Source organism: Arthrobacter sp. TmtSoilC77 (assembly GCF_059739415.1).
This window is the reverse complement of the sequence record NZ_AP046050.1, coordinates 4,530,387-4,644,151: the sequence shown is the minus strand read 5'-3', so window position 1 is coordinate 4,644,151 and position 113,765 is coordinate 4,530,387. Positions and strand designations below refer to the sequence as shown.

Sequence of the window (113,765 nt, the reverse complement as noted above, 5' to 3'; positions counted from 1 at the left end):
CCGTCGATGCCGGGGATGATCGTGTCGAACGCCGTGTTCTCGAACTTCAGCTTCAGGCCCAGCTTCTTTGCTACCAGGCGGGCAAGGTCCGGGTTCACGCCAATGGGGGTTTTGTTGTCCTCGGCGAGGAACGTCATCGGCGGTGAGCTTAGGTCCATCGCGACCGTCAGCTCGCCCTTGTCCTTGATTGCCTTCGGCAGCAACGCCACCGCGTCTGCGTCCGGCTGGACACCCTCTGAGATGTCACGGGTGTTCTGTGTCTTCGGAATCTCCGTCGCTTCAGTCCCTGTTGCGGCGCCACCGCATGCAGTCAGGGCCAACAGGACAGCGAGCCCCGCAGCAGCTGTTTGGATCTTGTGTGTCGTCTTCATGGTGCAACCTTTCAAGTGATTTCGGCTGGTGTAATACACAGAGTGCTTTCACGGTGGAAGGCACAATCCCCAAGCATTTGGTGGGAGCGCCAGGCTGGCCTGTTTGTTGCGCCCCTGTTTGTTGTTGCGACCTAGCGCAGAGCCTTGAAGGCACGGCCCATTCCTTCGAGCAGGCGATCGGCATCGTCACTGGAAAAGGGCATTGGCGGACGGATTTTCAGGACGTTGCCCTGGGCTCCGCAAGCCGAGATCAGGATCCGGTCCTGCCGGAGGGCATTGACTATGCCGGCGGCAGCCTCCCCATTGGGTGCGAGGGTGGATCGATCGGTCACGAGGTCGACGCCGATGAAGAAGCCGCTTCCACGTACCTCTGCCACCTGGTCCAGATTCCGGGTGAGGTCCTCCAGGCCAGTGAGGATCTTTCCGCCAACCTTCAAGGCGTTCTCCATGAGTGATTCGTCCCGGATGACGTCCAGGACGGCCTGGGCCGCCGCTATGGCTACTGAATTTCCGCCGAAGGTGTTGAAGTAGCGGATGTTCCTGCCGAACTCCTGCAGCAAGTCGGGCTTGAAGATTGCTGCCGCGACGGGAATGCCGTTACCCATGGGCTTGCCGATGGTCACGATGTCGGGGACGATTCCGTGGCGCTGGAAGCCCCACCATTCCTCACCGGTACGGCCGAATCCTGGCTGTACCTCGTCTGCAATGTACAGGCCGCCCACGGCATGGATCTCTTCGATGATGGGGCGGAGGAAGCCTGTCGGGCCAGCGAAGACGCCGTCGGAGGAGAAGATGCTGTCGGCGATGAAAGCAGCCACTCCGATGCCGTGCCGGTGAAGGTCTGCGATGGCTGCACGCACCTGGCTACGCAGGTGATCCTGCAGCGAGCCTTGATCGGATGAGTAGCGCAGGGCGTCGGGGGCGTCGATGACCCGCACGTTCGCACCCAGGGGCACACCCTTGCCCAATGAAGGTGAGAACGACGAGACCTCGGCAGTAAGGCCGTGGTATGCGCCGGCGGTGACGATGATGCCTTGCTGTCCGGTCACATATTTTGCGACGCGCATCGCGAGGTCGTTGGCTTCAGATCCAGTACAAGTGAACATGACATGGCCAAGCTCGGCGGGGAACGTTGAAAGCAGCTGTTCCGAGTAATCCAGGATGGATTCCTGGACGTAGCGGGTGTTGGTGTTCAGCGTCTGCATCTGCTGGTGGACAGCCTCAATGACACGCGGGTGGCCGTGACCTACAGAGGGAACGTTGTTGTAGACGTCGAGATATTCATTGCCGTCCCGGTCAAACAACGTGACACCCTTGCCCCGAACGATTTCCAGGGGCTCGTCGTAGAACAGTCTGTAGCCGGGCCCCAGACTCTTGTCCCGGCGTCGAATGCTCTTCTGTATCTGGTCCGGGAGCTCGTCCAGGCGGCTGGGATCGAAGCCATTGATCATGGCCCGGGAGGGCTTGCGGATTGGGGAAGTGCCCATGTTTTCTCCTGGAAGCTAAGGGGTCGGTTCAAGGTGTGAAGAAAGTTCTGGTGCCGGGGCCGCGGCGGTGGACGCGAGCCGGTCCCAGTCCGGCTTTGAGTGGGAGAGGAGATAGTCGCGCCTTTGCGGCAACTGGCTTGCGCGCCATTGGGTTATCAGGGCCCGCAGCAGCAGGCGCGCCTGGGCAGAGACGACCAGGGCTTCCAACTCCTGCCCCGGCAGGGGGCGGATGCTTCGATAACCGTTCATGACGTGGAGTGCTTGCTCCCAGGGGCTGGCCGGGTCGGCACCCAGGAGATTGGCCATGGTGACGCTGATGTCGAAGATGACAGGCGTTCGGACGACGTCCCCGAAGTCGATAATCCCGGTGACGTAATCAGGCCTGCCGGGATTGACGAGGACATTGAACGGACTGAAATCCCCGTGGACAACCTGGGACGCCAGCGTGCCGAGGAGCGGAACCACCTTTTCGTCGAACTGATCGAAAATGTCCTCCGCGAGAACGCGCTTTTCCTTCTCATCGACATAGTCAAGAAGGGGGCGCATCCGGTGGAAATGCTTAAGGTCCCAGAGCAGCAAACGGTCCGCGCGGGGATGTTCGAAATCCTGCAACGCAATCCCCAGGCGGGCCAGGCTTGAGCCCACCAATCGCAACTGGCCAGCGGACGCGTCCTGATTGGCCAGCAGGTCCCCGGGCAGGAACCGCATCACCCGCAATACCCGGTCGAAGGCTCCGGTAGGCGCCGAAATGAGGACCTGCGGCTCTCCGCCAAGGCTCCTGACAAGACGCTGGACTGGAAGTTCGGGGGCAGTCCGTTCCAAATGCTCCATGCAGGCCGTTTGAAGGTGGACGATCACTGGGTCCTCATCCGAGGGAGAGATCTTCACCAGATACGTTTCGTCCCCGTCCCGGAGCCGGAAAGTCTCGTCCTTCTCGGTGGGAATCCTAACCAGCGTTCCCTTCAGGCCGTAGAACTGTTCAAGCAGCTCCAGGACGGCGGGGTCAGCGAGCTGCGGATGTTCCGCCAGGAGTCCACTCTCTGATGCCACTGCTTGGATAAAAGCAGAATCGCTCATTTCACCCTTTCATCGACGGAGAGCCGGCAAGCGGTTTAGAGGCCGAGGTGCTTGTTGATCTCGTCCAGGGACTTAACGCTCTTGTAGTCGTAGCCGCCGGTGATGGGGTCGTAGCCGCGGTCCAGAACCCAAAGGTTGCGGAAGCCCATGTCGTGCATCGGGTGCATGTCGTACCGCGTGTGCGAGGCGATGTGAAGGAAATCTTCCGGCTTGGCGTTCAGGGTATCGAGCATGTACTCAAAGGCTTGGTACCGCGGCTTGTAGGCCTGGGCCTGTTCGGCGGTCAGCACGGCATGGAAGTCAGCACCGAGCTTGGGGATGCTGATCTCCAGGAAGCTGTCGTCGGCGTTGGATAGGGCAACCAGCTTGTAGTTGTCGCCCATGAGCTTAAGCGGCGCCGGCACGTCGTCGTGGGCGTCAAAACCGCGTACAGCGTCAGCGAACTCTGCCCCTGCGCCCGGGGTTGGGCCTATGCCAAAAAACTTGCAGACCCGGTCGAAGGAATTCTGAAGGATCTGCTCGTACGGCTTGTAGTCGCCAAGAACCTCGTCGAAGCGGTATCCGCGGAAAACCTTCTTGAACGCAGGCCACTGCTCTTCAGGCAAACGGCCCGCGAGCAGGCGGCGGGTAGTGGAGTCGGTATCCCAGTTGATCAGTGTGCCGTAGATGTCAAAGGAGATGTACTTCGGGCGGGAGTCTGTAGTGGCCATGGTGGGTCCTTTCAGTGGAGGTCCAGCGGGAGGGGCCGCTCGCTCGCTTCGGGCAATGGGCCTTCTGATGCGAGCGAGTGGAGGTTTTTCATTCACTATGAATCTAAATCGGCCACTGTCAATTGTCAACAATTTCTTCGAGATTTGTTGAGCGTCTCAGCGCCAGAGCATCGCCACTGAACGTCACACAACCCGGCACATCCAAATCCAGCCAAGCAACGTCCTACCCTTGGATCGTGACTTTTTCCAAGATCCGCACGGCCGCCGCGAACTCCCTCGCCGCCGCTGGTCTCCTGATTACCCTCGCTGCCTGTTCCACGCCGGCCGCCACCCAGCCAAGCGCCTCCGCCCCCGCCTCTGAAGCAAGCGCTTCAGCTACTGCTGCCGGGCCCTGCAGCGGCGTGAAGGTCATTGTCGATTCCGGCGCCCTGAAGCAACCCGCCGCCGAGAAGACCGTTTGCGTGGCAGTGGATGCGCCGACGACCGCTGCCAAAGTGCTCGATGAGGCCAAGGTGAAGACCGAAGGCACCACCCAGTACCCCACCGAACTGGTGTGCCGGGTCAACGGCGTGCCGGCTGCCGACTTCGACATCACCCACAAGGGCGGCACATACCGCGAAGAATGCAGCAAGATGCCCGCGGCCTTTGCCTACTGGTCCATTTGGGTCAAGCCCGCCTCCGGTGACTGGGCCTACGCCCAGGAAGGCCTCGCCACCCAACAGGTGAAGCCAGGCGAGAGCCTCGAACTGCTGTACACCATCGACGGCGCACCGGCCGCACCCAAGGCATGACCTTTCGACCCGCGCCGTTACGCGCTGCCGCGGCGCTTGCCGTCGTGTTCATAGCGGCGCGGGTCATCTACCGCATCCTTTTCAACGGCGCGGGCACCGTTGGGCCCGTGCTGCTGGAGTTGCCGTCAGTGCGGCTGCCCGCCCCATACGCCCACGTGGTCTTCCTCGGCCCAGTAACATCGCCTGGTCTGTGGGAGGCGGTTGCTTCAGCCCTGCCGATTGCCGGGATCATCTTCGCCTTCGGACTGCTCAACTCCTTCGTGGACGTGGCAAGGGGCTTCATGCGGCTGGCCCGCGGCGGTCCATTCCAGGGCATAGCCCGCACACTCGTGGTGGCTTGGGCTGCGCTCCCCGCGCTCGCCGACGCCGTTGCCTCCGTCCGCTTGGCCTTCCGGCTGCGGGGTGAACGCCTGGGCCCGCGAGCCCTGGTTCCCGTACTTGAGCGAACTCTTGAGCACGCCAGCCGGGTGGCCGCAGCCTTGGAATTGCGCGGCTTCGGGAGCAAGGCGGCTCACCAACCCGCCAGCGATCCCGGGTTGCCCCTTGAGATCAGGAACGCCCAATTCCGCATCGGTGATACGCGGCTGCAGGTCGAAAACTTCAAGCCAGACCCCGGGACAGTAACGGTAATTACCGGACCCACCGGCTCCGGTAAGTCCACCATCCTGCGGGGTGTAGCGGGACTGCTTTCACACGTCGACGGCGGAGAACTCACTGGCACGGTCCGTGTCGCCGGAGTGGACCGTGCCGGAGCACCGCCGCGCGATACTGCCGGCGTCGTAGGCGTTGTCCTGCAAAACCCGCGCGCGGCCTTCGCCAGCACCCGCGTACGAGACGAAATCTCGCTTTCCCTTGAACTGCGCGGCGTTGCACCCGCCATCGCCAGGGCCCGCACGGTGGAGGTCGCGGAGTGGATTGGAGTGTCTGCGCTCCTGGACCGGAACCTCAACTCCCTCTCGGCCGGCGAAGCAACGCTTGTGGCAATCGCCGCCGCCGTGGTGGAGCGCCCGGCCCTGCTCCTGGTTGACGAGCCGCTTGCTGACCTCGACACCACGGCCCGCGCCCGCGTCATAGCCGTACTCGACACCCTCGCCCATGGATCCGGCATCTGCATCATTGTGGCTGAGCATCGGGCGGAGCCGCTGTTGCCTGTCGCCGATTCGTGGTGGAGGATTCACGACGGCGGCTTGGTAGCAGGCCCCGCGCCAGCACCTTCGCGCCCGGGTGGGATCCCCCCGGCGCCGGCGTCCGCACCGTTACCGGAACACCCGCCCGTGCTGACTGCGGCCAAGCTCGCGGTGCACCGTAACGGCAAGCCGCTCGTCCGCGAAGCTTCCCTGGCCCTCGGCCGTGGGGAAGTGGTTGCCTTGTTCGGACCCAACGGGGCCGGGAAGTCCTCGCTCCTGGTGGCCATCGCGCTCGGAGAAGGAACCAGCGGCACTGTCGACGGCGGCCGGGTCGCCTTGGTTCCGGACGCCTCTGACGACCTTTTCACGCGGGACACGGTGGCTGCCGAACTCCGGGCGGCAGATCGACGCGAAGCGCGCGCCCGGCGTAAATCAGGCGGGAATGGCTCGGACAGGACCGTGTCAGAACCGGCAGCGGCACGCCTGGCCCGATTGCGTGGTGACGTCCGGATTCCGATAGGAAACGAGCACCCGCGGGACCTGTCGGCCGGAGAGCGCCGTATCCTCGCCATCGCCCTGCAGACCGCCGATGATCCCCAGGTCCTCCTTATTGATGAGCCCACCCGTGGGCTCGATCCGGAGGCCCGCGCAGGAGTCTCGGCCGCCTTGCTCGCATTGGCGGACACCGGCGCGGCCGTCCTGATCGCCACGCATGACCTCGATTTCGCCCACCGCCTGGGCGCCCGGATCGTGCAGATGGACGACGGCGTGGCGCCGGCCCCCCAAACCGAAGCCGTACTCCCATCCGATAGCGACGCCGGCCCGGCGACCTCCACACCCACGGCAGCAGAGCAGCCCGGAGCCATCGGGAACGTTGAGGTCTCCCAGTTCATCGACGGGGCAAAAGACACCCGACCGGCAAATGCTGCTACCCCAAAGAGGGCTCACCACCTCCGTTTGCCACGGGCCTTGGAGATCGCGATTCTCGCGGCTGCCAACGTTTTGGCCCTGGGCGCGTTCTGCTGGCCATTGCTAGCCGCCGCCCTGCCCGAGGATGCGGCTGCGGCCGTGCCTTTCGCCGCCCTGGCGATTGCACCCCTTGCCGTTGTCGGCATTATCGTGGCCCTGGACGGCTCGGTCCGTTCCGCACACACCGTTGCCCTGCTGGGCGTTCTGGCTGCCGTCGGTTCGGCAGTTCGCGTGGCGAGCACCGGCGTCGGGGGAGTCGAAGCAGTGTTCATCCTGCTGATCCTGGCCGGCCGCGCCTTCGGTGCCAGATTCGGAATGCTCCTTGGCGCGGCCACGATCGCGGTCTCCAGTGCACTGTGGAGCGGCCTAGGCCCTTGGTCGCCGTTCCAGATCTTCGCCTGCGCATGGGTGGCGGCGGGGGCGGGCCTGTTGCCGCGCAGGGTTCGCGGACGAGCTGAACTATGGATGCTTTGCGGCTATGGCGTCGTGGCGTCCTACGTTTTCGGTCTGCTCACCAACCTGTGGTTCTGGCCGTTCGCCGTCGGTGCCGGAACCGGCATTTCCTACGTGCCCGGCGCCCCACTGGCCACCAACCTCAGCAGCTTCCTGCTCTACTCCCTTTTGACCTCGACGGCGGGATGGGACACCCTGCGTGCCATCACTACCATCATCGGAATCTTTGCGGTGGGACGGGCCATCCTCGCCGCTTTCAGGCGGGCGAAGCCGGTCTCCGGCCCGGGCGTTCGAACTACCCGGGCTGAGGACGCGGGGTCCAGGAACACGGGCATGAAGAATGACCGTCCCCAACGTCCGCAACCCAAAGGCCCGCACCAACTCACACCTTGAAGTACTTGGCCTCCGGGTGGTGGAACACGAAAGCATCCGTTGACTGCTCCGGGTGGAGCATGAGTTCATCGCTGAGGATCACGCCCATCCGTTCGGGCTTCAGCAACTCCGTGACCTTGCGGCGGTCCTCCATGTCCGGGCAGGCCGGATATCCCAGGGAGAAGCGTGCACCGCGGTAGTCGAGCTTGAAGTAACCGGCTTTGTCCTTCGGCTCTTCGGCCGCGAAACCCAGCTCGGAACGGATCCGCGCGTGCCAGAATTCAGCCAGTGCCTCGGTGAGCTGCATGACCAGGCCATTGAGCTCGTAATAGTCGCGGTAGTGGTTTCCCGCGAACAGCTTGGAAGTCACTTCTTCGATCTTCGAGCCGGCGGTGACCAGCTGGATCGGCAGGACATCGATCTGGCCCGATTCCCGGGAGCGCACGAAGTCAGCAAGGCACAAGTGCCGGTCCCGCCGCTGGCGTGGGAAGTCGAAGCGCAGGCGCTCGGTGCCGATGGGTCCGGCTGAACCACCATCGGGGGCGAGCAGACCGGGGATGCCGAGGACGCCGTCGTGGTCCTCACCGTGGTGCAGCACCACCACCTGTTCGCCCTCGGACACAACGGGGAAATAGCCGTAGGCGACCGAAGCGTCGAGCATTCCCTCGGCGAGGATCCGGTCCAGCCAGTACCGCAGACGGGGCCGGCCTTCAAGTTCCACCAGTTCGTCGTAGGAGGCACCGTCGTCGCCGCGCCCAGGTTTGAGCCCCCACTGGCCCATGAAGGTTGCGCGCTCATCGAGCAAAGCAGCATAGTCGTGCAACGCGACGCCGCGCACAATCCGCGTGCCCCAGAATGGGGGAGCGGGGACAGGGTTTTCGGCGGTGACGTCGGACCGGCCGGGCATTGCCTCCGGTTCGGTCACCGTGAACTTCGGGCCACTCTTGTGGATCCGCTTCTTCAGTGGCGGAAGGCCCACCGCGTCAGGGTCAGCGCCGCGGGCCACCTGCACCAACGGTTCCATGAGGGAGAGGCCCTCAAAAGCGTCCTTGGCATACCTGACGGTGCCTTCGAACTGCTCTGCCAGGTCCTGCTCCACGTAGGCGCGCGTCAGTGCCGCACCGCCGAGGATGATCGGCCACTTTTTCGCCAGGCCCCGGGACTGGAGCTCGGCAAGGTTTTCCTTCATCACGACCGTGGACTTCACCAGCAGGCCAGACATCCCGATCACGTCGGCGTCATGCTCCTCCGCAGCGGCAATGATCTCGGCGATTCCCTGTTTGATGCCGATGTTGACCACTTTGTAGCCGTTGTTGGTGAGGATGATGTCCACGAGATTCTTGCCAATATCGTGCACGTCGCCGCGAACGGTGGCGATCACCATGGTGCCCTTGCCCGATGAATCCGACTTCTCCATGTGCGGCTCAAGCAGTGCGACCGCGTTCTTCATCACCTCAGCGGATTGCAGCACAAACGGAAGCTGCATCTCGCCGGCGCCGAAGCGCTCACCAACAACCTTCATGCCCTCCAGCAGTTGGTCGTTGATGATGCCCAGCGGGGTCATGCCTTCGCTGCGTGCGAGGTCGAGGTCCTCTTCGAGGCCCTTGCCTTCACCGTCGATGATGCGCCGCTGCAGGCGTTCGCCGGTGGGCAGTGCAGCGAGTTCCGCGGCGCGCTGGTCCTTGAGCGCGGCGCTGTCCACGCCCGCGAACAGGTCAAGCATGACGGCCAAGGGGTCATGGGTGACGTTGCCGTAGGCGTCGTACTCGCGGCGGTCCCACACGAGGTCCAGGGCCACCTTGCGCTGTTCGTCCGGCAGCGATGCAAGCGGGACGATCTTCGCGGCGTCGATGATGCCGCTGGACAGGCCCGCCTGGACGGCCTCGTGCAGGAATACCGAGTTCAGCACCATACGCGCGGCAGGGTTAAGGCCAAAGGACACGTTCGAGACGCCGAGGGTGGTCTGGATGCCGGGATACTTCGTGGTGATCTGGCGGATGGCCTCAATGGTTGCGATGGCGTCCCGACGGGTTTCTTCCTGGCCCGTGGCGATGGGGAACGTCAGGGCGTCCACGATGATGTCCTCGACGCGCATTCCCCATTCGCCCACCAACGCGTCTACGAGGCGGGAAGCGATGGCCACCTTGCCTTCGGTGGTGCGGGCCTGGCCCTGTTCGTCGATTGTCAGGGCAATCACGGCCGTGCCGTGTTCCTTCACAAGCGGCATGATGCGCGCAAAGCGGCTGTCGGGGCCGTCGCCGTCTTCATAGTTGACGGAGTTGACCACGGGGCGGCCGCCGATGTGCTCAAGTCCGGCCTGCAGCACAGGCGGCTCTGTGGAGTCGATGACCAACGGGAGGGTAGAGGCCGACGCGAAACGCGAGACGATCTCCTTGATGTCCGCAACGCCGTCGCGCCCCACATAATCGATGCAAACATCGAGCAGGTGCGCGCCGACCCGGACCTGCTCGCGGGCAATATCCACGCAGTCGTCCCAGCGCTCTTCCAGCATTGCCTGGCGGAACGCCTTGGAACCGTTGGCGTTGGTGCGCTCACCAATGGCAAGGTAAGCGGACTCTTGGTCGAACGGAACGTGGTGGTAGAGGGACGCGACGCCGGCCTCCCGCTCGGTGGGGACCCGGCCGCCGGCGCTTTTCGTGCCGCCGGTGACGGTCCCGGCGTCGGGCGTGTTGACGTTGCTGCGGAAGGGCTCAAGACGTTCGACGACGGCGGCCATGTGCTCCGGCGTCGTACCGCAACAGCCGCCCACCAGGCCCAAGCCGAATTCACGCACGAACTGCTCGTGCGCAGTGGCGAGTTCCGCGGGGGAGAGCGGATAGTGCGCGCCGTTCGCGCCGAGGATCGGCAGCCCGGCGTTGGGCATGCAGGCGATCGCCACGGAGGACTGCTTGGAGAGGTGCCGCAGGTGCTCGCTCATCTCATCCGGACCCGTGGCACAGTTCAGGCCGATGGCATCGACGCCCAACGGCTCCAAGGCGGTGAGTGCAGCGCCGATTTCGGAACCCATCAACATGGTTCCCGTGGTCTCCACCGTCACCTCAACAAAGATAGGGAGGCGGACGCCGCGGGAAACGATCGCCTGCTTGCAACCGTTCACGGCGGCCTTCGTCTGCAGGAGGTCCTGGCTCGTTTCGATGAGGAATGCGTCGGCTCCGCCGTCGATGAGGCCCTCGGCCTGCAGGGCAAAGGTCTTCTTGAGGTAGTCGTAGCTTGTGTGGCCGAGGCTGGGGAGCTTGGTGCCCGGACCCATGGACCCCAGGACCCAGCGCTCGCGGCCGTCCGTCGCTTCAGCTGCCTCGGCGCGTTCGCGGGCGATTTTCGCTCCCTTGTACGCCAGCTCCGCGATGCGGTCATCGATGCCGTAGTCCGAGAGGTTGGACCAGTTCGCGCCGAAAGTATTGGTTTCCACGGCGTCGATGCCCACGGCAAAGTAGGCGTCGTGAATGTCGGCGACGACGTCCGGGCGGGTGTCGTTGAGGATTTCGTTGCAGCCTTCAAGATTTTGGAAGTCCGTGTCCAGGGACAGTTCCCGGTCTTGCAGCATGGTGCCCATCGCGCCATCGGCGATGACGACGCGCTGGTTCACCGCATCAAGAAGGGACTGGGAACGGCCAGGGCGGGGGACGGAATCAATGTCAAGGGCAAAACGGGCCATATAGACAGAGTACGGGTGGGGTGTGACACAGCACGGAGTGTTTCCGTGTACTACGACGGCGGGTGGTTGCCTTTCTCGGCGGGCCGGTGCCCGAGCCTGGCGTCCACGCTAGCCACCAATGAACCCGATGCGTCAGACGCCAACTGCAGACAACACGAAGCAGCCACCCTGCCGCCGAAGGGTGGCTGCCTACGTCAAACGGATTCGTCTATCTGTACCTATCCTACGGTGCGGCTTTGCCGACTGTGCGTTGACTGATGACAGTCGTGCCGTCTTCAGCGTAGAGCTTCAAGACGCGGCCAGCGCCGTCCTTCCGAGCATTCTGCATCTGAATGGCTTCTTCCGGCGACTTAGGTGTTCCCTGATCCAGATCAGCCTTCTTTAGATAGCCGATCTTTCCGTCGTCCCCGACGGATCTGATGAGATCTGGTTCGTCGGCCGGTGTCCGCGCCTCCATTGCGGACCCGTAGGTCTCACCTCGCGCGTTCTTGGGGAAGTCCACCTTGTCTCCTTGTTCAATTTGGACAGTCGGTGCCCCGGCATTTGCCGTGGTGATGGCAAACCCGACAACACCGCCGATTGCAATAGCGATGGTAGTGGCCGCGACGCCAAAGGCCTTGCGATGCTGAGTAAATGATTTCATGCCTAGAGTCCCCCGTAGGCTGCCGGTGTCCAGTGAGTGTAGTAGTAGTTGTAGCCGTTGCCGTTCCAGGCACCGACGACTCCATAGGACTGGTAGGCCCCATAGCCGCATGAAAGCCACACACCGTTATCAAGCTGGTGGGCGACTATGTCGTTGTAAACATCCCACCCCTCATCGCAGAAGTTTCCACCAATAAAGGCACGGCCGCGTGCATAAATCCAGCCGACGGGGACGTCACCTCCTTGGGCGTAAATAAAGGATGCCGCCTTCCCGCGACCGCCGTCCCACGTGGTATCAAGCGCGGCCAACGTTTGGTATGTCCTCCCACCGGTCGAGAACTGGCCGATTAGACTCTGCGTATTCGTGGCGTATGCGGCGCCCGCACCGAATCCGAGCGTGCCCCCCAGCAGGACAGCTATCACAGAAGCTTTTGTGAAAGCCTTCAATCCGCGTTTTGGGCGCTGACCTACACCTTGAGATTTTCGTGCTGAATCAATAGTCATGTGTTACCCGTTCCCCCCGAACAGTCGAACTAGGGATTGCGCAAATATACTCACGAACTCACCAACTGATGGTGTAGCCATAGTTCTTAATGGAAGTGGCCCTATCGCTCATGCTGTCTAGCCTTTTCATCTGTTTCCCCAATCTAAAGTGACCCAGTTCAGTGGCGCGCTTGCCAGCGAACAGAAGGGTTGCCCGGTTGAAACACAGCTTCACGAATATCTAGTGCGCGGAGCGCCGAAACGTGACGCGAGTCTCGTCTATGGTCGGCTTCAAACCAGGGCGGTTATCCACATGCTCCAAGGAACCCGTTGCCACCCATGCGCCCTGATGGTTCGATGGGGTTCATGGCTACCGCAGATACCGCAGAAAGTTATGTCCTGGCGATTGGGACCAAGAAGGGTTTGTGGCTGGCAACCAGCCCGGATCGCAAGGAGTGGTCCCTCTCCGGCCCGCACTTCCTGATGAGCGAGATCCCCAGCATCGGGATAGACACCAGGGACGGCAAGACCAGGATCATGGTGGGGGTGCGTTCGGAGCACTGGGGACCCACCGTCGCCCATTCCGATGACCTGGGCGCCACCTGGACCGAGCCCGAGCAGGGCGCCATCAAGTTCCCGGACGGTGCAGACGCTGCCTTGGAACGCATCTGGCAGATCTACCCGGACACCGAGTCCCGCCCTGGCGTGGTCTGGGCCGGGTGCGAACCGATTTCAGTGTGGAAATCAACCGACGGCGGCGAGCACTTTGAGTTGAACCGCGGGCTCTGGGACCACCCCCACCGCAGCGAGTGGGGTGCGGGGTACGGTGGCGCGGCGGCCCACTCGATCGTGGTGGATCCGTCCGGCGAGAAGGTCCATGTAGCTATGAGCACGGGCGGCGTTTACAGATCGCTCGACGGCGGGACCTCCTGGGAGCCCCGCAACAAGGGAATCTCGGCCTACTTCATGCCTGATCCCAATCCCGAGTTTGGCCAGTGCGTTCACAAGATTGCTGCGGATGCCGCCGTCGAGGGCCGTTTGTACGCGCAGAACCACCATGGCGTGTACCGCACGGACGATGACGGCGAGAACTGGAACTCCATCGCAGAGGGACTGCCCGCGGATTTTGGTTTCGTGATGCTGACCCATCCCCGGCGCGAGGGCACAGCCTGGGTCATCCCACTGAAGGCCGACGGCGAACGCATCCCACCGGACGGCAAGCTCAGCGTGCACCGCACCGAGGATGCCGGCGGAACGTGGAGAGAGCTTCACACCGGTCTGCCGGACCACGAATACAACGCTGTGCTTCGCGATGCCGCATCCGTGGACACTGCCGAACCGACTGGCGTGTACTTCGGAACCCGCGGCGGGGATGTCTACGCCAGCGCCGACGAGGGCGAGACCTTTACTGAAGTGGCCTCGCACTTGCCGGACGTACTGTGCGTGCGTGCCGCCGTCGTCGTGGTTGGAAGCCGCAGTGGCGGGGCGCGGGAAGAATCAGCCAGCGCTCCGGTGCCTGGTTAGGCCCGTTGTGGCTGACTTTACGGTGGTGTTGCCGGGTGTCCTGCAGCCACTCGTCGGCGGACAGTCCTATCTGACTGCGTCCGCCGACGGGGCTGTGACCGTTGGACAGTTGCTGGACTCGGTAACCGGAGAATATCCGGTTCTGGCCAGGCGTTTGCGTGATGAAACCGGTGCCCTCCGCCGTTTCGTGAATATTTACGTGAACGGCGATGAGGTCCGGCGTCTGAAAGGTCTTGATACGGAGGTTGCGGCCGGTCAGGAGGTCTTGATTATCCAGTCCGTGGCCGGCGGCTAAGCGGGTATTTGGGGTCAAGCCGGGGTTCAGGCGACGCGCCAAACACTGCATTCGTCGGTATTAATGGCTTTCCTCATCCCGGAGACGTGGTCCATGATCCAGACGACGCCGATTCCAGGCGCTGTTTCCTGGACCCGTCCGCGGCGGATGACCACGTCATCGTAAGCGGGACCAACGGACATGCGGGCCTCGATCTCGTCTCCGCGGTGGAGCTGGCTGATCGCGCGTATACGTTTTGTGTGAGTAGTGACTTCCTTCAGCATGGTGTCCTCCTGAACTGGAGCTGGTGCCTGCACTTGCCGGCTATTCCAGTGTGGCGGGGCATTGTTGCCGGAGTATTTCGGCGTGGTTAGGGTCCGGTTAGCATTCCGGGATGCTTGCGTTTCGGGTGACGTCCGACGGCGATAGGTGCAACCGGCGGCAGGACTCACCTTCGCTTTGTGGCTGCTTCCGCGGACCCGCGCGGGCGCGACGGTAACCTGAACACGGTTCTTGAGACTCACAGGAACCACAGACTCCGTCCCCGGGAGATTTGATGGGTTTTTTGCGACGTGCAATCGCGGTGTCCACAGGCTTGGTGGTTTTCGCCACCGGCCTGTTTTTCGTCCAGGCCCCTGCATCGGCAGTGCCGGAACCCACACCGGATAATCCGAACGTACGGTTCTTTGAGGGGACACCGCATTCGGAGCACGTCTTTGAGACGCCACCCGGACAGGCGCCATCCAGCAGTGGCGAGATCACCGACGTCGAATCCCTTCTCGGCGAGGGGGCAGCAGCAAGCGGCCCCAATGGCGATATCCGGGTTCGATTGGTCACGGCCAAACTTGCCGACAACACCAACCCGGTCTCCATGTCAGCGGCCGAGCAGACTGTTGGGGCCACCAGCAGCTACTGGAAAGCCATGACGGACAACAAGCTGTCCATGACAGTGGACAGCAAGGTCTCCGGGTTCCAATCCAAAGCCAAGTCGACCGACAGCTACAGCACCATCATGTCCACCATCACCAGTGAGTTGAAATGGACGGCAAGCCCCTACACGGCGCTGGTGATCTTTATTCCCACGTCCACGCTTTCCGGGAATGCCCTGGGCGTCGGCTACAGCAGCGGCAGCTACAGCGGGCGGGTGCTGATGCCGCAAATCAGCAAGTTCTCCAACAACGTAATGAGCCATGAATTCGGGCACGTGATCGGACTAATGCACGCCGATGCGTTGCAGTGCTACAGCGGCGCATCCGACGTCGGCGTGGACAGCACCGGGCGGTTCACGGACAGCTCCTGCTACATCCGTGAATACGGAGACACCACGGACCTCATGGGCGCGGCACAGTACGCCCAACCGGTGGTGAGCTCCAGCTTCTGGGACTACGCAGGGCTGGGCCGCGGCGACGAAATCCGCGATGTCGGGGTGGCCACTGGCGTCAAAAGCTACACGCTCAAGCCATGGGGTGGCACGGACGCGCAGCGCGCCATCAAGTTCACGGACCCGGTCAGTAAAGAGGTCTACTACCTGGAACTCAGGCAGCCGGTGGGGTACGACAGCTACCTTGGGGACGAGGGCAGGCCAGCCGGCAACAGGGGAGTCAAGATCGTCCAGCGCGGCGGCGCCACCATCGCGTCTTCGCTGATCCTCATGCCATCCACCATCCCGTTCCAGGAACAGTACTACGCCACGAAGCACGCGTGGCAAGCAGGCAGCACCTTCACCACATACACGGGCACCCAGGTCACCATCAACTCCGTCTCCACAACCTCGGCGACCGTAACCATCAACGCCGATCCCAAACTCAAGGCACGCATGCGCTTCTCTGCGGGCGACTTCGACGGCGACAAGCTGGCCGACGTCATCTCCCGCGAAGCCGACGGGTCCTTGCTCTTGTTCAGCGGCCTCCCTGGAAACCGGCTTGATGATTCCGTGCAGATCGGCTCGGGCTGGGGCATTTTCAACGCCGTGCTGGGGACCTCGGACTTCAACGGTGACGGCTTTGCGGACATCCTTGCCCGAACCAGCGACGGCGCATTGTGGCTTTATCCCGGCAACGGCAAGGGTGGATTCCTGTCCCGGAGCCAGATCGGATTTGGTTGGCAGGGCTTCACGCAGTTGGTCGCGGCGGGGGACTTCAACGCCGATGGCCGGAGCGACCTGATCGCCGCCGGTGCGGATGGGCGCCTCTGGTTGTATCCAGGCAATGGGACAGGTGGTTTCCTCGCCCAAACGCAGATCGGCCAGGGCTGGGATTCCTTCAACAGCCTGGCAGCGTCAGGTTCGTTCGGCGGCGGTGCCCCGGGTTTGTTGGCGCGGGCCAGCGACGGCACTCTCTACGTCTACCCCGGCGATGGTAGGGGCGGCTTCCTGCCGCGTGCCGCCGTCGGAACTGGCTGGAACGGGGTAGGTGACATCGTTGGCGGCCGGGACTTCACAGGTGACAAGCGTGTGGACGTCCTGACCGCTGCAGCGGGCGGGGGCATGACCCTCTATCCAGGTGACGGCATTGGCTTCGCGGATCGGCTTGCGATCGGGACCGGATGGAACCAGTTCCGTCAGGTTTGGGAAGCAGGCGATTTCGACGGCGATGCTGCCGCCGACATCCTGGCGCGCGGAACCGACGGCGCGTTGTGGCTTTACCCGGGCAACGGATCGGGCAGCTTCCTTCCGCGTGTTCAAGTCGGGTGGGGCTGGGGCCAGTTCACGTCCGTGCTGAGTGCGGGAGATTTCGACGGCGATTCGCACCCCGATCTTGTGGCCCGGGCTTCCGACGGGACACTGTGGCTTTACCCGACGGACGGCACGGGACAGTTCCTGGCACGTAAACAGATCGGCACCGGGTGGCAAGGCTTCGAGCAGTTGCTGGCTCCGGGCGATTTCACGGGCGACGGAAAGCCGGACATCGTTGCCCAATCCGGCGACGGCGTGTTGTGGGTCTACCCCGGCAATGGCTCCGGAGGCTTCCTTGCCCGCAAGCAGATCGGCACCGGGTGGGACATGTTCAACCTGGTCCTGCAGGCCGGTGACTTCAACGGCGACGGCAGGGAAGATCTCCTTGGCCGAACCGGTGACGGCGGGCTTTGGCTCTATCCGGGCAACGGCTCTGGCGGCTTCCTTGCGCGCTCCAACCTCGGTTCAGGGTGGAACATGTTCTCCAGCATCGCTGCCCTCGGCAACGGATTTACGGGTACTGGGGACCCCTCCGTGGTGGGAGTTGCCGGGGACGGCACGTTGCTGATGTACTCCGGAACGGGTGCCGGGAAGTTCATGCCAGTGGTGCTGAATCCGCGGTAGGTCCTTCCGGCGTCGGCGACACCAGTTCGCTGGAAATGCGCGAAAATCGCCGGGAAACTTCCAGCGGAACTGGAGGTTTTCCGGCGATTTCAGCGCGGGCGCCCCTTCCGCGAGGCGGGCCTTACTTGTGCAAGCCGAGTTCCGCCGTCGGGACCTTTGCTGACTCGCGGGCCGTCATGGCCGAGACCGCTGCGATCACGCAGATGACTGCCGTGAAGATGGAGATCTGGACCCAGCCACCAGGCTTGGTGCCGCCCAGGGCCGTGACGATGGTCGGAGCAAAGCCTGCCATGAGGAAGCCGAGCTGCGTGCCGATGGCCAGGCCGGAGAAGCGGACCTTGGTGCTGAACATTTCACCGTAGAAGGACGGCCATACGGCGTTGGCGGCTGCGTAGCCGAAGGAGAAGAACACAACGGAAACCAGGAACATCAGCGGGACGTTGCCGGATTCGAGGGTCAGCAGGAACACCGGAGTCATGATGGCGCTGGCTACGGCACCGTAGATGAAGACGGGCTTCCGGCCGATCTTGTCGGCGAGCATGCCGAAGAGCGGCTGGCTACCGAGGGCCACAATGTTGGCCACTACAACGAGCCACAGGGTGATGGTGCCGCTGACGTGGGCCACGTCCTGGGCGTACTTGATGGCCAGGGTTCCAAAGACCGTACTTACCGCGGCGATGAAGGCACAGCACACAACCCGGAGGACATCGCGCCAGTGCAGCTTGAGGAGGTCGGCGATGGGCAGCTTGGCGATCTGGTTGTTCTTCTTGGCCTCGGCGAACGCCGGCGGCTCGTGAAGGGTGCGTCGGATGAAGTAGGCCACGATGACAACTACTGCACTGAGCCAGAACGGGATGCGCCAGCCGATGCCGTACTTGACCTCGTCCGGGAGCGCGAGAACTGGAATGAACACCAGGGCTGCAAGGATCTGGCCACCCTGGGTGCCGGTCAACGTCCACGAGGTGAAGAACGAGCGGCGGTTGTCCGGAGCGTGCTCCAGCGTCATTGAGGAGGCACCGGCCTGCTCGCCGGCAGCCGAAAGACCCTGGGCGAGGCGGGCGAGTACCAGCAGGACGGGAGCCCACCAGCCAATGGTCTTGAAGTCCGGGAGGCAGCCGATCACGAAGGTGGCGGCGCCCATCAGGACCAGTGTGAACATGAGGACCTTCTGCCGGCCGATCCTGTCGCCGAAGTGCCCCAGGATGACGGCGCCTACAGGACGGGCAACATAGGCGAAGCCGAAGGTCGCGAAGGACATGATGGCTGCGTTGGTGTCCGCGTCCGGGAAGAACACGTGCGGAAAGATCAAGGCGGCGGCGGAGCCGAAGATGAAGAAGTCGTAGTACTCCACTGCGCTTCCAAGGAAGCTGGCGAGTGCCGCTTTCTTGGGGGTTCCTGCTGGCGTAACTGTGCCTGGCGTCGCTGACGGCATTGTGTGGCTCATGGTGTTCCTTCTGTGACGACGATGTCGCGGATCTAGCTTCTGCGGGAAGACCAGAGCGAGGTGCGGCCGGATCAATCCCAAAGTAACCACATGGTGAGAGCTACTTGTGCAATACAGCAATAGTGGCCGTGATTGGGGTCACTTGTCAAGACTTGTCCCCACTATCTAGAAATAGCTCTCACGATGTGAGAGCATCTACGCATGAGTGTGAAAGAGGACACAAAGACCGACATGGTCGGCAAGGCCCTGGGCCTGTTGGTATTGCTGGGGAATGAGCCCAAGGGTGCGAGCGCCGCGGATCTGGCCAGGAGTGCGGGACTTCCGTTCAGCACGACGTACCGGCTGCTCGGTTCGCTGACGCGCGACGGATTTGTGGATTACGAGCCCGACGGACGTCGGTATCATCTGGGATTGCGGGTCTTCCAGCTGGGCCAGCGGGTTTCCAATCACCACGGCTTCGCGGCAACGGCCCTTCCCGTACTCCAGCGCGTTACGGAGCGGACCGAAGAAGCAACCATCCTCTCGGTGCGCGACGGAAATCATCATCTAACCGTCAATAAGGTGGACGGCCCCAAGACCTTCCGCGTCACCAGCGATCCTGGCCATCTTGGTGCGCTGCACACGACGTCCGTGGGTAAGGCGATAGTCGCTTTTGAGAACGACGCCGAACGCGAACGACTGCTCGAAGAGTTGCCCCTGGAGCCTCTCACTGAGCGCTCCATTACCGATCGGGCTGCATTCCGGGCGGAGATCGAGCAAGTGCGCCGTCAGGGCTATGCGGTCATGGACGAAGAAAACGAGATCGGCATGCGCGCGGTCGCAGTGCCGGTCCTCAACTCCCAAGGCCACGCCTTTGCGTCCCTCGCCACGGCCGTTCCGGTATTTCGGCTCACCATGGATGAGCTCATCGCCCACGTCCCTACTTTGCAGGAGGCCGCGGCTGAACTCGCGGCCCGCCTGCCCCAGCGTTAGCCCAACTAGGTCGCACTTAAGCGCGTTTTGAGGCCGCTAAACGCGCACAACTGCGACTCAGTTGGGTCAGCACATCGCGTTTGTTCGCGATAAGAACAAGCGTGCGGAATATGAACACTTGTAGTAATCTGGAAGACACCCGGGCAGTTGGCGCCCCAGAAAGTGCCAAAAGCAGGGGTGCTGAAGTCAAAGGAGCTTTAGGATGAGCAACCGAGCCGAGTCCGTTCTGGTGGGCCTGATTGGCGAAGGCGTCATGCCGTCGCTGACTCCGCCCATGCACGAACGCGAAGCCGATGTGCAGGGCCTTCGCTTGCTGTACCGCCCCATCGACCTGCTGGAGCTGGCTTTGCCGGCCAACGCCGTCGGGGATCTCCTCACCGCGGCCCAGCGCATGGGCTTCAACGGACTGAACATCACGCACCCGTGCAAGCAGCTGGTCCTTGAGCAGCTTGACGAAATTTCCGACGACGCCCGTCGCCTGGGTGCCGTCAATACAGTCCTCATCCAGGACGGCCGGTTCATCGGCCACAACACCGACTTTTCAGGTTTCGGCTCGGCTCTCGCCGACGGACTCCCCGGTGCGAAGCTGGACCGCGTGGTCCAGCTGGGTGCGGGCGGTGCGGGTTCCGCCGTCGCCTACGCCCTGCTCACCGCCGGGGTCGGCGCCCTGGACCTGGTGGACATGGACCCGGCGCGGGCCGCAGAGCGCGCCACCGAACTCGGCGAACTCTTCCCGGCCGCCACGGTCACACCGCGGAGTACCGACGAGCTCCCGCAGATCATGCCCCTCGCCGACGGTTTGGTTCACTGCACCCCGATCGGCATGGCTGCCCACCCCGGGCTGCCCCTGGACATCGACCTCCTGGAACCGCGGCACTGGGTTGCGGACATCGTCTACCGCCCCATCGAGACGCAGCTGGTCCGCGAAGCGCGCGCCAAGGGCTGCAAAGTTCTCGACGGCGGACGCATGGCGGTCGGTCAAGCCGCCGACGCCTTCCGGCTCTTCACGGGCCACGACGCCGATCGCGACCGCATGCGGGCCCACTTCCTTGAGCTGATCGCCGTCGAGGATGCGCTCGCCGCCACCGAAGCCCCGGCTCTGGCAAAGGCGGGTCACTGATGCGCACCGGAATCGCAACGGTCTGCCTGTCCGGCACGCTGAAAGAAAAGATGCAGGCCTGCGCCATCGCGGGCTTCGACGGCATCGAAATCTTCGAGCAGGACCTCGTCACTTCGCCCCTGAGTCCCGAGGAAGTGCGGAAAATGGCCGCGGATCTTGGCCTCGGCTTGGATCTGTACCAGCCCTTCCGCGATTTCGACGGCGTCACTCCGGACCTGCTGAAGGCCAACCTCAAGCGGGCCGAGGCCAAGTTCAACCTGATGGAACGCCTGGGCATGGACACCATCCTGGTCTGCTCCAACGTCGCTACTGCAACGATCGACGACGACGAACTCCGCGCCTCTCAGCTAGCGGAACTCGCAGAATTGGCCGGGGATCACGGCGTCAAAGTTGCCTACGAAGCCCTGGCCTGGGGAAAGTACGTGAACGACTACGAGCACGCCTATCGTCTGGTCGAGACGGTGGATCACCCCAACCTCGGAACGTGTCTGGACTCGTTCCACATCCTTTCCCGCGACTGGGACACAGCGCCGATCGAGGACATCAACGCTGAGAAGATCTTCTTCGTCCAGGTTGCCGACGCCCCCAAGCTCTCCATGGACGTGCTCTCGTGGAGCCGCCATTACCGGGTGTTCCCGGGCGAGGGGCAGTTCGAGCTCGCCAAGTTCATGGGCCACGTGGTCCGCGCCGGCTACACGGGCCCGGTTTCTCTTGAAGTCTTCAACGACGTCTTCCGTCAGTCGGACACCGAGCGCACCGCCGTCGATGCCATGCGCTCCCTGATCTGGTTGGAGGAGCAGAGCGCCAAGTGGCTGGCGAGCACCTCCGCGGACGGCGAGCCGGTCAACGGTGGCGCCTCCCGCCGTCGTTATCCCATGGAACTGGCAACACTGCCCAAGGTGAACGAGCCCGCTGGCTTCAACTTCGCCGAGGTCAAAGCCGACGACACCGCGCAGCTCGAGAAGCTCCTGGGCCAGCTCGGCTTCGAATTCGAAGGGCGCCACCGCACCAAAGACGTCCAGCTCTGGACCATGGGCCAGGCCCGCGTAATCATCAACGAGCAAGCGGCCTCGCATTCGGAACCGGCTATCGCCGCTTTAGGGTTCGACGTCGACTCTCCAGTGATTGCCTCCGCTCGCGCCCAGCAACTCAAGGCGCCGGTGGTTGCCCGCAAGGTCCAGGCCGATGAGGAAGTCTTCCAAGGCATCTCCGCGCCGGACTCCACCGAAATCTTCCTCTGCCAGGGCAGCCCGGATGGGACCGCTGCGTGGACGCATGAGTTCGGCGAGGGGCTGGAGCATTCCGCAGCGCCGCGGAACGCTGTGATTGATCACGTGAACCTCGCCCAGCCCTGGCAGCACTTCGACGAAGCCGTCCTTTTCTACACCAGCGCCCTGGCATTGGAGCCACAGCCCTTCGCCGAGGTCCCAAGCCCCAGCGGCCTGGTGCGCTCGCAGGTCATGGAGACCTCGGACGGCTCAGTCAGGCTGGTCCTGAATCTCGCACCGGCGCAGCAGGCCCAGAGTGCACGCAAGACCTACCAGGAACATATCGCCTTCGCCGTGGGAGACCTCGTGGCAACGGCCCGGTCCGCACGCGATCGCGGCCTAGAGTTCCTGGAGATTCCGGCCAACTACTACGAGGACCTGGACGCCCGTTTCGACCTCGACACCGGCTTCCTCGCAACCCTCAAGGAGCTCAACCTCCTTTACGACCGGGACGCCAACGGAGAATTCCTCCACTTCTACACCGCCACCGTTGGCAGCGTGTTCTTCGAAATGGTGGAACGCCGCGGCAACTACGACGGCTACGGAGCGCCCAATGCACCGGTTCGCCACGCCGTCCAATACGACTCGCTACACCGGTCATAAACCCTGAAGCAACAATCCAACCCATCGAAAGGAGCCGGCTGTGCCGCAAGAACAGACTGCACAAGTCAACTCTGCACAAGCGCTCGAATCCGAGGAGCTCGTGCCTCCCGCTGAGGCACATGCAGCGCATGATTCCAGGAAAGTGGAAACCCAGGCGGATCTCAGTGCTGAGATGAAGGGCATCGGGGACCGCTATGCGGAGGCCCTGAAGAACGGAAGGGCTCCGGAGACCATGCCGCGCCTGGACTACGCACCGTACCGCAGCAGCATCCTGCGGCACCCGACGAAGAACCTGCACCACGCGGACCCGGAAACCATCGAGCTCTATTCGCCCGCGTTCGGCCACCAGGATGTGCACGCGCTGGAATCGGACCTGACCATCCAGCACAACGGCGAGCCGCAGGGTGAGCGCATCATCGTCGCTGGCCGCGTCCTGGACGGCGACGGCCGCCCGGTTGCCGGTCAGCTCGTGGAGATCTGGCAGGCCAACGCAGCCGGCCGCTACATCCACAAGCGCGATCAGCACCCCGCCCCGCTGGATCCCAACTTCACCGGCGTCGGCCGTTGCATCACTGGCGATGACGGCTCGTACAGCTTCACTACGATCAAACCCGGCGCTTACCCGTGGAAGAACCACCTGAACGCCTGGCGCCCGGCCCACATCCACTTCTCCATGTTCGGCTCGGAGTTCACGCAACGCATCGTCACCCAGATGTACTTCCCGGGCGATCAGCTCTTCCCGCTGGATCCCATCTACCAATCGATCGTGGACCAGGACGCCCGCGACCGGCTCGTGGCACAGTACGACCATGAGCTCACCAGTCCCGAATGGGCCCTCGGCTACAAGTGGGACATCATCCTGACCGGCTCCAAGCGGACCTGGACGGAAAACGAAGCATTCGGCGACGCCGGGGACGAGGAGTAAGCACATGAGCAAGCTGACACCCACGCCGGGCCAGACGGTGGGACCCTTCTACGGTTACGCCCTTCCCTTTAACAAGGACAACGAACTCCTTGCTCCGGGCAGCCCCGGAAGCATCCGCTTGCAGGGAACCGTCTACGACGGCGCCGGCAACACCATCCCGGACGCCATCCTTGAGATCTGGCAGCCGGACTCCGAGGGCAACATCGTCCAGCGCACGGGCTCCCTGGTCCGCGACGGCTACACGTTCACTGGTTGGGGCCGCGGCTCGGTCGGTAACTCCGGCGTCTACACCTTCACCACGGTCAACCCCGGCCCCACGAAGCCGGGCGCTGCGCCGTTCATCTCCGTAGCCGTGTTCGCCCGCGGCCTCATGAACCGCCTCTTCACCCGCGTCTACCTGCCGGAAAACGTGGAAGCACTGGCCAACGACCCGCTGCTGAGCTCCCTGGACCCGGAACGCCGCAAGACGCTCATCGCGCGCCGCGACCCCGATGGTGGGCTCACCTGGGACATCCGGCTGCAGGGCGGCGACGAGACGGTCTTCTTGGACTTCCAGCAGGACGGTTCACTCGACACCAGCGTCAACGCGGACTCTCAGCCATGACCGACAGCGACTTCGGCCTCCTTAGCCCAGTCTCGGCGTCGCCCGCTGTCGCGGCGCTGACGGGCGACCGTGCCGTGATCGCGGCAATCCTCGACGTCGAGGCCTCCTGGGCTGCCGTCCTTGAGGAAGCGGGGCTCGTCCCTGCAGGTTCCGCCGCAGTTGTGGCCGAAGCCGCTGATCCCGGTTCTTACGACGTCGCTTCTGTGGCGGAACGCGCCCAGGGCGGGGGCAACCCTGTGATTCCCTTGCTTGGTGACCTGCGCGCCAAGGTGAAATCCATGGATTCGAGCGCGGCAACCGCCGTGCACACCTCCCTCACCAGCCAGGACGTCCTGGACTCCGCCCTCATGCTGCTCGCCAGCCGCGCCGTTTCTGCATTGCTCGTTGACGTTAAACGCACGACGACGGCGCTCGCCACCTTGGCGGAACAGCATGCGGAAACGCTGTGCGTGGGGAGGAGCCTGACGCAGCATGCGCTTCCGTACACCTTCGGGCTCAGGGCTGCGCAGTGGTTCCAAGGGGTTGCTGCGGCAGCTGCCCGGCTGGAGTCGCTTCATTTGCCTGTTCAGTTCGGCGGTGCCGGAGGAACGCTGGCTTCGGGGACCAAGCTGACCGCTTCCTCGCAGACCACGCCTTTTGAATTGGCGGATTCTTTGGCCTCGAAGCTTGGCCTTGCAGCGGCTCCTGCTCCATGGCACACCAACCGACTGGCCGTCACATCCTTGGGCGATGGACTTGCGGCACTGGTTGATTCCTTCGGCAAGATCGCCGCGGACCTGCTGTTCCTGAGCAGGCCTGAAGTGGGCGAACTCGGCGAACCGCTCGCCGCCGGACGAGGGGTCTCCTCGGCCATGCCGCAAAAGCAGAACCCCGTACTGTCCGTGCTCGTCCGCAGTGCGGCGCTGCAGGCACCAGGCCTCGCATCGCAGCTCCACCTCGCCGCGGCAACCTTCAACGATGAGCGCCCGGACGGTGCCTGGCACAGCGAATGGCCAGCCCTGCGTCAGCTGCTCGCATTGGCCTTGGGGGCCGCAGGTCACGTCAGCGAACTCACCGAAGGCCTCCGCGTTTTCCTCGAGGCCATGCGCCGCAACCTGGAAATCTCGGGACCGCTGCTGCTCAGCGAAGGTGTGATGGCCGCCGTCGCGCCTCTCCTGGGTGCGGATGGAAAGCAGAAGCTGCAGGCCGTCGTCGACGAAACGCTCAAGGCTCCTGCCGCCGAGCAGTCCCGTATCTACACCAAGCTGCTGCGCGAAACCGTCCCCGCGGACAAGCTCTCCGACGCCGAACTCGAAGCGCTCCTGGACCCCGCGAGCTACCTCGGTGAAGCTGCCGAAATAAGCCGCCGGATTCTCGCCGCCTACCCGGACTTCACTGGATCTTCATCGAAAGGAGCCACCCGTGGCTAAGCCAACCGTCAAGGCCGTGCTGCTATCCCCGCAGCGCGAACTGGGAGCCAAGCCGCTCCTCGTGGTCGGCCCATCGCTGGGCACGTCCACTGTTCTCTGGACCGAAACCGCCGCTCTCCTGGGCGACGACTACGACGTCATCGGCTGGGATCTCCCCGGCCACGGCATCTCGCCAGCTGCCACGGAAGGTTTCGATGTCGCAGAACTGGCTGACGCCTTCGTCGATCTTGTGGACGCCGTTTCACCGGGCGCGAACTTCCACTACGCGGGCGTTTCGCTGGGCGGCACAGTCGGCCTGCAACTCGGCATCAAGCATGGCGACCGCCTCCGCAGCCTGTCCGTGCAGTGCAGCGGCGCCAAGATTGGCACGCCTGAGGGCTGGCTGGAGCGCGCTGAAACCGTGCGCCAACTGGGGACGCCTGTGATGATCCAGGGCTCCGCCGAGCGTTGGTTCGGTCCCGGTTTCATGGACCGCCAGCCGGAAATCAGCAGCTGCCTCCTGCACTCACTGCGCGATGCGGATCGCTTCAGCTACTCGTTCTGCTGCGAAGCCCTCGCCGGGTTCGACGTCCGCGAGCAACTCGGCAGCATCACCGTCCCCACCCAGGCGATTGCCGGCGTCGAGGATTCGGTTGCGCCGCCGTCGTTCGCTGAAGCTGTTGTCGCCGGTATCACCGCTGCTGGCGGATTTGCTGTTGTTGAAACGCTCGACGGCGTCGGTCACCTCGCGCCAGCGGAGGCGCCTGCAGTTGTGGCCGGGCTGATGCGGACCTTCATGAAGGAGAACGGACGATGAGCTCTTCAACTGAGCAAAACGGTGCCGAACGGAACGGTGCCGTGCAGCCGCAAGCGACTGCGCAGGACATTTACGACGCCGGCATGGTGGTCCGCCGCGAAGTGCTGGGAAATGAGCACGTGGACAGGGCGAACGCCAACAAGGATTCCTTTACCGAGGACTACCAGGACATGATCACCAGGATCGCCTGGGGCGGCATCTGGACGCGGCCCGGTCTTAGCCGGCAAATGCGCTCCGCCGTCACCCTCACGGCATTGGTGGCCCATGGTCACTGGGAGGAGCTCGCGATGCACGTCCGGGCGGCCCTCAACAACGGTCTGAGCAGGGACGAGATCAAGGAAATCCTGCTGCAGACCGCAATCTATTGCAGTGTGCCCTCGGCCAACTCGGCCTTCAAGACGGCGCAGAAAGTATTCGCCGAGATCGACGCCAACGAACCCAACTAGGTCGCACTTGTGCGCGTTTAGACCCCCCAAAACGCGCACTATTGCGACCTAGTTGGGCAAGCAGAAAGAGAAACCCATGAACCAGGCTTTTGTGTACGACGCCGTACGCACACCCTTTGGCAAGTTCGGCTCAGGACTTGCTGCTGTGCGTCCCGATGACCTCGCTGCCCATGTGGTCCGCGAGTCTGTCCGCCGGGCTCCAGGTTTGGATGTTGAACGGATCGACGAGGTCGTCTTCGGCAACGCCAACGGTGCCGGCGAAGAAAACCGCAACGTAGCCCGCATGGCTACCCTGCTGGGTGGGCTCCCTGTGTCCATCCCCGGGACGACGGTCAACCGTCTCTGTGGTTCGTCGTTGGACGCGGCAATCATTGCCTCCCGCCAGATCAATGCCGGCGATGCTGAGCTCATGCTCGTGGGCGGGGCAGAGTCCATGAGCCGTGCGCCGTGGGTGCTGCCCAAGACCTCCAAGCCCTACCCGGCCGGGGACATGACGCTGGCCTCCACCACGCTCGGCTGGCGTCTGGTGAACCCTGCCATGAACAAGGACTGGACCATCTCACTGGGCGAGGCCACCGAACGGCTGCGCGAGAAGTACGGGATAACGCGTGAGCGTCAGGACCAGTTCGCTGCTGATTCGCACAACCTGGCCGATGCAGCGTGGAACGAAGGCTTCTACGATTCGCTGGTTTCCGCGGTGCCGGGAACGGACCTGGTGCGGGATGAAGGCATCCGGGCTGGTTCTTCGGCCGAGAAGCTTGCCGGTTTGAAGTCGGTATTCCGGCCTGAGTCTTCAGGGCCCGACGGCGGGACGGTCACCGCCGGTAACGCCTCGCCGTTGTCCGATGGTGCTTCGGCTGCGTGGATTGGTTCGGAGGCTGCTTCGTCGATCCTTGGCATGGATCCCTTGGCCCGCATCGCGGGCAGGGGTGCCCATGGCAACGATCCCCAGTTCTTCGGGTTCGCGCCGGTGGAGGCCGCGAACAAGGCCCTCGCAAAGGCGGGCATCGGCTGGGACCAGGTTGGCGCCGTCGAACTTAACGAAGCGTTCGCCGCGCAGTCCCTGGCATGCGTTGACGCGTGGGGGATCGACCCGTCCATCGTGAACCGCCACGGCGGCGCGATCGCGATGGGCCACCCGCTTGGGGCCTCCGGCACCCGCATCCTGGGCACGCTGGCTCGGTCCCTGCAGGCCTCCGGACAGCGTTGGGGTGTTGCCGCGATCTGCATCGGTGTTGGGCAGGGCTTGGCTGTGGTGCTGGAAAACGTTTCTGCGGGCGTATCGGAATAGGTGGATCATGCTGAAATTTATTGACACTGTTGGTGAAGCTGTCGCCGGCATCAAGGACGGTTCCACGGTGATGATCGGCGGCTTCGGCAACGCCGGCCAGCCGTTCGAACTGATCGACGCCCTGATGGACTGCGGCGCGAAGGACCTCACCGTGGTCAATAACAACGCCGGCCAGGGTGACCAAGGCCTGGCGTTGCTGATTAAGGAAGGCCGGGTCCGTAAAATGATCTGCTCCTTCCCGCGGCAGTCCGATTCCTGGCACTTCGATGCCAAGTTCCATGCCGGTGAGATTGAGCTGGAACTGGTCCCGCAGGGGAACCTGGCCGAGCGCATCCGTGCCGCGGGCGCTGGGATTGGCGGGTTCTTCACACCCACCGGCTACGGCACCACGCTGGCCGAAGGCAAGGAAACGCGCCTGCTGGATGGAAAGTGGCAGGTGTTCGAAACGCCGATCCACGCCGACGTCGCACTGATCAAGGCACTCAAGGCGGACGGCAAGGGCAACCTCGTGTACCGCAAGACTGCCCGTAACTTCGGCCCCATCATGGCTGCCGCTGCCAAGCACACCATTGTGCAAGTCTCGGAGATTGTGCCCACGGGTTCGTTGGATCCGGAGAACGTGGTGACGCCGGGGATTTACGTCAACAGTGTGGTCCGCGTCGATTCTGCCGATTCAAACAAGAAGGTGGCCTGATCATGAGCACCCAAACAAGCATCCAGACGTCCGAGAAGCCGCTGGGACGCGACGAACTCGCCCAGCTCGTGGCACGTGACATCGCGCCTGGTTCGTTCGTGAACCTTGGCATCGGCCAGCCGACGCTCGTGTCCAACTACCTCACCGAGGAACAGAACATCACGCTCCACACGGAGAACGGGATGCTCGGCATGGGTCCGGTCGCCGTTGGGGATGACGTCGATGGTGACTTGATCAACGCAGGCAAGATCCCCGTCACGGAGCTGCCCGGAGCCTCGTACTTCCATCACGCCGACTCGTTCGCGATCATGCGCGGCGGTCACTTGGACATCTGTGTCCTCGGCGCTTTCCAGGTATCCGCCACCGGCGACCTCGCCAACTGGCACACGGGCGCCCCGGACGCGATCCCCGCCGTGGGCGGGGCGATGGATCTGGCCACGGGCGCCAAGGACGTCTTCGTCATGATGACTTTGTTGACGCGCGAGGGCGTGTCCAAGCTCGTGGAACAGTGCACCTACCCGTTGACCGGCGTGGGCTGCGTGACCCGCGTGTACACCGACAAGGCCGTCTTCCTCACGGGGCCCGATGGTGTGACAGTCCGCGAGACGTTCGGGTGCACCTTCGAGGAGATCCAGGAATTGGTCCCGCTGCCCCTGAAGCCCGGCGCCTAACACTCCCTCACGTTGTGGGGCCCGCTCTGCTTGGTATTGCCCTGGCAGGGCCCACATCGCCCGGGTTCCCTGGCCGAGCTTGCGAGGTTAGGGAGGCGGTGGGGATGCAGAGCAGGCTCCACAACGCCCCCTAGGATTGGTAACCATGAGCGAATCGGCAGTAACCCCGCAGGCCAGCGACCAGTATGTCCAGTCGTTGGCCCGGGGTCTGTCCGTGATCCGGGCGTTCGATGCGAACAACCCGGTCATGACCCTCAGTGAAGTCGCAGCCCGGACGGACCTCACCAGAGCCACCGCCCGCCGTTTTCTCCACACTCTCGTGGAGCTCGGCTATGTCCGCACCGACGGCAAAACCTTCGCGCTCACGGCCAAGGTGCTGCAGCTCGGCTATTCGTACCTTTCGGCGTTGTCACTGCCGCAATTGGCGCAGCCACACTTGGAGGAACTGTCCCTGAAGCTGGGGGAGTCCACCTCCGCGGCCGTGCTGGATGGGCAGGACATCTTTTACGTGGCTCGCGTAGCCACAAAGCGCATCATGAACGTCGGCATCACCGTGGGCACACGTTTCCCGGCCTACGCCACCTCCATGGGCCGTGTGCTGCTCGCCGGTCTCCCACAGGCCAAGCTCGAGGCATACCTGGGCAACGTCGAACTCAAGCCCATCACACCGCGAACCGTGGCCAACGCGGCAGACTTGAGGGCCGCCGTCGAGCATGTCCGTGCGCAAGGCTGGTGCCTGCTCGATCAAGAGCTGGAAATCGGCCTGATGTCCATCGCGGCGCCGGTGTGGAACCACAACAATGGCGACAATGTTGCCGCTATCAACGTGTCCCTCCAGGCCCAGGCTGTCGCGGCGGAGCCGGACCCGGACAAGTATCTCGAGTCCGTGCGGCAGGAAGTCGTCGCAACCGCCAACGCGATCTCACAGGACGTGTCCGCCAAACACTGATTCGCCGGACGGGCGCCTCTACTTCCTGATCGCAGCCAGCCGCGTCTCAAGAATCCGCCGAACCATGGAGTCGGGAACAGGGTTGTCCGCAGAGAACCGCAATGTCCCCGGCGACCACGAGTAGCCACCCAACTCCTCCGACATCTCCGGCAGGATCTGGCCGCTAAAAGGGTACAGGGCCAGATGGTTCTTGGTTTCGAGCACGCTCACGAAGCCCTTGCCGTCCACAAGCAAGGCAGGCATGCCGTAGCTGGTGCCTTCCTCGGCGTCGGGCGCGAGTTCCCGGGCGATGTCAACGATCCGCTCCAGCATCTGCCGGTTGTCTTCGCTGACGCTGGCCAAGTATTCGGTGACGGTTCCCATGGTGACATCCTCCGTCACCGCAAGTGCAAGAGCCAGAGATTTAGCCCTCAGGAATAACTGCGATGCCCTGGATTTCGATCATGGCCTCTTTCTGCCACAGCCGGGTGACACCGATGCCAGCCATCGCCGGGTACTGTGTGCCAGCCATTTCACGCCAGATCCGTCCGATCTCGCGGCCGTTCGCGATGTAGTCGTCTACATCGGTCAGGTAGATCGTCACGTTGACCAGGTCCTCGGGCTGTCCGCCAGCCTCGCGCAGCGTGGTGAGGACGTTGGAGAACGCCTGCGTGAACTGCTCCACGATGCCGCCCGGCACGATGTTCATGTTCTTGTCCAAGGCAGTCTGTCCACCCAGGAACACCGTGTTGCCGGCAAGCATGCCGTGTGCAAAACCGGATGGCTTGGGAAGCGACTCCGGGTTGATTGTTTTGTGGCTCATGCTGTTCCTCCTTGTTGCGGCAATTGCAAAAACTTTTGAAATGCCTCTGTGCAGATCATTTCCGCCGTGCTACGTTGAGCATATGTGACGATCGTAAAAAAGTCGACACATTGAATCCCGAAGGAGCAGAACCCATGAAACTTGCCACCTTGCGCACCTCCGGCGGAAGTACGACGGCGGCACTCGCCACGGGCGTCGACACGTACCTTGCGTTGCCGGCCACCGACGTCGGCGCGCTCCTGGCCCAGCCGGAATGGCGGTTGATCGCCGAGAAGGCAGCGGAAGCAGGGCAGCCCGTCATCGCAGCAACTGAAGCCGACTTTGCGCCGCTCCTGCCCCGTGCCGGAAAAGTCATCTGCTGCGGACTGAACTACGGGGACCACATCCAGGAAATGGGCCGCGAACTTCCTGAGTACCCCACCCTTTTCGCCAAATATGCTGACACCCTGATCGGAGCTGCGGACGTCGTAGAAGTCCACGGCAGCGGTCGCGTGGACTGGGAAGCCGAGCTCGCCGTCGTCGTGGGTTCCGAACTGTACCGTGCTGACGAAGATCAGGCCCGGAAGGCGATTGCCGGTTACACGGTTGCCAACGACGTCTCCATGCGTGACTGGCAGAACCGCACGCTGCAGTGGTTCCAGGGCAAGGCCTTCGACGCAACCACACCGGTGGGCCCGGTGATGCTGACTGCGGACGATGCCAGCGAAAGCTTCGAAGTCCGCGGCTACGTCAATGGTGAACTCGTACAGCGCGGCAACACGAGCACCCTGGTGTTCGGCCCCGCACAACTCCTGTCCTACATTTCCCAGTTCACGGTCCTGCGCCCCGGCGATCTCGTACTCACGGGCACGCCAGGGGGAGTAGGCATGGGAATGACCCCGCCGCGTTTCCTGAACGACGGCGACGTCCTCGCAACCGAAATCGACGGCATCGGCCGCTTGGAAAACCAGTTCCGGATCCACGCGCCGGCGCCAGTCCCCGCCAACGCCTAAAACCACCCCTGCCAACGCCTAAGACCCACCGCCAAAAGGAGAAACCCATGAGCCAGACCACCACCGAATACCGCCTTGAAGGCGACAACTCCATCTATGCCGGCGCTAACGGCAAGGTCGTCCCCGTAGTGACCCGTGCGGGTGAAGAAGACACCAACACCGCCCAATCCGGGGATTGCATCCGCGTCTCCGGAGTAAGCATCCAGCACACTCCCGCAACCAAGATCTGGTTCGGCCAGGTTTCCAACACCCCCGGGTACCGCTCCCTGCCCCACCACCACGGCGAAGCCGAAACCGGCGGCTACGTGCTCCGCGGCCACGGCCGTATCTACTTCGGCGAGAACTACTCAGAGTTCATCGACATGAAGGCCGGGGATTGGGTGTTCGTTCCGCCGTTCATGCCGCACGTCGAAGCAAACATGTCCGTCACCGAAGAACTCGTGTGGCTGACCGCCCGCACCCCGGAGAACCTCGTGGTCAACCTCGAAGACGTCCCGGACGAAACCCTCCCCGACTACCGCCGGGCATAACCACCATGTTCACTGGAACCTTGACCTCGGAGACCTTCCTCAGGGCTGTGGACCTCACCCCAACAGAGGCCCAGGTTTTCGACGAAGCCTATGAAGCGACCACCCAATACGTGCCGTGGCCCAAAGCCTACGGCGGCGACATGGTGGCCCAGGCGGCAGCGGCCATGATGCTTTCCGTGGACGCCGACAGGCAGCTCCACTCGATGCACAGCTACTTCATGAGACCCGTGGACATCGGTGCGCATGTTCGTTATGAAGTGGAACGTTTGCGCGACGGTCGCGGCTACTCCACCCGTAATGTCCGTGGTTTCCAGAACGGCAAGCCTGTATATGCCGCGATGGGTTCGTTCCAGGTTCCCGAAGAGGGTCCGGACTTCCAGCCGGAGGCTCCTGCCGCCGTCGAGCCTGAATCGCTGCGCTCCGCAGCCGAAGCACTGGACGGGACAGAAGGCCCAGCCGCAGACTATTGGTCTACAGGCCGTAGTTTCGACATGCGGCATATTCCGGGACCGGTATACATTGAGCTTGAGGGTGGATCCATGCCTCAGCAGGCAATTTGGGTCAAGGCTTTCGATAGCCTCCCCGACGACGCCAACCTGCACCGTACTGCCCTTGCCTACGTTTGCGACTACACGATCCTGGAGCCGCTACTCCGGATCAACGGACTTAACTGGTCCAGTCCCGGGCTCACCACCGCCAGCCTTGACCACTCCATGTGGTTCCACCGCGATGGCCGCGCCGACGACTGGGTCCTCTATGCACAAGAGGCCATATCAGGCCAAAGCAACAGGGGCCTGGCGATGGGCCGCTTCTTCGACCGGCAAGGAAGGCTCCTCGCGACAGTCGCCCAAGAAGGCATGATCCGCGCCTGAACAGTCTTACCCCCAACACCATCCCCCAGCTTCACTTATGCACCACTGAAAGGAACGGCCATGAGCATGACGCCATCGGCCCACGTGGACACGTTCACCCGCGACCACCTGCCGCCCGCCGACACTTGGCCGGCGCTCGAATTTACCCTTCCCGAACTCCACTACCCGGAGCGGCTGAACGCAGCCGCCGTACTGATCGACAACGCTGTCGAGACGTACGGCCCGGACCGGCCAGCGCTCCGTACCCCGGATGGCACGGTTTGGACCTACGGCGAATTGCAAAAGCACTCCAACCAGGTTGCCCAGGTCCTTACCGAAGACCTCGGCGTGGAGCCCGGAAACCGTGTGCTGCTCCGCGGTCCGAATAATCCATGGCTGGTTGCCGCCTGGCTGGGCGTGCTTAAGGCGGGCGCCGTGGTGGTCACCACGATGCCCATGCTGCGTTCCAGCGAGGTCGCCACGTTGATCCAGCTCACCAAGCCCGTGGTCGCGATTTCCGATCACCGCTTCGTGGATGAGCTCGCCACGGCGGCAGGCGAGGATGTGACCGTCCTGAGCTATGGAGGACCCGACGACGGCGACCTCACCGCCCGTTGCGAAGGCAAGAGCGGGGAGTTCACGGCTGTGGACACGGCTGCGGACGACGTAGCCCTGCTGGGGCCGACGTCCGGGACGACGGGTGTGCCCAAGGTGACCATGCATTTCCATCGGGACGTCCTGGCGAATGCGGACACTTTTGCCCGCCACATCCTGCAGCCCACCGCTGATGATGTCTTCGCCGGTTCCCCACCGCTTGCATTCACGTTCGGACTTGGCGGATTGGTGATCTTCCCTCTGCGGTTTGGCGCGTCGTCGCTTTTGACGGAGAAAGCCGGGCCTGTGGAACTGGCCGAGCATGCTTCGGATGCAGGGGCCACCATCCTTTTCACGGCTCCTACTGCCTACCGGGCGATCCTGAAGGAAAAGCGCGGAGACTTGCTCCGTGGCCTCCGCGTTGCCGTTTCGGCGGGCGAACACTTGTCCAAGGAGACCTGGGAAGCGGTCCGTGAAGCGACCGGCCTGAAGCTGGTCAATGGCATCGGCGCCACAGAGTTGCTTCATGTGTTCATTTCCGCTGCCGGGGATGACATCCGTCCAGGTACTACAGGCAAGGCCGTGCCGGGGTTCCGCGCCACCATTCTTGATCAGGACGGCGAGGAGCTCGGCCCTGGCCAGTCCGGCCGTCTGGCCGTGATTGGGCCGACGGGTTGCCGCTACCTGGACGACGCACGCCAAGCGAATTACGTCGTGAATGGCTGGAATGTCACGGGCGACACTTTCTCGATGGATGAGGACGGGTACTTCACGTACCAGGCCCGCTCCGACAACATGATCGTTTCCTCCGGTTACAACATCGGCGCGCCCGAGGTGGAAACGGCCATCGACCAGCACCCGGACGTGGTGGAGAACGCGGTGATCGGCCGCCCTGATCCTGAGCGCGGGAGCATTGTGTGCGCGTTTATCGTCCTGCGCGAGGGCGTCATTGGCGACGCCGCGAAGCGTAAGGAAATCCAGGACTTCGTGAAGCAGACCATCGCCCCGTACAAGTACCCGCGCGATGTCCGCTTCGTCACCGAGCTGCCGAGGAATCCCAGCGGCAAACTCCAGCATTTCAAGCTCCGCGATGGCCTCCTCAACGAGAGCGCCACAGGCGAAGCACAAACCCAACAACTTACCCCCGCCGGCCAAAGCCAGGCTTGAGAAGGAGCATGAGCATGAAGATCGCAATTGTTGGAGGCGGCCCGGGTGGGTTGTACTTCGCAGCACTGATGAAGCAGCTGGATGCCTCGCACGAGATCACCTTGTGGGAGCGGAATGCTGCCAGTGACACGTTTGGTTTCGGTGTCGTGTTTTCCGATGAAACCCTCGGCGGGATCGGGAACGCGGACCCGGTAGTCGCGGAGTACATGAGCCGCCGGTTTGCGCGATGGTCCGACATTGACATCCATTTCCGTGGCGAGGTGGTCACGGTGGGCGGACAGGGTTTCGCGGCAATGAGCCGGAAGGAATTGCTGGAGTTGCTGCAGCGCCGCTGCATCGAACTGGGCGTCGATGTCCGGTTCTCCACGCTGGCCCCGGCCATAGAGGACCTGGAGGCGAACTATGACCTGGTGCTGGCCGCTGATGGTGTGAATTCCCAGATTCGTGCCCAGTATGCGGACGCGTTCGGCCCGGACCTGGACCCGCGGACCAACAAGTTCATGTGGCTGGGCACGGACCAGGTGTTCGAGGCGTTCAAGTTCTTCGTCAAGGAAACCGAGTTCGGTGTCATGCAGATCCATGGCTACCCGTACTCCGATGAGGGTTCGACGTTCATCGTGGAAATGCACCAGGACGTCTGGCACGCGGCGGGGTTCGACGAGACCGCCAACGAGGTCTTCCCTCCCGGGGTTTCGGATGAGAAGGCGATCGCGAAGATCCGCGGGATTTTCGCCGAGGAACTGGACGGCTACGAGGTCCTGTCGAACAACTCCAAGTGGATCAACTTCACCACGGTGCGGAACCAGAGCTGGCGCAAGGGCAACGTGGTCCTGCTCGGCGACGCCGCGCATACCGCCCACTTCTCGATCGGCTCGGGCACGAAACTGGCCATGGAAGATTCCCTCGCCCTGGCCGCGTGCCTGCATGAACACCCTGATGTGGATTCCGCCCTGGCCGCGTACGAGGCCGAGCGCCGTCCCGTGGTCGCCTCAACGCAGCGCGCTGCGCAGGCTTCGCTGGAGTGGTTCGAACGGATCGGCCAGTACAAGGACCAGGACCCCACCCGGTTCGCGTTCAACCTGCTAACCCGCAGCCGCCGCATCACCCAGGAAAACCTGCGCCTGCGCGACCCCGAATTCGCCGACGCCGTGGACCGCAACTTCGCTGAATCCCAGGGCCTGTCCCAGGTAGCGCCGGCGATGTTCCAGCCCTTCCGCATCGGGGAACTGGAACTGAAGAACCGCATCGTCGTTTCGCCCATGGACATGTACTCCGCCACCGACGGGATCCCGGGGGACTTCCACAAAGTCCACCTCGGCTCTAAAGCCCTCGGCGGTGCGGGCCTGGTCATGACCGAAATGGTCTGCGTGTCCGAAACCGGGCGTATCACCCCCGGCTGCAGCGGCCTCTACACCGATGAGCAACGCGACAGTTGGAAGGAAATCGTGGACTTCGTCCACACCCGCTCCACCGCCAAGATCGGCGCGCAGCTGGGCCACTCCGGCCGGAAGGGCTCCACCAAACTCATGTGGGAAGGCATCGACCAGCCCCTTGCGACCGGCAACTGGCAGGCCGTTGGTCCGTCCGCCCTGCCGTACGGCCCGGAAAACCAGACCCCGGCGGAGCTGGACCGCGCAGGCATGGACGCCATCCGGGATGAGTTCGTCGCCGCCACGATCCGCGCTGGTGAGGCAGGCTTTGACCTCCTGGAGATCCACGCCGCGCACGGCTACCTGCTCTCTTCCTTCCTCTCCCCGGTCTCGAACAAGCGCACCGACGAGTACGGTGGCAGCCTTCAGAACCGGCTGCGGTTCCCATTGGAAGTATTCGACGCCGTCCGCGCGGCCTGGCCCGCCCACAAGCCGGTCACGGTGCGGATCTCCGCGACGGACTGGATCGAAGGCGGCAACACCTCCGACGATTCGGTCGAGATCGCCAAGGCCTTTGTGGAGCACGGCGCTGCCGGGCTGGACGTTTCCACCGGCCAGGTAGCCAAGGAAGAGAAGCCCGCGTTCGGGCGCAGCTACCAGACCCCGTTCGCGGACCGCATCCGCCAGGAAGTCGCCGCCCCTGCCGGGGTGGCCGTGATCGCCGTCGGAGCGATTTCCAGCTACGACGACGTGAACTCCATCCTCCTGGCAGGACGCGCGGACCTCATCGCCTTGGGCCGAACCCACCTCTATGACCCCCAATGGACCCTGCACGCCGCCGCTGAACAGGAATACCACGGCCCCGGCGCCGCATGGATCCCGCAATTCCGCGCCGGCCGCCGCAAGCCCCCCAGCACACGCACCGACGCCGTCCGCCCCCGGCTGTCCCTGCTCCGCGAACCCGACGCCGATGAAACAACCAACCACCTCCGCTGGACACCCGCGTCCGCCACTGCGTCTGCGCTGGTGAAGTAGCCATGGCCGCCGCACCGGTCAATGACTGGAACGTGCCCAAGCGCACCACCGGCTTGGTGTTGATTTGTTGCTGGCTCGCCATCCTCGCGGAGGGCTATGACGTCGGCGTTCTGGGGGCAGTGCTTCCGGCGCTGGCCGAGTACAAGGAATGGAACCTCAGCCCGCTGGCCCTCGGCGGCCTCGGATCATATGCCTTGATCGGCATGCTTATCGGAGCCCTGTTCATCGGGACCCTGAGCGACCTCGTAGGCCGCAAGAAGATGCTGTTGGCGTCCATGGTGATCTTCACCCTCACGCAGGCAGGTGCGGCCTGGGCTCCGACGCCCGAGCTGTTTGGATTCTTCAGGCTCATCGGAGGACTCGGTATGGGCGGTGTCATCCCCGTGGCCGCAGCCCTGACCATCGAGTACTCAGCTCCCAACAGGCGTTCCTACAACTATGGCCTCATGTACTCCGGCTACTCGCTGGGCATCGTTGCGGCCGCGCTTGCTGCAATGTTCGTGCTGCCGATTGGTGGCTGGCGGGCCGTGATTGCTATTGGTGCCGCGCCGGTTGTCCTGCTGCCGATCATTTGGAAGTTCCTCCCGGAGTCCTTGGAGTACCTCGAGTCCAAGGGACGCAAGAAGGAAGCGAAGGCCTTGGCCGCCAAGTTGGAGATCGTCGACTACCGGCCGGTTGCAACTGTCGCGCAGCCCGGTTCACACACCGCCGATCCGTGGTGGAAGACCATCACCACCATGTTCTCCAGGAAATACCTGCGGTCCACGGTGTTCTTCTGGGTTTCCCTGTTCTGCGGCCTGGTACTCGTCTACGGGCTCAACACCTGGCTGCCGAGCATCATGAAGAAGGCCGGCTACGATTTGGGTTCATCCCTGACGTTCCTCTTGGTCTTCAGCCTGGCCTCGGCCATCGGCGGCCTGCTCCTGGGCCGCGCGGCAGACAAGTACGGCAAGAAGCTCATCCTGGTGGTGTTCTACATCCTGGGTGGCCTGGGCATCATGCTCCTGGTCTTCCCCAACACCATGGTGGTCAACCTGCTGTTCGTAGCATTTGCAGGCGTTGGCTCGATCTCCACGTCCCTGGTCCTGACCGGTTACATCGCCGACTACTACCCGGCCAAAGTTCGCGGTACGGCTACGGGTTGGGCCCTCAGCTTTGCCCGTCTCGGCGCAATCTCCGGACCCTTGATCGGCGGCTGGATCGCAGGTTCCAAGCTTCCCTTCGAAGCCAACTTCGCCATCTTCGCCGGTATCGCAGTGGTGGCCGCGGCCGCCGTCGCAATGATTCCGAAGCCGCAACCCGAGGTGACCGTTGTTACGTCCAAGGCGGGAGCCGGCGTCGCGGATCCGGACGACGAGACCGCAGCAGTCAGCCCCCGCTAGGAGAACCATGGACGCGTTTCCTGAAGCGAGCGTTGAGCGGACGGTCGAGTGGGTGGACACCGATGCCTCCGGCCACCAACACAATTCGGCCATCCTCCGCTGGGTGGAAGCTGCCGAGGCGGAGCTGTTCCGCTCCTTGGAGCTGCCCGACTACTTCCCCAACGCTCCTCGCGTCCAGCAGGTGATCAACTACAAGGCCAAGCTCTGGTTCGGCCAGCGCGTCACCGCCACGGTGAAAATCCACGCGCTCGGCCGGACCTCGCTCACCATGGCCTTCGAGGTCCGTGGCCACGCCCTTGAAGATGCGGCCAGCGGAACGCCCGACGGCGGCACCCACCAAGGTGCGTCGTCTCAGGATGCGTCGCCTCAAGGTGCATCGTTGGAGGGCAGCGAAGTGGCCGCCTTCGGGACAGTGACCACGGTCCACGTCCCCAACGGCACAACGGCGTCCCAGCCTTGGCCGGAACATTTCGTGCGGGCTGTGCGGTCTGCCGGATAGCATCCCGCCGGATGACTTTGAGGTCCATGTTGAAGCCCAACATGGACCTTAAAGTCATCTGTGTTATCTATGGCGCACCTATGATGAACATGACTGGCGCCTTACCAGGGCGCGGAAATGAGGGTCCTTCAATGTTCGCCGTCCCGGCACCCCCGGTGCGCCATCAGCAACTCCTGGTCACCATCTTCGGTCTTTATGGCCGGAACGCTGGTGATGCGTTGCCGGTCTCCGCGCTGGTTTCGATGCTCGGTACGCTCGGCTATGACGCGCCGGGTGTGAGATCGTCCGTTTCCAGGCTTAAGGCAAAAGGTGTCCTGAAGAGCGTCCGGGAGGGCGGCATTGCCAAGTACAAGATCGCCGAATCGGTGAGCGACGTTTTCCGTGAAGGTGATAGGCGGATCTTCGCCCCGGAACAGCCAGCTCCCGTGGACACGTGGGTGCTCGCCGTGTTCTCTGTGCCCGAGTCGATGCGGAACCGCCGGCACCAGCTGAGGTCCGCTTTGTCCAGCCTGGGATTTGGGTCCGTGGCGTCCGGTGTATGGATCGCTCCGGCGCACAAGCTGGAGCAGGCACGCGAACGCCTGACTGCCGGCGGGCTGATCGAATTCGTCGACCTCTTCCGCAGCGACTACGTTTTCGATGGCCCCATGCGGCCCAAGATCTCCGAATGGTGGGATCTCAAGGAACTCGATGAACAATTCACGGAGTTCCTTGAGATCTACCGGGGCGCGGAGCAACAGTGGGTTGACCTGGTGGGCACCGACCCTGCGGCGGCCCTGGCTGATTCCACGGCCGAGGTGCGACGCGACGCTTTCCGTTACTACATCCCGATGCTCACCTTGTGGCGCAAGTTCCCTTACCGGGACCCCAACCTCCCGGCGGACTACCTCCCGCCCGAATGGCATGGGCCGGAAGTCCGCCGGACCTTCCAGGCGGTGCACCGTCTCGCGGCGCCGCTCGCAGCGGCACACGCCCAAGAGGTCATCAGCGAAGCTTTGGATGCTGTCCTGACGTAGCCGTTGGTACGGGCCTAGTCCTTAATCCCGGCCTACTCCTTGGTCCGGGGAGCGTCGATGATGCCAAAGATTTCTCCCTGCGGCGCCCGCAGGATAGCCATCCGCCCCATGGGGCTGTTCGTGAGGGGCATCAACGCCGAAGCGCCGAGTTCCAAGGCTGTTGCGGCAGTTCGATCGACGTGGTCGCTGGCAAACCACGCCAACCAGTGGTTCGGGACGCCCTCGGCAATTTCGGTGTCGTGATGAATGCCGCCCACTTCGCGGCCATCGGATGGGCGCTTGATGGTTGCGTAAATGAATCCGTCCTGATCGATGTCCTGGTAGGTGTAGCCGAAGACATCTGCATAGAAGGACCGGGCCAGCGCGTAGTCGCGGGTGTGGAGTTCGTTCCAGCACAATGTGCCGTGCTCGTTGACCCGCTCTGCCCCGATATGGCTGCCTGCCTGCCAGATGCCAAAGGCCGCGCCGACACTGTCCGCAGCAATTGCCATGCGGCCGGAATCCATCACATCGAAGGGGGGAGCAATGAGTTGGCCGCCAGCCGCTCCTACCTCTTTAGCCGTGGTGTCTACGTTGTCCGAAGCAAGATACGTGGTCCAGACGGTTGGCATGTTGGAATCCTGCTTAGGGCCAAGTCCCGCAACTGCCTTTCCGCCGAGTTGGGCCAGCAGGTAGCCCCCTGCTTCCTCGTCGCCGGAGAGGTAATTCCAGCCGAACAGTTCGGTATAGAAGGACGTCGCGGCAGGGAGATCGTCGACGCCCAGATCCACCCATGCGGGTGTTCCTGCAGGCCATTTCTCAGTTCGGGTAGACATAGCAACTCCTCGGGTTCGGGGCTTAATAGGCGCGACTGCCTCCCGGAATGCCCTATGCGCGGGGTTTCCTGGGAGGCAGCCACTCATCATGTGCGTCCAGCATCCAATTCGTGATGCAAATCCCGACCCAAATCCCGGCCCAAATCCCGGCCTCAAATCGTGGCCGCCCTCATGGAGTGGCAGCACCCAGGCACCCCAGTACAAAGGAAGCGGCAGGCGTAAGCCGCCTGCCGCCGTCGTGCGTGTTCTGTTATCAGATGGTCCGCGCCAATCAGAGGGTGCGTGTTGCCTTGGCGAGGTTGTCGCGAAGTTCGTCCGCGTTCTGACGGATGACGTAGGCGGGGCGGTCGCGCTCGACGCGCCAGCTGTCTTCGAGGGGCCCGATGTTGACGGTGTCGAAACCGAACTCGTCGTACAGCCTGGTCACGAGTTCGGCGGCTTCCGGGAAGTCACTGGCCGTGGCCAATGCCCGGCGGTTGGGCGTGCCGGCAGGGGTGCCGTCGGTCGTGATGTCTTTGGCGAAGATGTGGTTGAAACCCTTGGCTACCTTGGATGTGGGCAGGTGCTTCTGGAGCAGGCCCGACGTGGTGGCCTCGCCGTTATCGAGCGCGGGAATGCGACCATCGCGCTCCCAGTAATAGTTGTTGGTGTCGATGACGATTTTGCCTTCGAGCGGTTCTGCCGGGATGTCCTGATAGTTCTTCAGGGGAACGGTTACGACGGCGAAATCACCCGCCGCTGCTGCCTCAGCTGCCGTCGCTGCCCGGGCGCGCGGCCCGAGTTCTGTGACCAGTTCCGCAAGGGTTTCCGGCCCCCGTGAATTGCTGATCACGACGTCGTAGCCAAGTTCCACTGCCTTGCGTGCCACCTGGCTGCCAATGTGTCCTGCACCGATGATTCCGATTGTTGTCATAATCAGGCCAACAAGATGTTGCAGACGCGTATTTCCGGCGTTACGCAATATGTCGAGGTCAGAGGTGAGTTTCCGTGAATCGTAGTGGTAAGTAGACTTACTAAATGTCTACTCCAGCCAACTCCAGTTCCAAGAAACGCGGTGTCCTCTTTGACGTCGATGGGACGTTGATCGACTCCAGCTACTTCCACGCGTTCGCCTGGTGGCAGGCGTTCAGGCGGGAAGGAATGGACATCCAGATCTCCAGCATTCATCGCTGCGTCGGAATGGGTGGCGACAAGCTGGTCCAGCACCTGGTTCCGGACTGTCCGGAAGATTTGCAAAAGGAACTCAAATCCGCGCACGGGGCTGTCTTTTCGACGTTCTGGCCGTCATTGCGCGCCTTCGAATCCGCACGGGACCTTCTTGCCGCTTGCTCCGACTCTGGGCTGGCGGTTGGGCTGGCATCGTCAGCCCAAGAGCGCGACCTTGATGTCAGCAGGCGGCTCCTCGACGCCGGCGGGTCGATCGACGAGTGGACCAGCTCCAATGACGCGGATGAAAGCAAGCCGGCCCCGGATATCCTCCTGGCGTGTTTGAAGAAGCTGGAACTCGAGCCAGCCGACGTCGTATTTGTTGGCGATGCCGTCTGGGATGTGAAGGCTGCGGCGGCCATTGGCGTTCCCGCTATAGCCCTGACTTGTGGTGGTATCAGCGAGGCAGAACTCCGCGACGCAGGCGCCGCGGAGGTCTACGACAATCCGCGGCACCTGCTGGAGAATCTGGAAAGCAGCGCCATTGGCAGGCTGACCACGGAGACACTCCCCGCTTAGGGGCACCACGGCCGCCGCGTTGAGTAGCATTGCCTCCAATTGACCAGCAACGGAAGGGAGCGGTGTCATGCAGCAGTATGTCGTCCTGCAAGTGATCCTCAAGGAGAAACTGTGGGGAACCGGTTCGGGCAATCTGACCTCCTTGGAGAAGGCCATCAACGATCAGGCCGCGAAGGGCTACCGGCTGCACACGATTACCACGGCGAGCAGCGGGAGCAAGGGGATGATCGGCGGCGGGGACCGCATCCAGGCAACGATGGTGTTTGAGCGCGTGGGCTAGCCGACGGTATCACCAGCCTATGCTTTGAGCGCGCCCGGTATCCCGTTGAGGCGAAGGGTCGTCCCTGTGCGCAGATGAGGTAAGTCAGCGCTGCCGTCTCCGGTTCGCGTGAGGAACGTGACCTGCTCCGTCCAGGTCAGCCTGGTTGTGCCGATTTCCGCATCGGCCAGGGTCACCGTTATCAGGGATGCCCATCGGGTTACATCGTCCACGATGGCTTCGTAGACGAAAACAATTCGGCGATCGGGCGTGATGTCGAGGTAGCGCGATCGATTGCGCAGTTCCTGGTCCTTGCTGTCTGGCATTGCGAAGGTGCTGCTCGCCTCCTCACCGCCGCCAATGCGGAAGTCGTGATCGTAATTGGCTCCCGTTCCCGGCATCCGAAACCAGCGCCGGCGCAACCGATCGTCTGCGAACAGGGCGAAGACGTCCGCCCGGTCCGCCTCGAAATCCCGCGTGATGCTGAAGGTCTCGTGCCTGACATCGGAAGCCTTCCCACCACCCGTTTGGTGGGAAGGGTGCTCATCGTGCAGCTCCGTCATGTCGGCCTACTCTCTGTTCTTTCATCACGTAGATATAGGAACAGAGGCAGGCCGCAGTTGCTTGCCGCGCCCCACAGCGCCGGACGCTCGGTCCCGTCTTAGCTTCGCCTAGAGCTGCTCGTCCCTCACTTCCTCATTCCGGCCGCGTCCTCGAACCGCCCAGATGATCAGCGCAATGACGATGATCGCAGCAACGGCGGCCAGGATCCACGGTGTCACGTCTGTGCGGGTTTGTTCCTGCGGGTCCGACTCGCCAGTCCCTGGGTTGGCAGGTCCGCTGGTTGCCGGGTTGGACGTGGTTTGCCCGCCCGACGAAGGAGCCGGGTTTGTGGGTGTTGCCGTTGACGGGCCGGACGGGTTGCTCGGCGAGGCCGACGGTGTGGGGGTGGTGGCAGCCACGTGGCCTTGCAGAGCGGCTGCGTTTGCTGCTGCCGCGACGGACAACAGGGACCCCGTGAAGAGGGTCAGTGCCAGGGTTGCCAGGGCTAATCTACGAAGCATCGTTTCTCCTATGGGAAAGGGCGTGTTCGCGAATCCTCGTACTAGTAAGCATACTGACCAATGAGGGACTAGCGCGTGAGCTTGGCCGAATCCGGTTCCTGATCGCCGATATGGCCCGGAGCGTTGGCTGCCAGGACACGCTGGACGAACGCGCTGTATTCCGCCATATAGTGGCGCAGCAACCCTGCCGTGCCCTCGTCCTTAACCGAGCCGTCGTCGTCGTACGCGTCCGCGACGAAGCGGATGTAAGCCTCCGGCGCATTCAGCTGGGGTGCGTCGAGGAAGCTGAGCACGCTGCGCATGGAGGACTGCATCACCGCAGTCCCGATGCCGCCCGGCGACGCTCCGATGATGCCGGTGGGCTTCCGGGCGAAGGAGTTGGTGCCCCAGGGCCGGGATCCCCAGTCGATGGCGTTCTTCAAAGCGCCTGGAATGGAGCGGTTGTACTCGGGTGAGACGAACAGGATGCCGTCCGACGCGGCGATCGCATCCTTCAATTCCCTGCCGGCAGGCGGAAAGTCGGAGTCGTAGTCGGAGCTGTACAGCGGGAGGTCCCGGATGGCGATCTCATGGAACTCCAGTTCCGGAGGCGCCACGCTGATGAGGGCTTTGGAGAGGACGCGGTTGATAGATGTACTGGAGAGGCTTCCGACGAAATAGCCGATCTTGAATGTGTCCATGGCGGCGTTCCTTCCCGACGGCACGGCCGGAACCGGCTCGTCGACGGTGTGGAGGCTGGGTGCCCCAGCTTCCACCGACCCTAATGGACTTGTCCACATAGCGCACCCCCCTACTCCCGTCCGGACCCTTGCGGCCATAGACTCGTGCCAACTGGTTCTGGAGAGTTCCCAAAGAGGGGTGGCGGGTGAAAGCAGGCATAGCGCGCGAGGCACTCGACGGTGAGCGCAGAGTGGCAGCCACGCCCGAAACGGTCAAGCAATTGACCGGGTTGGGCCTTGATGTTGAGATCGAGTCCGGGGCGGGGATCGCCTCTGGACATAGCGACGACGAATACCGGCAGGCCGGCGCTTCCGTTGTCCAGTCCTTGGATCTCGGATCCCTGGACGTTTACTGCCACGTGCGTCCCATGGAACCGTCGACGGCGGGAGCCCTCCGCCCTGGTTCGGTCACCGTCGGGTTGGGGTCGCCGTCGTCGGAGTTACCAACGGTACGGGCGCTCGCCGCAGGTGGCATCACATCCTTTGCGATGGAACTGGTTCCCCGGATCTCACGGGCACAGTCCATGGACGCCCTCACCTCACAGGCATTGGTGGCCGGATACCGCTGCGTCCTCGAGGCCGCGACGCGTCTGCCACGGTTCTTCCCCTTGTACATGACCGCGGCCGGGACCATTCCGCCGGCCCGTGTCCTGGTGCTGGGCGCAGGTGTCGCCGGGCTCCAAGCGATCGGCACCGCCAAGAGGCTGGGCGCGCGGGTTTCAGCCAATGACATCCGCCCTGCGTCGGCGGACGAAGTGGCTTCCATGGGCGGAACCTTCATCAAGCTGGACCTCGAAACAGCCGAAGCTTCAGGCGGGTATGCCCGTGAACTCAGCGCAGACAGGGGCGCCCTGCAGCGTGCGCTCCTGACCCCGCACGTGGCGCAGGCAGATGTCCTCATCACAACGGCCGCCGTTCCCGGACGACGCGCACCGCTGCTGGTGAGCCGTGAAATGGTCCAAGGGATGCGCCCTGGATCTGTCGTAGTAGATCTGGCGGCTGAGTCAGGTGGCAACGTGGAAGGCAGCATCCCGGGGCAGGACATCCACATCCCCACAGCTGATGGGCAAGGTGAAGTGACCTTGGTGGGGCTCAAGGACCCAGCATCCGCGATGCCCGCAGATGCCTCCCGTTTGTTCGCCAAGAACGTGGCCAACCTGATCGCCTTGATGACCAGGGAGGGAGTTGTGGCCCCCGACTTTGAGGACGAGGTTGTGGCGGGAACCTGCCTCACTCACGACGGCGAGGTGCGGCACACGCCTACGGCTGAAGCACTCGCGGCGCTCGCGGGTGAGACCGGCCCCTTTGGAAGTGCCCACACAGCGGCTAACCCTGGCAGTGAAGGAGTGCATTGATGGATGGCATGAGTCTGCTCACGATCACCGTACTGGCAGTTTTCGTGGGCTTCGAGGTCGTCTCCAAAGTCTCCAGTACCCTCCACACACCCCTGATGTCCGGGGCAAATGCGATCCACGGAATCATTCTCGTGGGTGCCATCATCGTCGCGGGCCAGGCCTCTGATCCGTGGGTACTGGCAGTCGCCCTGCTGGCTGTCGTCCTGGCCACGGCCAACCTTGTGGGCGGATTCGTGGTGACGGACCGCATGCTGGAGATGTTCCGTGAGAGGCAACGGCCGTCGTCGTCAGTTGTCTCCTCCGGGGAACATGCGGGCAAGGAGCGCGGCCGGTGACTCTCCTGGATCCCACGTGGACGGCTCTCCTTTACCTCGCAGCGGCTGCTTGTTTCATCCTTGCTTTGAAGGGACTGAATTCCCCGCGAACTGCACGGCGCGGAAACCTCATCGGGGCATTCGGCGCTTTGTTGGCCGTGGTTACTGTGTTCGTCTCGGTGAAGCTGGACAACGTTCCGTGGATCGTTGGGGCAATAGCCGTGGGATCGGTGGTGGCCGCACCTGTGGCACGCCGCGTTCAGATGACACAGATGCCGCAACTCGTGGCCCTGTTCAACGGCGTGGGCGGCGGTGCGGCTGCGCTCGTGGCATTGCTGGAGCTCTCGCATACAGGTGATGCTTGGGTTCGCTTGGCCATTGTGTTCACGCTGCTGGTCGGAGCGGTTTCCTTTGCGGGTTCTGGAGTCACTTTTGCCAAACTGCAAGGGCTGATGACCACCCGGCCGGTGACGTTCCCGGGCCTGCCAGTGCTGATGGCCGTGGTGCTGCTGGCCGCAGTGGGCGCAGGGGTGGTGGTGATACTGGATGGTTCATTGCTGCTCGCGTTGGTGCTGCTGATCCTTGGTCTTGTGGCCGGTGTCCTGCTGGTGCTCCCGGTGGGCGGCGCCGATGTACCGATTGTCATCTCGCTGCTCAACGCTTTCACCGGATTGGCCGTTGCCGCGTCGGGATTGGTGCTGGGTAACGTACTCCTGGTGGTTGCCGGAACCCTGGTTGGAGCGTCAGGCACCATCCTCACCCGGGCCATGGCTGCCGCAATGGGCCGAAGCGTTGCGGGAATCATGTTCGGTGCCTTCAAGGGTGGCTCCACGGCTGGGTCCACTGCCGTGAGTGAGCGCCCGGTCAGGTCCTCCAGCCCGGAAGATGTTGCGGTGCTGCTCGGTTACGCCCAACGGGTGATCATCGTTCCGGGGTACGGCTTGGCTGTGGCGCAAGGCCAGCACACAGCCGCTGAATTGGCCTTGGCTTTGGAAGCACGCGGGACAGAGGTTGACTTCGCCATCCATCCGGTGGCCGGACGTATGCCCGGGCACATGAACGTCCTTCTGGCCGAGGCCAACGTGCCCTATGAATCGCTGAAGGAAATGAGCGACATCAATCCGGAGTTCAAGACCGCGGACGTTGCCCTTGTGGTGGGTGCCAATGACGTCGTGAACCCCGCAGCCAAGACCACCTCAGGTTCGCCGATCTACGGAATGCCCATCCTGGAAGTAGCTGAGGCCCGGCAGGTGGTATTCCTCAAACGTTCCATGCGTCCAGGATTCGCCGGCATCGAAAACGAACTTCTCTACGAACCTCAGACCACTTTGCTGTTCGGCGACGCGAAGGATTCGTTGACCAAGGTGTTGGGCGCTGTGAAGGCGCTCTAGCAGGGTTGGCCCCCTAAATTCGGCGCCGATATTCGCGTCATATACGGGTTTGCAGAGCCACATCTTTTGTACAGAAGTCTGCCCAGAAGGCGACTGCGGAAAGATGAATGGCTAGGAGTCAGCGATTTGCAAGACGACATGAAGGATTCGACGCCCGATTCGCGCTTCGACAAACCACAAAGCAAGAGGGTGACGGATTGGAGGCCACTCGTTGGCCAGGATGTGCAGATCTGGCGCGGCAACAAGATCGTGGACCAAGGCCGGGTGGAGGCCGTGACTGCCGACGGCAAAGTTCTGTGGCTCAAACAACTTGGAGCAATCGAACGTCGGTTGGTCATGAAGGAACCCGGAACAGGGCTCCGGGTACGGCTCATCCCTTGAACGCAATCCTTGGAGCGCGCGCGGCCCTGGCTCTTCCCGGCCATCCGCCGTCGTCCTAAGCTGAACCGTACGAGTTACCCAACCCATGCCGAACCGCCACATCGAAGCGAGGTTGCGCCATGACCGTGAAACTCAACAAGAAAGCCTTCGACAACGCGAAGCACCTGATCCGTGACGGCAAGATCGTCAAGGATGTCCGGGATGACTGGAGCGAGCACGCCCCGTCCACCAAGGACGAGAACGAGTTCCTGGAGAAGAACGGCCAAGCCGAGTATTCCAAGTGGTACCTCGGCGTGGACGACGATCATCCGGCTGACCAAAAGGGCCACTACAAATTTCCCTTCGGAGACTTCAAGAAGATCCACAGATGCGCGGTCATCTCTGCCGAAAGTCGGGCAGCCCAGAACGACTATGACGATATCCGGGATGCGCTCGGCAAGCTGCTCGAACGCATCGATGAGGAATGAGCCTTGACGGGCAAGCTCATCTACTCAGCCAGCAAGCGCCCCCATTTCGGGTCCAGCAACGGAGCTCCGGCAAGCTTGAGTGCATGCCAGAGGGTCACTGCCACAGAATCGAGCACCGGAACGCCGGTCCGGGCCTCCACCTCGGCCGTGATGTTGGCTCCGTAAAGATTCGTGCACAGGTAGACCAAGGCGTCCGGGTGGGCGGCTGCCAGCTCCAGGGAACCCGGCAGCATCTCCTCATCGGCGACCCGGCCAAAGGATTCGTTATCAGTCAGGTCGAGGTGCCGGTGATCGATCGTCTTGATGCCTTCCTTGGCATAGGACGCGATCACGGCCTCATTCACGTCTGCCGTATAGGGGGTGAACAATCCGATTCGCTCGGTGCCAAAAGTAGAAAACGCGTTCAAGTAGGCGAGCGTGGACGTGGTGGCCGGTATGCCTGTGGCGTCCGTGATCTCACTGACCAAGGCATGGTCGTGGGAAGCTCCAAGCCAGGATCCGGAGGTGCCGTTCCAAGCAATGACGTCCACATTCGCCGTGGCCAGCAACTCGGCGGCGGCACGCATTACAGAGGAATCGAATTGCTTGTCCGAGGAGTCGTCCAGGGCGATTCGCGTGACCGGTATGCGGGTTGAATGGATGGTTACATCCTGGCGATCGCCCAGGATCCGGTAGGTCTGTGGCTCAAGGCAGGTGTTGGAGGACGGCACGATCATGCCGATGCGGATGGGGCGGTTGTTTGAAGGCATGCTTGCTCCTAGGCGCTGAGGGATTCGGCAGAGGGAAGGACGGGAACGGAGAGGGCGTCGCGGTGTTCAGCGAACCCGTTCCGGGCGACGAAACGTCCGACGGCGCCAGGATCGTGGAAACCGTCCTCGTCGAGGACCACTCGCCCGGAAGAGACCACGACGGCGGGCCAACCGTTCAGCGTCTTCCCTTCAAAAGGCGAGAAATCAGTCCCCATGTGCAGCGCACCGCCGTCGACGGTTTGCTGGAAGGCGGGATCGAAGATTACGAGGTCGGCGTCGAAGCCTTCCACGATGGCGCCCTTCCGCGGTACGGCGTTGATCCGTGCGGGGCCGGCGGAGAAGACCTCAACGAACTCCTCCACAGAGCCGCCCGACTCAGTGACCAATGCCGTGAACGTCACGGGCATCCGCGTCTCGACGCCGGGGAGGCCGTGCGGCATGTAGCGGACGTCGTCCGTGCGCTCGCGTTTTTGCGAGAGGTCGTAGCAGGAGTGGTCCGAGGAAACAGTGTGGATTGCCCCGGCCGCGAGGCGTTCCTTGAGCGCGGCCACCGTTTCGGCACTCCGCATCGGCGGACAGCAGGCGTACCACTCGGGGAATTTTGAACCGTAGACGGTGTCATCCAGGGTCAAATAGTGCGGGCACGTCTCGGAGTACGCTTCCTGGCCGCGCTCGCGGGCTTCGGTGACCAGATCCACGGCGCCCGGTGTGGACTGATGGACGAAGTAGACGGGCGCTCCGGTGTACTCAGCCATCGCCAGGGTTTCCTTGACCGAGATCTCCTCGGCAAGCTCAGGCCGGGTACGGTGCAGGTGTTCGATGCCGATGCGGCCATCCGCGACGTGCTGGTCAGTGCAATCGGTGATGATGGGATCGTGCTCTGCATGGATGTACGTGAGGCCATCCAAGCGCACCATTTCGCGCATGACCTTCAGGATGGTGTCGCCGTCGGCCATGGTTGAACCGCGGTTGGTGGTGTACATCTTCACGGACCGCACACCCTCGGCGGCGAGCTGCTCAAGCTGCCACGGGACCGTCTCATCCCATGCGACAACCGAGCCGTGCAAGGCAACATCGCAGCGCGACTCGGCAGCGAGGCGCTTCTTGTTGAGCACGGCATCCAGCGGTGTTTCCTGGTTATCCCGGGGAATGCCGAAGTCGATGATGGTGGTGGTGCCACCCCACAGCGCGGCCGTTGATGTGGTCCGGTAGTCATCCAGGGTGCGGAATCGGCCCGTCACCTGGGCAACATGGCAGTGGCCATCGATGCCACCGGGAATGACCAGCTGGCCGTACGCTTCAATGGTGCGTGCAGCCACGGGAATGGGTTCGGTGGCGTCAATGAGCTGGACGATGCGTCCGCTGTCCACCACCACGTGGGCCGCTTGCCGGCCGAAGCTGTTGACCACGGTGCCGTTGGCAATGACGAGATCGGGGAAATGGGACATCGTTGTCCTCCTTGTTCTTGGGAAGCGTTAGAGAGTGGGGGACGAGGAAAGGTGCGCCGACTGCGCTACGGTCAGGGCAGCGTCGAGGTTTTCGGAGAGACCCTGACGGCGCTTGACCGGTGGCGCGGCGAACGAGCCGCCGCGATGTGCGCCCGACTTCAACGCGATCACGGCCTCCGTCATGCGGATGCCGGCCGAGATGCCGTCCACCACGGGCACTGGAATCTGGCCTTCGAGCTCGCGGGCAAGTCCTGCTAGCGGCGCACCTGCAAGGATCACGACGTCGGCACCGTCCTCTGCGACCGCCTGCCGGCTAAGTGCCAGGAGCGTTTCCTTGAAGTCGGCCTGTACGGATCCGATCGAATTGAGGCTCTGGTTGATGGAGCGGATGGAGGCGAGACGGCCGCCAAAACCGAACCGCTCTACGCAGTCGAGGTACCAGGCCTGGATGCGGTCCGAGATGGCGATGATGGAGAAACGCTGGCCTTGGAGTGCTGCCGCGCAGAGTGCGGCTTCGGTGATCCCGATGACGGGTACGTCCACCAGTTCCTTCAGGGCAGGCATGCCGGGATCGCCGAAGGCAGCCACAACGACGCCGTCCACAGCGGCACCGCCGCGTTCACGCCCAAGGCTGGCTCCGCCGTCGTGCGCGTATTCGGCGATCAGCTCGGCAACAGCGCCAGCAGCGATCAGCGACTCGAAGCGGGTTTCGATATATTCGACGCCGTGTCCGGCGGTCCGCACGATCAATTCGGTATCCGGTCCTGCCGAGCGCAGGGCCTCGGCCTCGATCAGTGCCGTGACGTCGTCACTGATGTTGGGGTTGATGACCAGGAGTTTCATGATTTTTTCCGTTGCAGCTTGGGCTCAGTGTGGCTGGAATCCTCCGGGAACTGCTCGCGGTACTTGCCGATGTGCGACGCCGACTGGGTAGCGGCGCGGTCAGGATCGCCGCTGGCGATTGCAGCGTAGAGGTCGCGGTGTTCCTGGATGAGTTCCGGGAGATCGCTGACGTGGCGGAACAGCCAGTGCATGCGTCCCTGGAGTGGTTCCAGCGCGGAGCGGAGAAAGTCGTTGTTGGCGATGGCCGTGATGGCATCGTGGAAATCGCTGTTGGCGCGGTGGGCTTCCAGGATGGAGCCCTTGGCCAGGCAGCGATCGGCCTCATCCAGCAGTCCGGCGAGGTGTTCAAGATTCGCGGCGGTTGCGCGCTTGGCAGCCAAGCGGCAGGCAAGGACTTCCAAGGATTGACGGACGTCGAAGAGGTCCTCCACGTCCTTGGCGCTCAAGCCGCTGACCTCGGAACCGCGGCCGGCGCGGTCCCGGATCAGCCCTTCTTGCCTCAGCATGCGGAGTGCTTCGCGGATGGGCAGTCGGGAGACGTTGAATTCGGCGGCGAGGTCGCGCTCCACCAGCCTGGTGCCGGGCGCATAGTGCCCCTCAAAAATCCTGGAACGGAGCGTGTCACGCACTGACTCCCGGAGGGGGCGGTCAGTGATGTTCGTGTCTTCTGCGGCTAGCATTTCCAGCTCCATTTCGTGATGTGTGAGGGGGTGCGCCCGGCGACCAGGCGGGCTTCCGGCTATCCGGCGGTTCAGTACCGTCCGGCCGGCCCGGTCAGGCGAGTTAGACCGGGAGTCGCTTGTTGTAATCCAGGACCAGGACGGAGATGCCCATGATCACCGCGGATCCAACAAAGTACAGCAGCGCCCAGGTGTAGGAGCCGGTGGCCCCGACAATCAGGCCTACCACAATCGGCGTGACGAACCCGGCGATGTTGCCGCTGAAGTTCATTGCCCCGCCGAGCACACCGGCGTTGGTGCGGCCGCCCAGGATGGACGGGATGGACCAGAACAGGCCAACCCAGCGCAGGAAGAACAGGACTACAGAGAGAAGCACGACGGCGGTGATCGGGTCTGCGACCACGGTGACACCTACGAGGCCGCCCACCACTACGACGCTGGAGAATCCCAGTAGGGTACGCATGACGCGGTTGGCGGAGGCGCCGGATGCGCGCCATTTGTCGGCGATGATTCCGCCGAGGATTTCGCCGACGAAGCCGGCACCGAAGATCACGAATGTGGACCAGCCGATGGTCTTCAGGTCGAAGCCCTTGGCTTGGGCCAGATACAGCGGGCCCCAGGTCAGCAGACCGTAGAAGACGCCGTTGAAGCCTAGCCAGCCGAAGCACATTGCCCAGAACGAACGGAACTTCAGGTAGGGGAGAAGGGCTCGCTTGCCCTGCGCGCCTTCCTTGGCTGCCTCGGCGTCGTCCTCGGCATGCGAGGCTTCGATGTACTCAGCTTCGGCATCGTTGACGCCCTTGTGCTGGCGGGGGTTGTCGCGGATGTACCACCAGACCGCCAAGCCCATGAGAATCGTGGCGGCACCGGCGATGATGAACGACATGCGCCAGCTGCCCGTGGAGGCGATCAGCCAGGTGATGAGGATGCCGCCCAGGCCAGCGCCCAGGGGAGCTCCGGCATCGAGGATGGTGGCGCCGCGGCCACGTTCCTTCTTGTGCATCCAGATGGCATTGAGCTTGCCACCGGCAGGCATGACGCCGGCCTCAGTGACGCCGATGCCAAGGCGTGCGATGAACATGCTCAGGAAGCCGCCTGCGAAGCCGGAAGCGGCAGTTGCTGCGCCCCAGCCGATGCAGGAAGCAGTGACCATCTTGCGGGGGCCGAACTTGTCGATCAGCCAGCCGACGGGAATTTGCATGAGTGCGTAGGTCCAGAAGAACGCCGACAACAGAAGCCCCACAAGCTCGGGCGGGAGGTTGAATTCCTTCTGGATGATGGGGAGCGCAACGGATATTGAACCGCGGTCGATGTAATTGACGGCGACCAGGACCAGGAGCAGGATGAACAGTTTCCAGCGGACGTTTGTGCGTCGCTGCACACCGTCCTTGGCGGTTTTGGGCTCGTTTTCCTGGTTTTCCTGGGTTGCCAGTTGGGTGTTTTGGGGAGACACAGCTTCTCCTTCAGAGGAGTCAACAGAGGTGGAATGTCTTTGGGGTATGTCTTTGGGGGGATGAGCCGGGCGTGGATATCGCTGCAGCCGGACCCGTGCCGGCGGCAACTGTTGCGGGCCCTGCCCTTTTGGTGGCGGGGGCCGCAGCCGGTAGCGGGTCTGTTTGGGATCCCGTTTTGGGATCCCAAAATCCAAGTTAGATGTGACGGGCCGCACTGTCAAGGATTTTGGTATACAAAATCTGTTGGCGAAATGTGACCGAGTGGGATGCGTGCGCGCCTTCCTTCCCGGTTACTCCCGCCTTGGCGCACGAAAACCCGGCGTTTTCTGGGAAATGCCGGGCTTTCGGGGTAGTAAGTGGGAAGAAGGGCTGGCTAGTCCTGGTATGCCGAGCTTGGGGAGGCTTCCGGACTGTATGCCAGAATCTCGGCGAGCTCAGCAAGCCGGTGCGCGCGTGCGGACTCGGCAGGCGTGAACGGCTCGCCTGGTCGGGAAAAGACCAGCGGTCCATGCCATGCGGTAGGAATCTTCAGGATGTCCGTTGAACGTTCGACGCCGGCACTCGCCTCGGGTGCCGGGTTCTCGGGGTCGTTGGGGACCACTTTGGCGGAAAGCAGTTCGGCAACCGCGTGCGGAAGCTCATTCGGGTTTCCGGCAATGCGGGTGGCCAGGCTCAGGGCCTTGGTTTGGCCATCAGCCATGGCAAGCGCTGTGGTTGGCCACACGTGTGACTCACGCCCGCCGCCGTCGTCGAGTGCTTTCAATAGTTCATGTTCGGTGACCTCACCCGGGGCGGAGAGGACGAACTCATCCAGCACTATTTGGGCGCCCTGTGTACCCTGGCGGCCCGGGGCATCCATCGGATGAACGTGGATGGTGAGGATGTTCGTGTCCATGCGGGCCAGCGACTGGGTGATCTTCTGCAACGAGCCGGGCTGGTCCCGCAGCAGGGTCCGGGCCCGCCACAAAGCAGGTGCGGCCTGCAGCTTGTGCCGCTGGCGGAGGGCTGGAGCATGCAACCATCGCCGGAGGACCTTGGCAGCCGACGGTTCGGCCACCCAGATAACCAGCACTGTGGCAGTCACGGTCAGCAGCAGCACTTTGGCCACATAGGGAAGATGGGTTTCCACAACCGCCGCGTGAACCAGCAGTTCAATGGGAAGCATCACCGCGATGTTGGCCAAGGTGAGCCGGGCCTTGGGCGGTTCGGGCAACTGTCCGCAGACATCGCACCGAAGATCCGCAGTAACGGGAGAGCTCATTTTGGGCTTCATGGTTTCATGCTGCCCCTCGCCTGTTTCGGGACGGTTGCCTCCGCGTCACGTTCTCGGGACACGCTGGTCGGTGCTCCGCTCCTGCCCACTTAGTGGCTTTGTGCCGAACGCCGGCAACGCAAAAGCCCGACGTTCCCGCGGTGGGAACGCCGGGCTTTGCAAAGCAACCGGGAAGGAACGCTCGGGCTTGGTCGTTACTGCTCGGACCTAGCGGACGCTGTCCGGGTCGAGGTCCGAATCGCGGTCCGTGCCACGGTGGGCCGCTGCGTCCTTCAAGAGATCCCGGATCTCGGCCAGCAGTGCGGTATCCGCAGGCAGCGGTTCTTCCTCGGGTTCTTCGGTGGAGAGGCGGTCCTTAACCATGGAATTGATCTTGTTCATGGGCGCCACGAAGATGAAGTAGACCACTGCCGCAGTGATCACGAAGGTCACAAGGGCAGTCAGCACCGCGCCGAAGTCGACGAACGTGGCCGGGTTGTTCTCCCAGATCTTGAAGCCAAGCCCTTCGGCATTCATGCCGCCGGCCGCAGCAATCACGGGGTTGATGATGTGGTTGGTGAAGGCTGCTACGAGAGCGGTGAAGGCACTGCCGATGACGACGGCAATGGCCAGTTCAATCACGTTGCCGCGAAGTATGAAGTCCTTGAAACCCTTAAGCATGGAATGTCCTCCGGATGGGTACGGGTGTGTGACTTAGGCAGAGAACAAACTACCACTTGCAGGTTTCAAACGGGTGTCAAGGGGATGTGAGAGAGGGATGCCGCCTGGGGGTGTGGATGTGAGAGGGGGATGCGGCTTGGGGGTGTGGATGTGAGAGAGCATCGGGTTTGTTCGTTGGGATCAGCCTACGAGGGCCCGGGTGTGGTCGTTCAGGAAGATACCGCGGGGATCGAATTCACGCCGGACCTGGATGAAGGTGTCCAGCTCGGGGTAGAGACGCTCAAGGCGGCCCCGGGTCATGAAGTGGATCTTTCCCCAGTGGGCCCGCGGCTCGAATTCCTGCAGGACGGCGTCGGCGTCCCGGAAGAACTGCCAGTAGTCGGTACCAGGCTCGGTGGTCAGGGTAATGACAGTACTGTCACGCCCTTGGAACTGGGACATGTAGGCGTCGTCGGCCTTCACCCAGCGGACCTCGACAGGGTACTTCTGCTCGGGATATTTGCTGCGGATCAGCTCCTGGATAGCCTCGACGGCGGCAAAGCCGTCCTCGCTGCGGACGAAGTACTCAAGTTCGTGGAACTGGGTGGTGAAGCCGCCGGGATAGATCCGGTACGAGCGGTCAAGCCGGGCACCTTCCACGGTCGAAATCCCGCGCTCGTCCTCAATGGAAGCAACGTTATACCGCTTGGTGTAGCTCCGGTTGGCCATGCTCAGGCCGGGTGCGCCAGGAAGATCCAGGAGCTCGCAGGAATCGTTCTCCGGGCACCATAGGAACGAGTAGTGCCTGTTGTTGTCAAGATCGTCCTGCCACGTCGAGGCAGTTTCAGCCCAGGTGGGATAGGTGATCTGTTCCTGCAGGTAGTAGCTGTCCTCAACAGCCAGCTCCACCTCCAGGAAAACACCCAGCGTACCTAGAGCAACTTGGGCGGCCCTGAGTTCGCGGAGCTGACCTTCGCCGATTTCCACGATGTCGCCATAGCCGTTGATGAGCTTTACCCAGCGGAGGTTGGACGAGAAACTGCCCAGGTGCTTTCCGGACCCGTGGGTGCTGGTGGCCAGTGCGCCGGCAATCTGCTGTTTGTCGATATCGCCCTGGTTGCCCAGGGCCAGGCCCTGCTCCCACAGCGGATCTCCAAAGGCGTTGATCGTGGTTCCGGCAAGGGCCCGTGCGCGACGCCCGGCCTTGTCAGTTCCTGTAATCGCGGAGAGCCCGGACATGTCCATCAGGACGCCGCCAGTCTGAACAAGAGGTGAGGACGAGTGCCCTGAGCCGACCGCCCGCACAGGCAGGCCTTCCCGAATGGCGAAACGGACGGCGTCGAGCGCTTCTTGCTCGTTCCTTGGCCGGACGGTGAAGGCCGGCGTCGCGCTCTGGTTCCCGCCCCAGTTGGTCCAGGTGATGTCTGTTCCAAAAGGTGCCGTGGGAGTGGCGGCGCGGGAAAGGTCTTTGGTGGTCATTGCTAAGCTCCGTTGCTTGTTTGAAGGCTTACGCGCCGTGGTTGATCATGACGTGCTTGGTGCGCGAGTAATCATCCAAGGCGTAGAGCGAGAGGTCGCGCCCATAGCCTGAGCCCTTGAATCCGCCCCACGGTACCTCACACGCAAGGACCAGGTGCGCATTCACCCAGACGGTGCCGAAGTCCAGCTGCTTGGGAATCCGCAGGGAGAGGCTGGAGTCCTTGGTCCACACGGAGGCGGACAGGCCGTAGGGGCTTTCGTTTGCACGGGTGACGGCCTCTTCAGTGGAAGAGAAGGTTTCCACAGTGACCACGGGGCCGAAGATTTCGTGGGTAGCGATGTGCGCGCCGGCAGGGACGTTGCTGATGACCGTTGGCTCGATGAAGTAGCCGGGACCTTCCAGTGCCGAGCCGCCAATCGCGATATTCAGTCCCGCCTCGCGGGCTTCGGCCAAGGATTCCTTGACGCGTTCAAAGTGGGGCCGGGAGATCATGGGACCGATTTCGACGTCGTCCCCAGCCTCGGGTGCGCCGACCACCAACGTGTTGACTTCGCGTACCAAGTGCTGGGTGAATTCTTCGGCCACGGACTCGTGGACCAGCACGCGGCAGGCAGCACCGCAATCCTGGCCGGCATTCCAGAATCCTGCATTGCGGACTCCAGCGGCGGCGGCGCGAAGATCGGCGTCGGGGAAGACAACAACCGGGGCTTTGCCGCCGAGTTCCAGGTGGACGCGCTTGACGGATTTTGCTGCAGTTTCCGCAACGGCCTGGCCACTAACGACGCTGCCCGTCAGGGCGACCAAAGCGATCGATGGGTGCTCCGAAAGCCGCTGTCCCACAGTGCGGCCCTGGCCAGTGACCACGTTGAGGATCCCGTCCGGGATCCGTCCGGCGAGCAGTTCCGCCAGCTTCAGCGTGGACAAGGGGGTTTGCTCGGAGGGCTTGAGGACGATGCTGTTGCCGGCAGCCAGAATCGGTGCGATCTTCCAGGCGGCCATGAGCAGCGGGTAGTTCCACGGGGTGATGACGCCGACGACGCCCACGGGTTCGCGGAGGATCACGGAGGTGTGGTCAGTGGCGTAGTCGCCGCCGGCCATGGAGGTCAGAGTGCGGGAGGCGCCGGCCATGAAACGGAACGTATCGATGGTGCTGGTGACGTCGTCATCGGCCACTGCCTGGGGCTTGCCGGTATTGGCGGACTCGATGAGCTCGAACGCTTGCCGGTTCTCTTCAATGATGTTGGCGATCAGGTTCAGGACGTCCGCGCGCTCCTTGGGGGTAGTAGCCCCCCAGGTCTTTTGGGCGACGACGGCGGCCTGTACAGCGGCGTCGACATCGTCCGCCGTGCCCGCCTGCACTGAGGCGATGACCTGCTCGGTGGTGGGATCCACGACGTCGATCAGCTGACCGGTGGAGCCGGGCACGAACGATCCGTTGATGAAGTGCCCCGCGGGAGGCAGGGGGAGCTGCGGAGGCAGGCTGTCGGCGTGGTCAGAGGACGTGCGTCGAACAGTGAACTGGACGGTTTCGGGGTGGGCAGTGTCTGTGAGGGTCATGACAAGTCGCTTTCAGATGAGGTCAGTTTGCGAGTGCAGGCGATGGAAAGGGGGCGGCTTCCGTCTTTTTCCGGAACACGCGTGCCGCGAAGTAGTAGAGGGGAGCAACCACTACGAGGCCGACGATCCAGGAGATGTCCACGCCGCCCATGGCGGCGGCCAGGGGGCCGGTGTAGATTGCGGTTGCCGAGAAGGGAACCTGGATCAGGGCGCCTGCTATGTAGGAGCCGATGGCGACCCAATTGAACCGCCCGTACACACCGCCGTCGCGCTTGAAGAAGTCCTCAACCCGGTAGTCGCCGTGCCGCAGAAGGTAGTAGTCCACCAGGTTGATGGCCGTCCAGGGGACCAGGACGTACATCAGGAAGGAGAGGAAGTTGGTGTAGAAGAGGATGAAGTTGTCGCGGGCGAACAAGGCGATGGAGACAGCGACGACGAAGAGGACGACCGCCGCGATGCTGCGGGTCTTGGCATGGGGCAACCATGAGGGTTTGAAGGTTTGGCCGATGGTCAGCGTGCACAGGACGCCGCAGTAGAGGTTCATGGCGTTGGACGCGGCGACTCCCAGGCAGAAGATGCCCACGATGATGAGGGTCCACGGCTGCAGCAACGCACCCAGGCTGCCAACGATTTCGACGTTGTCGGCACTCATGGTCATGGCGAGGGTTCCCACCAGGGCCCCCAGGATCATGGGGAACAACGTTCCCAGGACGCAGCCTGAGTAGGAAGCCCAGAACGCCGGTGCCGAGCCCGTGCCCTGGGGCATGTAGCGGGAGTAATCGGAGACGTAGGGTGCGTAGGCCAACTGCCACAGGGCCGAGACGGAGATGGTCCCCATGAAGCCAACCCAGTTGAAATTGCCCTCCGCAAGGAAGCTGGTGGGAAGGCCGTGTACAACGAGGATCCACACGAAGGCGAGCAACAGAGCCAGGCCCGCTGCAACGCTGAGGATCCTGGCATAGGCGTGGATGAGCCGGTAGCCGAAAATCGTGGCGATAACGCTGACCACGCCGATGATGATGATGCCGGCATCCACGCTGATGCCGGGGCTGACCGCGGCCATTGCTTCTCCGCCAAAGACGAGGTTTGCGGCGAAGAACCCGACGTACATGATGACCACGATGACCACGATCAACAGGGCGCCGAAGGAGCCGAACTGGCCGCGGGTCTGGATCATCTGCGCCACACCCAGCTGGGGGCCTTGGGCCGAGTGCAGCGCCATGAAGATGCCGCCCACGACGTTGCCGATGATGATGCCCACCAGCGCCGGCACGAAACCGAGGCCGAATACTGTGGTGGCAAGTCCGCCGGTCACGATGGTCATGATCATGATGTTGGAACCGAACCAGATGGTGAAGAGATCGCGCGCCTTGCCGTGACGCTCATTCAACGGGATCGGCTGGATGGTTTTGTCCTCTAGTCGCGGAACTTCGTGCGTGGCCAAGGGCGCGTTCATGATGCGCTCCGGGACGTCGAAGCCAGTTCACGGACTGTAGTGGCCTTGCTGCGGTTCACCATCAAGCCGAGGAGGTCGAAAACAAGGGTGGCCGCCGCGACGGTTGTGATGTCCGCATGGTCGTACGCCGGAGCGACCTCCACGACGTCGGCGCCCACGATGTTGATGCCGTTCAGGCCGCGGAGCAGGGCCAGGAGTTCACGGGAGTGGAGCCCGCCCATCTCCGGGGTGCCGGTACCGGGAGCGAACGCGGGGTCCAGGACGTCGATGTCGATGGAGACGTACACCGGGGTGTCGCCGAGCCTGTCCTTCACCTGCTGGATTGCGGCCGGGACACCGATGACATCCAGGTCCGAGCAGCGGATGATCTGGAACCCGAACTCGTGGTCCCTGAGGAAGTCATTGCGGTCATACACCGGGCCACGGATGCCGACGTGCATCGACTTGTCCTCCACAAGGAGGCCTTCCTCGAACGCCCGCCGGAAGATGGTTCCGTGCGTAATGGGCTGGTCAAAGTACGTGTCCCATGTATCCAGGTGGGCATCGAAATGCAGCAAAGCCACCGGACCATGGACCTTGTTCAGGGCCCTGAGCATCGGCAGGGCAATCGTGTGGTCGCCGCCGATCGAGATCAGCCGCTTGTCTTGGCTGATGAGGGGCAACGCCTGCTCCTCGATCTCACGAACAGCGCGGGTGATGTCGTAGGGCGTGCAGGCGATGTCGCCGGCGTCCACAACCTGGGCTTCGTAAACGGGTTCGACGTCGAGCTCCGGGTGGTAGCCCGGGCGCAGGAGACGCGAGGCCTCGCGAACCGCGGCAGGACCGAAACGGGCGCCGGGCCGGAAGGAAGTTCCGCCGTCGAACGGTACGCCGACAATCGCAATGTCATAGTCCGGGACGCGGTCAATTTGGGGGAGGCGGGCGAAGGTGCCGAGTCCGGCATACCGGGGGACTTTGGTTGCGTCGACAGGGCCGATGGGCTTGTGGATTGTCATTGCCGGTTCCTTGGTGTGAGGGGTGCTCGCCATTGAGCGGGAAGTAAGTAATTCCATTCTTGGTGACGCGGGTCACGGCGAATAGCGGTACATTGACTACAAATGGCCCAGACGCTTAGACAAATGTCTAAAGGTCCCGAACGGGCCCCGGAAATCATAGAGTCAGGACCCCATCCGATGGCAATCACGGTCGCCGAACTCGTGGCTGAACCCCAACTCGGGCTCAGCCTTCTGGCCGGTGACGCAGGCCGCGACAACCGGATCACCTGGGCCCACACCTCCGATCTGCCCAGGCTCTGGGAATGGGTCACAGGCGGCGAGCTGATGATGACGAATGGGCTGTCGATTCCGGCCGATGCCGCGGGACAAGTGGCGCTCGCCGAGGCCCTTATGGACAGCGGGGCAAGCGCCTTGGCCATCGGCGAGAAGATGCACGCGCCTCCGCTGACGCCGGAGTTCCTGGCGGCCTGCAATCGGCTGCCGCTGCCGCTCATCAACATCCCCTACCCGCTGCCGTTCATCGCGATCGCCCGCTCGGTTGCCGAGTCCTCCCTGCTCGAAGAGTCCCGGCGCTTGCGGCAGACGGCCAGGGTTTACGACCTGCTCCGAACGGCCGGCGCCTCGGAGGACCATTGGCAGAGCCTGGTCCAACGGCTCGCCACCGAACTGGATGCGGAGCTGTTCGTGGTGGACCGCCGCTGCCTGCATCCCTGGCATCCGGAGGGACAGCCGGTCCCACGGTTCCTTGCCGATGAATGGGCTCCGCTTTCCGGGCAGGTGTCCTTGGCGGGTAAGAACTTCCAGTGGCACCGGATCCGGGGCCGGCACGTGCTGACCATGGACATCCCGACCCACGCCAACGCGCTCCTCGTGGTGCTGCCCAACAGCGAACCGCACCCGGACGCCGTCGTACTTCTGCACGCCGCAACGGTGCTGGGTCTGCAACTTTCGCGCATCGTCCTGTCGCTGGAAGGCCGACATCGGCTGGCGGGTGAGTTCCTGCTGCAGGCCATGGATGGGAGATTGGGGGCGGCCGAGATGGAGAGCCGGCTGGCCGGTTTTGATGTTCCGCCCCAGGATTTCCTGCTCGCCTCGCTCTACGCGGACGCCGGCGATAAAGCAGCGGACGACGGCGACAGGCTGGCTAACGTGCACATCGAACTGTGGCGGCACGGGGTTGCGTCGGCTTCCCTGAAGCGGAATAACCGGCTCCACGTCGTGGTCCCTGCTGATGTGCCGGACGACATCCTGGTTCATTGTGCCGGGGCGGATGCCGCGATCGGGATCAGCGCTCCGGCGGGTGTGGCGGGCATTCAGCGCGCGCTGCAGGAGTCACTGTGGGCGCTCGGATCGGCCCGGGCGAACAAGCTTGGCCTGGCCCGCTACGCGCAGGGACCATCATGGCTGGGGCTGACGGGTTTCGAGGAAGGAACTGCGCTGGTCCGGCGCCTCCTCGGCCCGATTTTCGATTACGAGCAGAGCCAGGAAGGCGATCTCATCGTCACGCTGAGGACCTATTTGGACTCGCAGCGTTCCTGGCAAAAAACCGCCGCTGCCCTGTTCGCGCACCGGCAAACCATCATCTATCGGATACGGAAAATCGGCGAATTGACGGGGCTGGACATGGGTGAAACCTCCACTGTTGCCCAGTTGTGGTTCGCTCTCCAGATCCACGAGGCAATGCACCGGTAGGTATCCCTTGCTTGCGCTTTTTCCGGATAACCCGCTATGGTGTGAACCGTGTCACTGACGTGACGCAATGCTTTTGATCTGTGGCGGGAGAGTCCTGCCGGTACATCCAGTCAGGCGCCGTAGGAGCAAATCCTCCCCAGGAATCTCTCAGGCCCACGTACCGCCACGGCGAGGCAACTCTGGAAAGCAGTCCAGGTAACTGGGCTCACCGACGGTGCAAGCAGGCAACCATTCCTGCGGAATCTCTCAGGTCCAATACAGAGCGGGGAGGAACCCACATCATCGTGGCGCACATAGGGCGCCTGAATCATGGAGTTCCTCTTGACTGTTCAATCAACCCCCACCGCTTTCGCGGACCGGCACATCGGCGCCCGCCGTCAGGCCGACGTTGACACCATGCTCAAGGCAATCGGCTACGACTCCGTAGACGGCCTGGTAGATGTTGCGGTCCCCGATTCCATCCGGCAAGCCACGCCGCTGACGCTCCAGGCCGCCCTTAGCGAGACCCAGGTCCTCGCCGAGCTCCGCAAGCTTGCGTCCAAGAACAAGACCGCCATCCAGCTGATCGGCCAGGGCTACTACGACACCGTTACGCCGCCGGTTATCCGACGCAACATCCTGGAAGCTCCGGCTTGGTACACGGCGTACACGCCTTACCAGCCCGAGATTTCGCAGGGCCGCCTCGAAGCTCTCCTGAACTTCCAGACCATGGTCCAGGACCTCACCGGACTTCCCGTGGCCAACGCTTCGCTGCTGGATGAAGCCACTGCTGTGGCCGAGGCTGTGCTGCTGATGCGTCGTGCCAACAAGTCCAAGACCGCGAAGGACGGCAAGACCGTCCTGGACGCCGACCTCCTCCCGCAGACCATCGCCATCGTGAAGGGCCGCGCCGAGGCGCTCGGCTTCGAGGTGGAGATTGCCGACCTCTCCGCCGGGCTTCCCGACGGCGAGATCAACGGCATCGTCCTGCAGCAGCCCGGCGTTTCGGGCCGCGTTTTCGACCACTCCGGCGTGATCGCTGACGCCAAGGAGCGCGGCGCGCTGGTCACTGTCGCTGCCGACCTTTTGGCGCTCACCCTCATCACGCCCCCGGGCGAGCAGGGCGCCGACATCGCCGTCGGAACTGCGCAGCGCTTTGGTGTTCCGCTGTTCTTCGGCGGCCCCCACGCTGCGTACATGGCAGTCCGCGAAGGCATGGAGCGCACGCTCCCGGGCCGCATCGTCGGCGTCTCCAAGGACAACGCCGGAGTCCCGGCCTACCGCCTGGCCCTTCAGACCCGCGAGCAGCACATCCGCCGCGAAAAGGCCACGTCCAACATCTGCACCGCGCAGGCACTGCTCGCCATCGTGGCGTCGATGTACGCGGTTTACCACGGTCCGGAAGGCCTGAAGGCGATCGCCGAAAGCGTGCACGGCCACGCCCGCACGCTGGCCACTGCCCTCAAGACCGCCGGCCGTGAACTCGTGTCTGAATCCTTCTTCGACACCCTCACTGTCCGCGTACCCGGCAAGGCTGACAAAGTCATCGCCGCCGCCGAAGCCCGCGGTATCAACCTGCGTCGCATCGATGCTGACACGGTTGGCGTTTCCCTCGATGAAACCACGACGCCGGAGGTCCTCTCTGCGGTAGCCGTCGCTTTTGGTGCCGGTCCGGTGAAGGACGCTTCCGGGTTTGAGCTGCCCTCAGACGTGGTCCGAACCAGTGATTTCCTGCAGCACCCCGTGTTCAACACGCACCGTTCCGAGACGCAGCTGTTGCGCTATATCCGCAAGCTGTCCGACCGGGACCTCGCACTGGATCGCACCATGATCCCGCTGGGTTCCTGCACCATGAAGCTCAACGCTACAGCTGAGATGGAAGCAATCTCCTGGCCGGAGTTCGCCTCGATCCACCCGTTCGCTCCGGATCACCAGACCGCTGGGTGGCGCGAGCTCATTGAAGGACTGGAAGCCGACCTCACTGAGATCACCGGCTACGACCAGGTCTCCATCCAGCCGAACGCCGGTTCGCAGGGTGAGCTCGCCGGCCTCCTTGCGATCCGCGGCTACCACCTTTCCCGCGGCGACGAGCAGCGCAACGTGTGCCTGATCCCTGCTTCTGCGCACGGCACCAACGCGGCCTCGGCTGTGCTCGCCGGCATGAAGGTAGTAGTGGTGGCCACCGCTCCCGATGGCACCATCGACCACGTGGATCTCAAAGCCAAGATCGAAGCCAACCGGGACGCCCTTTCGGCCATCATGATCACCTACCCGTCCACGCACGGTGTTTACGACGCCGACGTCCGGGAAGTTTGCGACGCGATCCACGAAGCCGGCGGCCAGGTGTACGTTGACGGCGCAAACCTCAACGCACTCGTTGGGCTCGCCCAGCCGGGCAAGTTCGGCGGCGATGTATCCCACCTGAACCTGCACAAGACTTTCTGCATCCCGCACGGCGGCGGTGGACCCGGTGTTGGTCCGGTTGCGGCAAAGGCACACCTGGCACCGTTCATGCCCGGGGATGCGAACAATGTTTCATCTGAAGGTGGCGTGGCCATCTCTGCATCCCGCTACGGCTCCGCCGGTGTGCTCCCGATTTCCTGGGCTTACGTGAAGCTCATGGGTGGCCAGGGGCTCACCGAAGCCACCAAGTCCGCGCTGCTTGCTGCGAACTACGTTGCCTCCCGCTTGGATGAGCACTTCCCGGTTCTTTACACCGGCGAAGGCGGTCTTGTTGCCCACGAGTGCATCCTGGATCTCCGCGAACTGACTGCCCGCACCGGCGTCACGGCTGAGGACGTGGCCAAGCGCCTCATCGACTTCGGTTTCCACGCTCCCACCTTGGCGTTCCCGGTTGCGGGCACTTTGATGGTGGAGCCGACCGAGTCCGAGGACCTTGCCGAGATCGACCGCTTCATTGAAGCCATGATCACCATCCGTGCCGAAATCGAGCAGGTTGCCACCGGCGATTTCACTGTTGAGAACTCGCCGCTGCGCAACGCGCCGCACACGGCTGCCGCCGTCGTGAGTTCTGCATGGGACCGCGACTACACGCGGGAGCAGGCAGCGTTCCCCGTCCACCACCTTAAGCAGGACAAGTACTTCCCGCCGGTCGGACGCATTGACGGCGCTGCTGGCGACCGCAACCTGGTGTGCTCCTGCCCACCCCTTGAAGCGTTCGAGGACAACACCGCAGACTTCGAGAACTAAAGGACTGACTCAATGACTGAGAACTACACCGCTCTCTACGAGCAGCACAAAAAAGCCGGGGCCTCGTTCACGGACTTCGGCGGCTGGCAGATGCCGCTCAAGTACGAGTCCGAGCTCGCCGAACACCACGCAGTCCGTAACGCAGCTGGCCTCTTCGACCTCTCCCACATGGGCGAAGTGTGGGTCACCGGTCCCGAAGCTGCTGCCTTCCTTGACTTCGCGCTGGTGGGCAAGCTGTCCGCCGTCGCGGTGGGCAAAGCCAAGTACTCGTTGATCTGCAACGCCGACGGCGGCATCATCGACGACCTCATCACCTACCGCCGCCCTTCTCCCGAAGAAGGCGTGGATCAGTACCTCGTGGTCCCCAACGCGGGCAATGCCAAGGTAGTTGCGGCAGCTCTGCTGGAGCGGGCCGCCAGCTTCGACGTCGTGGTTGAGGACGCCTCGGCTGAGACGTCGCTGATCGCAGTCCAGGGTCCGAACGCGGAAGCCATTCTGCTGACCTTGGTTCCGGCAGAGCAGCACGCCCTCGTGACCGAGCTGAAGTACTACGCGGCTGTTGAGGTTGAGGTCAACGGGCAGGACTTGTTGCTTGCCCGCACCGGTTACACCGGCGAAGACGGCTTCGAGATCTACATCCCGAACGTTGACGCAGCAGGCCTTTGGGAAGCACTCCTCGAGGTGGGCGAGGGCCACGGCCTCATCCCCGCGGGTCTTGCAGCCCGCGACTCCCTTCGCCTCGAAGCCGGCATGCCGCTCTACGGCAACGAGCTCTCCCGCTACGTCAACGCCTACGCCGCAGGACTTGGCCCGGTGGTTTCCCTGGCCAAGGAAAGCGACTTCATCGGCAAGGAAGCCCTGGCTGCGATCAAGGCAGCCGGCGTCGGATCGACCATCGGACAGAAACTGGTCGGCCTCAAGGGAACCGGCCGACGTGCAGCCCGCGCCCATTACTCGGTCCTCAAGGACGGCTCGCTCATCGGCGAAGTCACCTCCGGCCAGCCGAGCCCGACGCTCGGTTACCCGATCGCCCTGGCGTATGTCGACGTCGAGCATTCCACACCGGGCACGGTCGTCGAGGTGGACCTCCGCGGAAAAGCTGAGCAGTTCGAGATCGTTCAGCTGCCGTTCTACAAGCGCCAAAAATAGCCACGAGAGAAGGAACTGGAATGAGCAAAGTAGTTGCCGAGCTGAAGTACTCGGCTGAGCATGAATGGGTTGCTTCGGATGGAGCGGGGCCTGTGGGGATTGGGATCTCTGCGGTTGCTGCGGATGCCTTGGGCGACATTGTGTACGTTGACCTGCCTGAGGTCGGTTCCACTGTGACTGCAGGCGAGACCTGCGGCGAGGTCGAGTCCACCAAGTCGGTCTCGGACCTGTACTCGCCGGTGACAGGTGAGGTGACCGAGATCAATGACGCCGTTGTCAGCGATCCGGCCCTGATCAACAACGACCCCTACGGTGCCGGCTGGCTGTTCAAGGTGGCGGCCACGGAAGAAGGCCCGCTCATGTCGGCTGAGGAATACGCTGCAACAAACGGTGGCGAACTGTGAACCCGGCAGTCGTGACTGAGTTCGCGCAGGTTGTGTCGGCGTCGTTGGACGCCCAGCTTTCCGAGCTGGATCCGGAGATCGCCGCGAAGATCGACGACGAACTGGGCCGCCAGCGCGACGGCCTGGAAATGATCGCCTCAGAGAACCACACGGCCGTTGCCGTGATGCAGGCGCAGGGCTCGGTACTGACCAACAAGTACGCCGAGGGCTACCCGGGCAAGCGGTACTACGGCGGTTGCGAGCACGTCGACGTGATCGAGCAGCTCGCGATCGACCGCATCAAGTCCCTCTTCGGTGCCGGGTTCGCGAACGTCCAGCCACACTCCGGTGCGCAGGCGAACGCCTCAGTGATGCACGCGCTGATCAAGCCGGGCGACACCATCATGGGCCTCAACCTTGCCCACGGCGGCCACCTCACGCACGGTATGCGGATCAACTTCTCCGGCAAGCTCTACAACGTGGTCCCCTACGGCGTCCGCGAGGACACCCACACGGTGGACATGGCCGAAGTCGAACGCCTGGCGCAGGAGCACAAGCCGGCGCTGATCGTCGCCGGCTGGTCCGCTTACGCGCGGCAGCTGGATTTCGCTGAGTTCCGCCGGATTGCCGACTCCGTGGGTGCCTACCTCATGGTGGACATGGCGCACTTCGCAGGACTGGTTGCCGCTGGCCTGCACCCGTCGCCCGTGCCGCACGCCCACGTGACGACGTCGACGACGCACAAGACCCTCGCCGGTCCGCGCGGCGGCATCATCCTCTCCAACGACGCCGACATCGCCAAGAAGATCAACTCCGCAGTGTTCCCGGGGCAGCAAGGTGGGCCGCTGGAGCACGTGATCGCGGGTAAGGCCGTTGCTTTCAAGATCGCAGCCTCGGCAGAGTTCCGGGAACGTCAGGAACGTGTCCTGGCCGGCGCCCGGATCCTGGCCGAACGCCTGGTCCAGCCGGACGTTGCGGAAAAGGGTATCTCCGTTGTCTCCGGCGGGACCGACGTGCACCTTGTCCTCGTCGACCTGCGCAACTGCGAACTCGACGGCCAGCAAGCCGAAGACCGCCTCGCCGCGATCGACATCACCGTCAACCGCAACGCCGTCCCGTTCGACCCACGCCCGCCCATGGTCACCTCCGGCCTGCGCATCGGCACCCCGGCCCTCGCCACGCGCGGATTCGGGGAAGCGGCCTTCCGAGAGGTTGCGGACATCATCGCCGAAGTGTTGATTGCCGACGCCGATGCGGACCTTTCCGGGTTGCGGCACCGGGTTGATGTGCTTGCGAAGGCGCATCCGCTGTACCCGGGGGTTGCGAACCTCGCCTGAGCCTGGGGGGTGGGCCGTCGACCGAGGCCGGTGCGTGGGGCCCTTCGGGGCCGACATCCTCCGCGGGCTCGGTCGCATAGGCACCCGCTGAGCGGGTGCGATGCTCCCTTGGACGCCCGCTTCCGGATGCCGGCCCCGAAGGGGCCGCCGGGGCGGGTCGCCTTCCTGGGACGGGCAGCTTCCCAGGGTGGGCCGCGAGGATGCTTTGGTCTTCCGTTTCGTGGGGTTGCTGCGGGGTGTGCCGTGCGCACGGCATGTTTGGCAGGGAGCCCACGAATCGGCGGGCGGACTCGATTTTGATCTCCCGGGTGTGGCATTTGCTGGGAACGAATGCCGCACACAAAACCGGGTTTGGAGGTTCGCACTGGGACCTCCACTGGGGCCGGGCCGCCTTGGCTCGGGATTTGGCCCGGCCCCCACATTTTTGTTGTGTTTGACTCCTCCCTGAAAGGGATCCAGCCATGGCTGTTGGTGTTTTCGATCTGTTCTCTGTGGGTATTGGCCCGTCGAGTTCTCATACTGTGGGGCCGATGCGGGCTGCTGCGGTGTTTGCTGGCGAGTTGCGTGAGTCCGGGGTGCTGGGTTCGGTGGCGGGGTTGCGGGTTGATTTGTATGGGTCGTTGGCTGCGACTGGCCGTGGCCACGGGACGATGACTGCGACGCTGTTGGGTTTGGAGGGTTACCATCCGGAGTTGATCCTGCCTGATGAGGTGGAGGAGCGGTTGGCTGCGATCGCTGAGACGGGTGTGCTGAATCTTGCTGGTGCTGGCGTTGCTGGTGCGGGGGTGCAGTTGCGGTATGCGGTGGAGGATATGGTGTTGCATCCGTTGACGGTGTTGCCGCGGCATACGAACGGGATGAAGTTTGCTGTGGTTGATGCTGAGGGCGCCACGTTGCGGGAGGCGACGTTTTTCTCGGTTGGTGGCGGGTTCATTGTCCGGGAGGGTGAGGAGGACGCGGCGCGGGCGGAGTTGGAGGAGACGAAGGCGGAGTTGCCGTTGCCGTTCCGGACGGCTGCTGAGTTGCTGGGCCGGTGTTCCTCGAAGGGGCTGGGGATCAGCGACATCATGTTCATCAATGAGCGGGCGTCCCGGTCCGAGGAGGAGATCCGGGAGGGTTTGTTGCATATCTGGTCCGTGATGGAGGCGTGTGTTGAGACGTCCCTGAAGCGTGAGGGTGTGTTGCCCGGGGGGTTGAGGGTCCGTCGTCGTGCTCCTGACTGGCTGGAGCGGTTGTTGAAGGAGGACAAGGACCGTAACGATCCGAAGTATTGGCAGGAGTGGGTGAATCTGATCGCGTTGGCGGTCAATGAGGAGAACGCTTCGGGTGGGCGGGTGGTTACGGCGCCGACCAATGGTGCGGCGGGGATTATCCCGGCGGTGTTGTATTACGCGTTGCATTATGCGCCGGGCATGGACAAGGCCACCCAAAAGGATAAGGACGATGTGGTGGTGAAGTTCCTGCTGGCTGCGGGGGCGGTGGGTGTGTTGTACAAGGAGCAGGCGTCCATTTCGGGGGCTGAGGTGGGCTGCCAGGGCGAGGTGGGTTCGGCGTCGTCGATGGCTGCTGCGGGGTTGGCCGAGGTGATGGGTGGTACGACGGGTCAGGTGGAGAACGCGGCGGAGATCGCGATGGAACACAACCTGGGGTTGACGTGTGATCCGATCGGGGGGTTGGTGCAGATTCCGTGTATTGAGCGGAACGCGATCGCGGCGGCGAAGGCGATCAACGCGGCGAAGATGGCGTTGTGGGGGGATGGGACGCACCGGGTGTCCCTGGATGAGGTGATCGTGACCATGCGCGAGACCGGCAAGGACATGTCCTCCAAGTACAAGGAAACCGCGATGGGCGGCCTGGCCGTCAACGTCGTCGAATGCTGACACGGACCTGCGTTGTGGCAACGCTCAAAATGAAACAAACCAACAAGGAAGTAAACCCATGACCCTGGCACCTGAAGGCCGTAAGTTGCTGCGCGTTGAGCAGCGTAATTCGGCTGTCCCGGTTGAACGCAAGCCCGAGTGGATCAAGGCCAAGGTCCAGATGGGGCCGGAGTTTGTCGGTCTGAAGAACCTGGTGAAGAAGGAAGGCCTGCACACGGTGTGTGAGGAGGCCGGTTGCCCGAACATTTTCGAGTGCTGGGAAGACAAGGAAGCGACGTTCCTGATCGGCGGGTCCGAATGCACCCGCCGCTGTGATTTCTGCCAGATCGATACCGGCAAACCCTCCCCGGTGGACATGTTCGAACCCACCAAGGTGGCCCGGTCCGTGCAGGCCATGCAGCTGCGCTACGCCACCGTCACCGGGGTGGCCCGTGACGACCTCGCCGATGAAGGTGTCTGGCTGTACGCCGAGACGGTCCGCAAGATCCACGAACTGAATCCCGGCACCGGGGTGGAGCTGCTCATCCCGGACTTCTCCGGCAAACCCGAGCACATCGCCGCGATCTGCGATTCCAAGCCCGAGGTGTTCGCGCACAACGTCGAAACCGTGCCCAGGATTTTCAAGCGGATCCGCCCGGCGTTCCGGTACGAACGCTCCCTGGATGTCATCACCCAGGGCCGGGACCTTGGCATGGTGACCAAGTCCAACCTGATCCTGGGCATGGGCGAAACCCGCGAGGAAATCTCCGAAGCGCTGCGGGACCTGCACGCGGCCGGGTGTGATTTGATCACGATCACCCAGTACCTGCGCCCGTCCGAACGGCACCTGCCCGTGGACCGGTGGGTCAAGCCGCAGGAGTTCGTGGATCTCCAGCACGAGGCCGAGGAGATCGGCTTCCTCGGTGTGATGTCCGGGCCGCTGGTCCGCTCCTCCTACCGGGCCGGGCGTTTGTGGGCAACCGCGATGCGCAAGAAAGGCTGGGAAATCCCCGCCGCCCTGGCCCACATCGAGTCCTCCGGCACCACCCGCCAGGAAGCCTCCACCATCCTCGCCGCCCACGCCTAAGCCACAGCAAAAGGACACCTCATGCTTCCCGTTCGTGTTGAGATCATCCCGTCCGAGGGAATCGTGGATGTCGTCAGCAAGGCCCTGCCTACGTCCACCGCAATCAGCATTACCTGCCTGCCGAAGCATGGTGTCGGTGCCACACTCCGTGCTGCTGTCCAGCTGAGGGAGCTCGGCTATACCGTGGTTCCCCACCTTGCTGCCAAGGCTCTTGAAAGCCGCGCCGAGTTGTCAGCCATACTGGGTGACTGCTCGGCGTCGGGCATCACGGAAGTCTTCGCCATCGGGGGCGACGGGCAGCCATCGGGTTCGTATTCCACTGGCGGGGAATTGCTGCGCGACATCGCCCAGATCACGTCCGGCGAAATGGCCGTTGGAGTGGCCGGCTACCCGGAAGGGCATCCGGACATCACCAGCCTGCGCTTGGTTGATGCCTTGCTGGAGAAGCAGGAGTTCGCCACGAAAATAGTCACGCAGATGTGTTTCTCGGCGGACAGGATCCAGGACTACGTGGCTATGCTCCGCCGTGAGGGCGTACTCCTTCCAGTGTGGGCAGGTGTGGCAGGGGCCGTGCCCAAGGTAAAGCTGGTCTCGCTTGCCACCAAGATCGGAGTGGGGTCCTCCTTGAAATTCCTCAGCCGCAAAGGCCCGCTGGCACGGAGGCTTCTGATCGGGGAACGGTACACGCCGGACGCGCTCATTGAGGAGCTCTCTGTCCGACCAGGGATAGAGGGAATCCAGCTCTACAGCTTCAATTCCTTGGACGCACTTCCAACGCCCCAACCCGCCGTCGAAGGGGTTCGATAACCGCAGTTTTAGGTGCGAATTCCCCCGATTTTTCCCCGAAAAGTAGTAGCACACTTCATGGTTGGCAAGGTGGGCCGGAGGCTGTACGTTTGCCGTAAGAAGGTTACTTAGCAACTGCATAGCAGCGCAGGATAAATGGGGGTAAATCGGCGCAGCGCGCTTGGACGCAAGAGGTGTAGGGCCGTGAGGGCAGGCGGAGAAGCTTTCGTTGATCCAGCAGGCGGCGGGGACATTCTCAACGGCCGCTACCGGATTCTGGAGCTACTCGGGCACGGGGCGATGTCCACTGTCTGCAAGGCCCGGGATGAAGTCCTGCAGCGCGATGTTGCACTTAAGATCTTTTCCCCAGGCTCAGGCGACGAGGGTTTCGAGGAGCGCCAGCAGGCAGAGATGCGGTTGCTTGCAGGATTTGATCACCCAGGCCTGGTGCATATTTACGACGCCGGTGTGGACGCCGGAACTTCGGGCCCGCCGCAGGCTTTCCTGGTCATGGAGCTGGTTTCCGGAAATAATCTGCGTTCGGTGCTTGCTCAGGGTCCGCTCAGCCTCGCGGAAACAACGCACATCGGCCACGCCCTTGCAGGTGCCCTCGTGCAAGTTCACGGGAGCGGAGTTATTCACCGGGACATCAAGCCTGCCAATATCCTGGTTTCGGAAACTCCGGGCCCTGATCGCATCGTCAAACTCGCTGACTTTGGCGTGGCCCGAATCTTGGAAGGCAGCCGCCTGACTGCCACCGGAATGACGGTGGGAACCGCCCAGTACCTCAGCCCGGAACAGGCTCTGGGCCGTCCTTTGACTCCTGCCAGCGATATCTACTCCCTCGGCCTGGTGCTCTTGGAATGCCTTACGGGCAGGACCGAATATCCGGGGACGCCCATTGAGTCGGCTGCAGCGCGCCTTCACCGTGCCCCCGTCATCCCTGAGCAGATCCATCACCCCATAGCCGAACTGCTGAAGTCCATGACGGACCTCGAACCAGACAATAGGCCGACTGCCGCGGAGATCGAAGAATTCCTGGCTCGCCCGTGGCAGGAGGCGTATGCACACCCAGCAGCTACGGCGCTTTTGCCGCCTCTGCCTGCCCGGGCGCCCGCCATCGGGGCAACAACCGAAGTTTCCCCCAAGCTTCACAGGAGTAGGGGAGGCGGCAGGCTCGGGGCGCTGTTGATGGTCCTTCTCGCGGCAGCGATAGCAGTCCCCCTCGCGGTGGCATTATCCGGTCAGGAGCCCTTGCCGGCAGACGTTACCTCGCCTTCGCCGGTTATGCAGGAATCGGGCCTTCCTTCCCCGGCTGGAACGCCCGCGCCAGTGGTAACAATTACCACCCCTGGGCCGGTGGAAACGGTTCTCATTCCTGGGCCGGTGCAAACCGTTCAGCTGCCGCCGTCCGACTCAGGCAACGGGCAGGGAGACGTTCCATCGCCAGCGGCCAGCGAGCAAAGCGGGCCGACAGAGGATGCGCAGGAAACCGAATCACCGGCGCGTGGGGCCCAAGGCGGCGGCCAATCCGACCAAAGAGGCCAGGGAAACGAAAAAAGCAAGGGCAGGGGCACCAACTAAAACGACCCGCAATGCATGCAGTCAGCCCCGAACATCTTCGAACGCCAGCGCAGTTTTTGCTCAAGATGGGCACAATGTTGGCTCAGTGGCAGCTGAATTTCCGAAATGCCCGGCCCGCAGCGACTCCCGGGGGCAGGTACCGGGCCATTAAAAAACTGAGTACTCCTGATCCGACGGCTGCCGGCGTGCTCATGAACGGCGCAGGCCAGCGTTGGTGTACTAAAGCGGGCTATCAGATGGGCATAGAAGCCTATCCCGCGCTGGCATGACGCAAAGTGCTACCAAGTAGTCCCCAATACGAAAACTGAGTACTCGCCTGCCGGTTCAGCGTATTCCTGACCCCTTGGTCGGGCGGAAAAGAGGCGTACACCCAAGAGTAGTCACGGTGCCACTGCGGGCTGAACTATTGGGGGCATCGCTTCATCCGCCGGGAACGGTTGGATGCTTGGGGGTTGCGATGCGGCTCCCCGGGAAAAAGATCAACCAAGGAGTCATACCATGCGCAAGCTTTCCAAGAAGAGCCGGATCACCGCCACCGTCGCAGGCGTGGCATTGGTAGCCGTAGGTGGCGGAGCTGCCTACGCCTACTGGACCACCACCGGTTCCGGCAGCGGTTCGGCCGCCAACTCAGCCGGAGGCGGAACTGTCACGCTGCACGCTACGTTCAATGCCGGCCTGGCGCCGGGCAATGAAACCAACGTGGCCTACACCGCGGACAACGCGACGACGTCCAGCACGGTAGTCGGAGCCCTGACGGCAAATGTAACCACGAGCGACGCCGCCTGTCTTCCGGCATGGTTCGAAGTCACCGCCGTGACCAGCAACTCGACCGTCGCCGCCGGGGCTACGGGAACGTCCGTTGGCAGCGGTGTCTTGAAGTTCAACGACAGCACTGCCAACCAGGACGCCTGCAAGTCCGCGACCGTCACGGTCAACGTCTCCAGCCAGTAGCGCGTGAATGCCGGGGACCACCTTGCGAGTGGTGGTCCCCGGCTTCCGCATTCCTCCCGACTGAACGCTTCCGTCCGAAAAGAGCTTCCATGGACCACCGGCCAGAGCGCCCCGCGCCTATCCCTCGAGCTGCCGTACCACTCCGGACGCTGATAGTTGCGCTCGTGGTGGCCCTTGTTCCGGTGGCGGTTGTCGCTGCAAGCAGTGGGCAGAGCGCTACGCAAGGCAGCCCGGTCAAGGTAGCCAAGGGGATTACGGTGGCGTTGTCGCCCTCGAACCGCAGCCTGGATCAGGGGCAGTCCACCACCTTCACAGTGTCAGCCACGTCTACGGGCGGTTTCACCGGACCCGTGACGTTCACTGTTACGGGTCTTCCGGTTGGGGCGACAGCCGCATGGTCGCCGTCGTCGGTGGTTTTGGGATCCGGCAGCACAACGCAGGTGGCTTTGACCGTGGCCACGTCCCCCACAACATCGGTCGGCAAGTTCGATTTCACCGTGAAGGGAGCCAGCGGCGCAGCCCAAAACGCGGTCCAGTCGAACGCGGCGCCCGGGCAGTTGCAGGTCCAGGAAGTCAAACGGACCTTCGGTGTCACCGGCTCATTGAGTGGGCTCTTGGCGCCAGGGGTGTCCCAAGCAGTGGAGCTGCAGATTTCCAACCCCGGGAACAAGAGCATCGCCATCACGAACCTGACCGTCTCGATTGCGCAGGTGGTGCGCACGCCGGCAGCCGTGGCGGCCAACCTCCCCTGCAGCAGTGCTGACTACCAGGTCACCCAATACACCGGGAGTTACCCGTTGGCAGCTCCTCCTGGGCCCAGTTCGCTGACCTCGCTGGGCGTGAATGACAGCAGCAGATGGCCCCAGGTGAGGATGCTGGACACCTTGCAGCTCCAGGACGGTTGCAAGGGTGCGACCCTCCAACTCACGTACTCCGGGACGGGACAGGCGAACTGACATGAAGACGCTCAACCGGAAGCCCCGTAGCGGACGGATCGCCCGCACCACTGCTGCCACCGTGGCCCTTTGTATCCTGGGCGGTGCAGGGACTGCCTACGCCTACTGGTCTACCACCGGAATCGGCAGCGGTTCGGCGACCAACGGGACAATGCAAACCGTGACCGTGGATGCGCTCATCCCGGGCGACACCCTGCAGACCAGCCTCGTTCCAGGTGGATCAGCCGACGTGGTTCTCCGGGCAACCAACCCCAATAGCCATGCGGTTACCGTCTATGGAATCGCGGCTAACGGCGCCGTGACTGCAGACGCCGCGCATTCCGGCTGCACCACCACCGGCGTGACGTTCACGCCCCCGGCTGCACCATTGGCGCCAACGGTGACCATCCAGGCAAATACATCCATCCTGCTGACTCTTGAGGGTGCGGCCAGCATGAGCGCGGCCTCACTTTCCGCCTGCCAGGGCGCCCAATTCAACGTTCCCGTCACGCTGGAGGTACGGAAGTGAGCCCGCTTCGCCAGTCCGCTGCTTCATCGTCCTCAACGCGGGTGACGATGGGCGCTTGGAACCGCGCCCTCGTGATCATTCTCGGCATTCTCCTCGTCTCATGGGGCGGTCCCGCAGCCAGTGCTTTCTGGAGTTCCGTCAGCAGCAACTTCGGTGCCGCCAAGGCCGACGCCGTCGCCCAGGGCGCAAAGCCCACTACCGCCGTTTCCGGAAGTAGTGTGACGGTCACCTGGACAGCAAGCACGACGGCGGCTGGCCGGTCCGTGACCGGGTACAGCATCGCCCGCTACGGCTCAGCCACTGGCGGAACTGCGGTTGCGGCAGCCGGAACCTGTGCAGGAACAGTGGCCGGGCTGAGCTGCGTGGACACGGGTGTCACCACGGGGAACTGGTACTACACGGTTACGCCCAAACTCTCCCAGTGGCAGGGCGCTGAAAGCACACGAAGCGCAGTTACTGCCGTGGATGCCACCGCACCCCTCGCCCCGTCCGTGACGGCGCCACCATATGTCTACAGCGGAAACGTGACCGCTGTTCCAGTCAGCGGGACGGCAGAGGCCTTGTCCTCGGTCACTTTGACCGTAACGGGAACGGGAGCCCTGCCCGTGACCCAGACCATTAGCGTCAACAGCTCCGGGAACTGGGCAGCGACCCCCTTGAACCTGAGCGCTTTCAGCCCAGGGACCATTAACTACTCAGCACAGGCAACGGACGCCGCAGGTAACACTGGTCCTGCGGGAGTGGCTACATCCACCAAGGACGTGAGCTCGCCAGCGGTGGCGGGGGTCCAGCTGAACAACCGTTCGGGCGGCACCCTCGGCAAGGTGGAGAAGGGCGATTCGGTGACGATAACGTTCTCTGAACCCATCAACCCGAACACGATCTGCAGCGTCTGGGAGAACGACACCACCAACGTGCAGACCCAGGCCGGCAACAACGCGGATAACGTGATAGTCAACGTAAGCTCCAGCAACATACTGACTGTAACCGGGGCTGGGTGTACAACCCTCAGGGTCGGCAGTGTTGCACTGGGCGGCAACTACACAACCTCCGCACTCAGCTTTAGCGGTAATGGCACTAACAACGCCTCCAGCCTGAGCTGGAATCCGACGGCGCGAACACTCACCATCACCCTTGGAGCAGGGACCAGCGGAGGCTCGACGCTTACGTCGACCACGATCTTCCCGACTTACACCCCCGTCACTGGCCTGACGGACGTAGCAGGCAACCCACTCGGAACAGGGCCCTTCCAGGGAGCACCCTCCCGCTTCTAGCGACAAGAAGTGCGCAACTGATAGTGCCCCTTATTCCTCGTGATAAGGGGCACTATCTGTGCCCAAACCCGGAGTAGCCCAGCGCCCGGAGCGTAGCCTTGAAGCGGACGCCAGCGCCGCCGTCGTACGTTTGATCCTGCGACGAAAGGCGAGCCGCCCCTTGAAGGCTGTAGCGGAAATGTTCACGATGGGTCCGGGAAACAAGGACCATCACCCGGCTCTCCGCTGCGCTGTTGGTGTCTTTGTGCCGCTGATTACGCTGACCCTGATGGGGCGGTTGGACCTGGCCGTGTTTGCCTCGTTCGGTGCGTTTACCGGCATTTATGGCCGCAATGAACCGCATAGCGTGCGCTTCCGAAGCCAAGTGCGTGCCGGTGGTTTCATGCTGCTTATCATTTTGTTGGCCACCCTCATGGCTCGTGCAGCGCAAGCCATTGGCATCGAGGGCGCCGCGTATTCGTGGCTCTTGACTGCTGCAACCACTGTCGTGGCGGGCGCGTGCTCGGTGGTGGTCGCGGCCTGGAGGTTGCGGCCAGGCGGCTCCCTCTTTCACATCTTCGCCTTCGCTGCGATCGCATCCATCCCTGCTCAGCCGCCCTTGTGGGAGGCCATGCTGGTCGCGGTAGGTACCACGCTCTTCTGCCTGCTGATCGGCATGTCGTCACGGGTGCTCAAAACTCACAGAACCCCGTGGAAACGGCCGCCCCGCATCCGCCACACCACGTTGGAACGTCGTGCGATCTGGTTGGAAGGCGGCGGATATCTGATTGCCGCAGGCCTTGCGGGGACCATCGCGACTCTGGTGGGGGAACGGCTCGGCTTCGGCCACACTTATTGGGCCATGGTTGCGGCGGTGGTTCCATTGGTGGGTCATTCGACGCGCCACCGAGTGAGCCGTGGCATCCAAAGAATCGCCGGAACGGTGATCGGATTGGTGCTGCTTGCCGGCATCCTGTGGCTCAATCCCGCGCCCTGGGCCATGGTCCTGGTGATAGCAGCTTGCCAGTTCGGTGCTGAGATGTTTATCGCCCGGCAGTACCTTGTGGCGCAGATCTTCGTAACTCCGCTTGCCCTGATAGCTACGTTGCTGGCAGCCCCGGTTGATCCCGGCCTCCTGTTGCGGGACCGCATCATCGAAACGGTGATCGGTGCCGCCGTCGGCGTTGCCGTGGTGGTGGCGCCCGCCCTTTGGCGGCGGGTGCGTGCAACCGTGCCGGCTGGTTGGACTTAAATCGTAAGTACACATATAACTAGATAGCCAAGATAGTTACTAGGGATGTGTGGGAGAAGACGATGACAGTCGCACTGCGTGAACCAAGCTCCACACCAGTCGCTGGGAATACCGTGGACCATGCTGCGGAAGGGGTGCTGCCGATGGGGCCCGTCCACTGCGGTTCGCACATGGCTATCTCCGCAGGACCGGGCCATGACTCCATGCAGTGGATCACAGTGGAGCCAATATGGCCGGAGTGGGCTTGCGGTTGCGGTTTCAGAATGGACATCGACGCCTTGGACCCGGTCAGCGGTGTGTGGGTCGCAGCACTTCGCCGCCAAAGCCTTCAACATGAGTTGGCGATTTCCCAGAACACACTCGCCCTGGCCTTCAAGAAGGCCGTCGACGCCGGTGTCGAGCCCCGGGCTCTTGCTGAAGTAGCCGGACTGCCGGTTGGGGAGATTGAATCCTTCCTTCAGTAACAGGGGAGCCATAAAAACGTCTGCCCGCCCAGCTGTTGTCGGGATACGTCGCCGCACAAGCGGGCAGCTAGCAATCAGGCCGACCGTGGCACCAAGTATTGGTGCTTGACCGAGGCTTACGTACGAGAAAAGGGAAACAAATGGGAATCATTGGTTGGATTGTTTTGGGTTTGATCGCAGGAGCCATCGCCAAGGCCATCATGCCGGGCAGGCAGGGAGGCGGCTGGATCGCTACGCTCCTGCTGGGAATCGTGGGTGCCGTGCTGGGTGGCTGGATCGGTAGCGCCATCTTCAAGGTTGGCATCAACGAATTCTGGTCGATCTACACGTGGTTGCTCGCAATCGGAGGTGCGCTGATCGTACTGGTCATCTGGGGACTGGTGACCCGCCGGAAGGCTTGATTCACCGCTCCCGGAGGCCCTGACGCGAATGCGTTGGGGCCTCCGTCGTCGGCGCTATCTACCCAAGGCGCCTAACAGGGAGGCGGTCGGGATTGGCGCAGAGCACCGCAAGGTTGCTGATTGCCCGTGCCCTATCGCCAGGGTCAAGGACCTTTCAGGATTCATGGTCTGGATCGCCGAGGACCCGGTTGAGCCCAAGAATCCGCGAGCGATCACTGCCTCCCATGTCGGCCACAAGTTCCAAGGGCCCGTTAATTGTTGCCAGGAGTGTTGCTGCGTCATCGAGGTGGCGGCCCCTTTCCCGCGAATCCTCCTGATACGCAGCGCCTTTGAGGACCAGCGCGCCCAGTGCGTTCGGGATGCTTATGGACACCGGACCCCGATGGTCCACGAAGACCCGGCAGTCTACTGTTCGCCGGAGGGCTTGGGTCCCACCCGTCACCTGAAAGACTTTGCGGCCTCCTATACGGGGAACCAATCCGGGTACAAGATGGTCGGCAACCATGAGGTCGATCTGCTCATTACCGCGAAGGAAACGATGTGCGGGGCTATCGCCATTGATGGATTGCCTGGGCGAGTAGCCGAGTGAACGGAGCACTGACGCGACGCCGGGCATGGTTGCCGCGCCGGTTTCCATGTGAAGGATGATGTCGACGTCGGTGGTAGGCCGCGAAACGGTTAGACCCGCTACGGCGGAGTGCAGTTGGACCATAAGTCCCCCAACCAGCGTCCACTGATCAGAAGGCAAGGCGCGGGCTAGTTCAGCGCATTGGGGCCATGGCCGGCCCCAGCCACCCGCGGGCGGCGAAGCCTCCCACTGCACTCGTTCCGTCACGCGATGGTCATCGTCCACTAACAAGCTCCTCCAGAACACGGAGTCCAGCGCTGCGCTCACGGGTGACCGAGGACTCCAACAGGTCCAAGGCAATGGCCGCCAGCGGGACTCGCCCTGTAAACGCCTGGCTGGTGGTGACTTCCCGCAGCACTACGTTGCCCTCCCGATCGTCGATTAGTCCGTACGCTTCCTTAAGTGCACCTGCATCGCCGGACATGACGTAACCATCCACAATTCCCCCGCCACCAGTGAGACCAAAGCGTTGGCCAACGTTCTCGTCCGCCATGGCCGCGGCACCAGTGGGAAGCACATGGTCCCTTAGCCGTTGGACCACATCCGCCGTGGCTCTATATCGATGCACGCCCGCCCGCCTGCGCGCCAGAATGGGCAATTCGGCAGGTTCCATACGGCTCAGTTTGCGTCGCAGCCGAGACAGTTGGGCGGAGTCAACCCACTCCACCCCGTTTTCCCCGGAAAGCAGGAGGAGCGCGGTCCAGGCATTCGCCTCAGTCCACGGCCGGCCATGGCGTGTGCCTTCGCGGGCCAATCGCTCCACAGAGGCGGCGTCCAGCAGGATGGCCCGGCCAACGACACCTGAGCTGATCAGTTGCCCAGTGCCGATCAACTTACGGACAGCTACCTGCGTAATGCCCAATCGCGCCGCGGCCTGGGCAGTAGTTACGTGGCTCATACGCTAACGTTCTCTCGAAGAAACGTTAGTGTCAACGAGAAGCTCTTCTATCGGAATACTCCCGGTCACAAATCCCCCGCAACAACACGAATGGGGCCGCTCTGGAGAGCTCGGATACGCTGCTTTCGAGTTACACCACATCGCACGCTAAGGGTTATCAACGATGCTCACCTCAGCTGTCGATGGCGCGCCCCGCCGTCGGCCGGATCCTGCCCCGAAGAAGACTGCAACTGAACTTGGCGCCCTCGGGACAGCATTGGGCGCGTTGGCTTCGGTCATCCTCGCGGGAGTGCTCGCACTTGTCCTCCACACGCTCGCGCAGCAATCGTCACGGCTCGGCCCTGCGTTCGAGGGCTGGGCTGCATCAGTCACCAACTCCCCTTTCGCAGCGGTCAGGTGGTTCCTTGGCGACATGACTGAGCCCCTGTTCTACAAATCAGAGCTGGCGGCATGCGGGTTGCTTGCCGGGGCTTTGTTGGCGTGGTGGGCTGGCCGGCGGGGCAAGAGCTGGCCGGGTCAGCTGGCATATGGCACCGGACTGTGGCCCTGGGTGCTGGCCTCGGCGTCGCTTAGCCTGCTGTTGTCCAACGTAGTTTTCGGCCGGATGCTCGACGACGGATGGCAGCCCACGTTCGTGCCTTTCGTCTGCGTGGCCCCGGCAATTGTCCTGATGTATGGACCCGGTTGGCGGACCTGCGTGACCGGAGCTGTACTCGGCGCCTTCACCGTCACGCCGTTGGCGTTGTTGCTGATCCCAACGCTCATCGCGCCGCTGGGACTGCCGCCCGTGGTGGCGAACGTCCTTGCGATGTCCCTGGGATCAGTACTGGCTTTCCTCATCGCCCGGAAATTGCCTTGGCTTGTCCTACGGAAACCGGCTCCGCAGGCGCAACCCATCCAGCCGCCGTCGGGCGTTAACCGTGTTCTTACGGACGCAGTGTGGGCGGCGCGCCGGGTCCTCGCCGACTTCACCGAGACCCATTTCTTCGCCAACGCGCTCGCCAGTGCAGGCATGATCTTTGGCGTCGGGGTGGCATTCGTGCTGAATCCTGTGCTGCCCGGGTACGGTTCCAACCTGGTTCCGCACATCCTGTTTGCGCAGGCCCTCACCTCGGCCATCGGCGTGGTTCTTTGGCGGAGTTGGTACCGCAACGGTGGGTGGTCGGCCACCTACGCGTCGCTCGTCTCAGTGGCGCCTGCCGCCGTGCTCGCCTACGACGGCTCGTGGTGGAGCATCATCGGCGGCGCATTGCTTGGAGCGGTGCTGGCCCCTCCTATTGCCAGGGCGATTTCGGCCCAGCTGCCGGAGGGCCTCCATCCGGTCATCGGCAACACCGCGGCCATGGCCATTTCGACGGCGGTCACCCTCCCGATCCTGGGGCTGCTGCCCCACTAACTTAGCCTGCTGGTGAGTCCTCTACTGACTTAGTCTGCGACCAGCAGCGCCTGCGGCGCTGCCTGCTTCATCCGGGTTTGCAGCCAACTGAGCTGGACTTCCGTCTCTTTGTGGCATTGATCGACGACGGCGAGCAGCTCGGCGTCGCGAAGTGCGGATCCGGCTTGATTCACCACAGTCCACGTGACGTCAACCAAGCTCGCCAGCAGATACAGGTCCTGCAGGTCGCGAAGGAGGCCGACAGGGCCGCTCCGGGTTTCTGACAAGCCGTCGGCGTGGAGCCGCTCGGGCTCGTGGTCGGATGTGTCCTTGCCGTATCGCTGCACGAGGGGGAGGAGGAGTTCCCCGTGCTTGTCGCATTGCCTGGCCAAAGTCTGGCAGAGGAAATGTATGTCAGGCTCCGAGCCGTGGCCATCAGAGACTTGCCGGAAAGACGTAGCCAGGGTCGCTTCACCCTGATGCAGTAAACCCAGGTAGATGTTGAGGTTCATTGTTGTTGTCCTGCCTGCCTTGAAGCGGTGGTGTTGGGCGCCGGAGCCGGTCCATCACCGTCACGGATTTTCTCTACTTTCACCGCGGCATTCTTGAAAAGCGGTTGCTTTGACACCGGATCCCACTCGGTAATGGTGAGCTCGTTGGCTGCAGTCTTCTGCGAATCCTTGGGAGAATCATCCGGGCTGGAGGGTGCGGTCGAGTCCCAGTATCCATAGTGGAAAGGTGCGAAAACTGTGCCCGGCCGGACGCCACTGACTCGAGCCGGCGCCTCAATCAGACCTCGCCGCGACGATACGCGGACGATGTCGCCCTCCTTGATCCCCAGCGCTGAAGCGTCTTCGACCGAGAGCTCCACCCACATCCGTGGCGCCGCCGCGTTCAGCGTCCTGGCACGTCCCGTCTTGGTCCGTGTGTGGAAGTGATACGCCGTCCGACCGGTTGTGTACCGGAGCGGGTAGTCGTCGTCCGGTTCTTCGTGCGGTGGATGGTACTTGGTTGTTTTGAGCCAGGCGCGGCCCTTGGGCATTTTGGCGCGGTACGGTTCCGGCTCCACTTCGGCCCCCGTCAAGAGGTCGTGACCGTAGTTCTCGCAGTAGTCAGGATCGCTGGGAAAAACCCCGTCCGTATAGAGGCGTGTGGTGCCATCCGGGTTTTGCGCATTGCAGGGCCAAGGGATCCCGCTGCCACCACGGAGTTTCGAGTAACTCAGTCCGGTGTAGTCGCAAGGACGCCCGCGCGAGCATTCTTTCCAAGCTTCGAAGGCGTCCTCCGGACCCTCCCACGTCAACAAGGGCGTGCCGTCCAAGGTGGTGAAGCCCATTCGGTTGGAGTAGTCCAGGAAAATATCCAGATCGCTGCGGGCGTCCTCGGGCGGGTCTACGGCTTTGTCAGAGATATGGACGACGCGCGAAGCGTTGGTGAATGTTCCTGTCTTTTCGCCCCACGCGGCGGCGGGAAGGACGACGTCGGCCATGCCGGCGGTTTCGGTGAGGTACAAATCCTGCACCACCAGGAACAGTTCCGGCTTGGCCAGGATTGCCCGTATTCGGGGCAGCTCCGGCAGGGAGACCGCAGGGTTCGTAGCTGAGACCCAGAGGAAATTAATGGATCCTTGCTCCGCGTAGCGGAAGATTTGCATGGCATGGGTTGGCGGTGCCCAGTGGGGGATGATCGCGGGATCCACGTTCCACAGGGAGGCCAGTTCTTCAACGTGTTTCGGGTTGTGCCAATTACGGAAGCCCGGGAGGTCGCCGTCGGCCCCGCATTCGCGGTTGTTTTGCGCCGTCGGCTGCCCGTTCATCTGTAGTAGGCCGGCTCCGGGTCGGCCGAGCATGCCGCGCAGCAGATGGAGGTTATTGACCTGGCAGGAGGAAGCTGTGGCCTGTGACGATTGGTAGAACCCCTGTAAAACGGTGGACAGTACCCGATCCGACGTGCCGAAGATGCGGGCGGCCTTCCTGATGTCGTGGGCGCTGACGCCGCACACCTCGGCAGCAGCCTCGGGCGTCCATTCCTCCACAGTGGATTTCAGCTCGTCGTAGCCGAGTGTGTGTTCCTGGATGTAGGTGGGGTCCTCCCAGCCGTTGTGCAGGACCTCCCGGACCAGGGCGTGCATGAGCGCAAGATTGGTGCCGGGCCGCACCGCAAGGTGCACGTCGGCAAAGCGCGCGGCCTCCGTATTTCTGGGGTCGACGCACACCAGTTTGGGCGGTGTGGGTCCTGAAAGGCGGTCCAGGATGCGAGCCCAGAGGACGGTCTGGGTTTCGGGCATGTTGTGCCCATAAAGGAAAATTGCATCGCAATTGTCGATGTCCTCGTAGGCGCCTGGTTGTCCGTCTGCTCCGAAGGTTTCCTTGAGCGCGGACGCCGCTGTCGCGGTGCACAGGCGGGTGTTTCCATCCATGTGGGGTGTCCCGATACCAGCCTTCCCAATCACGCCCAGGGCGTAGTACTCCTCAAGGAACAGTTGGCCGCTGGTGTAGAAGCCATGGCTGAGGGGACCCTTCTCCTTCAAGAGTTGCTTGCTGCGTGCCACGATCCGCTTCATGGCCGTGTCCCAATCAGTTGGGACCAATTCGCCGCCTTCGCGGATCAATGGATGCGTGAGGCGGTCCATGTTCGAGACGCCTTGCCAGCTTGCGAAGAGTCCTTTCGGCCCAAGGCGTCCCTTGTTGATGCGGTCTTCCGCACGGCCACGAATGCCCACCATGACCCCGTCCTTGACGGCAATATCGCAGCCGCAGCCGTTGCTGCACAGCACGCAAGCGGATTGGACCCAATGGTCAACATCGCCCTCAGTGAGGCCTTCCTGGAGGGCGTAATCCACGCGGGAAGGCCACGCAGCTTCTCGCTCAAACGGAGTCCTTGTGCCCCATATATCAGTAATGCGATCCACCATGATCCCACCTCTGTGTTCAGCGTTGACCCTTCGTTACAGGATTATCAGGTTGCTTATTATCAGTCCAGAGTGCCTGCCAAGGGGTGGGAAACGGAACAAAGAGCCTTGATCTTTTCCTGAGCAAGTGTTGATGGATTGCAGGAGTGGTTCTTGATCCGGGCCCGGCACAGTGGTTCTTGTCAGCCACTCAGGGCCGGCACAGGAAACGGCCGGCCGGCAGCGGTGGCCTCCCGAAAGGACACTGATTCCCATGGCCATCAGCCTCAAGACCACCTCCGGCAAGGTCCTCGCTTCCGTCGCACTGCTCGGCACCGCAGCCGCCGTCGCCGGCATGGGAACCTACGGCGCGTTCACCTCCTCCACCTCGGCCAGCCAGCAAGTCACCGCCGGCACCGTCACCATCGCCCTGGGCACCGGAGCGAACAACACCCTCAACGTCCCCGTCGCGGGCCTGCTGCCCGGAGACAAAGTCGAAAAGCTCGTCACCCTGGCCAACACCGGCAACTCGGACCTGAACAACGTCACCCTCACCACCTCCGCCGGCGCCACCGCCTCACTGCTCACCACCGACGTCACCAACGGCCTGCAGCTGACCATCGAGAACTGCTCCGTCGCCTGGACCGGCGCCGCAGCCCCCTACACCTGCACCGGCACCAAAACCACCGTCATGGCCGCCGCCCCGGTGATCACCGCGAACAAGGTCCTGAACAACCTGACCGCCCTGGCCCCGGCCAAAACCGACTACCTCAAAGTCACCACCGCGTTCCCCACCACCGCGAACGACATCTTCCAAGGCGCCACCAGCACCATCGCCTTCGCCTTCACCGGCACCCAACGCACCGAAACCACCAAGTAACACCACCCCAAGCAACACAACCCAGTTTCAACACAGAGCCCCGCCGGGCCTGGTCGGGCGCCCCCCTGCCCGACCAGGTCCGCCGGTATTTCCTGAGCCAGACTTGAGGATTTCCCGCAGGAAGCCTGAGCCGGATAGCCCAGACTTTCAATCAGAAGAGAACCAACACCGGAAGGAACGCCAGGACCATGAGCGCACTGACCAGTATCAGCGGAACCGCACTCAAGGGCCGGCGTTCAGCCGCGGCACTGACGGCGACCGCCGTCGAGACCCCCGCGAAAGCCGCTGCGTTCCGCCGTATCGCTGCTAAAACGATGAAATTCCTCGGTTTCGCGATGCTGGCCATGGCGGCCTTGGTTTTCCTCTTCCTGGCAATCGGGCCACGCATCCTGGGCTACCAAACCTCCACGATGCTGACAGGATCGATGGCACCGCTGATCAACCCGGGTGACGTCGTCGTCACCGTTCCAACGCCAATCACCGACGTCAAGGTGGGCGACATCATCACCTACCACATCCCCGTGGAAGACCAGCGGGTGGAGACGCATCGCATCACTGAGATCACTACTACGGCCGATGGTGGCGTGGCTGTCCAGACCAAGGGCGATGCGAATAATGGCATCGATCCGTGGATCGCCACCCTGCAGGGCGAAACCGTGGATAAGCAGATCGCGACCATCCCTTACGTCGGGAACGCCATCCGTGCCCTACGCGAACCACTCGTCCTAAACATCCTGATGTACGGTGCGCCCGGCATCCTGGTCATCGGGATGCTCGCCTCCATCTGGAGCAGGGACCCCAACAAATCGACGCCGGAAGACGCCGCGCAGCCACAAGCGGCCAGCCATGACTGAAGAAGCAGACGGTCAGGTTCCGGCTCTGGAACCGTGCAGGTTGCAGGCCTTGGCCGATGAGATGGGAGACCCCACCCCGGCCTTGCGCTTCCTCTCCACTTACCTTTCGATGTTGCCGGGCAGACTATTGAGAATCTCAAACGGCCTCTGCCAACACGACGCCGATGCCAGCATGGACGCCGTGCTGAGCCTCAAGATCTCCTCGGCAATGGTTGGTGCGCTTGAGACAGAGGACCAGTGCAAGGCCATCGAGTCGATGATCCGTGAGGAACACTTCGACTACGCCGTCCAGGCACTCCCGGCGCTCCGGCAATACACCGATCGCTGCTACGCGGCCGGACCGCAACTTTTGGGCAAGGCCCGCGAGTCGCTTCACCCACAGTCCGGAAAGTTGGACGGGCAGCGGAGCACCTAGCGTCGTGCCGCGGTTACCGTTCTCCCGCTGGCACGGGCTCAGGACTTTTGATTTGATGGGGCACCAGGAACAGCGCTGCGACAGCCAAAAGTCCCGCTGCGGCGAATACGTAGAAGCCGGCCGGGTAGGCAATGTTTGCGGCCACCAGGGTTCCAGTCACGGCAGGACCAACGATCGCACCAAGGCGTCCGACGCCGGCAGCGAACCCGAGTGCCGTTCCCCGGAGCCGCGCCGGAAACAGCTGACTGACCCATGCGTAAACCAGAACCTGCGAGCTGAAGACGAAGACGCCAGTGACAAACACCGCGGCGTTGAGCAGGAACTCATTCTGGATCTTCACGCTGAGGATAGCCAGGAACACTGCGGAAAGCCCGAACCACAGCAGCACTATCTTCTTGGTTCCGTGCCGGTCGGCAAGAATTCCGGCCAAAACCAGGCCGGCCACGGCGCCGAGGTTGAGGACCAGCAGCAGCGTCAGGCCCGTGCTCACGGTGTAGCCCGCGGCTGCCATCAACTGCGGCAACCACGTGTTCAAGCCATAAACCAGCAACAATCCCATGAACGACGCGATGCCAATGCCCACGGCCACCAGCGGATAGGGCTTCTGCAGCAGGTCGCGGAACCCGGTCTTTTGCTTGCCGTCCGAGGAATGCACGACGCCGGTAGCCGCCTTTGTTGATTCGTCCACCTTCGCGGGTGCTGCTTCAGGAAGTGACTCCGGCAATTTCGCCCACAGGAATGGCAGGAGTGCCAGCCCGGCAACGCCGCCAATGACAAACATGAGGCGCCAGTCAGGGACAACAAGGATGGCCAGGAACGCGGTGGCCACAGCGCCTACGTGGTAGCCGGTCATAGTCCGCGTGGTCGACTTTCCGGCTGAGCCCGCAGGTGCGTAATCGTTCATGTACGCAAGGGCGGCGGGGAGGCAGGCGCCCAGCCCGAGGCCTGCCAGCAGGCGCAGTATGGAGAAGACCGCCACGTTGGGAGCGAACGCGACTCCGATCGTGAAGAGCGAGAAGCCGGCCACGCAGGCGATCAAGAGCTTCCGCCGGCCGAACTTATCGGATAGCGGGGCGATAAAGAGTGCGCCGAGCCCCACGCCTACCAGGGAAATAGTTGCAGCGAAGGTGGCTCCAACGGCATCGAAGCCTATGTCGCCGGTCTTGATGAGCGTGGGGATGACAGACCCCAGGACCACCAGGTCGAAGCCGTCCAAGACCATGGCTAACCAACACAGCCAGACTGGCCATTGTGAGCGGCGGGCAGATGGCATCGTTGGCATAGTGTCCTCGGGAGTTCTCTTTGGGAATGGGATGTGGCCAGCAGAACGGCCGGTCGGTTATGAGAGTTGTATCACCGGCGGGAGTAATCTGAAGCACGTTCTACCATTGAATGGAAGGGGCCCCCGCGGGGTCGGGTAGGGGAGCGGCAGCAAAGGAGCGCATCGTGGCCAACTCAGCATCAGGTGACTCCGTGGTGGATCGCGTTGTCAGGGTCATTGAAGCCTTTCCTGAAGGTGCCACCTCCCTGCAATTGACCGAACTCGCCGAAAGGTCCGGCCTCCCGTTGTCGTCCGCCCACCGGCTGGTGCGGCAACTCTCCGAGCATGGCCTGCTGGAACTGGGTGCTGGCGGGAACGTTCGGCTGGGCCTCCGATTGTGGGAACTCGTCAACAGAAATTCGCCCACCCTCGCACTCCGTCAAGCGGCCATGCCCTTCATGGAGGATATTCAGCAAGTCCTGAACCAGAACGTGAACCTGGCAGTCCTCGAGGGCTGGGAGGCGCTGTTTGTGGAGCGGCTTTCGCGCCGAGGATCGGTGGCCAACCGAGCACGCGTCGCGGGACGCATGCCGGTCCACATTTCCTCCGCCGGCCTGACGCTGATGGCACACCAGTCCCGGGAATTGCAGGCGCAGTACCTCGAACAGTTCCACGACCCGGAAGGAAAGGTGACTTCCGACGTCATACGCCACCTGTTGGCTGAGGCCGCGCAGCTGGGCTATGCGCAGTTGGCTGGAGTTGTTGATCCGGACACGTGGGGCATCGCCGTGCCCGTGATGAACGGCAAGAGGCGAGCGGTCGCGGCCCTTGGCGTGGTGGTGCCCTTGGCTGAGATGCGCCTGCAGGCGCTTGTTCCGGCGTTGCAAACCGCTGCCCGGGGGATAGGGCGGCAGCTCAGGGACTGATGTAGTGCTTCCGTTCAACGGAATCTATGTAACACCCGTCACGCACTACCCGCCACACTGATTCCAGACTCATCCCGTCCCGGCGGGACCGCAACGAAGCGAGGAACACCATGGCACGTACAACCGTCACCACTCAAGTCGCCATTATGGGTGCAGGACCCGCAGGGCTCATGCTCTCCCACTTGCTGGCCAAGCAAGGCATCGAATCCGTGGTGGTGGAGATCCGCAGCCGGGAACAAATCCACCAAACTGTTCGCGCAGGCATCCTGGAACACGGCACCGTCAACCTGCTCGTGGACTCCGGCGTCTCAGACCGGGTGCTGCGCGAAGGTGACCGGCACGATGGCATCGAGTTGCGGTTCAACGGCGAAAGCCACCGCATCAACTTCAAGGAGCTGGTGGGTGAATCCGTGTGGCTGTACCCACAAACAGACGTTTTCGCTGACCTCGCTGCGCGACGCGAGGCTGACGACGGCGACGTTCGATACAGCGTCACGGACACCACTGTCCACGATCTCGAGGGCAAACCGAAAGTCTGGTTCACCGATTCCGACGGTCAGGAGTTCGAGATCCAGGCCGACTTCCTCGTTGGCGCTGACGGGTCCCGCAGCCACTGCCGCTTCCAGATCCCCGAAGCAAACCGAAAGTGGTTCTTCCACGAATACCCTTTCGCCTGGTTCGGCATCCTGGCCCAGGCTCCACGCAGCTCCGACGAGCTCATCTATGCCAACTCCGAGCATGGTTTCGCCTTGATCAGCCAGAGGACCGAGACAGTGCAGCGCATGTACTTCCAGTGCGATCCCAAGGAAAACGTGGCCGACTGGGACGACGAACGCATCTGGTCCGAGTTCCGCAAACGCGTAAACGGTAATGGCTTTGAGCTCAACGAAGGCCCTGTCCTGGAAAAGATGGTCCTACCGTTCCGGAGCTTCGTCCACACTCCTATGCGCCACGGCAATCTTTTCCTTGCCGGCGATGCAGCACACACCGTCCCGCCCACCGGCGCCAAGGGACTAAACCTCGCGATACACGACGTGAAGGTCTTGTTCGAAGGCTTCGACTCCTTCTATTCCAACGGTTCCACCACACTGCTGGATTCCTACAGCGACCGCGCCCTGGACCGAGTTTGGAAGGCACAGCATTTCTCTTACTGGATGACCTCCATGCTGCATACCGTTCCCGGCGCCGACGACTTTGACCGCGCCCGCCAGCTGGGCGAGCTGCACTCTGTGGTCTCGTCCGAGCACGCCAAGGCATACCTGGCTGAGTCGTACACGGGCTGGCCGACGTCGCGGTAAGGCTTCGTCGCGGCTGGGTCTAGGGTCGCGGGCTCGGCTTATGTCGCAGGCTCAGCTTAGGGTCGAGGCGTAGTTTAGGAGCGCTCGACGGCGGGCGGTCACCCTGTGGCGAGACGGTCACCCTTGTGGCGAGGCCGGTCACCCTTGTGGCGAGGCAGCAGAGCGCAATTGGACGCGGCGGACTCTTATGTTCTGAGGGGTGTGTGGTGGTGGTTGCGTCGGGGTGTTTGTTTGGGGTCGATGTGGGGTGGCGGGATGAACCACGGAACCCCTGTTGTGATGTCGATGCGCCAGTCTTCTTTGTGGATGAGGTGGTGGTGGTGGCTGCAGAGCAGGGTGCCGTTGTTGGTTGACGTGGTGCCGCCGTGTGACCAGTAGGTGATGTGGTGGGCTTCGCACCAGGGGGCGGGCATGGTGCAGTCGGGGAACGCGCAGCCTTGGTCCCGGGCGGTGATGGCTTTGCGGATGTGGGGCGGGAAGATCCGAGTGGTGCGCCCGATGTCCAGGACGCGGGATTCGCTGCCGAGCAGGACGGGGAGGATGTCGGCGTCGCAGGCGATTTTGCGGATGGTGTTGGGGTGCATCGGGCCGGCGAAGGTGGCGGAGCCGGAGCTGAGCCGGGGGTGTTGCGGTCCAGGCCCAGGCCGTGTGGTCTGGGTGGCGGCTGCGCCGGGTGGGGAGGCGGCTGCGCCGTGTGGTGTTGCGGTTGCACCGGGCGGTGTGGCTGCGCCGGGACGGGGGTCTTCCGTTCCAGGCCCAGGTCGTGTGGTCTGGGTGGCGGCTGCGCCGTGTGGTGTGGGGGCTGCGCCGGGCGGGGCGGTGCGGGTGAGTTGTTGGAAGAGGTCGTGGTGGTTGATGGTGACGGTGACTTGGGGGCGGAGTCCGCCGTTGGCTGGCAGTTTCCCGGTGGTCAGTGCCACGCCGCAGGCTCCGACGAGGCCGTCGAGGAGTTTCTGGGCCCGGGAACGCCGGTCCAGGTCCGGCCCCGTTGGTTCGCTCCCGCGGTCACTGCCGTGGACGGTTCCGGGTGCCTGACCGTCGACGTTCCCGTCGACGCTCTCGTTGGTTTCCCCGGTGACGTTGCCTTCGCCGGTGGCTGCGTTGGTTCCGGTGGCTCCGTTGGCTCCGGTGGCTGTGGTGGTTGCGGTGGTGAGTCGGGGGTTGGTGGCGGTGTTCATGGCGGTGGTGAGTGTTTCGTATTGTTCGGTGGTGGCGAAGATTTCCAGGTGGTGCAGTCCGTGGCGGGGTTTGCGGATGAAGGTGCCTTGGAGTTGGCGGAGGATTTCTTCGCTGGGTTCCAGGCCGTCCTGGTCGATCAGGTCGTTCCAGCGTTTGGTCATTTTCAGGACGAAGTCGGGGTCGGACCCGGCGGCGGTGCGGGTGAGGGCGTGTTCCATCCGGGTGAGGGTTTCCTCGTCGGTGAGGAGCCGTACTTTATCCAGGGCGGTGCTGATGATGCTCGCGGACCGGGTGGGTATTTGTGTGGATTCGAGGGCTTGGGCCAGGATTTCGCGGCGGGCCGGGATGTGTTGCCCGGCGATACCGGTCCCGGTGAGGACCTGGGAGGCCAGGGCGAGCCGGCGCCGGGCTTCGCTGATGCCGATCCTCAGGCGGGCCCGCAGGAATTCCGCGGCGTTGCGGTAGCCATCATCGGCCACCGCAGCAGCGTCCGCCGCAGCAGCGGCGGATCCAGCAGCAGTATTGAAGCCAGCAGCAACAGCGGATCCAGCAGCAGTATTGAAGCCAGCAGCGGCAGCGGACCCTGCAGCGGTGGCTGTGGCGGTGGCGGGGTTTGGTCCTGTGGGTGCGGGGTTGGTCCAGCCTGTCTGCCATCCAGTGCCCGCCGCGGAGGAGGGCCGTGCCTGCTGGGCTTGGGTGCGGGTCCGTTCCACGGCGTGCGCCGCGATGACCTGCAGGTATTCCACGGTGCGGGCGATCTCCTCCACCCGCCCGGCGAACCCCGCGGCTTCGGCAAAACCGAACCCCGGGGCACTGGCCACGGTGACGGAACGCAGACTTTCCAAGGCCCCAACGCTGTCCGCCAGCGCATCCCCAAGTCCGAGCGCATCCCCAAGTCCCGGCGCATCCCCAAGTCCCAGCGCATCCTCGAGCCCGAGCGCATCCCCAAGCCCCAGCGCACCCTCAAGCCCCGGCGCGCCCTCAATTCCCAAGGAACCGCCCAGTCCTGGGGAAACAGGGCTGACTTCAGGATCGACCCTAATTCCTGAATCGACTTCAACTTCAGGATCGACCCCAGGGCCAGCGAAAGGCAGTGGTTCCAGGCCGTGAACACGCTTGATTTCACCGTCCACTTCACTAAGTGCAGTGAAGGATTTCGGTTCAATGCCGCGAAGCAGCGCCATGGCCCTGAGCTTCTCCGAATCGCCGCCTGCCGCAGCCGCCGCCGTCGGGCCTTCACAGCCGGCCTGGACGCTGGCAGGTGCGGTGTGGCTTCCTCGGGGAAGGCCCCGGGGGCGCATCGCGACGCCAGGCATCGCTGCCCGTCGCGCCATGATTTCCCCAATGCTTCCCATGAATAAACCCTCTCACCAGGGTCTGACATTTTTAGGAAGCAGTGCCGCTGCCCTTGGGTGTCACAAGCTTCCCAACCGTTTCCAGGCATCAACCATGTGTTCAGAATCAGAGATTTAGGGCCCACAGATCGCGCCGGGGCGTGGATTGCCAGGAGAACAGACTGACCCGCTCGGACATGTGCCGTTCAGCACTGAACCGGTCTTCTTCTGAAGCCGAATTGGGGACCCCAAATCCAGACCACTACAGCGTCAAAACACCGTTGTCCTACTAGCCTCGTTTCAGTCCCCAAGAGCCGGCGAAGGCCAGCCCAACCGTCATCCGTACAACGCCGCCTCAAGCAGCCGGTCAAAGCTTGCAGTTCCACTGCTCACCGGGGCAACGGTGATGATCGCGAGGAGTCTCTCGGAGCCATCTTCCTTGGCACTTGCAACCCTTTTCACGTGCAGCCGCAAACCTGGAACCCCATTGATCAGCAGTGGAAGCTGCTCGCCGCTCTTGATCAATTTCCGTAGCTGCTTCGTGGAGATCTTGTCGTCGGGGCTGCCTGTCAGCTCCGTGAGGGTGTCGTTGATCCGTTTTGCCAAGCCACGCACCAGGTTCCTCTGGGCGACGACGGTGGGAATAGTAAGTATCGCGGCGAACACGGCAATGAAGATCGACGCCGGGACAGCGTTTCTCAGGGCAGGCATGAAGATCATCAGGATCAGCCACAGGATCACGGCAAGGATGCTGAAAGTGACGAATTTGATAATGGGTTTGTCGCCGGGTTTCCTCATCCAGCGCACGATTTCAACAGCATCCGGCGCGTTTTCCATGGTCAGGATCCCTTCACTTCGAGGAGTGCTTCGGCCAGAATTACTGCCTCGCGTGCTTCCCTAAGGTCGTTCCGCAATCCCACATCGGGGATCTTCGCGGCGCCACTGCCGGTACCCGCAAGCTCGTAGAGGGCCCTGCCCAGGTTTTCGCGGTCCCGTGACAACCTCCGGGACGTTTCCAGTTTGGCCCTGATGACTTCAAGTTCGAGGAGCGAGCGGCCTACGGCGTCTCGTTGTCCTTGCTTGAGCGACAGTTTCTCCGTGAGCCGCAGGACCTGTGCACTGTGCATTGACCTCATCTGAACGGCAGTTCGTTGGAGCTCATGAAGGGCAGCCGACGTCTGGGGCTCGCCGGAGTGCCGGTCTAGTTCCTCATCGACGCGGCCCAGTCTCCGTTCCCAGCCTCGAAGGGCCCGTTGATACCGTCCCAAGAGCAGCGAGATCGCCGACAATGCCTTGTCAAGGGCCCTCGCCCGGCTGGTCAGGCTTGTGGTTGCCGCGTCCAACCTTGCGAGGAATGCGGCGTAATTGTCCGGCGAAGGAACCTTGTCTTGGGGATCCACGCGTCACCCGCGCCCGATGCTCTTGCAACCGGGTTTGGTGCGGTACAACGCTCCCCAAACGCCCATGTCAAGAGAATAGAGGGTCCCGGCGCGTTTGGGATAGGGCATGTAGTCAGAGCCAACGGTCAGTATTGACCCTTGATCACGAAGTACGATCCCCGGATTACCCCTGCCAGCTTGGACTTCTGACGGGCGAATTTGAAGCGCGGTTCCAGTTCTTCGGGAACATCCATGCCCTCGGCGAGCTTGAAACCGACCGCCCGCTTCCCGCCTTCCTCGATGCTGTACATGACGTTGATGGAAAGCCCGGACTCGTAGAACACGTAATCCATCCGTAGGCCGTCCACTTCGAAGGCCGTCGCCTCAAGGGGGCGGGACTCGATGACGATGTCGCGCTCTTCCTTCAGGATCCGGCTCACCCGATCCACGACTTCCGGCACCTCACTTGCGGGACTCACGGTGAAGTCATGGTCGTATTTGTTCTTGTAATAGCGGGCCTCGTTCGCGCGCAGTCCTGCGAGGGCCGCGGCAACCGGAGAAGACTCCAGGCCCTCGGTAGAAACGTTCTTGAAGTCAACGATGTACGGCAATTGCTCTCCTCGTCAGATGTCTTGGACCAACCCTAACGTTCCACACTGACACGGCCATGTTGGGCGCGGAATTGGGTGTGGAAAACGCACGACGGCGGGAGGTCGCCGTCGTGCGGTAAGCGAAGCAGGTATCGGGAGGGACTCCCTCCCGATGCCTGCTTGGCCTAGCGTTGAGGCTATGGATAATCGAGCCGAGGTCCGCGAATTCCTGATCTCACGCCGTGCCCATGTTGCCCCTGAGCGGGTTGGCTTGCCCGCCGGGACCAATCGGCGGGTGAAAGGCCTGCGGCGTAGTGAAGTGGCCACGCTTGCCGGGTTGAGCGTGGAGTATTACACGCGCCTTGAGCGTGGCGCGATCAGCGGAGCCTCCCCTCAAGTTCTTGAGAGCATCGCCAGGGCGTTGTGTTTGGACGACGCCGAGCGCGCCCATCTGTTCGACCTCGCCCACGCGGCCAGTCCGGTGGCCCGTCCGCCCAGGCGGCGCAACTCCAAGTCCTACGTTCCGCATCAAAGCCTGCAATGGGCGCTGGATGCTGTCACTGCCGGCCCGGCGTTCGTTCGCAACGGCCGGATGGATCTGTTGGCGGTTAATCCCTTGGCGCGGGCGTTCTACAAGGATTGCTACGACATGCCCGGCCAGCCGCCGAACATAGCGCGCTACACGTTTTTGGATGAACGCGCCCATGATTTTTATCCGGATTGGAATGCGTTCGCCGAGGTGACTGTGTCCATCCTGCGGACCGAAGCCGGTCGCGATCCGCACAACAAGGAACTTCATGACCTCATCGGTGAGTTGGGTACCCGCAGCGATGAGTTCCGGAAACGCTGGGGTTCTCATAACGTCCGCCACCACGGGACGGGTTTCAAAACATTCAATCACCCAGTTGTAGGTGAGTTGACGCTCGCCTACGAGGGCTTGGAAATGGCCGCTGAGCCGGGCTTGACCCTGACGATCTATAGTGCGGAACCGGGGTCGCCTTCGGCGGAGCGCCTGCAGCTCCTCGCCTCGTGGGCTGCCAGCGAGTATGGCACGGCAGCTCAGGCTGAGCCTGAGAGGGCTGCCTCGGACGGCTGAGGTGACCGTTCTTTCCGCCACAAGATGGTGAGTGGGAGAAAATACAGTGCCGCTATGCAGGTACCCACCAGCACTGGGCCAGTTGCGCCGAGCGCGGACTCGACTGCGAAGCCTGCGATCCACGAACCTACTGCTGTGCCGAGGTTGAACGAAGACGTGCTGAGGGCCGAGGCGAGCGTGGGTGCATGGTGGGCATAACCGACTGCTTTGCCTATGAGGATGGGGTTGGTTGCCATGCCGAACAGGCCCAGCAAGAAGATGAGGATCACGGTCAGCACGGCGTTGCGTGAGAGCAGGCAGAGAGCCCCGAGCACCAGGAACGTCATTGCTGCCGAGACGAACAGTGCCGTGAAGGGGCGGTGTGCGCCAAAATGGCCACCGAGGTTGGAACCGATGAACGCTCCAACGCCATAGCCCACCAACACCAGCGGAATTGCCGCTGCCCCCATCCCTGTGTTCTGTGTGAGGAGCGGTGAGATGAAGCTGTAGGCCGCCAGGGATGATCCACACACGATTGCGCAACCCAAAAGAACAAGCCACACCCGGGCGTCACGCATGCTGGCGATCTCGGCCCGAACTGAGGGGATGGGGCCAGCGGAAGGTTCGACGCCGACCAAACGGTAAACGACCAACGCCGCCATGAGTGCCAGGGCACTGAGGATCCAGAACGGGCCTCGCCAACCGATCGACTGGCCGGCAAACGCCCCCAACGGAACACCGATCACGTTGGCCAGCATGCCGCCGCCCAAAACCACGCCTAAAGCACGGGAGGCTGAAGCGGCGCCGGCCGTCTTCGCCCCCACGACGGCGGCGACGGCCCAGAAGGCTCCAGTAGCCAGAGCGGTCAGGAACCGGGCTCCGAGTATCAGCGCGAAGTCGGTGGTGAGGGCGACGATGACGTGGCCAACGGCGAAAACCACCAACGCGAGGCTGAGGGTGACGCGTCGCGGCATCCTGAGGGTGAGAATCGACATCGTGGGCGTTCCAACGATCATGCCGACCGCGAAGACGGTAATCATCAACGCGGCATTTCCTACCGTGATACCCAGGTCCTGGGCGATCTCCGGGAGGATCCCGGCCACCACGAATTCTGTGGTGCCCATAAGGAACACGCCCGCGGCGAGCACATAGGTAACAAGCGGCAGGCGACGGGCTGTTGGTGCCCGCAAAGTATCAGTGGTCATGGTTCCAGACCATCATGGGCATTCAGCCTGAGGGAGTCCCGGTTGATGGGGGTTCCCGGAGGGACTCTCTTCGGCAACCGGAAAAGTCTGCGCTCAAGGGCTTCGAATCTTCGATTGGGTCTTGCCAAGAAAATAGTAAGCATGCTTATGTATTTCTGTTCCGTGAAGTCAGCGGGTTGAATCAATTCCCCGTCCTGATTCCGGAATCTACGCCTGGTGATGCAGGCCGCCGGGCACTAAAGGCAAGACAATCACATTCCAAGGAGACATCATGCTCGCCAGGGAGAACATTGACCGTCTGATGGGCCTCAACGGAAACGTTCGGACCACGGAGGGGGACAAGGTTGGGTCAATCGGAACGTTCTACACCGATGACGACACGGGGGAGCCAACATGGGTAACAGTCAAAACCGGTCTTTTCGGTACTTCTGAATCATTCATTCCCTTGGAGGGGGCCACCCTTGAGGGCGACGACGTCGTTGTTCCCTACAGCAAGGATCACATCAAGGACGCACCCCGCGTGGCCGAAGATGGGCACCTCGATCCCAGTGAAGAAGAGCGGCTCTACAACCACTACAGCATCCAGGACCGGGGTGCCTTCGAGGGTCGGCGTGACTACCCGGACCCCAGCGCCGGAATGGAAACAGACGCCGGAATGGAAACAAGCGCCGGAATGGGCACAAGGGCCGGAGTGGACGCCGTCGGCGGCATGGACGTTGACACGACTGGTACGGCACGCGCGGGCGAGGATGCCATGACCCGTTCTGAAGAGCGCCTCAACGTCGGGACTGAAAGGACAGCGGCCGGACGGGCGCGCCTTCGCAAGTACATCACCACCGAAAACGTGACTACGACCGTGCCGGTCGAGCGTGAGGAAGTCCGCAAGGAGAACATCGAAACTGAAGGCACGCGCGATACCCGCCGCTGAAAACTGCGGCAGCTGCCGCGCCACTGAGTGGTGAAAACGCCCGACGGCGGGAGGCCGCCGTCGGGCCCTGAACTGCCACCTGGTCCTTTGTACGGCCAGCCGGGCCATTCTCCAGACAGCCGGTCCTACCGCAGAAGCCCAGGCGATGGGACGATTTCCTTATGGGCGATGAAGAGAAGAAGGGCCCCGGCGTGCCCTCAGGCACGGGGTCAGAGGAACGCGATCTGTGGCAGGATACCGACGCTGGGTCTCCGACCACACAGCAGATGAGGACTATCGGCCAGCGTCGGCGGGAGGCCGAGCGCAAGCTCGATCAACACCTGGAGGAAGCAAAGCACAAGGCTGAAGCCCCGGATCCGGACGATCAAAAAACGGAATCGTAACTGCAGCGCTTTTCAGCGGCTGGTTTCGGGGCGCTTTCTTGGTGCCGGATGATCGGTGCCCGGGCCACTTTCGGAGATCGCCTGTTGCGGGAGCTGGTCGGTACCTTGCTCCGGGTGTTTCGGCCTACTCAGTGGCGTGTCACTGCCGTGGGCTTCGCCATGATGTAGTTGCAAGGCGCAGTGGATCAGCGGAAAGTGGCTGAACGCTTGTGGCGTGTTACCGAGTTGCCGCTCGGTTCTGGGATCCCATTCCTCGCTCAGCAGCCCAACATCGTTTCGGAGCGTCAACAGCCGCTCGAACAATGCGGTTGCCTGGCCGGCATGGCCAAGGCCCAGCAGCGCATCCACCAGCCAGAAAGAGCATGCAAGGAACACTCCTTCGTCGCCGGGCAGGCCGTCGTGGCCGGACTCGGTTCGGTAGCGCAGCACCAGTCCATCTTCGGTGAGGCCTTCCTGAATGGCCTTCACCGTTCCCGCAACGCGGGGGTGGCGGCGCCCCAGGAAGCCGACGCGGGGGATCAAGAGCAGGCTGGCGTCCAGTTCCTGGCTTCCGTAGGACTGCACAAAGCTGTTGAGCCCTTCATCGAACCCTTTCGTCATTACCTCTGAATGGATCTGCGTGCGCAGCGCCGCCCAACGGTCTCCGGGGCCGGGTAATCCTGAGGTTCTTACGGCTTTGACCATGCGATCTGCAGCTACCCATGCCATGACTTTGGAATGGGTGAAATGCCTGCGGGGGCCGCGCATCTCCCACAGCCCGTTGTCCGGTTGGTCCCAAGCCCCTTCCAGGTGCTCCATCAACGCCACCTGAATGTCCCACGACGTGTCCACGGTGCCGGGCGGGGAAGCTGCCCTGGTCAGCGAGAGCCCATCCAACACCTCGCCCCAAACGTCCAATTGCAGCTGGGGAGCCGCAGCGTTCCCGGTGCGGACTGGCTGGGAATTTTCGTAGCCCGAAAGCCACGGGATGTCTGCCTCCGGCAGTCTGCGGGCGCCGTCCAGGCCGTAAACGATCTGCAGCTCGGAAGGATCTCCGGCAACAGCGCGGAGCAGCCATTCCCGCCAGGCTGCTGCTTCTTCCGTATATCCGGCGGCAAGCAACGACTGCAGGGTAAGTGTTGCGTCGCGTAGCCAGCAGTAGCGGTAGTCCCAATTGCGGGAACCGCCCAGTTGCTCGGGAAGGGACGTTGTAGCAGCCGCAACGATGCCTCCTGTCGGGGCATACGTCAGGGCTTTGAGGGTGATGAGCGATCGCTCCACAGGTTCCTTGTACTTGCCCTCCATCTCGCTTTGGTCAATCCACTCGCGCCAGAAGGATTCCGTGGCGTGAAATGCTTTGGCTGCATCGATTCGCCGGGGCTCCGGTTCATGGCTTGGTGCCCAGCGAAGCACGAAGGGGATACGTTCCCCGGCGCGGACTGTGAACTCACTGATCGTGCGCCTGTCCACGCCCTTGAGCGGAGCGGGCGTCGTGAGATAGGCCGAATCGGGCCCCGCCACGGCGCTGATTCCATGCTTGTTACGACGCACCCACGGCACCACGCGACCGTAGTCAAAACGGAGAATCAGCTCCCCACGCATGGCCACCTCGCCGGACAGGCCTTCCACGATCCGCACGAGGTCTACTGCATCATCGCGGACAGGCATGAAGTCTGTGACACGGACCGCACCGCCGTCCACTTCCCATTCCGTTTCCAGGATCAGGGTGTCCGGGCGGTAGCGCCGCCGCGTGCAGTTTCCGCCGTTCCGCGCTCCTGCATCTGTGGGCGCGAGGATCCATCGGCCAGCTTCAGGGGTATGTAACAAGGCAGCGAAGCAGGCGGGGGAGTCGAAGCGGGGCAGGCACATCCAGTCGATGGATCCGTCGCGTGCCACCAGGGCGGCTGTATTCAAGTCCCCGATGATCGCATAGTCCTCAATTCTGGCCATGGCATCAGATCCTTAAAATCAGACGGCGTCGAGTATGCCCTGACCGTACCCTTTTGCCTCACGCACCTCAACGGATGCGGCGGTTATTCGGCTGCTGCGCCGGCATCGTCCATCAGGCGGTCCAGGCCGTCAAGAATCAGGTTCAGTCCGAAGTCGAATTCGTCGCCGAAGTCGTAGCCGGGTTTGAGGACATGCTCGACGGCGATCTCCACCATGCGCGGGTACTCCCCGGTAGAGAACCGCTCCATGATGGGGGTGGTGATTTCGGCTGCGGTATCCCGTCCTTCAAAGGGCAACGCTGCCTCCTGGAGGGCGAAACCGTAGATGTAACTGTCCAGCGCAGCGTACGCGTGGGCTGTCAGTTGGACCGAAAATCCTGCCGCCCGCAAGGTGGCCAGCGTCGCCTCATGGTGTCGGAGCGTTGCGGGCCCAGGGGCGGAACGGCTTTCCAGCAATCCAACCGCCCATGGATGCCGGGTGAGGGCTGCGCGCATCGCGTGTGCCCGATCGTGCATTTCCTCCCGCCAGTTACCGGAAGGCGAGGGCGACGGAACTTCACTGAACACCATGTCCACGATGCCGTCCAGGATTTCGTCCTTGTTGGCCACGTAGTAGTAAAGGGACATCGGCTTGGTGCCCATGCTTTGCGCCAGGGAGCGGATGGTCAGCGACGATATGCCCGACTCGTCCGCGAGTTCCACAGCGCATGTGAGGACCCTTTCGCGGCTAAGGGGAAGGCGCTCAGGGCGTACGGCGGACACTGGATCTCCTTTGGGTGTTCCGTTTTAGTACATTGTACGGTAGCGTCTTTAGTACAGCGTACGAAATAGCTGAACTCCTGAAAGGAACGGCCATGACCACTGGTCAGCAAGCCAAGGAATCGTCTGAGTCCAATGTGGTGCCCACCCCGGAAGTCACCATGCGGGCGGTCGTCCAGGATGCCTACGGCTCCGCCGACGTCCTTCGCTTGGCCCGGATCCCCAAGCCGGAGATAGCGGACAACGAGGTGCTGGTCCGGGTCCACGCCGCAGGGCTGGACCGCGGGACCTGGCACATCATGACAGGGAAGCCCTACGCCCTGCGCCTGGCCTTTGGGTTCCGGCGCCCCAAGAATCCCGTACCCGGGCTCGACCTCGCCGGGATCATTGAAGCCGTGGGGCCTGGGGTAACCCGTTTCGCGGTCGGGGATCACGTTTTCGGCGTGGGGAAGGGCTCCTTCGCGGAGTATGCCGTCGCGGGGGAAGGCCACCTCGCCCTCAAACCGGCAAACATCAGCTTCGAGCAAGCCGCAGTGGTTCCCGTTTCAGCCTGCACCGCGCTTCAGGCTCTACGTGCAGGTGGGATGGATGTCGGGACGCCGGCAGGGCAAACCTCGAAGGGGCTCAAAGTGCTGATCACTGGCGCCTCTGGCGGGGTTGGTGGCTACGCAGTGCAACTTGCCAAAGCCGCAGGAGCTGAAGTTACCGCGGTCTGCAGCGGCGGCAAGGCGGACCACGTGTTGTCCCTCGGCGCCGACCACGTCATCGATTACACGCATCAGGATTTCGCGGACGGTTCTGCGCACTATGACGTCATCATCGATCTCGCGGGAAACCCCAGCTTGAAGCGTCTTCGCCGAGCGCTCGCCCACAGCGGAACTGCGGTCCTTACTGGAGGTGAAGAAGGTGGGCCGCTAACGGGTGGCATGGACAGGCAGTTCCGCGCACTGGCACTGTCCCCTTTCATTAGCCAAAAGCTGACCATGATCGTTGGTACTGAGCGTTCGGAAGACCTTGAGCACCTCGCCGGTCTCCTCCAAGCCGGAACCATCGTCCCGGCTATCGACCTGAGCTATCCCCTTGACCACGTTCCGGAAGCCATGCGTTACTTCGACGCCGGCAAAACACGCGGGAAGATCGCCATCACCATTTGACCGGATGGTCACCAAAGGGCTTGATCGGGGAGGGGTCAAACGCACGACGGCGGCAGGTCGCCGTCGTGCGTTTGCGTGAAGTCTGGAATCAGCGCCGCGAGGCATGCTACGACTGTTCCTGGGAGCGAACCCGGCGAGTCCAAGGAGCAAATCATGGCTGAAGAAAAGCCTGTCCTCGTGGTCGGTGCCACCGGCTACCTTGGCAGTCAGGTAGTTGATGCACTTCTCAAGCGCGGCAAAAGCGTCAGGGCGCTGGTCCGGGCAAAATCCGACGCCGGCAAGCTCGAAGCCAAAGGTGTCGAGGTAGTCCGTGGCGACATGCTTGACGTGGCGTCGTTGATCCATGCAATGACCGGTGTGGCCGGAGTTATTTCCACTGCTGCCGGGTATACGCGGAACGACAAGAACGCAAATGCGATCGACACCTTTGGCCAGAGCAACCTGGCGGTGGCGGCCAAACAAACAGGTGTCCCGAGGTTTGTCCTCATCAGCATCCTCACCTGTGATCTGACACCCCAAGTGCCGCATTTTTGGCACAAGAAACAAGCCGAGGATACGTTCGAACAGCTGGGCGTGCCGTTCGTTGCGCTTCGTCCGGGGGCGTTCTTTGACCAGACCGCCGGGATGGGCGGCGACCCTCTGGCGAAAGGCCGTGTCATGTGGATCGGCGCCAAGGACACCCCACTGACCTTCGTCCTCACCAGCGACCTCGCGGGATACCTTGCCGATGCCGTGGATGCGGAGATAACCGATGGCGAACGCATCGACATCGGCTGGACCCGGCCCGTCAGCATGTCCGAGGCGGTGGATCTCCTGTCCAGGCACGGCGGGCCTGGCGGCAAGGACATCAAAATCATGGCCGTCCCAACGCCTGTGCTCAAGGGCCTGGGCAAAGTCACTGAACGCTTTGTTCCGCTGATAAGCGACATGGCCAGCATGTCCGCCTGGTTCGAGACGGGCCGATATGTGGCCAACACGAGCCGGCAAGCCGAAGTTTTTGGTCCGCCGCCCACTCCGGAGGACGCCGTCGCCCGGTTTGCTGCAGGTTTCGGGCACTGATCCGCAGCCCACGCCGGGGCGGCCGGAGGGGAACAATGGCGGGCACAATCTATCTCATGCCGCAAATTGGGAAGTATGCTTACGATATCGACGCAGTTCCGTGATCACCCGTTCGCGGGCCGGTCGGAAGTGAGAGGAGCACGACATGAGAATAGGTTCTTCCATAGCACTGATCGCCATTGGAGCGATTCTGGCCTTTGCGCTTGCCCCCGGACTCATCCCCTTCGTGGACCAGGTGCTGATCGGCTACATCCTGATGGCTGTAGGCGTATTGGGCCTGATAATTTCCATCATCATGGCAAGCCGCACCCGGCGTACGGACCATATCGTGGAGCGTCGCGATGCTCCCGAAACCATCATCGACAGGCGTCCGCGACCCGAGGTTTAGCTCCTTCCAAGGCAGGCAAAAACGCACGACGGCGGGTGGTCGCCGTCGTGCGTTTTCTTGCCTGCAATCCTGGAGAAAAGCTCGTACTCCTCAGCCCAGCGGTGATTTCCAGGTGAAGCCGTCCGGGTCGGTGAAGGTGCCTGCATCGCCGCTGATGAGGAGGCGATGTGACCCGGTGCCGTCAAGTGATACCCCGGCGGTCTTAGCCAGCGCGCTGCGTTTATTGAGCGTCAGCTTGATGGGGCCGGTATCAAACTCGACGTACCGGTTTCCGAAGCTCTTGGCCAAGGTGAGGCCCCGCTCGAGATAGAACTGCTTGCTGGCAGCCACATCCGCGACTCCGAGTTGGAGCACCATCGCATCAATGTGCATATTGGCCGGACCGCTGTCCTTCTTGGACGAGGAGGCGACTGTCCAGATGGTGCCGTCCGGTGCCTGGAGGACTCCGCCGTACCCCCACAGCGATTTGGCGGCGGGCTTGATGACCATCGCGCCGGCGTCGCGGGCGTTGTCCATAAGGCTGTTTACGCTGGCCGGCTGGGAGAGCACAAGCGACATCGTAAATCCACGAAAGCCCGTGGTCGGCGCCTCGGATGGACGCACCTGAACCCTGCCGCCCATGCTGAAAACGTCAGCGTAGAAGGCCTCCACCTGCTGCGTGGTGGGAGCGACCTCGATAATTACAGATTCGATGGCTGCCATGCAGTCATCCTAGTGAACAACCAGCGATCACGGCTGAACACCACGTAGGCTGCTGGCATGGAGAAGTCATTCGATGTGGAACTCGTAAATCAGGATGAATACTTGGTGCGCTGGGAATCCGAAGGGCAGGCCGGGGAGTCCGTCTTCCGGATCACCCCTGAGTTCCTGGCCGAGGCCGGGCTGGACGGCCAGGATGGGCAGATCATCACTGAAGAGACGGCCAACTTTCTGGCCGGGCACCAACCCGTGATCGACTTTCCCCAAACGGTGGATCTGGAAGAGATTGCCGCGGCCTACCCCGACTTCGTACAGCAACTGCGAAGCCGGCTTGAGGCCCGTTGACCCAACCCGGCGCCGGCTTGCTCAGCATTGGAACTGGACGTCGAACTCTTCCGGCTTCCGCCCGCTCGAGGCGGTTGCGGCGTCGAGGACAGCTTGTGCCGCCTCTTCCAGCCGGGAAACGTGGAGCACCAGCCCCGGTATTTGAATGACGCGAAGTTCAAACCAGCCGTCGGTGGCGAGAGTTACCCTTGCCGTCAGCGTGATTGCGTTGGCCCGGCAGGCTTCAGTGGTCACGAGTCGGGAGCCAACAAGTGTGAGAGCCAAGCTGACCTCCAGGGAAACCGGAGCGAATGGCGCCAACTGCTTGACCCTCTTGAGCATACAGAAACTGGCATGCGCAATGTCAATAAGATTCGCTGAATTTCGCGGTTGTGTCAGCTGTCCACGTCAGCCGTCAGCAACTCGCCGTTGAAGTACTCCAGCTTCCAGCCATCCGAGACATGGTGATGGGCGAGGTTCAGCACGGCATTGTGGACGCTCTCAAGCGTGCGTCCAATCGCCCGGCTGAGCGTCAGCCGGATCAGGGTGCCGTGGGTTACCACCAGGACGCGCTGTCCTGAGAATTCCTGTGCCAGCTGTTCCAGGGCGTCAATGCCACGGCTGGCCGCATCGTCATCACTCTCGCCGCCGCGGAAACCACCCGGGATGCGGAGTGCTTCGAGCTCCGGGCCGGCTTGCAGGCCTTCGGCCGGTCCAAAGCTTCGCTCAATAAGCTCCGGAACCCGCCGGGCGACAGTAAGGCCCAGGCCCTCGGCGATCAGATCAGCGGTTTCTGCGGCACGGCTCAAGGGCGAGGAAACAATCGCGTCCCACTGGTAATTGGACAAAGTGGCAACGGCTTCACGTGCCTGTTCGCGGCCGACGTCGTTCAGTGGAATGTCGGTGGCCCCCTGCAACCGGCGCTCCGCGTTCCAGTCGGTCTGGCCATGGCGGACGAGGGCGAAGGTAGTAAGGGTCATGCCTTCCATTGTGCCTTCCGGCCGTCCGGGCCGCAGTTCCGTGCGTCACGTAAGGAAAACGTCCGACGAGAGGTCGCGTTTCCCTTCCGGGTCAATACTAAGTATCCTGATGACTTATCTGGTGAATTCCGGATGATGCTGTTTGACGCAGGACTGCTCAAGCCGTAGCGGTTTCGCCGAACAGGGCGGCCGCGCGGCTCTCGTGAAAGTTTGATCGGCGGCGTTGCCTGGTAGCAGCGGACACTGTTAGGGTCCGATGCACGCAGGTGGGCCTGAAGGGCGTGACAATTCGTGGGCAACAATGACGAGGCCGTGGAGTTCCACGTGACCGATTCCAGTGCGACTGCTATTGATGGCCGCTATCTGCTGGGACCTGTTTTGGGCCGGGGAGCCATGTCCACGGTGTACCGGGCCACGGATTTGCTCCTTGGCCGGGACGTGGCAATCAAGATCTTCCTTCCTGGCTCCGGCGACGACTCGTTCAGGGCCCGCCAGGAAACCGAGATGCGGCTGCTCGCCGCCTTTGACCATCCAGGCTTGGTGGCAGCCTTCGATGCGGGCGTGGATACCCGGAACGAGGAAGAACGCGCCTACCTTGTCATGGAACTCGCAGAGGGTCGTGACCTGAAAGCCGTATTGTCCGATGGGCCTCTGACGCATGCCGAAACCACCCGCATCGGCGTGCGACTGGCTGGCGCCCTTGCCCAGGTGCATGCCCAGGGCGTCATTCACCGCGACATCAAGCCGGCGAATATCGTCGTCTCCGAGGGGACAGATGGAGCCGAATCTGTGAAGCTGGCAGATTTCGGAGTCGCCCTGGTCATGGACGATAACCGCCTCACCGCAACGGGCTTCACCGTCGGCACCGCCCAATACCTCAGCCCGGAGCAGGCACAAGGGTTGCACCTGACGCCTGCCAGCGACATCTACTCTTTGGGCTTGGTCCTCCTGGAGTGCCTCACTGGCAAGACCGAATACCCTGGAACGCCGGTGGAGACGGCCTCGGCACGCCTTCACCGGGCACCTGAGATCCCGGAAGACCTACCCAATGGACTGCGTGGACTCCTTCAGGCAATGACCGACATGGATCCCGGACGACGCCCTACGGCGGGCGACGTTGAAGAAGTCCTGGCCGGCCGACGTCGAAAGCTGCCGCCTGTGGCAACGGCAACCCTGCCGGTAGTTCCAGCGGCGCCTGCCATCCCAGCGAAGCCGGCTTTGCCGTCGCGGCCGCCACAGGTGGTTACCTCAAGCCCCGGGCCCGCTGCTTCAGCCGCGGGAAGGCGTGTTTCCGCTACGGGTCCAAGGGCTTTTGGCAAGAAGGCCAAGGTGCTCGCCGGGCTGGTTGCGGCTGCCCTCGCCGTTCCGGTCGCTGTGGCGTTGCTCTTCAATGGCGTCTTTTCATCGGCACCTTCAGCCGAACCGACGCGGCAGACCGATCCCGGTGTCTCCGTCATTGAGTCCCAACCCAGCGGGCCAGCGACTCCCTTGGAAACGGCGCCAGCGGTGGCGCCTGCAGTCGAGGTGGTGGATGTGCAGGATCAGCAGCCCGTTCCGGCGCCCGCCGTTCAAGCCACCGTGCCCGCCCAGGATGGTACAGCCACCGATCCCCAGGATCTCGCGGACGCCAAGAGCGGCGGAAAGAGCGAGACCAAGCCTGAAAAAGGTAAGGGGAACGGCCGCGGCTAATGCCTGAGGCCGGAAACGCACGACGGCGGCAGGTCGACGTCGAGCGTTTTCTTGCCTTGCGTGCCGCTATGGTCAGGCCGGAAAGCTCACTGCCACCGTGGTTCCGCCGCCGGCAGTTTCCGAGAGGGTGAGTTCACCGCCATGGGCCTTGGCGATGCTGCTGCAGGTGGCCAGTCCCAGGCCGGAGCCAGGCCCGTCGCCTTGGCGGCGCAGGCGCACCAACGGTTCCAGGACTTTGGCCCGATCCTCCGCGTGGATGCCCTTACCGTTATCGGCCACGAAAATGGTGGCGCCGTGGTAATTGGAGACTCCGCTGATCCGGACACGCAGGTCCCTTTCGGGGCTGCGGTAGTTCATGGCGTTGGACAGCAGGTTCTGCAGCAAAGTGCGCAGTTGGCCCTTGTCTGCCTGGAGGTTCAGGTCCTGCACTTCAAGGATGTCGTCCTCGATGCCGAGGTCCCTGGCCACCTCGCCCGCTGCCTCTTTAAGTGAGACCTGTTGCGGCTGGATGCCGCCGCCCACCCTGGAGTAGCTCAGGACGTCTTCCAGCATCCCCAGCATCCGGCGGCCACTTGCCCCGATGCGGCTCAGGTATTTGGCTGCCGCGCTGTCCGTTTGGACGTCTGGATCGTCCTCCACCAGCTCCACGTAACCCAGGATGGTGGTGAGCGGAATCCGGAGATCGTGGCTGACGCGGCCCGCGAAACCAGCCAGCTTTGCGTTGCTCTCCCTCAACTCTGCATACGTGCGGTCCAGTTGGATTGTGCGGTGCTGCAGCTCCAACAGCTCCACCACCTGCTTGGCCAGGACTTCCAGCATGCCGACTTGCTCAGGCCGGATCTCTTTGGGCTTGTCAGAAAAGACGCACAAGGTGCCGGGAACGAATCCTGACTCTGTTTGCAACGGAACCGAAGCGTAGAACCGAACCCTGCCCAATTCACCGGTCACGAACGGGTTGTCAGCGGACCGCGGATCCAGGGAAGCGTCAGGGATAACGGTGATCTCGCGGCAGAGGAACACCTTGGCACACATGGAATCTTCGCGAGAGCACATCCCCGGTTCCACACCCCAGGCGCCAACTTGGTATTGGTATTCGGCGCTAATGATGTTGACTACCCCGAAAGGGGCGCCGCAAAGCTCAGTGGCAAGGCGCACGAGGTTCTGGAGGGCACTCATCACGGCGGCGTTGGGAAGCAGGGTGGAATCTTCTCCGGGGTCCAGTCCGTACTCCCGCAACTCCAGATCCCGGCTAACGTCGTCGGTGAAGGCGAGCTGGCCTTTTGCACCTTTCATCAAGAATTTCCCCCAGGCTTCTTTAGGATTCCCTGCCGATCCTACCCGGAGGTTGGCCGGGTTGGATTGTCACAAGGTTTGCGTTGGCGCCAGCCCTTATCTGCGGCAATTGCTGTCAGTACACTGGAACGCATGACCGAGCAGGAACCGGCTGGGGTTACTGAAGTTATCGACCTCTCCCTGCGCACTCCGGCACAGCGATCCCGGACCTTCATGGGGATCCTGGTGAACACCGCCCTGGCAAATATCACCACAAGCTATCTCTGGTTCGCCCTGACATTCTGGGTTTATCTCGAAACCCGCAACGTGATTGCGACGGGGGTCGTCGGGGGTGCCTACATGCTGCTGATTGCACTCTCCAGCATCAGCTTCGGCACGTTCGTGGACAGGTATCGGAAGCTTGCCGTGATGCGCTTCGCTGCCGGGTTCACCTTGGTGATGTTCGTGCTGTCAGGAGTGCTGTTTCTCCTCACCCCCACAAGCCTTCTGCTGGACCTGGCACAGCCATGGTTCTGGATTTTCACCCTGATCATCCTCGTGGGTGCCGTCGTTGAGAACTTGCGCAACATTGCCCTCTCCACCACCGTCACCATCCTCATTGAGCCTGATCGCCGGGCCAATGCAAATGGAATGGTGGGGATGGTGCAGGGTCTCATGTTCATTGTCACCTCGGTCCTCTCCGGACTGTCGGTGGGCCTGCTGGGCATGGGCTGGACCATTGTGGCCTCCCTGGTTTTTACCGCGCTGGCGTTCGCGCACCTGCTCACGTTGCGAATGCCCGAAGAGGTGCAAGCGGCAGCCACTGACGCACATGGCGGTTTCGACTTCCGCGGCTCGCTTGCCGCTGTGCTGGCTATCTCCGGGTTGTTCGCACTGATCGTGTTCTCCACGTTCAACAACTTCGTGGGCGGCGTTTACATGGCGTTGATGGATCCGTACGGATTGGAAATGTTCTCCGTTGAGATGTGGGGAACGTTCTTCGCCGTGGGTTCCACCGGCTTCCTCGTGGGTGGCGCGCTGGTAGGAAAGTTTGGGCTCGGCTCCAACCCCTTGCGAACCATGCTGATCGTTGTCGCCGTCATGGGATTCCTTGGTGCAGTTTTCACCCTGCGTGAATGGGCATGGCTGTACGTGGCTGGCATCTGGCTGTATTTGACCTTGGTTCCCATCGTGGAAGCGGCCGAGCAGACGGTTATCCAGCAGGTGGTTCCCCTGAACCGGCAAGGCAGGGTATTCGGATTCGCCATGGCGTTCGAGTCCGCGGCAGCGCCCATCACCGCTTTCCTCATTGCCCCGCTTGCCCAGTTCTGGATCATTCCGTACGCCCGCTCCGCAGAGGGTGCCGCCCAGCTCGAACCACTATTGGGTCAGGGCACGTCCCGCGGGATCGCCCTCGTGTTCCTGATTGCCGGATTCATTCTCATTGCGGCGGCACTGATCGCCTTCCTGACGCCCGTTTACCGGAGGGTTTCGGCGTCCTATATGGAGAAGGCAGCGGCCGGGGGAGCGGACACAACTCCTTCCGGGTGAGTGACGTGGTCATCTGTCGGCAAACCCGGGGACCGCATCCCAGTCGATGTGATGGCCGTACAGCCACTCGAAGTTGTCTGCCGCCTTCCGGGCAAGTCCCCGGAAGATGGCACGCATGGCCAGGTCCTGGAGTACGCGGGTGAACTGGTTCCTGACCTTGGGTTCGGAATTCCGGCGGCCCCAGGCAACCACCGTCTCCGCACGGGGGCGGCGCTCCGCCTCGTAGGCCGCAAACCGGGCAGTGAGGCTGGCTTCTTTGTCGTCGCCCGTGGCCCCCCGAAGGGCGCGGCCCAGCGTGACGGCGTCCTCGATCGCCATCGATGCGCCCTGCCCGGAGGAAGGGGACGCAGCATGGGCGGCATCGCCCACCAGGACCATCCTGCCGCGGTGCCAGCGGGGGACGCTGGGAAAATCGAACGTGGAATACGGCGTGATGATGTCTTTCGTGGCACGAATCAGGGCCACCATCGGTGTCCGGTCTGCCTTTACCAAGCTTGTTAACCAAGCTCTGAGATCCTCCTGACCGAGCAAAGACGGATCAGCACTGGAGCGCTGCAAGGGATTTGCGAACCACCAGATCCTGCCGTCGGGGCTGGGCATGAAGCAGTAGAAGCAGCGCTTGCCGAACACCATCTTCATGCGCCCCGGGGACACGCCCGGGTCCACCTCCTTGAGCGCCAACGAGACGGTGTTGGCAGGAATGATGCCGCCCGTGTTGAGCAGCGGGATGGTGCGCGGTGCGGGCGAGGCGGGGTCGATCAGCGGCCGCACCGCCGAGCGCAGCCCGTCGGCCCCAACCAGCAGGTCGCCGCTGGCGGAGATACCGTCGTCGAAAACGGCCGTGACGCCGTCGGGCCGTTCCTCGACCGCTGCCAAGCGCCTGCCGTGCTCGATCCGGATCCCACGGCGGAGTGCCTCCTCCCGCAAGAGGGTGTACAGCTCCGAGCGGGTCATGGTCCGGGCCGTGGTGCCATCCGGGAGCGTGCCGCCGAAATCGAAATCGATCAGGTGGCGACCCGTGCTGCCCAGGTACATGGACATAAGGGGAGTGCTGAAGCCCAGTTGCGCGGCGTGCTCCTTGAGTCCCAGAGTGTCCAGGGCGTCGAAACCGTTGACGGCGAGGGTGAGGAAGGCGCCTACTCCGTCAGAAGGTCCATTGTGCGCTTCAAAAACGGTGGCGGAGTGGCCGGCTTTCTGGAGTGAGAGGGCCGTTGAAAGGCCGGCTACGCCCGATCCGATGACAACGCAGTTCAGCACGGGAGCTCCTTCTTGGATTTATTTCGTTCGGGTAAAAGAAATATAATGGGCTAGCCCTGCCCGGTCAATCGTTTCGGACAAGCGAAAGACTTTGCTAGCCTCGGAGCATGACGAATCAGGGGCAACGCGAAGCTCTGTTGGAAGCTGTTTATGAGTCGGGCCGAGAGCTGTCCACTGCCGCGATCATGTTCCACACCGCGCTGTCTGAACTGCGCGGCCTTTCGGCGACGGAGGGCAAGGCCATCGATATCCTGCTGCGCCACGGTCCTATGACGGCGGGTGAATTCGGGGAACATTCAGGCCTGGCGCCCGCGTCGGTCACCGGACTCATGCAACGCCTCGAAAGCAAAGGCGTGGCCCGGCGGGTCAAACACGGCAAGGACAAGCGGAAGGTCCTGATCGAGCTCGTAGGTGACCAGGTTGCTGCCGCGGCGCCCTATTTCACCGACTTCATGGCCGGGATGGCAGCGCTGCTGGAAGACTACAGCGACGACGAACTCCGGATCATCGCCGACTACTCAAGCAAGGCTGCCCGCGTCCAGCAGGAGGCGGCCGTTCGGCTGAGCCAGGGAGCTGGTTGATGCGGCTGTATTGCGGGTTGTCAACTT

General features: G+C 62.8%; 107 protein-coding genes, 1 pseudogene and 1 riboswitch (1 of these 109 only partly in view). Of the genes and pseudogenes, 64 read left to right on the top strand and 44 right to left on the bottom strand.

Going from position 1 to position 113,765, the window contains the following annotated elements; translation table 11 throughout:
• The 4 genes from AC6I99_RS21505 to AC6I99_RS21490 all read right to left on the bottom strand — a co-directional run.
• Window positions 1-371, bottom strand: partial view of an ABC transporter substrate-binding protein gene (locus AC6I99_RS21505; protein ID WP_224165823.1) — the beginning only. It extends 556 nt beyond the left edge of the window; only the first 371 of its 927 coding nucleotides appear in the window; it begins with the start codon at window positions 369-371; its stop codon lies beyond the left edge, outside the window.
• Window positions 372-502: 131 nt separating this feature from the next.
• On the bottom strand, window positions 503-1,858 hold the full coding sequence (locus AC6I99_RS21500; RefSeq protein ID WP_224092855.1) for an aspartate aminotransferase family protein: 1,356 nt from the start codon (window positions 1,856-1,858) through the stop codon (window positions 503-505).
• Window positions 1,859-1,873: 15 nt separating this feature from the next.
• A complete protein-coding gene (locus AC6I99_RS21495) occupies window positions 1,874-2,935 on the bottom strand; it encodes a phosphotransferase (RefSeq protein ID WP_224165822.1) in 1,062 nt (353 codons plus the stop codon).
• 35 nt (window positions 2,936-2,970) lie between these two features.
• Window positions 2,971-3,645, bottom strand: a complete 675-nt coding sequence (locus tag AC6I99_RS21490) for a haloacid dehalogenase type II (protein ID WP_224092889.1) — start codon at window positions 3,643-3,645, stop codon at window positions 2,971-2,973.
• 236 nt (window positions 3,646-3,881) lie between these two features.
• On the opposite strand from AC6I99_RS21490, the gene AC6I99_RS21485 reads away from it, so the two are divergent.
• Window positions 3,882-4,436 carry a hypothetical protein gene (locus tag AC6I99_RS21485; RefSeq protein ID WP_224092891.1) on the top strand — a complete coding sequence of 185 codons (555 nt, stop codon included), beginning with the start codon at window positions 3,882-3,884 and terminating at the stop codon, window positions 4,434-4,436.
• On the top strand, window positions 4,433-7,378 hold the full coding sequence (locus tag AC6I99_RS21480) for an ATP-binding cassette domain-containing protein (RefSeq protein ID WP_497961832.1): 2,946 nt from the start codon (window positions 4,433-4,435) through the stop codon (window positions 7,376-7,378). The genes AC6I99_RS21485 and AC6I99_RS21480 overlap by 4 nt, the downstream gene beginning before the upstream one ends.
• On the opposite strand, the gene metH is transcribed toward AC6I99_RS21480, so the two are convergent.
• From metH to AC6I99_RS21465, 3 genes are all read right to left on the bottom strand, one after another.
• Window positions 7,368-11,033: a methionine synthase gene (gene metH / locus AC6I99_RS21475; protein ID WP_497961831.1), complete on the bottom strand. Its 3,666-nt coding sequence runs from the start codon at window positions 11,031-11,033 to the stop codon at window positions 7,368-7,370. The two genes, AC6I99_RS21480 and metH, sit on opposite strands and share 11 nt — an antisense overlap.
• Before the next feature lie 223 nt (window positions 11,034-11,256).
• Complete coding sequence (locus AC6I99_RS21470) at window positions 11,257-11,676, bottom strand: hypothetical protein (RefSeq protein ID WP_224092893.1); 420 nt, start codon at window positions 11,674-11,676, stop codon at window positions 11,257-11,259.
• 2 nt (window positions 11,677-11,678) lie between these two features.
• On the bottom strand, window positions 11,679-11,984 hold the full coding sequence (locus AC6I99_RS21465; protein ID WP_224092895.1) for a hypothetical protein: 306 nt from the start codon (window positions 11,982-11,984) through the stop codon (window positions 11,679-11,681).
• Window positions 11,985-12,515: 531 nt separating this feature from the next.
• On the opposite strand from AC6I99_RS21465, the gene AC6I99_RS21460 reads away from it, so the two are divergent.
• Window positions 12,516-13,682 carry a WD40/YVTN/BNR-like repeat-containing protein gene (locus AC6I99_RS21460; RefSeq protein ID WP_224093953.1) on the top strand — a complete coding sequence of 389 codons (1,167 nt, stop codon included), beginning with the start codon at window positions 12,516-12,518 and terminating at the stop codon, window positions 13,680-13,682.
• A gap of 7 nt (window positions 13,683-13,689) precedes the next feature.
• A complete protein-coding gene (locus tag AC6I99_RS21455) occupies window positions 13,690-13,977 on the top strand; it encodes a MoaD/ThiS family protein (protein ID WP_216924633.1) in 288 nt (95 codons plus the stop codon).
• 26 nt (window positions 13,978-14,003) lie between these two features.
• Here the strand turns inward: AC6I99_RS21455 and AC6I99_RS21450 are convergent, their stop codons facing one another.
• Window positions 14,004-14,240: a hypothetical protein gene (locus tag AC6I99_RS21450; RefSeq protein ID WP_224092898.1), complete on the bottom strand. Its 237-nt coding sequence runs from the start codon at window positions 14,238-14,240 to the stop codon at window positions 14,004-14,006.
• Between the two features lie 272 nt (window positions 14,241-14,512).
• Here AC6I99_RS21450 and AC6I99_RS21445 point away from each other — a divergent pair, with 272 nt between their 5' ends.
• On the top strand, window positions 14,513-17,254 hold the full coding sequence (locus tag AC6I99_RS21445; RefSeq protein ID WP_497961829.1) for an FG-GAP repeat domain-containing protein: 2,742 nt from the start codon (window positions 14,513-14,515) through the stop codon (window positions 17,252-17,254).
• A gap of 121 nt (window positions 17,255-17,375) precedes the next feature.
• Here AC6I99_RS21445 and AC6I99_RS21440 read toward each other — a convergent pair whose 3' ends face one another.
• Window positions 17,376-18,698: an MFS transporter gene (locus AC6I99_RS21440; protein ID WP_224165818.1), complete on the bottom strand. Its 1,323-nt coding sequence runs from the start codon at window positions 18,696-18,698 to the stop codon at window positions 17,376-17,378.
• 201 nt (window positions 18,699-18,899) lie between these two features.
• Here AC6I99_RS21440 and AC6I99_RS21435 point away from each other — a divergent pair, with 201 nt between their 5' ends.
• From AC6I99_RS21435 to AC6I99_RS21380, 12 genes are all read left to right on the top strand, one after another.
• Complete coding sequence (locus tag AC6I99_RS21435; protein ID WP_224165817.1) at window positions 18,900-19,670, top strand: IclR family transcriptional regulator; 771 nt, start codon at window positions 18,900-18,902, stop codon at window positions 19,668-19,670.
• Window positions 19,671-19,872: 202 nt separating this feature from the next.
• On the top strand, window positions 19,873-20,790 hold the full coding sequence (locus AC6I99_RS21430) for a shikimate dehydrogenase (protein WP_497961827.1): 918 nt from the start codon (window positions 19,873-19,875) through the stop codon (window positions 20,788-20,790).
• Window positions 20,790-22,661, top strand: coding sequence for a bifunctional sugar phosphate isomerase/epimerase/4-hydroxyphenylpyruvate dioxygenase family protein (locus AC6I99_RS21425; protein WP_497961826.1), 1,872 nt, complete (start codon window positions 20,790-20,792; stop codon window positions 22,659-22,661). Before AC6I99_RS21430 ends, AC6I99_RS21425 begins: the two co-directional genes overlap by 1 nt.
• A 40-nt stretch (window positions 22,662-22,701) precedes the next feature.
• On the top strand, window positions 22,702-23,586 hold the full coding sequence (gene pcaH, locus AC6I99_RS21420) for a protocatechuate 3,4-dioxygenase subunit beta (RefSeq protein WP_497961824.1): 885 nt from the start codon (window positions 22,702-22,704) through the stop codon (window positions 23,584-23,586).
• Between the two features lie 4 nt (window positions 23,587-23,590).
• Window positions 23,591-24,190: a protocatechuate 3,4-dioxygenase subunit alpha gene (pcaG, locus tag AC6I99_RS21415; protein WP_497961822.1), complete on the top strand. Its 600-nt coding sequence runs from the start codon at window positions 23,591-23,593 to the stop codon at window positions 24,188-24,190.
• Complete coding sequence (locus tag AC6I99_RS21410; protein WP_497961821.1) at window positions 24,187-25,599, top strand: class-II fumarase/aspartase family protein; 1,413 nt, start codon at window positions 24,187-24,189, stop codon at window positions 25,597-25,599. Before pcaG ends, AC6I99_RS21410 begins: the two co-directional genes overlap by 4 nt.
• A complete protein-coding gene (locus tag AC6I99_RS21405; RefSeq protein ID WP_497961819.1) occupies window positions 25,592-26,395 on the top strand; it encodes an alpha/beta fold hydrolase in 804 nt (267 codons plus the stop codon). Before AC6I99_RS21410 ends, AC6I99_RS21405 begins: the two co-directional genes overlap by 8 nt.
• Entirely contained in the window at window positions 26,392-26,841 is a 450-nt protein-coding gene (gene pcaC / locus AC6I99_RS21400; protein ID WP_224092914.1) for a 4-carboxymuconolactone decarboxylase, read from the top strand. The genes AC6I99_RS21405 and pcaC overlap by 4 nt, the downstream gene beginning before the upstream one ends.
• Before the next feature lie 76 nt (window positions 26,842-26,917).
• Window positions 26,918-28,132 carry a thiolase family protein gene (locus AC6I99_RS21395; protein WP_497961817.1) on the top strand — a complete coding sequence of 405 codons (1,215 nt, stop codon included), beginning with the start codon at window positions 26,918-26,920 and terminating at the stop codon, window positions 28,130-28,132.
• Between the two features lie 7 nt (window positions 28,133-28,139).
• On the top strand, window positions 28,140-28,826 hold the full coding sequence (locus AC6I99_RS21390) for a 3-oxoacid CoA-transferase subunit A (protein WP_309928298.1): 687 nt from the start codon (window positions 28,140-28,142) through the stop codon (window positions 28,824-28,826).
• Between the two features lie 2 nt (window positions 28,827-28,828).
• Window positions 28,829-29,497, top strand: a complete 669-nt coding sequence (locus tag AC6I99_RS21385) for a 3-oxoacid CoA-transferase subunit B (RefSeq protein ID WP_224092918.1) — start codon at window positions 28,829-28,831, stop codon at window positions 29,495-29,497.
• Window positions 29,498-29,642: 145 nt separating this feature from the next.
• Window positions 29,643-30,446: an IclR family transcriptional regulator domain-containing protein gene (locus AC6I99_RS21380; protein ID WP_497961816.1), complete on the top strand. Its 804-nt coding sequence runs from the start codon at window positions 29,643-29,645 to the stop codon at window positions 30,444-30,446.
• An 18-nt stretch (window positions 30,447-30,464) separates the two neighbouring features.
• Here AC6I99_RS21380 and AC6I99_RS21375 read toward each other — a convergent pair whose 3' ends face one another.
• Both AC6I99_RS21375 and AC6I99_RS21370 read right to left on the bottom strand, forming a co-directional pair.
• A complete protein-coding gene (locus AC6I99_RS21375) occupies window positions 30,465-30,809 on the bottom strand; it encodes an iron chaperone (protein ID WP_224165808.1) in 345 nt (114 codons plus the stop codon).
• Between the two features lie 40 nt (window positions 30,810-30,849).
• Window positions 30,850-31,248, bottom strand: a complete 399-nt coding sequence (locus AC6I99_RS21370; protein WP_497961815.1) for a RidA family protein — start codon at window positions 31,246-31,248, stop codon at window positions 30,850-30,852.
• A 134-nt stretch (window positions 31,249-31,382) separates the two neighbouring features.
• Between AC6I99_RS21370 and AC6I99_RS21365 the strand changes: the two genes are divergently transcribed.
• From AC6I99_RS21365 to AC6I99_RS21330, 8 genes are all read left to right on the top strand, one after another.
• Window positions 31,383-32,240, top strand: coding sequence for a fumarylacetoacetate hydrolase family protein (locus AC6I99_RS21365; protein WP_497961813.1), 858 nt, complete (start codon window positions 31,383-31,385; stop codon window positions 32,238-32,240).
• Window positions 32,241-32,287: 47 nt separating this feature from the next.
• On the top strand, window positions 32,288-32,770 hold the full coding sequence (locus tag AC6I99_RS21360) for a cupin domain-containing protein (protein WP_497961812.1): 483 nt from the start codon (window positions 32,288-32,290) through the stop codon (window positions 32,768-32,770).
• A 5-nt stretch (window positions 32,771-32,775) separates the two neighbouring features.
• Window positions 32,776-33,642 carry an acyl-CoA thioesterase gene (locus AC6I99_RS21355; RefSeq protein ID WP_497961810.1) on the top strand — a complete coding sequence of 289 codons (867 nt, stop codon included), beginning with the start codon at window positions 32,776-32,778 and terminating at the stop codon, window positions 33,640-33,642.
• 60 nt (window positions 33,643-33,702) lie between these two features.
• Window positions 33,703-35,382, top strand: a complete 1,680-nt coding sequence (locus AC6I99_RS21350) for an AMP-binding protein (protein ID WP_497961808.1) — start codon at window positions 33,703-33,705, stop codon at window positions 35,380-35,382.
• Between the two features lie 14 nt (window positions 35,383-35,396).
• Complete coding sequence (locus AC6I99_RS21345) at window positions 35,397-37,787, top strand: bifunctional salicylyl-CoA 5-hydroxylase/oxidoreductase (RefSeq protein WP_497961807.1); 2,391 nt, start codon at window positions 35,397-35,399, stop codon at window positions 37,785-37,787.
• Between the two features lie 2 nt (window positions 37,788-37,789).
• A complete protein-coding gene (locus tag AC6I99_RS21340) occupies window positions 37,790-39,169 on the top strand; it encodes an MFS transporter (protein ID WP_497961806.1) in 1,380 nt (459 codons plus the stop codon).
• A gap of 7 nt (window positions 39,170-39,176) precedes the next feature.
• Complete coding sequence (locus AC6I99_RS21335) at window positions 39,177-39,668, top strand: acyl-CoA thioesterase (protein WP_497961805.1); 492 nt, start codon at window positions 39,177-39,179, stop codon at window positions 39,666-39,668.
• An 89-nt stretch (window positions 39,669-39,757) separates the two neighbouring features.
• Window positions 39,758-40,684 (top strand): PaaX family transcriptional regulator, encoded by a 927-nt coding sequence (locus AC6I99_RS21330; protein WP_497961802.1) that lies wholly within the window; start codon window positions 39,758-39,760, stop codon window positions 40,682-40,684.
• Window positions 40,685-40,716: 32 nt separating this feature from the next.
• Here AC6I99_RS21330 and AC6I99_RS21325 read toward each other — a convergent pair whose 3' ends face one another.
• Both AC6I99_RS21325 and AC6I99_RS21320 read right to left on the bottom strand, forming a co-directional pair.
• Window positions 40,717-41,499: a VOC family protein gene (locus AC6I99_RS21325; protein WP_497961800.1), complete on the bottom strand. Its 783-nt coding sequence runs from the start codon at window positions 41,497-41,499 to the stop codon at window positions 40,717-40,719.
• Between the two features lie 271 nt (window positions 41,500-41,770).
• A complete protein-coding gene (locus AC6I99_RS21320; protein ID WP_224165799.1) occupies window positions 41,771-42,412 on the bottom strand; it encodes an NADPH-dependent F420 reductase in 642 nt (213 codons plus the stop codon).
• 104 nt (window positions 42,413-42,516) lie between these two features.
• Here AC6I99_RS21320 and AC6I99_RS21315 point away from each other — a divergent pair, with 104 nt between their 5' ends.
• Together AC6I99_RS21315 and AC6I99_RS21310 are read left to right on the top strand one after the other, a co-directional pair.
• Entirely contained in the window at window positions 42,517-43,224 is a 708-nt protein-coding gene (locus tag AC6I99_RS21315; RefSeq protein ID WP_497961798.1) for an HAD family hydrolase, read from the top strand.
• A gap of 67 nt (window positions 43,225-43,291) precedes the next feature.
• Window positions 43,292-43,504 (top strand): DUF4177 domain-containing protein, encoded by a 213-nt coding sequence (locus tag AC6I99_RS21310; protein ID WP_224092958.1) that lies wholly within the window; start codon window positions 43,292-43,294, stop codon window positions 43,502-43,504.
• A 17-nt stretch (window positions 43,505-43,521) separates the two neighbouring features.
• Here the strand turns inward: AC6I99_RS21310 and AC6I99_RS21305 are convergent, their stop codons facing one another.
• The 3 genes from AC6I99_RS21305 to AC6I99_RS21295 form a co-directional block, all read right to left on the bottom strand.
• The gene (locus AC6I99_RS21305; RefSeq protein ID WP_497961797.1) at window positions 43,522-44,046 is read right to left on the bottom strand and encodes an SRPBCC domain-containing protein; all 525 of its coding nucleotides are present in this window, start codon (window positions 44,044-44,046) and stop codon (window positions 43,522-43,524) included.
• A 108-nt stretch (window positions 44,047-44,154) separates the two neighbouring features.
• Window positions 44,155-44,547 carry a hypothetical protein gene (locus AC6I99_RS21300; protein WP_497961795.1) on the bottom strand — a complete coding sequence of 131 codons (393 nt, stop codon included), beginning with the start codon at window positions 44,545-44,547 and terminating at the stop codon, window positions 44,155-44,157.
• 68 nt (window positions 44,548-44,615) lie between these two features.
• A complete protein-coding gene (locus tag AC6I99_RS21295; protein ID WP_216927281.1) occupies window positions 44,616-45,227 on the bottom strand; it encodes an NADPH-dependent FMN reductase in 612 nt (203 codons plus the stop codon).
• 185 nt (window positions 45,228-45,412) lie between these two features.
• On the opposite strand from AC6I99_RS21295, the gene AC6I99_RS21290 reads away from it, so the two are divergent.
• The 5 genes from AC6I99_RS21290 (at window position 45,413) to AC6I99_RS21270 (ending at window position 49,174) form a co-directional block, all read left to right on the top strand.
• A complete protein-coding gene (locus tag AC6I99_RS21290; protein WP_497961793.1) occupies window positions 45,413-46,621 on the top strand; it encodes a Re/Si-specific NAD(P)(+) transhydrogenase subunit alpha in 1,209 nt (402 codons plus the stop codon).
• Window positions 46,621-46,956 carry an NAD(P) transhydrogenase subunit alpha part 2 gene (locus tag AC6I99_RS21285; RefSeq protein ID WP_497961791.1) on the top strand — a complete coding sequence of 112 codons (336 nt, stop codon included), beginning with the start codon at window positions 46,621-46,623 and terminating at the stop codon, window positions 46,954-46,956. Before AC6I99_RS21290 ends, AC6I99_RS21285 begins: the two co-directional genes overlap by 1 nt.
• Complete coding sequence (locus AC6I99_RS21280) at window positions 46,953-48,326, top strand: NAD(P)(+) transhydrogenase (Re/Si-specific) subunit beta (protein ID WP_224092968.1); 1,374 nt, start codon at window positions 46,953-46,955, stop codon at window positions 48,324-48,326. Before AC6I99_RS21285 ends, AC6I99_RS21280 begins: the two co-directional genes overlap by 4 nt.
• A 138-nt stretch (window positions 48,327-48,464) precedes the next feature.
• A complete protein-coding gene (locus tag AC6I99_RS21275; protein ID WP_224165793.1) occupies window positions 48,465-48,707 on the top strand; it encodes a hypothetical protein in 243 nt (80 codons plus the stop codon).
• Window positions 48,708-48,826: 119 nt separating this feature from the next.
• Window positions 48,827-49,174 (top strand): hypothetical protein, encoded by a 348-nt coding sequence (locus tag AC6I99_RS21270; protein WP_224092974.1) that lies wholly within the window; start codon window positions 48,827-48,829, stop codon window positions 49,172-49,174.
• Window positions 49,175-49,194: 20 nt separating this feature from the next.
• Here AC6I99_RS21270 and AC6I99_RS21265 read toward each other — a convergent pair whose 3' ends face one another.
• From AC6I99_RS21265 to speB, 11 genes are all read right to left on the bottom strand, one after another.
• Window positions 49,195-49,923 carry a maleate cis-trans isomerase family protein gene (locus tag AC6I99_RS21265; RefSeq protein ID WP_224092976.1) on the bottom strand — a complete coding sequence of 243 codons (729 nt, stop codon included), beginning with the start codon at window positions 49,921-49,923 and terminating at the stop codon, window positions 49,195-49,197.
• Window positions 49,924-49,931: 8 nt separating this feature from the next.
• Window positions 49,932-51,371: an amidohydrolase family protein gene (locus tag AC6I99_RS21260; protein WP_497961789.1), complete on the bottom strand. Its 1,440-nt coding sequence runs from the start codon at window positions 51,369-51,371 to the stop codon at window positions 49,932-49,934.
• Between the two features lie 27 nt (window positions 51,372-51,398).
• Entirely contained in the window at window positions 51,399-52,214 is an 816-nt protein-coding gene (locus AC6I99_RS21255; RefSeq protein WP_497961787.1) for an aspartate/glutamate racemase family protein, read from the bottom strand.
• Window positions 52,211-52,894: a GntR family transcriptional regulator gene (locus AC6I99_RS21250; RefSeq protein WP_224092982.1), complete on the bottom strand. Its 684-nt coding sequence runs from the start codon at window positions 52,892-52,894 to the stop codon at window positions 52,211-52,213. The genes AC6I99_RS21255 and AC6I99_RS21250 overlap by 4 nt, the downstream gene beginning before the upstream one ends.
• Window positions 52,895-52,997: 103 nt before the next feature.
• Window positions 52,998-54,347, bottom strand: a complete 1,350-nt coding sequence (locus tag AC6I99_RS21245) for an MFS transporter (protein WP_224165788.1) — start codon at window positions 54,345-54,347, stop codon at window positions 52,998-53,000.
• 374 nt (window positions 54,348-54,721) lie between these two features.
• Window positions 54,722-55,621, bottom strand: coding sequence for an amino acid-binding protein (locus AC6I99_RS21240; RefSeq protein ID WP_497961785.1), 900 nt, complete (start codon window positions 55,619-55,621; stop codon window positions 54,722-54,724).
• Window positions 55,622-55,828: 207 nt separating this feature from the next.
• Window positions 55,829-56,281 carry a large conductance mechanosensitive channel protein MscL gene (gene mscL / locus AC6I99_RS21235; protein WP_224165786.1) on the bottom strand — a complete coding sequence of 151 codons (453 nt, stop codon included), beginning with the start codon at window positions 56,279-56,281 and terminating at the stop codon, window positions 55,829-55,831.
• A 180-nt stretch (window positions 56,282-56,461) separates the two neighbouring features.
• Window positions 56,462-57,739 carry a D-arabinono-1,4-lactone oxidase gene (locus AC6I99_RS21230; protein WP_224092989.1) on the bottom strand — a complete coding sequence of 426 codons (1,278 nt, stop codon included), beginning with the start codon at window positions 57,737-57,739 and terminating at the stop codon, window positions 56,462-56,464.
• A 28-nt stretch (window positions 57,740-57,767) separates the two neighbouring features.
• Window positions 57,768-59,297, bottom strand: coding sequence for an aminobutyraldehyde dehydrogenase (locus AC6I99_RS21225; RefSeq protein ID WP_497961782.1), 1,530 nt, complete (start codon window positions 59,295-59,297; stop codon window positions 57,768-57,770).
• Window positions 59,298-59,319: 22 nt separating this feature from the next.
• Window positions 59,320-60,753, bottom strand: a complete 1,434-nt coding sequence (locus tag AC6I99_RS21220; RefSeq protein ID WP_497961780.1) for a purine-cytosine permease family protein — start codon at window positions 60,751-60,753, stop codon at window positions 59,320-59,322.
• Window positions 60,750-61,748 carry an agmatinase gene (speB, locus tag AC6I99_RS21215; RefSeq protein WP_497961779.1) on the bottom strand — a complete coding sequence of 333 codons (999 nt, stop codon included), beginning with the start codon at window positions 61,746-61,748 and terminating at the stop codon, window positions 60,750-60,752. Before speB ends, AC6I99_RS21220 begins: the two co-directional genes overlap by 4 nt.
• Before the next feature lie 177 nt (window positions 61,749-61,925).
• On the opposite strand from speB, the gene AC6I99_RS21210 reads away from it, so the two are divergent.
• The 16 genes from AC6I99_RS21210 (at window position 61,926) to AC6I99_RS21135 (ending at window position 80,599) form a co-directional block, all read left to right on the top strand.
• Window positions 61,926-63,440 carry a PucR family transcriptional regulator gene (locus AC6I99_RS21210; RefSeq protein WP_497961777.1) on the top strand — a complete coding sequence of 505 codons (1,515 nt, stop codon included), beginning with the start codon at window positions 61,926-61,928 and terminating at the stop codon, window positions 63,438-63,440.
• Window positions 63,441-63,514: 74 nt separating this feature from the next.
• Window positions 63,515-63,613, top strand: a riboswitch (glycine riboswitch).
• 148 nt (window positions 63,614-63,761) lie between these two features.
• Complete coding sequence (gcvP, locus tag AC6I99_RS21205) at window positions 63,762-66,629, top strand: aminomethyl-transferring glycine dehydrogenase (RefSeq protein WP_497961775.1); 2,868 nt, start codon at window positions 63,762-63,764, stop codon at window positions 66,627-66,629.
• Between the two features lie 12 nt (window positions 66,630-66,641).
• Window positions 66,642-67,778, top strand: coding sequence for a glycine cleavage system aminomethyltransferase GcvT (gcvT, locus tag AC6I99_RS21200; RefSeq protein WP_497961773.1), 1,137 nt, complete (start codon window positions 66,642-66,644; stop codon window positions 67,776-67,778).
• A gap of 20 nt (window positions 67,779-67,798) precedes the next feature.
• Window positions 67,799-68,182, top strand: a complete 384-nt coding sequence (gcvH, locus tag AC6I99_RS21195) for a glycine cleavage system protein GcvH (RefSeq protein ID WP_497961771.1) — start codon at window positions 67,799-67,801, stop codon at window positions 68,180-68,182.
• Window positions 68,179-69,498, top strand: coding sequence for a serine hydroxymethyltransferase (gene glyA / locus AC6I99_RS21190; protein WP_497961770.1), 1,320 nt, complete (start codon window positions 68,179-68,181; stop codon window positions 69,496-69,498). The genes gcvH and glyA overlap by 4 nt, the downstream gene beginning before the upstream one ends.
• Window positions 69,499-69,959: 461 nt before the next feature.
• Complete coding sequence (locus AC6I99_RS21185) at window positions 69,960-71,378, top strand: L-serine ammonia-lyase (protein WP_497961768.1); 1,419 nt, start codon at window positions 69,960-69,962, stop codon at window positions 71,376-71,378.
• Between the two features lie 58 nt (window positions 71,379-71,436).
• Window positions 71,437-72,444: a lipoyl synthase gene (gene lipA / locus AC6I99_RS21180; RefSeq protein WP_224093011.1), complete on the top strand. Its 1,008-nt coding sequence runs from the start codon at window positions 71,437-71,439 to the stop codon at window positions 72,442-72,444.
• A gap of 21 nt (window positions 72,445-72,465) precedes the next feature.
• Complete coding sequence (locus AC6I99_RS21175; RefSeq protein WP_497961767.1) at window positions 72,466-73,251, top strand: methylenetetrahydrofolate reductase; 786 nt, start codon at window positions 72,466-72,468, stop codon at window positions 73,249-73,251.
• A 183-nt stretch (window positions 73,252-73,434) separates the two neighbouring features.
• Window positions 73,435-74,814 carry a serine/threonine-protein kinase gene (locus tag AC6I99_RS21170; RefSeq protein ID WP_497944060.1) on the top strand — a complete coding sequence of 460 codons (1,380 nt, stop codon included), beginning with the start codon at window positions 73,435-73,437 and terminating at the stop codon, window positions 74,812-74,814.
• Window positions 74,815-75,312: 498 nt separating this feature from the next.
• Window positions 75,313-75,765: a hypothetical protein gene (locus AC6I99_RS21165; protein ID WP_497961765.1), complete on the top strand. Its 453-nt coding sequence runs from the start codon at window positions 75,313-75,315 to the stop codon at window positions 75,763-75,765.
• An 89-nt stretch (window positions 75,766-75,854) separates the two neighbouring features.
• A complete protein-coding gene (locus AC6I99_RS21160) occupies window positions 75,855-76,721 on the top strand; it encodes a COG1470 family protein (RefSeq protein WP_497961763.1) in 867 nt (288 codons plus the stop codon).
• A gap of 1 nt (window position 76,722) precedes the next feature.
• The gene (locus tag AC6I99_RS21155; RefSeq protein WP_497961762.1) at window positions 76,723-77,229 is read left to right on the top strand and encodes a hypothetical protein; all 507 of its coding nucleotides are present in this window, start codon (window positions 76,723-76,725) and stop codon (window positions 77,227-77,229) included.
• Window positions 77,226-78,503: a hypothetical protein gene (locus AC6I99_RS21150; RefSeq protein ID WP_497961760.1), complete on the top strand. Its 1,278-nt coding sequence runs from the start codon at window positions 77,226-77,228 to the stop codon at window positions 78,501-78,503. The genes AC6I99_RS21155 and AC6I99_RS21150 overlap by 4 nt, the downstream gene beginning before the upstream one ends.
• 160 nt (window positions 78,504-78,663) lie before the next feature.
• Window positions 78,664-79,734 (top strand): FUSC family protein, encoded by a 1,071-nt coding sequence (locus AC6I99_RS21145; protein ID WP_497946912.1) that lies wholly within the window; start codon window positions 78,664-78,666, stop codon window positions 79,732-79,734.
• 62 nt (window positions 79,735-79,796) lie between these two features.
• The gene (locus AC6I99_RS21140; protein WP_224093024.1) at window positions 79,797-80,198 is read left to right on the top strand and encodes a hypothetical protein; all 402 of its coding nucleotides are present in this window, start codon (window positions 79,797-79,799) and stop codon (window positions 80,196-80,198) included.
• 140 nt (window positions 80,199-80,338) lie between these two features.
• Window positions 80,339-80,599 carry a GlsB/YeaQ/YmgE family stress response membrane protein gene (locus AC6I99_RS21135; protein WP_477516894.1) on the top strand — a complete coding sequence of 87 codons (261 nt, stop codon included), beginning with the start codon at window positions 80,339-80,341 and terminating at the stop codon, window positions 80,597-80,599.
• A gap of 154 nt (window positions 80,600-80,753) precedes the next feature.
• Here AC6I99_RS21135 and AC6I99_RS21130 read toward each other — a convergent pair whose 3' ends face one another.
• Together AC6I99_RS21130 and AC6I99_RS21125 are read right to left on the bottom strand one after the other, a co-directional pair.
• The gene (locus AC6I99_RS21130; protein WP_497961759.1) at window positions 80,754-81,452 is read right to left on the bottom strand and encodes a hypothetical protein; all 699 of its coding nucleotides are present in this window, start codon (window positions 81,450-81,452) and stop codon (window positions 80,754-80,756) included.
• A complete protein-coding gene (locus tag AC6I99_RS21125) occupies window positions 81,442-82,125 on the bottom strand; it encodes a helix-turn-helix domain-containing protein (RefSeq protein ID WP_497961757.1) in 684 nt (227 codons plus the stop codon). Before AC6I99_RS21125 ends, AC6I99_RS21130 begins: the two co-directional genes overlap by 11 nt.
• A 163-nt stretch (window positions 82,126-82,288) precedes the next feature.
• Between AC6I99_RS21125 and AC6I99_RS21120 the strand changes: the two genes are divergently transcribed.
• Window positions 82,289-83,521, top strand: coding sequence for a hypothetical protein (locus tag AC6I99_RS21120; protein ID WP_497961755.1), 1,233 nt, complete (start codon window positions 82,289-82,291; stop codon window positions 83,519-83,521).
• A 29-nt stretch (window positions 83,522-83,550) separates the two neighbouring features.
• Here the strand turns inward: AC6I99_RS21120 and AC6I99_RS21115 are convergent, their stop codons facing one another.
• Together AC6I99_RS21115 and AC6I99_RS21110 are read right to left on the bottom strand one after the other, a co-directional pair.
• Complete coding sequence (locus tag AC6I99_RS21115) at window positions 83,551-84,012, bottom strand: hypothetical protein (RefSeq protein ID WP_497944068.1); 462 nt, start codon at window positions 84,010-84,012, stop codon at window positions 83,551-83,553.
• On the bottom strand, window positions 84,009-86,414 hold the full coding sequence (locus AC6I99_RS21110; protein WP_497961754.1) for a molybdopterin oxidoreductase family protein: 2,406 nt from the start codon (window positions 86,412-86,414) through the stop codon (window positions 84,009-84,011). The genes AC6I99_RS21115 and AC6I99_RS21110 overlap by 4 nt, the downstream gene beginning before the upstream one ends.
• A 250-nt stretch (window positions 86,415-86,664) precedes the next feature.
• Between AC6I99_RS21110 and AC6I99_RS21105 the strand changes: the two genes are divergently transcribed.
• The 3 genes from AC6I99_RS21105 (at window position 86,665) to AC6I99_RS21095 (ending at window position 88,539) form a co-directional block, all read left to right on the top strand.
• A complete protein-coding gene (locus AC6I99_RS21105) occupies window positions 86,665-87,270 on the top strand; it encodes a TasA family protein (RefSeq protein WP_497961752.1) in 606 nt (201 codons plus the stop codon).
• Between the two features lie 188 nt (window positions 87,271-87,458).
• Complete coding sequence (locus AC6I99_RS21100; RefSeq protein WP_497961750.1) at window positions 87,459-88,124, top strand: signal peptidase I; 666 nt, start codon at window positions 87,459-87,461, stop codon at window positions 88,122-88,124.
• Entirely contained in the window at window positions 88,117-88,539 is a 423-nt protein-coding gene (locus AC6I99_RS21095) for an Hpt domain-containing protein (protein WP_497961748.1), read from the top strand. Before AC6I99_RS21100 ends, AC6I99_RS21095 begins: the two co-directional genes overlap by 8 nt.
• A 13-nt stretch (window positions 88,540-88,552) precedes the next feature.
• Here AC6I99_RS21095 and AC6I99_RS21090 read toward each other — a convergent pair whose 3' ends face one another.
• Entirely contained in the window at window positions 88,553-89,821 is a 1,269-nt protein-coding gene (locus AC6I99_RS21090; RefSeq protein ID WP_497961747.1) for an MFS transporter, read from the bottom strand.
• 164 nt (window positions 89,822-89,985) lie between these two features.
• Between AC6I99_RS21090 and AC6I99_RS21085 the strand changes: the two genes are divergently transcribed.
• Together AC6I99_RS21085 and AC6I99_RS21080 are read left to right on the top strand one after the other, a co-directional pair.
• Window positions 89,986-90,726, top strand: a complete 741-nt coding sequence (locus AC6I99_RS21085; protein ID WP_497961745.1) for an IclR family transcriptional regulator — start codon at window positions 89,986-89,988, stop codon at window positions 90,724-90,726.
• A gap of 110 nt (window positions 90,727-90,836) precedes the next feature.
• Complete coding sequence (locus AC6I99_RS21080; protein ID WP_497961743.1) at window positions 90,837-92,024, top strand: 4-hydroxybenzoate 3-monooxygenase; 1,188 nt, start codon at window positions 90,837-90,839, stop codon at window positions 92,022-92,024.
• A gap of 185 nt (window positions 92,025-92,209) precedes the next feature.
• Here AC6I99_RS21080 and AC6I99_RS21075 read toward each other — a convergent pair whose 3' ends face one another.
• The 4 genes from AC6I99_RS21075 to AC6I99_RS21060 form a co-directional block, all read right to left on the bottom strand.
• On the bottom strand, window positions 92,210-94,558 hold the full coding sequence (locus AC6I99_RS21075; protein WP_497961741.1) for an HNH endonuclease signature motif containing protein: 2,349 nt from the start codon (window positions 94,556-94,558) through the stop codon (window positions 92,210-92,212).
• Window positions 94,559-94,873: 315 nt separating this feature from the next.
• Window positions 94,874-95,374, bottom strand: coding sequence for a hypothetical protein (locus tag AC6I99_RS21070; RefSeq protein ID WP_224093062.1), 501 nt, complete (start codon window positions 95,372-95,374; stop codon window positions 94,874-94,876).
• A gap of 2 nt (window positions 95,375-95,376) precedes the next feature.
• Window positions 95,377-95,937 (bottom strand): hypothetical protein, encoded by a 561-nt coding sequence (locus tag AC6I99_RS21065; protein ID WP_224093063.1) that lies wholly within the window; start codon window positions 95,935-95,937, stop codon window positions 95,377-95,379.
• A gap of 125 nt (window positions 95,938-96,062) precedes the next feature.
• Window positions 96,063-96,527, bottom strand: coding sequence for a DUF8821 family protein (locus AC6I99_RS21060; protein ID WP_224093064.1), 465 nt, complete (start codon window positions 96,525-96,527; stop codon window positions 96,063-96,065).
• A gap of 178 nt (window positions 96,528-96,705) precedes the next feature.
• On the opposite strand from AC6I99_RS21060, the gene AC6I99_RS21055 reads away from it, so the two are divergent.
• Window positions 96,706-97,602, top strand: coding sequence for a helix-turn-helix transcriptional regulator (locus tag AC6I99_RS21055; protein ID WP_224165762.1), 897 nt, complete (start codon window positions 96,706-96,708; stop codon window positions 97,600-97,602).
• Here AC6I99_RS21055 and AC6I99_RS21050 read toward each other — a convergent pair.
• Entirely contained in the window at window positions 97,566-98,786 is a 1,221-nt protein-coding gene (locus AC6I99_RS21050; RefSeq protein WP_224165761.1) for an MFS transporter, read from the bottom strand. The two genes, AC6I99_RS21055 and AC6I99_RS21050, sit on opposite strands and share 37 nt — an antisense overlap.
• A 271-nt stretch (window positions 98,787-99,057) precedes the next feature.
• Between AC6I99_RS21050 and AC6I99_RS21045 the strand changes: the two are divergent.
• Both AC6I99_RS21045 and AC6I99_RS21040 read left to right on the top strand, forming a co-directional pair.
• Window positions 99,058-99,675, top strand: a pseudogene (locus tag AC6I99_RS21045) (PRC and DUF2382 domain-containing protein); the annotation flags it as partial.
• Between the two features lie 200 nt (window positions 99,676-99,875).
• Window positions 99,876-100,097 (top strand): hypothetical protein, encoded by a 222-nt coding sequence (locus AC6I99_RS21040; RefSeq protein WP_497961738.1) that lies wholly within the window; start codon window positions 99,876-99,878, stop codon window positions 100,095-100,097.
• A gap of 12 nt (window positions 100,098-100,109) precedes the next feature.
• Here the strand turns inward: AC6I99_RS21040 and AC6I99_RS21035 are convergent, their stop codons facing one another.
• Window positions 100,110-102,026 carry a glycoside hydrolase family 15 protein gene (locus tag AC6I99_RS21035; protein WP_497961736.1) on the bottom strand — a complete coding sequence of 639 codons (1,917 nt, stop codon included), beginning with the start codon at window positions 102,024-102,026 and terminating at the stop codon, window positions 100,110-100,112.
• 83 nt (window positions 102,027-102,109) lie between these two features.
• Window positions 102,110-102,787: a TetR/AcrR family transcriptional regulator C-terminal domain-containing protein gene (locus AC6I99_RS21030; protein ID WP_497961734.1), complete on the bottom strand. Its 678-nt coding sequence runs from the start codon at window positions 102,785-102,787 to the stop codon at window positions 102,110-102,112.
• Window positions 102,788-102,879: 92 nt separating this feature from the next.
• Here AC6I99_RS21030 and AC6I99_RS21025 point away from each other — a divergent pair, with 92 nt between their 5' ends.
• The 3 genes from AC6I99_RS21025 (at window position 102,880) to AC6I99_RS21015 (ending at window position 105,385) form a co-directional block, all read left to right on the top strand.
• Window positions 102,880-103,938, top strand: coding sequence for an NAD(P)-dependent alcohol dehydrogenase (locus tag AC6I99_RS21025; RefSeq protein WP_497961732.1), 1,059 nt, complete (start codon window positions 102,880-102,882; stop codon window positions 103,936-103,938).
• Between the two features lie 153 nt (window positions 103,939-104,091).
• A complete protein-coding gene (locus tag AC6I99_RS21020) occupies window positions 104,092-104,997 on the top strand; it encodes an SDR family oxidoreductase (RefSeq protein ID WP_497961730.1) in 906 nt (301 codons plus the stop codon).
• A 145-nt stretch (window positions 104,998-105,142) separates the two neighbouring features.
• Entirely contained in the window at window positions 105,143-105,385 is a 243-nt protein-coding gene (locus AC6I99_RS21015; RefSeq protein ID WP_224093076.1) for a DUF6458 family protein, read from the top strand.
• 90 nt (window positions 105,386-105,475) lie between these two features.
• Here the strand turns inward: AC6I99_RS21015 and AC6I99_RS21010 are convergent, their stop codons facing one another.
• A complete protein-coding gene (locus tag AC6I99_RS21010; RefSeq protein WP_497961728.1) occupies window positions 105,476-106,087 on the bottom strand; it encodes a VOC family protein in 612 nt (203 codons plus the stop codon).
• Window positions 106,088-106,144: 57 nt separating this feature from the next.
• On the opposite strand from AC6I99_RS21010, the gene AC6I99_RS21005 reads away from it, so the two are divergent.
• Window positions 106,145-106,429: a hypothetical protein gene (locus AC6I99_RS21005; RefSeq protein ID WP_497961726.1), complete on the top strand. Its 285-nt coding sequence runs from the start codon at window positions 106,145-106,147 to the stop codon at window positions 106,427-106,429.
• A 21-nt stretch (window positions 106,430-106,450) separates the two neighbouring features.
• Here AC6I99_RS21005 and AC6I99_RS21000 read toward each other — a convergent pair whose 3' ends face one another.
• Window positions 106,451-106,693 (bottom strand): hypothetical protein, encoded by a 243-nt coding sequence (locus AC6I99_RS21000; protein WP_224093082.1) that lies wholly within the window; start codon window positions 106,691-106,693, stop codon window positions 106,451-106,453.
• 110 nt (window positions 106,694-106,803) lie between these two features.
• Entirely contained in the window at window positions 106,804-107,397 is a 594-nt protein-coding gene (locus AC6I99_RS20995) for a histidine phosphatase family protein (RefSeq protein WP_224093083.1), read from the bottom strand.
• A gap of 315 nt (window positions 107,398-107,712) precedes the next feature.
• Here AC6I99_RS20995 and AC6I99_RS20990 point away from each other — a divergent pair, with 315 nt between their 5' ends.
• Window positions 107,713-109,077 carry a serine/threonine-protein kinase gene (locus AC6I99_RS20990; protein WP_497961723.1) on the top strand — a complete coding sequence of 455 codons (1,365 nt, stop codon included), beginning with the start codon at window positions 107,713-107,715 and terminating at the stop codon, window positions 109,075-109,077.
• A 72-nt stretch (window positions 109,078-109,149) separates the two neighbouring features.
• Here the strand turns inward: AC6I99_RS20990 and AC6I99_RS20985 are convergent, their stop codons facing one another.
• A complete protein-coding gene (locus AC6I99_RS20985) occupies window positions 109,150-110,370 on the bottom strand; it encodes a GAF domain-containing sensor histidine kinase (RefSeq protein WP_497961721.1) in 1,221 nt (406 codons plus the stop codon).
• Window positions 110,371-110,502: 132 nt separating this feature from the next.
• Between AC6I99_RS20985 and AC6I99_RS20980 the strand changes: the two genes are divergently transcribed.
• Window positions 110,503-111,900 (top strand): MFS transporter, encoded by a 1,398-nt coding sequence (locus tag AC6I99_RS20980; protein WP_224093087.1) that lies wholly within the window; start codon window positions 110,503-110,505, stop codon window positions 111,898-111,900.
• Between the two features lie 9 nt (window positions 111,901-111,909).
• Here AC6I99_RS20980 and AC6I99_RS20975 read toward each other — a convergent pair whose 3' ends face one another.
• Window positions 111,910-113,157 (bottom strand): FAD-dependent oxidoreductase, encoded by a 1,248-nt coding sequence (locus tag AC6I99_RS20975; protein WP_497961719.1) that lies wholly within the window; start codon window positions 113,155-113,157, stop codon window positions 111,910-111,912.
• Window positions 113,158-113,264: 107 nt separating this feature from the next.
• Here AC6I99_RS20975 and AC6I99_RS20970 point away from each other — a divergent pair, with 107 nt between their 5' ends.
• Window positions 113,265-113,738, top strand: coding sequence for a MarR family transcriptional regulator (locus tag AC6I99_RS20970; protein WP_497961717.1), 474 nt, complete (start codon window positions 113,265-113,267; stop codon window positions 113,736-113,738).
• The last annotated feature ends 27 nt before the right edge of the window (window positions 113,739-113,765 follow it).

Bases quoted from the DNA above. Each gene is read 5' to 3' on its own strand.
- AC6I99_RS21500 (WP_224092855.1), bottom strand. From the start codon at position 1,858: ATGGGCACTTCCCCAATCCGCAAGCCCTCCCGGGCCATGATCAATGGC.
- AC6I99_RS21495 (WP_224165822.1), bottom strand. From the start codon at position 2,935: ATGAGCGATTCTGCTTTTATCCAAGCAGTGGCATCAGAGAGTGGACTC.
- AC6I99_RS21490 (WP_224092889.1), bottom strand. From the start codon at position 3,645: ATGGCCACTACAGACTCCCGCCCGAAGTACATCTCCTTTGACATCTAC.
- AC6I99_RS21480 (WP_497961832.1), top strand. From the start codon at position 4,433: ATGACCTTTCGACCCGCGCCGTTACGCGCTGCCGCGGCGCTTGCCGTC.
- metH (WP_497961831.1), bottom strand. From the start codon at position 11,033: ATGGCCCGTTTTGCCCTTGACATTGATTCCGTCCCCCGCCCTGGCCGT.
- AC6I99_RS21470 (WP_224092893.1), bottom strand. From the start codon at position 11,676: ATGAAATCATTTACTCAGCATCGCAAGGCCTTTGGCGTCGCGGCCACT.
- AC6I99_RS21460 (WP_224093953.1), top strand. From the start codon at position 12,516: ATGGGGTTCATGGCTACCGCAGATACCGCAGAAAGTTATGTCCTGGCG.
- AC6I99_RS21450 (WP_224092898.1), bottom strand. From the start codon at position 14,240: ATGCTGAAGGAAGTCACTACTCACACAAAACGTATACGCGCGATCAGC.
- AC6I99_RS21445 (WP_497961829.1), top strand. From the start codon at position 14,513: ATGGGTTTTTTGCGACGTGCAATCGCGGTGTCCACAGGCTTGGTGGTT.
- AC6I99_RS21440 (WP_224165818.1), bottom strand. From the start codon at position 18,698: ATGAGCCACACAATGCCGTCAGCGACGCCAGGCACAGTTACGCCAGCA.
- AC6I99_RS21435 (WP_224165817.1), top strand. From the start codon at position 18,900: ATGAGTGTGAAAGAGGACACAAAGACCGACATGGTCGGCAAGGCCCTG.
- AC6I99_RS21430 (WP_497961827.1), top strand. From the start codon at position 19,873: ATGAGCAACCGAGCCGAGTCCGTTCTGGTGGGCCTGATTGGCGAAGGC.
- AC6I99_RS21425 (WP_497961826.1), top strand. From the start codon at position 20,790: ATGCGCACCGGAATCGCAACGGTCTGCCTGTCCGGCACGCTGAAAGAA.
- pcaG (WP_497961822.1), top strand. From the start codon at position 23,591: ATGAGCAAGCTGACACCCACGCCGGGCCAGACGGTGGGACCCTTCTAC.
- AC6I99_RS21410 (WP_497961821.1), top strand. From the start codon at position 24,187: ATGACCGACAGCGACTTCGGCCTCCTTAGCCCAGTCTCGGCGTCGCCC.
- pcaC (WP_224092914.1), top strand. From the start codon at position 26,392: ATGAGCTCTTCAACTGAGCAAAACGGTGCCGAACGGAACGGTGCCGTG.
- AC6I99_RS21395 (WP_497961817.1), top strand. From the start codon at position 26,918: ATGAACCAGGCTTTTGTGTACGACGCCGTACGCACACCCTTTGGCAAG.
- AC6I99_RS21390 (WP_309928298.1), top strand. From the start codon at position 28,140: ATGCTGAAATTTATTGACACTGTTGGTGAAGCTGTCGCCGGCATCAAG.
- AC6I99_RS21385 (WP_224092918.1), top strand. From the start codon at position 28,829: ATGAGCACCCAAACAAGCATCCAGACGTCCGAGAAGCCGCTGGGACGC.
- AC6I99_RS21380 (WP_497961816.1), top strand. From the start codon at position 29,643: ATGAGCGAATCGGCAGTAACCCCGCAGGCCAGCGACCAGTATGTCCAG.
- AC6I99_RS21375 (WP_224165808.1), bottom strand. From the start codon at position 30,809: ATGGGAACCGTCACCGAATACTTGGCCAGCGTCAGCGAAGACAACCGG.
- AC6I99_RS21370 (WP_497961815.1), bottom strand. From the start codon at position 31,248: ATGAGCCACAAAACAATCAACCCGGAGTCGCTTCCCAAGCCATCCGGT.
- AC6I99_RS21365 (WP_497961813.1), top strand. From the start codon at position 31,383: ATGAAACTTGCCACCTTGCGCACCTCCGGCGGAAGTACGACGGCGGCA.
- AC6I99_RS21360 (WP_497961812.1), top strand. From the start codon at position 32,288: ATGAGCCAGACCACCACCGAATACCGCCTTGAAGGCGACAACTCCATC.
- AC6I99_RS21355 (WP_497961810.1), top strand. From the start codon at position 32,776: ATGTTCACTGGAACCTTGACCTCGGAGACCTTCCTCAGGGCTGTGGAC.
- AC6I99_RS21350 (WP_497961808.1), top strand. From the start codon at position 33,703: ATGAGCATGACGCCATCGGCCCACGTGGACACGTTCACCCGCGACCAC.
- AC6I99_RS21345 (WP_497961807.1), top strand. From the start codon at position 35,397: ATGAAGATCGCAATTGTTGGAGGCGGCCCGGGTGGGTTGTACTTCGCA.
- AC6I99_RS21340 (WP_497961806.1), top strand. From the start codon at position 37,790: ATGGCCGCCGCACCGGTCAATGACTGGAACGTGCCCAAGCGCACCACC.
- AC6I99_RS21335 (WP_497961805.1), top strand. From the start codon at position 39,177: ATGGACGCGTTTCCTGAAGCGAGCGTTGAGCGGACGGTCGAGTGGGTG.
- AC6I99_RS21330 (WP_497961802.1), top strand. From the start codon at position 39,758: ATGACTGGCGCCTTACCAGGGCGCGGAAATGAGGGTCCTTCAATGTTC.
- AC6I99_RS21325 (WP_497961800.1), bottom strand. From the start codon at position 41,499: ATGTCTACCCGAACTGAGAAATGGCCTGCAGGAACACCCGCATGGGTG.
- AC6I99_RS21320 (WP_224165799.1), bottom strand. From the start codon at position 42,412: ATGACAACAATCGGAATCATCGGTGCAGGACACATTGGCAGCCAGGTG.
- AC6I99_RS21315 (WP_497961798.1), top strand. From the start codon at position 42,517: ATGTCTACTCCAGCCAACTCCAGTTCCAAGAAACGCGGTGTCCTCTTT.
- AC6I99_RS21310 (WP_224092958.1), top strand. From the start codon at position 43,292: ATGCAGCAGTATGTCGTCCTGCAAGTGATCCTCAAGGAGAAACTGTGG.
- AC6I99_RS21305 (WP_497961797.1), bottom strand. From the start codon at position 44,046: ATGACGGAGCTGCACGATGAGCACCCTTCCCACCAAACGGGTGGTGGG.
- AC6I99_RS21300 (WP_497961795.1), bottom strand. From the start codon at position 44,547: ATGCTTCGTAGATTAGCCCTGGCAACCCTGGCACTGACCCTCTTCACG.
- AC6I99_RS21295 (WP_216927281.1), bottom strand. From the start codon at position 45,227: ATGGACACATTCAAGATCGGCTATTTCGTCGGAAGCCTCTCCAGTACA.
- AC6I99_RS21285 (WP_497961791.1), top strand. From the start codon at position 46,621: ATGGATGGCATGAGTCTGCTCACGATCACCGTACTGGCAGTTTTCGTG.
- AC6I99_RS21275 (WP_224165793.1), top strand. From the start codon at position 48,465: ATGAAGGATTCGACGCCCGATTCGCGCTTCGACAAACCACAAAGCAAG.
- AC6I99_RS21270 (WP_224092974.1), top strand. From the start codon at position 48,827: ATGACCGTGAAACTCAACAAGAAAGCCTTCGACAACGCGAAGCACCTG.
- AC6I99_RS21265 (WP_224092976.1), bottom strand. From the start codon at position 49,923: ATGCCTTCAAACAACCGCCCCATCCGCATCGGCATGATCGTGCCGTCC.
- AC6I99_RS21260 (WP_497961789.1), bottom strand. From the start codon at position 51,371: ATGTCCCATTTCCCCGATCTCGTCATTGCCAACGGCACCGTGGTCAAC.
- AC6I99_RS21255 (WP_497961787.1), bottom strand. From the start codon at position 52,214: ATGAAACTCCTGGTCATCAACCCCAACATCAGTGACGACGTCACGGCA.
- AC6I99_RS21250 (WP_224092982.1), bottom strand. From the start codon at position 52,894: ATGCTAGCCGCAGAAGACACGAACATCACTGACCGCCCCCTCCGGGAG.
- AC6I99_RS21240 (WP_497961785.1), bottom strand. From the start codon at position 55,621: ATGAAGCCCAAAATGAGCTCTCCCGTTACTGCGGATCTTCGGTGCGAT.
- mscL (WP_224165786.1), bottom strand. From the start codon at position 56,281: ATGCTTAAGGGTTTCAAGGACTTCATACTTCGCGGCAACGTGATTGAA.
- AC6I99_RS21230 (WP_224092989.1), bottom strand. From the start codon at position 57,739: ATGACCACCAAAGACCTTTCCCGCGCCGCCACTCCCACGGCACCTTTT.
- AC6I99_RS21225 (WP_497961782.1), bottom strand. From the start codon at position 59,297: ATGACCCTCACAGACACTGCCCACCCCGAAACCGTCCAGTTCACTGTT.
- AC6I99_RS21220 (WP_497961780.1), bottom strand. From the start codon at position 60,753: ATGAACGCGCCCTTGGCCACGCACGAAGTTCCGCGACTAGAGGACAAA.
- speB (WP_497961779.1), bottom strand. From the start codon at position 61,748: ATGACAATCCACAAGCCCATCGGCCCTGTCGACGCAACCAAAGTCCCC.
- AC6I99_RS21210 (WP_497961777.1), top strand. From the start codon at position 61,926: ATGGCAATCACGGTCGCCGAACTCGTGGCTGAACCCCAACTCGGGCTC.
- gcvT (WP_497961773.1), top strand. From the start codon at position 66,642: ATGACTGAGAACTACACCGCTCTCTACGAGCAGCACAAAAAAGCCGGG.
- gcvH (WP_497961771.1), top strand. From the start codon at position 67,799: ATGAGCAAAGTAGTTGCCGAGCTGAAGTACTCGGCTGAGCATGAATGG.
- AC6I99_RS21185 (WP_497961768.1), top strand. From the start codon at position 69,960: ATGGCTGTTGGTGTTTTCGATCTGTTCTCTGTGGGTATTGGCCCGTCG.
- lipA (WP_224093011.1), top strand. From the start codon at position 71,437: ATGACCCTGGCACCTGAAGGCCGTAAGTTGCTGCGCGTTGAGCAGCGT.
- AC6I99_RS21175 (WP_497961767.1), top strand. From the start codon at position 72,466: ATGCTTCCCGTTCGTGTTGAGATCATCCCGTCCGAGGGAATCGTGGAT.
- AC6I99_RS21165 (WP_497961765.1), top strand. From the start codon at position 75,313: ATGCGCAAGCTTTCCAAGAAGAGCCGGATCACCGCCACCGTCGCAGGC.
- AC6I99_RS21160 (WP_497961763.1), top strand. From the start codon at position 75,855: ATGGACCACCGGCCAGAGCGCCCCGCGCCTATCCCTCGAGCTGCCGTA.
- AC6I99_RS21155 (WP_497961762.1), top strand. From the start codon at position 76,723: ATGAAGACGCTCAACCGGAAGCCCCGTAGCGGACGGATCGCCCGCACC.
- AC6I99_RS21140 (WP_224093024.1), top strand. From the start codon at position 79,797: ATGACAGTCGCACTGCGTGAACCAAGCTCCACACCAGTCGCTGGGAAT.
- AC6I99_RS21135 (WP_477516894.1), top strand. From the start codon at position 80,339: ATGGGAATCATTGGTTGGATTGTTTTGGGTTTGATCGCAGGAGCCATC.
- AC6I99_RS21125 (WP_497961757.1), bottom strand. From the start codon at position 82,125: ATGAGCCACGTAACTACTGCCCAGGCCGCGGCGCGATTGGGCATTACG.
- AC6I99_RS21120 (WP_497961755.1), top strand. From the start codon at position 82,289: ATGCTCACCTCAGCTGTCGATGGCGCGCCCCGCCGTCGGCCGGATCCT.
- AC6I99_RS21115 (WP_497944068.1), bottom strand. From the start codon at position 84,012: ATGAACCTCAACATCTACCTGGGTTTACTGCATCAGGGTGAAGCGACC.
- AC6I99_RS21110 (WP_497961754.1), bottom strand. From the start codon at position 86,414: ATGGTGGATCGCATTACTGATATATGGGGCACAAGGACTCCGTTTGAG.
- AC6I99_RS21105 (WP_497961752.1), top strand. From the start codon at position 86,665: ATGGCCATCAGCCTCAAGACCACCTCCGGCAAGGTCCTCGCTTCCGTC.
- AC6I99_RS21100 (WP_497961750.1), top strand. From the start codon at position 87,459: ATGAGCGCACTGACCAGTATCAGCGGAACCGCACTCAAGGGCCGGCGT.
- AC6I99_RS21095 (WP_497961748.1), top strand. From the start codon at position 88,117: ATGACTGAAGAAGCAGACGGTCAGGTTCCGGCTCTGGAACCGTGCAGG.
- AC6I99_RS21090 (WP_497961747.1), bottom strand. From the start codon at position 89,821: ATGCCAACGATGCCATCTGCCCGCCGCTCACAATGGCCAGTCTGGCTG.
- AC6I99_RS21080 (WP_497961743.1), top strand. From the start codon at position 90,837: ATGGCACGTACAACCGTCACCACTCAAGTCGCCATTATGGGTGCAGGA.
- AC6I99_RS21075 (WP_497961741.1), bottom strand. From the start codon at position 94,558: ATGGGAAGCATTGGGGAAATCATGGCGCGACGGGCAGCGATGCCTGGC.
- AC6I99_RS21070 (WP_224093062.1), bottom strand. From the start codon at position 95,374: ATGGAAAACGCGCCGGATGCTGTTGAAATCGTGCGCTGGATGAGGAAA.
- AC6I99_RS21055 (WP_224165762.1), top strand. From the start codon at position 96,706: ATGGATAATCGAGCCGAGGTCCGCGAATTCCTGATCTCACGCCGTGCC.
- AC6I99_RS21050 (WP_224165761.1), bottom strand. From the start codon at position 98,786: ATGACCACTGATACTTTGCGGGCACCAACAGCCCGTCGCCTGCCGCTT.
- AC6I99_RS21040 (WP_497961738.1), top strand. From the start codon at position 99,876: ATGGGCGATGAAGAGAAGAAGGGCCCCGGCGTGCCCTCAGGCACGGGG.
- AC6I99_RS21035 (WP_497961736.1), bottom strand. From the start codon at position 102,026: ATGGCCAGAATTGAGGACTATGCGATCATCGGGGACTTGAATACAGCC.
- AC6I99_RS21025 (WP_497961732.1), top strand. From the start codon at position 102,880: ATGACCACTGGTCAGCAAGCCAAGGAATCGTCTGAGTCCAATGTGGTG.
- AC6I99_RS21020 (WP_497961730.1), top strand. From the start codon at position 104,092: ATGGCTGAAGAAAAGCCTGTCCTCGTGGTCGGTGCCACCGGCTACCTT.
- AC6I99_RS21015 (WP_224093076.1), top strand. From the start codon at position 105,143: ATGAGAATAGGTTCTTCCATAGCACTGATCGCCATTGGAGCGATTCTG.
- AC6I99_RS21010 (WP_497961728.1), bottom strand. From the start codon at position 106,087: ATGGCAGCCATCGAATCTGTAATTATCGAGGTCGCTCCCACCACGCAG.
- AC6I99_RS21005 (WP_497961726.1), top strand. From the start codon at position 106,145: ATGGAGAAGTCATTCGATGTGGAACTCGTAAATCAGGATGAATACTTG.
- AC6I99_RS20995 (WP_224093083.1), bottom strand. From the start codon at position 107,397: ATGGAAGGCATGACCCTTACTACCTTCGCCCTCGTCCGCCATGGCCAG.
- AC6I99_RS20985 (WP_497961721.1), bottom strand. From the start codon at position 110,370: ATGAAAGGTGCAAAAGGCCAGCTCGCCTTCACCGACGACGTTAGCCGG.
- AC6I99_RS20980 (WP_224093087.1), top strand. From the start codon at position 110,503: ATGACCGAGCAGGAACCGGCTGGGGTTACTGAAGTTATCGACCTCTCC.
- AC6I99_RS20970 (WP_497961717.1), top strand. From the start codon at position 113,265: ATGACGAATCAGGGGCAACGCGAAGCTCTGTTGGAAGCTGTTTATGAG.